General features: G+C 71.8%; 102 protein-coding genes, 2 tRNA genes and 1 pseudogene (2 of these 105 cut by a window edge). 36 read left to right on the forward strand and 69 right to left on the reverse strand.

Features of this window, described 5'->3' with window-relative positions; genetic code table 11:
- Positions 1-299: the final stretch of a CDP-alcohol phosphatidyltransferase gene (locus LN251_RS07150; RefSeq protein ID WP_458243639.1), read on the forward strand. 1,468 nt of this gene lie to the left of the window's left edge; the window shows 299 of its 1,767 coding nt (coding positions 1,469-1,767); the start codon falls outside the window, past its left edge; the stop codon is at positions 297-299.
- Between the two features lie 222 nt (positions 300-521).
- Here LN251_RS07150 and dusB read toward each other — a convergent pair whose 3' ends face one another.
- Positions 522-1,655, reverse strand: a complete 1,134-nt coding sequence (gene dusB / locus LN251_RS07155; protein ID WP_458243640.1) for a tRNA dihydrouridine synthase DusB — start codon at positions 1,653-1,655, stop codon at positions 522-524.
- Between the two features lie 120 nt (positions 1,656-1,775).
- Here dusB and LN251_RS07160 point away from each other — a divergent pair, with 120 nt between their 5' ends.
- On the forward strand, positions 1,776-3,221 hold the full coding sequence (locus tag LN251_RS07160; protein ID WP_458243641.1) for an MFS transporter: 1,446 nt from the start codon (positions 1,776-1,778) through the stop codon (positions 3,219-3,221).
- Positions 3,222-3,371: 150 nt separating this feature from the next.
- Here the strand turns inward: LN251_RS07160 and LN251_RS07165 are convergent, their stop codons facing one another.
- Positions 3,372-4,259 (reverse strand): helix-turn-helix transcriptional regulator, encoded by an 888-nt coding sequence (locus tag LN251_RS07165; protein WP_458243642.1) that lies wholly within the window; start codon positions 4,257-4,259, stop codon positions 3,372-3,374.
- Positions 4,260-4,360: 101 nt separating this feature from the next.
- On the opposite strand from LN251_RS07165, the gene LN251_RS07170 reads away from it, so the two are divergent.
- The 3 genes from LN251_RS07170 (at position 4,361) to LN251_RS07180 (ending at position 7,346) form a co-directional block, all read left to right on the forward strand.
- The gene (locus tag LN251_RS07170; RefSeq protein WP_458243643.1) at positions 4,361-5,788 is read left to right on the forward strand and encodes an MFS transporter; all 1,428 of its coding nucleotides are present in this window, start codon (positions 4,361-4,363) and stop codon (positions 5,786-5,788) included.
- 107 nt (positions 5,789-5,895) lie between these two features.
- Complete coding sequence (locus LN251_RS07175; protein ID WP_385233748.1) at positions 5,896-6,114, forward strand: hypothetical protein; 219 nt, start codon at positions 5,896-5,898, stop codon at positions 6,112-6,114.
- Positions 6,115-6,191: 77 nt separating this feature from the next.
- Positions 6,192-7,346 (forward strand): serine hydrolase domain-containing protein, encoded by a 1,155-nt coding sequence (locus LN251_RS07180; RefSeq protein WP_458243644.1) that lies wholly within the window; start codon positions 6,192-6,194, stop codon positions 7,344-7,346.
- 47 nt (positions 7,347-7,393) lie between these two features.
- Here LN251_RS07180 and LN251_RS07185 read toward each other — a convergent pair whose 3' ends face one another.
- On the reverse strand, positions 7,394-8,005 hold the full coding sequence (locus LN251_RS07185) for a TetR family transcriptional regulator (RefSeq protein ID WP_458243645.1): 612 nt from the start codon (positions 8,003-8,005) through the stop codon (positions 7,394-7,396).
- A 25-nt stretch (positions 8,006-8,030) separates the two neighbouring features.
- A complete protein-coding gene (locus tag LN251_RS07190; protein WP_458243646.1) occupies positions 8,031-9,041 on the reverse strand; it encodes an aldo/keto reductase in 1,011 nt (336 codons plus the stop codon).
- Between the two features lie 172 nt (positions 9,042-9,213).
- Here LN251_RS07190 and LN251_RS07195 point away from each other — a divergent pair, with 172 nt between their 5' ends.
- A complete protein-coding gene (locus tag LN251_RS07195; RefSeq protein WP_458243647.1) occupies positions 9,214-10,260 on the forward strand; it encodes a chitinase in 1,047 nt (348 codons plus the stop codon).
- Positions 10,261-10,329: 69 nt separating this feature from the next.
- Here the strand turns inward: LN251_RS07195 and LN251_RS07200 are convergent, their stop codons facing one another.
- The gene (locus LN251_RS07200; protein WP_249834871.1) at positions 10,330-11,712 is read right to left on the reverse strand and encodes a glycine--tRNA ligase; all 1,383 of its coding nucleotides are present in this window, start codon (positions 11,710-11,712) and stop codon (positions 10,330-10,332) included.
- A 149-nt stretch (positions 11,713-11,861) separates the two neighbouring features.
- Between LN251_RS07200 and LN251_RS07205 the strand changes: the two genes are divergently transcribed.
- The 4 genes from LN251_RS07205 to LN251_RS07220 all read left to right on the forward strand — a co-directional run bounded on the left by LN251_RS07205 (position 11,862) and on the right by LN251_RS07220 (position 14,994).
- Complete coding sequence (locus tag LN251_RS07205) at positions 11,862-12,821, forward strand: metal ABC transporter substrate-binding protein (protein ID WP_458243648.1); 960 nt, start codon at positions 11,862-11,864, stop codon at positions 12,819-12,821.
- Entirely contained in the window at positions 12,818-13,594 is a 777-nt protein-coding gene (locus tag LN251_RS07210; RefSeq protein WP_458243649.1) for a metal ABC transporter ATP-binding protein, read from the forward strand. The genes LN251_RS07205 and LN251_RS07210 overlap by 4 nt, the downstream gene beginning before the upstream one ends.
- A 10-nt stretch (positions 13,595-13,604) precedes the next feature.
- Complete coding sequence (locus tag LN251_RS07215; RefSeq protein ID WP_450437380.1) at positions 13,605-14,507, forward strand: metal ABC transporter permease; 903 nt, start codon at positions 13,605-13,607, stop codon at positions 14,505-14,507.
- A gap of 70 nt (positions 14,508-14,577) precedes the next feature.
- Positions 14,578-14,994: a Fur family transcriptional regulator gene (locus tag LN251_RS07220; RefSeq protein WP_458243650.1), complete on the forward strand. Its 417-nt coding sequence runs from the start codon at positions 14,578-14,580 to the stop codon at positions 14,992-14,994.
- A 1-nt stretch (position 14,995) separates the two neighbouring features.
- On the opposite strand, the gene LN251_RS07225 is transcribed toward LN251_RS07220, so the two are convergent.
- The 11 genes from LN251_RS07225 to LN251_RS07275 form a co-directional block, all read right to left on the reverse strand.
- Positions 14,996-15,532, reverse strand: a complete 537-nt coding sequence (locus LN251_RS07225; protein WP_458243651.1) for a YcxB family protein — start codon at positions 15,530-15,532, stop codon at positions 14,996-14,998.
- Positions 15,533-15,568: 36 nt separating this feature from the next.
- Positions 15,569-16,420, reverse strand: a complete 852-nt coding sequence (locus LN251_RS07230; protein WP_458243652.1) for an isoprenyl transferase — start codon at positions 16,418-16,420, stop codon at positions 15,569-15,571.
- A 24-nt stretch (positions 16,421-16,444) separates the two neighbouring features.
- Positions 16,445-17,191 (reverse strand): DNA repair protein RecO, encoded by a 747-nt coding sequence (gene recO, locus LN251_RS07235; RefSeq protein ID WP_458243653.1) that lies wholly within the window; start codon positions 17,189-17,191, stop codon positions 16,445-16,447.
- Between the two features lie 42 nt (positions 17,192-17,233).
- On the reverse strand, positions 17,234-17,863 hold the full coding sequence (locus tag LN251_RS07240; protein WP_458243654.1) for a DUF1266 domain-containing protein: 630 nt from the start codon (positions 17,861-17,863) through the stop codon (positions 17,234-17,236).
- 20 nt (positions 17,864-17,883) lie between these two features.
- Positions 17,884-18,099 (reverse strand): hypothetical protein, encoded by a 216-nt coding sequence (locus LN251_RS07245; protein WP_458243655.1) that lies wholly within the window; start codon positions 18,097-18,099, stop codon positions 17,884-17,886.
- Positions 18,100-18,296: 197 nt separating this feature from the next.
- Positions 18,297-19,334, reverse strand: a complete 1,038-nt coding sequence (locus LN251_RS07250) for a DUF6879 family protein (RefSeq protein WP_458243656.1) — start codon at positions 19,332-19,334, stop codon at positions 18,297-18,299.
- 40 nt (positions 19,335-19,374) lie between these two features.
- Positions 19,375-20,346: an SCO2521 family protein gene (locus LN251_RS07255; protein ID WP_458243657.1), complete on the reverse strand. Its 972-nt coding sequence runs from the start codon at positions 20,344-20,346 to the stop codon at positions 19,375-19,377.
- A gap of 1 nt (position 20,347) precedes the next feature.
- A complete protein-coding gene (locus LN251_RS07260; RefSeq protein WP_458243658.1) occupies positions 20,348-21,334 on the reverse strand; it encodes an SCO2522 family protein in 987 nt (328 codons plus the stop codon).
- Positions 21,331-22,248, reverse strand: a complete 918-nt coding sequence (locus LN251_RS07265) for an SCO2523 family variant P-loop protein (RefSeq protein WP_458243659.1) — start codon at positions 22,246-22,248, stop codon at positions 21,331-21,333. The genes LN251_RS07260 and LN251_RS07265 overlap by 4 nt, the downstream gene beginning before the upstream one ends.
- Positions 22,249-22,252: 4 nt before the next feature.
- Positions 22,253-24,103 (reverse strand): SCO2524 family protein, encoded by a 1,851-nt coding sequence (locus tag LN251_RS07270; protein ID WP_458243660.1) that lies wholly within the window; start codon positions 24,101-24,103, stop codon positions 22,253-22,255.
- 88 nt (positions 24,104-24,191) lie between these two features.
- Positions 24,192-24,986 carry an SCO2525 family SAM-dependent methyltransferase gene (locus LN251_RS07275; RefSeq protein WP_458243661.1) on the reverse strand — a complete coding sequence of 265 codons (795 nt, stop codon included), beginning with the start codon at positions 24,984-24,986 and terminating at the stop codon, positions 24,192-24,194.
- Positions 24,987-25,228: 242 nt separating this feature from the next.
- Between LN251_RS07275 and LN251_RS07280 the strand changes: the two genes are divergently transcribed.
- The gene (locus LN251_RS07280) at positions 25,229-25,729 is read left to right on the forward strand and encodes a GNAT family N-acetyltransferase (RefSeq protein WP_458243662.1); all 501 of its coding nucleotides are present in this window, start codon (positions 25,229-25,231) and stop codon (positions 25,727-25,729) included.
- Positions 25,730-25,775: 46 nt separating this feature from the next.
- Here LN251_RS07280 and LN251_RS07285 read toward each other — a convergent pair whose 3' ends face one another.
- Positions 25,776-26,447: a response regulator gene (locus tag LN251_RS07285; RefSeq protein ID WP_458243663.1), complete on the reverse strand. Its 672-nt coding sequence runs from the start codon at positions 26,445-26,447 to the stop codon at positions 25,776-25,778.
- The gene (locus LN251_RS07290; RefSeq protein ID WP_458243664.1) at positions 26,444-27,652 is read right to left on the reverse strand and encodes a sensor histidine kinase; all 1,209 of its coding nucleotides are present in this window, start codon (positions 27,650-27,652) and stop codon (positions 26,444-26,446) included. The genes LN251_RS07285 and LN251_RS07290 overlap by 4 nt, the downstream gene beginning before the upstream one ends.
- 133 nt (positions 27,653-27,785) lie before the next feature.
- Between LN251_RS07290 and LN251_RS07295 the strand changes: the two genes are divergently transcribed.
- The 3 genes from LN251_RS07295 (at position 27,786) to bla (ending at position 30,726) form a co-directional block, all read left to right on the forward strand.
- Complete coding sequence (locus LN251_RS07295) at positions 27,786-28,700, forward strand: ABC transporter ATP-binding protein (protein ID WP_458243665.1); 915 nt, start codon at positions 27,786-27,788, stop codon at positions 28,698-28,700.
- A complete protein-coding gene (locus LN251_RS07300; RefSeq protein WP_458243666.1) occupies positions 28,697-29,530 on the forward strand; it encodes an ABC transporter permease in 834 nt (277 codons plus the stop codon). The genes LN251_RS07295 and LN251_RS07300 overlap by 4 nt, the downstream gene beginning before the upstream one ends.
- Positions 29,531-29,883: 353 nt before the next feature.
- On the forward strand, positions 29,884-30,726 hold the full coding sequence (gene bla / locus LN251_RS07305) for a class A beta-lactamase (protein WP_458243667.1): 843 nt from the start codon (positions 29,884-29,886) through the stop codon (positions 30,724-30,726).
- Here bla and LN251_RS07310 read toward each other — a convergent pair.
- Both LN251_RS07310 and LN251_RS07315 read right to left on the reverse strand, forming a co-directional pair.
- Entirely contained in the window at positions 30,719-31,153 is a 435-nt protein-coding gene (locus LN251_RS07310; protein WP_458243668.1) for a phosphatase domain-containing protein, read from the reverse strand. The genes bla and LN251_RS07310 overlap by 8 nt on opposite strands.
- Positions 31,150-31,863, reverse strand: a complete 714-nt coding sequence (locus LN251_RS07315) for a FadR/GntR family transcriptional regulator (RefSeq protein ID WP_458243669.1) — start codon at positions 31,861-31,863, stop codon at positions 31,150-31,152. The genes LN251_RS07310 and LN251_RS07315 overlap by 4 nt, the downstream gene beginning before the upstream one ends.
- Positions 31,864-32,090: 227 nt before the next feature.
- Between LN251_RS07315 and LN251_RS07320 the strand changes: the two genes are divergently transcribed.
- Genes LN251_RS07320 through LN251_RS07340 form a run of 5 tightly spaced genes read left to right on the forward strand, consistent with a single transcriptional unit; the run spans position 32,091 to position 38,635 of the window.
- The gene (locus LN251_RS07320) at positions 32,091-33,689 is read left to right on the forward strand and encodes an ABC transporter substrate-binding protein (protein WP_458243670.1); all 1,599 of its coding nucleotides are present in this window, start codon (positions 32,091-32,093) and stop codon (positions 33,687-33,689) included.
- A 4-nt stretch (positions 33,690-33,693) separates the two neighbouring features.
- A complete protein-coding gene (locus tag LN251_RS07325) occupies positions 33,694-34,653 on the forward strand; it encodes an ABC transporter permease (RefSeq protein WP_142151862.1) in 960 nt (319 codons plus the stop codon).
- Positions 34,653-36,686, forward strand: a complete 2,034-nt coding sequence (locus LN251_RS07330; RefSeq protein WP_458243671.1) for a dipeptide/oligopeptide/nickel ABC transporter permease/ATP-binding protein — start codon at positions 34,653-34,655, stop codon at positions 36,684-36,686. The genes LN251_RS07325 and LN251_RS07330 overlap by 1 nt, the downstream gene beginning before the upstream one ends.
- Complete coding sequence (locus LN251_RS07335) at positions 36,683-37,699, forward strand: oligopeptide/dipeptide ABC transporter ATP-binding protein (protein WP_458243672.1); 1,017 nt, start codon at positions 36,683-36,685, stop codon at positions 37,697-37,699. The genes LN251_RS07330 and LN251_RS07335 overlap by 4 nt, the downstream gene beginning before the upstream one ends.
- Positions 37,700-38,635 (forward strand): dihydrodipicolinate synthase family protein, encoded by a 936-nt coding sequence (locus tag LN251_RS07340; protein WP_458243673.1) that lies wholly within the window; start codon positions 37,700-37,702, stop codon positions 38,633-38,635.
- On the opposite strand, the gene LN251_RS07345 is transcribed toward LN251_RS07340, so the two are convergent.
- From LN251_RS07345 to leuA, 6 genes are all read right to left on the reverse strand, one after another.
- On the reverse strand, positions 38,632-39,816 hold the full coding sequence (locus tag LN251_RS07345; protein WP_458243674.1) for a sialidase family protein: 1,185 nt from the start codon (positions 39,814-39,816) through the stop codon (positions 38,632-38,634). The genes LN251_RS07340 and LN251_RS07345 overlap by 4 nt on opposite strands.
- Positions 39,813-40,481, reverse strand: coding sequence for a response regulator transcription factor (locus tag LN251_RS07350; protein ID WP_458243675.1), 669 nt, complete (start codon positions 40,479-40,481; stop codon positions 39,813-39,815). Before LN251_RS07350 ends, LN251_RS07345 begins: the two co-directional genes overlap by 4 nt.
- Complete coding sequence (locus tag LN251_RS07355; protein WP_458244147.1) at positions 40,478-41,656, reverse strand: sensor histidine kinase; 1,179 nt, start codon at positions 41,654-41,656, stop codon at positions 40,478-40,480. The genes LN251_RS07350 and LN251_RS07355 overlap by 4 nt, the downstream gene beginning before the upstream one ends.
- Positions 41,657-41,712: 56 nt before the next feature.
- Positions 41,713-43,806, reverse strand: coding sequence for an MMPL family transporter (locus LN251_RS07360; protein WP_458243676.1), 2,094 nt, complete (start codon positions 43,804-43,806; stop codon positions 41,713-41,715).
- Between the two features lie 137 nt (positions 43,807-43,943).
- Positions 43,944-44,639, reverse strand: a complete 696-nt coding sequence (locus LN251_RS07365; protein ID WP_458243677.1) for a TerB family tellurite resistance protein — start codon at positions 44,637-44,639, stop codon at positions 43,944-43,946.
- Between the two features lie 184 nt (positions 44,640-44,823).
- A complete protein-coding gene (gene leuA / locus LN251_RS07370) occupies positions 44,824-46,545 on the reverse strand; it encodes a 2-isopropylmalate synthase (RefSeq protein WP_458243678.1) in 1,722 nt (573 codons plus the stop codon).
- 349 nt (positions 46,546-46,894) lie between these two features.
- On the opposite strand from leuA, the gene LN251_RS07375 reads away from it, so the two are divergent.
- The 4 genes from LN251_RS07375 to LN251_RS07390 all read left to right on the forward strand — a co-directional run bounded on the left by LN251_RS07375 (position 46,895) and on the right by LN251_RS07390 (position 50,903).
- The gene (locus tag LN251_RS07375) at positions 46,895-47,968 is read left to right on the forward strand and encodes a M4 family metallopeptidase (protein WP_458243679.1); all 1,074 of its coding nucleotides are present in this window, start codon (positions 46,895-46,897) and stop codon (positions 47,966-47,968) included.
- Positions 47,969-47,989: 21 nt separating this feature from the next.
- On the forward strand, positions 47,990-48,256 hold the full coding sequence (locus LN251_RS07380) for a protealysin inhibitor emfourin (protein WP_458243680.1): 267 nt from the start codon (positions 47,990-47,992) through the stop codon (positions 48,254-48,256).
- A 65-nt stretch (positions 48,257-48,321) separates the two neighbouring features.
- The gene (locus LN251_RS07385; protein ID WP_458243681.1) at positions 48,322-49,623 is read left to right on the forward strand and encodes a GH1 family beta-glucosidase; all 1,302 of its coding nucleotides are present in this window, start codon (positions 48,322-48,324) and stop codon (positions 49,621-49,623) included.
- Positions 49,620-50,903 carry an MFS transporter gene (locus LN251_RS07390; protein ID WP_458243682.1) on the forward strand — a complete coding sequence of 428 codons (1,284 nt, stop codon included), beginning with the start codon at positions 49,620-49,622 and terminating at the stop codon, positions 50,901-50,903. The genes LN251_RS07385 and LN251_RS07390 overlap by 4 nt, the downstream gene beginning before the upstream one ends.
- A 13-nt stretch (positions 50,904-50,916) precedes the next feature.
- Here the strand turns inward: LN251_RS07390 and LN251_RS07395 are convergent.
- Positions 50,917-51,772 (reverse strand): annotated as a pseudogene (locus LN251_RS07395) (NAD-dependent epimerase/dehydratase family protein).
- A gap of 119 nt (positions 51,773-51,891) precedes the next feature.
- On the opposite strand from LN251_RS07395, the gene LN251_RS07400 reads away from it, so the two are divergent.
- A complete protein-coding gene (locus tag LN251_RS07400; protein ID WP_458243683.1) occupies positions 51,892-52,755 on the forward strand; it encodes a helix-turn-helix transcriptional regulator in 864 nt (287 codons plus the stop codon).
- On the opposite strand, the gene era is transcribed toward LN251_RS07400, so the two are convergent.
- On the reverse strand, positions 52,735-53,688 hold the full coding sequence (era, locus tag LN251_RS07405; protein WP_458243684.1) for a GTPase Era: 954 nt from the start codon (positions 53,686-53,688) through the stop codon (positions 52,735-52,737). The genes LN251_RS07400 and era overlap by 21 nt on opposite strands.
- Positions 53,689-53,827: 139 nt before the next feature.
- On the opposite strand from era, the gene LN251_RS07410 reads away from it, so the two are divergent.
- Entirely contained in the window at positions 53,828-55,153 is a 1,326-nt protein-coding gene (locus LN251_RS07410; RefSeq protein WP_458243685.1) for an ammonium transporter, read from the forward strand.
- Entirely contained in the window at positions 55,150-55,488 is a 339-nt protein-coding gene (locus LN251_RS07415) for a P-II family nitrogen regulator (protein WP_142151878.1), read from the forward strand. The genes LN251_RS07410 and LN251_RS07415 overlap by 4 nt, the downstream gene beginning before the upstream one ends.
- On the opposite strand, the gene LN251_RS07420 is transcribed toward LN251_RS07415, so the two are convergent.
- The 11 genes from LN251_RS07420 to LN251_RS07470 form a co-directional block, all read right to left on the reverse strand.
- Complete coding sequence (locus tag LN251_RS07420; protein ID WP_458243686.1) at positions 55,382-56,392, reverse strand: WxL protein peptidoglycan domain-containing protein; 1,011 nt, start codon at positions 56,390-56,392, stop codon at positions 55,382-55,384. The genes LN251_RS07415 and LN251_RS07420 overlap by 107 nt on opposite strands.
- A gap of 58 nt (positions 56,393-56,450) precedes the next feature.
- Positions 56,451-57,767 carry a beta-xylosidase gene (locus LN251_RS07425; protein ID WP_458243687.1) on the reverse strand — a complete coding sequence of 439 codons (1,317 nt, stop codon included), beginning with the start codon at positions 57,765-57,767 and terminating at the stop codon, positions 56,451-56,453.
- 153 nt (positions 57,768-57,920) lie between these two features.
- Positions 57,921-58,400, reverse strand: a complete 480-nt coding sequence (locus tag LN251_RS07430) for a hypothetical protein (protein WP_458243688.1) — start codon at positions 58,398-58,400, stop codon at positions 57,921-57,923.
- A 189-nt stretch (positions 58,401-58,589) separates the two neighbouring features.
- Positions 58,590-58,943 (reverse strand): cytidine deaminase, encoded by a 354-nt coding sequence (locus LN251_RS07435; RefSeq protein ID WP_458243689.1) that lies wholly within the window; start codon positions 58,941-58,943, stop codon positions 58,590-58,592.
- 37 nt (positions 58,944-58,980) lie between these two features.
- Positions 58,981-59,340 carry an MmcQ/YjbR family DNA-binding protein gene (locus tag LN251_RS07440; RefSeq protein ID WP_458243690.1) on the reverse strand — a complete coding sequence of 120 codons (360 nt, stop codon included), beginning with the start codon at positions 59,338-59,340 and terminating at the stop codon, positions 58,981-58,983.
- The gene (locus tag LN251_RS07445; protein ID WP_458243691.1) at positions 59,337-60,641 is read right to left on the reverse strand and encodes a hemolysin family protein; all 1,305 of its coding nucleotides are present in this window, start codon (positions 60,639-60,641) and stop codon (positions 59,337-59,339) included. Before LN251_RS07445 ends, LN251_RS07440 begins: the two co-directional genes overlap by 4 nt.
- A complete protein-coding gene (gene ybeY, locus LN251_RS07450) occupies positions 60,638-61,135 on the reverse strand; it encodes an rRNA maturation RNase YbeY (protein ID WP_133041065.1) in 498 nt (165 codons plus the stop codon). Before ybeY ends, LN251_RS07445 begins: the two co-directional genes overlap by 4 nt.
- A gap of 14 nt (positions 61,136-61,149) precedes the next feature.
- On the reverse strand, positions 61,150-62,223 hold the full coding sequence (locus tag LN251_RS07455) for a PhoH family protein (protein ID WP_458243692.1): 1,074 nt from the start codon (positions 62,221-62,223) through the stop codon (positions 61,150-61,152).
- A gap of 326 nt (positions 62,224-62,549) precedes the next feature.
- The gene (locus tag LN251_RS07460) at positions 62,550-63,695 is read right to left on the reverse strand and encodes a carbohydrate kinase family protein (protein WP_450437415.1); all 1,146 of its coding nucleotides are present in this window, start codon (positions 63,693-63,695) and stop codon (positions 62,550-62,552) included.
- 102 nt (positions 63,696-63,797) lie between these two features.
- Complete coding sequence (locus tag LN251_RS07465) at positions 63,798-65,087, reverse strand: glucarate dehydratase family protein (RefSeq protein WP_458243693.1); 1,290 nt, start codon at positions 65,085-65,087, stop codon at positions 63,798-63,800.
- A complete protein-coding gene (locus LN251_RS07470) occupies positions 65,084-65,980 on the reverse strand; it encodes a 5-dehydro-4-deoxyglucarate dehydratase (RefSeq protein WP_458244148.1) in 897 nt (298 codons plus the stop codon). Before LN251_RS07470 ends, LN251_RS07465 begins: the two co-directional genes overlap by 4 nt.
- Before the next feature lie 145 nt (positions 65,981-66,125).
- On the opposite strand from LN251_RS07470, the gene LN251_RS07475 reads away from it, so the two are divergent.
- Positions 66,126-66,911 carry an IclR family transcriptional regulator gene (locus LN251_RS07475; RefSeq protein WP_458243694.1) on the forward strand — a complete coding sequence of 262 codons (786 nt, stop codon included), beginning with the start codon at positions 66,126-66,128 and terminating at the stop codon, positions 66,909-66,911.
- A 187-nt stretch (positions 66,912-67,098) separates the two neighbouring features.
- Positions 67,099-68,286: an MFS transporter gene (locus LN251_RS07480; RefSeq protein ID WP_458243695.1), complete on the forward strand. Its 1,188-nt coding sequence runs from the start codon at positions 67,099-67,101 to the stop codon at positions 68,284-68,286.
- On the opposite strand, the gene LN251_RS07485 is transcribed toward LN251_RS07480, so the two are convergent.
- From LN251_RS07485 to hrcA, 10 genes are all read right to left on the reverse strand, one after another.
- Positions 68,283-69,272, reverse strand: coding sequence for an adenosine deaminase (locus LN251_RS07485; RefSeq protein ID WP_458243696.1), 990 nt, complete (start codon positions 69,270-69,272; stop codon positions 68,283-68,285). The genes LN251_RS07480 and LN251_RS07485 overlap by 4 nt on opposite strands.
- A gap of 20 nt (positions 69,273-69,292) precedes the next feature.
- Positions 69,293-70,198: a ribonuclease Z gene (locus LN251_RS07490; RefSeq protein WP_458243697.1), complete on the reverse strand. Its 906-nt coding sequence runs from the start codon at positions 70,196-70,198 to the stop codon at positions 69,293-69,295.
- A 10-nt stretch (positions 70,199-70,208) separates the two neighbouring features.
- Positions 70,209-70,562: a histidine triad nucleotide-binding protein gene (locus LN251_RS07495; RefSeq protein WP_458243698.1), complete on the reverse strand. Its 354-nt coding sequence runs from the start codon at positions 70,560-70,562 to the stop codon at positions 70,209-70,211.
- 95 nt (positions 70,563-70,657) lie between these two features.
- On the reverse strand, positions 70,658-73,858 hold the full coding sequence (locus LN251_RS07500; protein ID WP_458243699.1) for a S41 family peptidase: 3,201 nt from the start codon (positions 73,856-73,858) through the stop codon (positions 70,658-70,660).
- A 45-nt stretch (positions 73,859-73,903) separates the two neighbouring features.
- Entirely contained in the window at positions 73,904-74,464 is a 561-nt protein-coding gene (locus LN251_RS07505; RefSeq protein WP_058925364.1) for a hypothetical protein, read from the reverse strand.
- 82 nt (positions 74,465-74,546) lie between these two features.
- Positions 74,547-74,939, reverse strand: coding sequence for a VOC family protein (locus LN251_RS07510; protein ID WP_458243700.1), 393 nt, complete (start codon positions 74,937-74,939; stop codon positions 74,547-74,549).
- 22 nt (positions 74,940-74,961) lie between these two features.
- Positions 74,962-75,714, reverse strand: a complete 753-nt coding sequence (locus LN251_RS07515; RefSeq protein ID WP_458243701.1) for a 16S rRNA (uracil(1498)-N(3))-methyltransferase — start codon at positions 75,712-75,714, stop codon at positions 74,962-74,964.
- Positions 75,711-76,787, reverse strand: coding sequence for a nitronate monooxygenase (locus LN251_RS07520; RefSeq protein WP_458243702.1), 1,077 nt, complete (start codon positions 76,785-76,787; stop codon positions 75,711-75,713). The genes LN251_RS07515 and LN251_RS07520 overlap by 4 nt, the downstream gene beginning before the upstream one ends.
- 191 nt (positions 76,788-76,978) lie before the next feature.
- Positions 76,979-78,115 (reverse strand): molecular chaperone DnaJ, encoded by a 1,137-nt coding sequence (gene dnaJ / locus LN251_RS07525; protein ID WP_458243703.1) that lies wholly within the window; start codon positions 78,113-78,115, stop codon positions 76,979-76,981.
- Complete coding sequence (hrcA, locus tag LN251_RS07530; RefSeq protein ID WP_058925359.1) at positions 78,116-79,132, reverse strand: heat-inducible transcriptional repressor HrcA; 1,017 nt, start codon at positions 79,130-79,132, stop codon at positions 78,116-78,118.
- A 240-nt stretch (positions 79,133-79,372) separates the two neighbouring features.
- On the opposite strand from hrcA, the gene LN251_RS07535 reads away from it, so the two are divergent.
- The gene (locus LN251_RS07535) at positions 79,373-80,104 is read left to right on the forward strand and encodes an MBL fold metallo-hydrolase (protein ID WP_458243704.1); all 732 of its coding nucleotides are present in this window, start codon (positions 79,373-79,375) and stop codon (positions 80,102-80,104) included.
- 31 nt (positions 80,105-80,135) lie between these two features.
- Positions 80,136-80,945 (forward strand): DUF3097 domain-containing protein, encoded by an 810-nt coding sequence (locus tag LN251_RS07540; protein WP_458243705.1) that lies wholly within the window; start codon positions 80,136-80,138, stop codon positions 80,943-80,945.
- A 12-nt stretch (positions 80,946-80,957) separates the two neighbouring features.
- On the opposite strand, the gene hemW is transcribed toward LN251_RS07540, so the two are convergent.
- Positions 80,958-82,190, reverse strand: coding sequence for a radical SAM family heme chaperone HemW (hemW, locus tag LN251_RS07545; RefSeq protein ID WP_458243706.1), 1,233 nt, complete (start codon positions 82,188-82,190; stop codon positions 80,958-80,960).
- Between the two features lie 31 nt (positions 82,191-82,221).
- Positions 82,222-84,123 carry a SpoIIE family protein phosphatase gene (locus LN251_RS07550; protein ID WP_458243707.1) on the reverse strand — a complete coding sequence of 634 codons (1,902 nt, stop codon included), beginning with the start codon at positions 84,121-84,123 and terminating at the stop codon, positions 82,222-82,224.
- Positions 84,124-84,225: 102 nt separating this feature from the next.
- On the opposite strand from LN251_RS07550, the gene LN251_RS07555 reads away from it, so the two are divergent.
- Together LN251_RS07555 and LN251_RS07560 are read left to right on the forward strand one after the other, a co-directional pair.
- Positions 84,226-88,398, forward strand: a complete 4,173-nt coding sequence (locus LN251_RS07555) for a HAMP domain-containing protein (protein WP_458243708.1) — start codon at positions 84,226-84,228, stop codon at positions 88,396-88,398.
- Positions 88,399-88,410: 12 nt separating this feature from the next.
- Complete coding sequence (locus LN251_RS07560; protein ID WP_458243709.1) at positions 88,411-88,965, forward strand: response regulator; 555 nt, start codon at positions 88,411-88,413, stop codon at positions 88,963-88,965.
- A 324-nt stretch (positions 88,966-89,289) separates the two neighbouring features.
- Here LN251_RS07560 and LN251_RS07565 read toward each other — a convergent pair whose 3' ends face one another.
- Together LN251_RS07565 and lepA are read right to left on the reverse strand one after the other, a co-directional pair.
- A complete protein-coding gene (locus tag LN251_RS07565; RefSeq protein ID WP_458243710.1) occupies positions 89,290-91,164 on the reverse strand; it encodes an AMP-dependent synthetase/ligase in 1,875 nt (624 codons plus the stop codon).
- 278 nt (positions 91,165-91,442) lie between these two features.
- Positions 91,443-93,311 (reverse strand): translation elongation factor 4, encoded by a 1,869-nt coding sequence (lepA, locus tag LN251_RS07570; RefSeq protein ID WP_458243711.1) that lies wholly within the window; start codon positions 93,309-93,311, stop codon positions 91,443-91,445.
- Between the two features lie 222 nt (positions 93,312-93,533).
- Here lepA and rpsT point away from each other — a divergent pair, with 222 nt between their 5' ends.
- The gene (rpsT, locus tag LN251_RS07575) at positions 93,534-93,800 is read left to right on the forward strand and encodes a 30S ribosomal protein S20 (protein ID WP_015660447.1); all 267 of its coding nucleotides are present in this window, start codon (positions 93,534-93,536) and stop codon (positions 93,798-93,800) included.
- A gap of 547 nt (positions 93,801-94,347) precedes the next feature.
- Here the strand turns inward: rpsT and holA are convergent.
- From holA to leuS, 8 genes are all read right to left on the reverse strand, one after another.
- A complete protein-coding gene (gene holA / locus LN251_RS07580) occupies positions 94,348-95,337 on the reverse strand; it encodes a DNA polymerase III subunit delta (RefSeq protein WP_458243712.1) in 990 nt (329 codons plus the stop codon).
- 84 nt (positions 95,338-95,421) lie between these two features.
- Positions 95,422-95,667, reverse strand: a complete 246-nt coding sequence (locus tag LN251_RS07585) for a hypothetical protein (RefSeq protein WP_383671414.1) — start codon at positions 95,665-95,667, stop codon at positions 95,422-95,424.
- Positions 95,668-95,696: 29 nt separating this feature from the next.
- Positions 95,697-96,563: an arylamine N-acetyltransferase family protein gene (locus LN251_RS07590; protein WP_458243713.1), complete on the reverse strand. Its 867-nt coding sequence runs from the start codon at positions 96,561-96,563 to the stop codon at positions 95,697-95,699.
- Between the two features lie 4 nt (positions 96,564-96,567).
- Positions 96,568-99,147 carry a ComEC/Rec2 family competence protein gene (locus tag LN251_RS07595; protein ID WP_458243714.1) on the reverse strand — a complete coding sequence of 860 codons (2,580 nt, stop codon included), beginning with the start codon at positions 99,145-99,147 and terminating at the stop codon, positions 96,568-96,570.
- Positions 99,144-100,139, reverse strand: a complete 996-nt coding sequence (locus tag LN251_RS07600) for a helix-hairpin-helix domain-containing protein (protein ID WP_458243715.1) — start codon at positions 100,137-100,139, stop codon at positions 99,144-99,146. The genes LN251_RS07595 and LN251_RS07600 overlap by 4 nt, the downstream gene beginning before the upstream one ends.
- A gap of 137 nt (positions 100,140-100,276) precedes the next feature.
- Positions 100,277-101,122, reverse strand: a complete 846-nt coding sequence (locus tag LN251_RS07605) for a DegV family protein (protein WP_458243716.1) — start codon at positions 101,120-101,122, stop codon at positions 100,277-100,279.
- 72 nt (positions 101,123-101,194) lie between these two features.
- Positions 101,195-101,926: a hypothetical protein gene (locus LN251_RS07610; RefSeq protein ID WP_458243717.1), complete on the reverse strand. Its 732-nt coding sequence runs from the start codon at positions 101,924-101,926 to the stop codon at positions 101,195-101,197.
- Positions 101,927-102,111: 185 nt separating this feature from the next.
- Positions 102,112-104,994: a leucine--tRNA ligase gene (leuS, locus tag LN251_RS07615; RefSeq protein ID WP_458243718.1), complete on the reverse strand. Its 2,883-nt coding sequence runs from the start codon at positions 104,992-104,994 to the stop codon at positions 102,112-102,114.
- 419 nt (positions 104,995-105,413) lie between these two features.
- Between leuS and LN251_RS07620 the strand changes: the two genes are divergently transcribed.
- Both LN251_RS07620 and LN251_RS07625 read left to right on the forward strand, forming a co-directional pair.
- Positions 105,414-106,733: a ferric reductase-like transmembrane domain-containing protein gene (locus LN251_RS07620; protein WP_458243719.1), complete on the forward strand. Its 1,320-nt coding sequence runs from the start codon at positions 105,414-105,416 to the stop codon at positions 106,731-106,733.
- Entirely contained in the window at positions 106,730-108,346 is a 1,617-nt protein-coding gene (locus LN251_RS07625) for an NADH-quinone oxidoreductase subunit NuoF family protein (RefSeq protein ID WP_058925335.1), read from the forward strand. The genes LN251_RS07620 and LN251_RS07625 overlap by 4 nt, the downstream gene beginning before the upstream one ends.
- A gap of 127 nt (positions 108,347-108,473) precedes the next feature.
- Here LN251_RS07625 and LN251_RS07630 read toward each other — a convergent pair.
- The 4 genes from LN251_RS07630 to LN251_RS07645 form a co-directional block, all read right to left on the reverse strand.
- Positions 108,474-108,546, reverse strand: a tRNA-Ala gene (locus LN251_RS07630).
- A 97-nt stretch (positions 108,547-108,643) separates the two neighbouring features.
- Complete coding sequence (locus LN251_RS07635) at positions 108,644-108,877, reverse strand: hypothetical protein (protein WP_003976229.1); 234 nt, start codon at positions 108,875-108,877, stop codon at positions 108,644-108,646.
- 3 nt (positions 108,878-108,880) lie between these two features.
- Positions 108,881-109,054, reverse strand: coding sequence for a hypothetical protein (locus LN251_RS07640; RefSeq protein ID WP_107416152.1), 174 nt, complete (start codon positions 109,052-109,054; stop codon positions 108,881-108,883).
- Between the two features lie 69 nt (positions 109,055-109,123).
- Entirely contained in the window at positions 109,124-110,593 is a 1,470-nt protein-coding gene (locus LN251_RS07645; RefSeq protein WP_458243720.1) for an MFS transporter, read from the reverse strand.
- Between the two features lie 133 nt (positions 110,594-110,726).
- Here LN251_RS07645 and LN251_RS07650 point away from each other — a divergent pair, with 133 nt between their 5' ends.
- On the forward strand, positions 110,727-111,635 hold the full coding sequence (locus LN251_RS07650) for a helix-turn-helix transcriptional regulator (protein WP_458243721.1): 909 nt from the start codon (positions 110,727-110,729) through the stop codon (positions 111,633-111,635).
- 67 nt (positions 111,636-111,702) lie between these two features.
- On the opposite strand, the gene LN251_RS07655 is transcribed toward LN251_RS07650, so the two are convergent.
- The 4 genes from LN251_RS07655 to LN251_RS07670 all read right to left on the reverse strand — a co-directional run.
- Positions 111,703-111,775: transfer RNA gene (locus tag LN251_RS07655), tRNA-Ala, on the reverse strand.
- A 71-nt stretch (positions 111,776-111,846) separates the two neighbouring features.
- Positions 111,847-112,524 (reverse strand): histidine phosphatase family protein, encoded by a 678-nt coding sequence (locus LN251_RS07660; protein WP_458243722.1) that lies wholly within the window; start codon positions 112,522-112,524, stop codon positions 111,847-111,849.
- Entirely contained in the window at positions 112,518-112,961 is a 444-nt protein-coding gene (rsfS, locus tag LN251_RS07665) for a ribosome silencing factor (protein WP_058925332.1), read from the reverse strand. The genes LN251_RS07660 and rsfS overlap by 7 nt, the downstream gene beginning before the upstream one ends.
- A 123-nt stretch (positions 112,962-113,084) precedes the next feature.
- Positions 113,085-114,297, reverse strand: the 3' portion of a protein-coding gene (locus LN251_RS07670; RefSeq protein ID WP_458243723.1) for a LytR C-terminal domain-containing protein. 485 nt of this gene lie beyond the right edge of the window; only the last 1,213 of its 1,698 coding nucleotides appear in the window; the start codon falls outside the window, past its right edge; its stop codon occupies positions 113,085-113,087.

Here is a 114,297-nt window from a genome sequence, read left to right on the forward strand (position 1 = left end):
CGGTGCAGTACTCCGTCACGGCCCTCACCGAGTGGCTGGAGCGCTACGGCACGAAGGACACCGTGCTGGTCTTCCTGGGCGACCACCAGCCCATCCCCCGCGTCAGCGGCAACCACGCCAACCGTGACGTCCCGGTCTCCATCGTCGCCAAGGACCCCAAGGTCCTGGACAAGATCTCCACCTGGAACTGGACGGACGGCCTGCGCCCCGCCCACGACGCCCCGGTCTGGAAGATGAGCGCGTTCCGCGACAGGTTCCTCACGGCGTACGGCTCGACGAAACACCCCAAGACGGGGTGAGCAGCGCCGTACAAAGCCGCGGGTCCCCGGTGGCCGATCGCGCAGTTCCCCGCGCCCCTGGGGAGCTGCAGTCGCCGACGGCGCGAAGGGGACGGGGCGGGGGTGTCCGCCCGCAGCGTCGGGCGTCAAGAGGCAGCACTGCACGGCCAACAGCACCGCCCGACCGAGGACGGACACCCCCGCCCCGTCCCCGAGCCACGACACACCCGCGGGCGCCGGACCTCAGCCCCCCGACGTGTCGAGCTCCGCGTCCTCCCCGACGCCCGCGCAGTCGTACGGGTCCTTCAGCCACCCGTCCGGCAGCACCACCCTGTTGTTGCCGGACGTACGCCCCCGAGGCCCGTCGGCCCCCACCGGCCAGGCCTGATCCAGATGCAACTCGTCCAGCCCGCCCCGCAGTTCCTCCAAAGAAGAGGTAACGGCAAGCCGCTTACGCATCTCGCTGCCGACCGCGAAGCCCTTCAGATACCAGGCGACATGCTTCCGGAAGTCGACGACACCCTTCGCCTCGTCGCCGATCCACTCCCCCAGCAGCCGAGCGTGCCGCACCATGACATCGGCGACCTCACGCAACGACGGCCGAGCGATGTCCTGCTCCCGCCCCTCGAACGCCGCCACGAGGTCGGCGAACAGCCAGGGCCGCCCGAGGCACCCGCGCCCCACGACCACCCCGTCGCACCCGGTCTCCCGCACCATCCGCAGCGCGTCCTCGGCCGACCAGATGTCCCCGTTGCCCAGCACGGGAATCTCCGGCACATGCTCCTTGAGCCGGGCGATGGCGTCCCAGTCCGCGGTACCGCCGTAGTGCTGCGCGGCCGTACGCCCGTGCAGGGCGATCGCCGTGACGCCCTCCTCGACGGCGATGCGCCCGGCGTCCAGATACGTGATGTGGTCGTCGTCGATGCCCTTGCGCATCTTCATCGTCACGGGCAGGTCCCCGGCACCCGAGACGGCCTCCCGCAGGATCGCCCTCAGCAGGTTCCGCTTGTACGGCAGCGCGGACCCGCCGCCCTTCCGCGTCACCTTCGGCACCGGGCACCCGAAGTTCAGGTCGATGTGATCGGCGAGCCCTTCCTCCGCGATCATGCGGACGGCCTTGCCGACGGTGGCGGGATCGACGCCGTACAGCTGGATCGACCGAGGCTTCTCGCTCGCGTCGAAGTGGATGAGCTGCATGGTCTTCTCGTTGCGCTCGACCAGCGCCCGCGTGGTGATCATCTCGCTCACGAAGAGGCCCTTGCCGCCGCTGAACTCCCGGCACAGTGTCCGGAAGGGAGCGTTGGTGATCCCGGCCATGGGGGCGAGGACGACAGGGGGCTGGACGGTGTGCGGACCGATCTGCAGGGGCGTGGACATTAGCCCATTGTCACCCATGGGAAACGACCGCATCCCCACCCCCCAAAGATCATGCATCCACCATTAGTTAGCACCACTATTAGTTAGACACACTATCGACATCGGCGTACGATAAAACGCATGCCCGAGCTCAGTCACCGCCGACGTCTGCTGGTCCTGGCGATCTGCTGCATGAGCCTGCTGATCGTGAGCATCGACGTCACCGCTCTGAACGTCGCCCTCCCCGACATGCAGCGCGAGCTGCACGCGAGCACGTCCGGCCTGCAGTGGACGATCGACGCCTACACCCTCGTCCTGGCCTCGCTGCTGATGCTCGCGGGCTCCACCGCCGACCGGATCGGCCGCAAGCGCGCGTTCATGACCGGCCTGGTCCTGTTCGTCGTCGGCTCGCTGCTGTGCTCGCTCGCCCCGAACCTGGACTCACTGATCGTGTTCCGCATGATCCAGGCGGTCGGCGGCTCGATGCTCAACCCCGTCGCGATGTCGATCATCACGAACACCTTCACGGACCCCCGCGAACGGGCCCGGGCGATCGGTGTCTGGGGTGCCGTAGTCGGCATCTCCATGGCGGCCGGCCCGCTGGCCGGCGGCCTGCTCGTGGAGTCGGTCGGCTGGCGGTCGATCTTCTGGGTCAACCTCCCCGTCGGCCTGACGGCCCTGCTGCTGACCCTGCGCTTCGTCCCCGAGTCCCGCGCGCCCAAGGCCCGCCGCCCGGACCCGGTCGGGCAGCTGCTGGTCATCGCTCTGTTCGGCTCACTGACGTACGCGATCATCGAGGCCCCGGCCTCCGGCGTGGCCGCGGTCCTGCCGTTCGCGGTGGTCGCCGCGGCGGCTCTGGGCGGCCTGCTCTGGTACGAGCCGCGACGCGACGAACCCCTCATCGACCTGCGCTTCTTCCGCTCCGTACCGTTCAGCGGGGCGACGGCGACAGCGATCGCGGCGTTCGCCTCGCTGGGCGGCTTCCTCTTCATGTCGACGCTGTACCTGCAGAACGTACGCGGGTACGACGCGCTGCACGCGGGGCTGTGGATGCTGCCGATGGCGGTACCGATGTTCCTGTGCGCACCGCTGTCCGGACGGCTGGTCGGCAGCCGGGGGCCGCGGCTGTCGCTGGTGGTCGCCGGTGTGGCGATGACGGTGAGCGCGGTGCTGTTCGCGGCGTTCGACGCGGAGACGTCGAACACGACGCTGTTCCTCGGGTACGTGCTGTTCGGTGTCGGCTTCGGGTTCGTGAACGCGCCGATCACCAACACGGCGGTGTCGGGCATGCCGCGGGCGCAGGCGGGGGTCGCCGCGGCGGTGGCCTCCACGAGCCGGCAGCTGGGTCAGACGCTGGGCGTCGCGGTGATCGGGGCGGTGCTGGCCTCCGGCGTGGAGGGGTCGTCGTACAGGGCGGCGTTCGTGTCGGCGTCGGTGCCGGGGTGGTGGATCTTGGTCGCGTGCGGGGTGGCGGTCTTCACGCTCGGGGCGGTGACGACGGGGCGGTGGGCGCGGGGTACCGCCGAGCGGACGGCGGAGAAGTTGCAGTCGGCGGAGGTACGCGAAGCCGCGGCGGTCAGCGCGTAGTCGGGCGGCCGCGGCCGGGTGGGGGCTGATCGCGCAGTTCCCCGCGCCCCTTCAGGGCGCGTCCCGCCCCCGGCGTGATCATGCGCAGTCCCTCACACCTCCCCCAAAAAACCGGCCCCCTCACGGCCCCCCATGAAAAGGCCCGCCCCCTCAGGGCGTCTCCCTGGCCAGCGCGATCTCGTGGAGCTTCTCCATCCTGGCCCGCGTCTCCCGGTCCGCCGGGACGTAGGTCACCAGCCGTGAGCCCACCTCCGGCCCCAGCCACAGTTCGGTCTGGTCGACCACCAGCCGCCCCACGAGCCGGTTGAGGAACTCCTTGCGCTTGCTGTGGGCCACGACCACCTCGTGCCGCTCCCATGCCTCGCAGAACTCCGGGTACGCGCGCAGCCGCTTGAGCAGGAGCTTCCAGGCCGGCTCGCCGAGGTGCCCGGCCTGGGCGGCGCGCAGCCGGGCGGCCATCAGGCGGCGGGTCTCCTCCAGGTGGACGATCGAGTCGCGCCACTCCTGGTTGGTGTAGGAGAGCAGGACGCAGTTGCGGTCCTCCGGGGCCACCGTCGACAGGTCGCACAGCAGCAGCCCGAGGACGCGGTTGTGGGCGAGGATGTCGTACCGGCTGTTCTGGATGCTCGCGGCGTACGGCTCCAGCTGCTCCAGCATGGCCCGCAGCCCCGGCGTCACCGACGGGCAGGTCAGGGCCGGTGTGGGGTCGACCGCGCCGGCGAGCTGGAAGAGGTGGGCGCGCTCGGTGGGGTCGAGCCTCAGGGTGCGGGCGAGGGCGTCGAGGACCTGGACGGAGACCTGGATGTCACGGCCCTGCTCGAGCCACGTGTACCAGGTGACGCCGACCGCGGAGAGCTGGGCGACCTCCTCGCGGCGCAGCCCGGGCGTGCGGCGGCTCCGGCCGCGCGGCAGGCCGACCTCCTCGGGGGCGATCCGCTCGCGGCGGCTGCGCAGGAAGGCCGCCAGCTCGTGCCGCCGCACCTCGGCGCCCGTGCCGCGCGTGCGCGCCGTCGCCGTCTCCTGGGCCATGGTCGTCATGGCTCCACCCTGCACCCTTCGGCACCCTGTTTCCAGGTACTGCTTCTACCAGGATAAAGACACTCTGGTACCCCGCTGGGGATGGGCGCAGCCTCGATGACGTGACCGAAACCATCGCTCAACGCACCGTCCGACCACCGGCCGCGACACCGTCGCTCGGCGGCGTCGGACTCTTCACCGTGCTGCTGGCAGCGGCGCTGCCCCTCATCGACTTCTTCATCGTCAACGTCGCCCTGCCGACGATCGGCCGGGACCTGCACGCGAGCGAGTCCGTCCTCGAACTTGTCGTCGCCGGTTACGGGTTGGCGTACGCCGTGCTCCTCGTCCTGGGCGGCAGGCTCGGCGACCTGTTCGGCCGGCGCCGCTTCTTCCTCGGCGGCATGGCGGCCTTCGGCCTGACCTCGCTGGCCTGCGGGCTCGCGCCGAGCGCCTGGACGCTGGTGGCGGCGCGGGTGGCGCAGGGCGCGTCGGCCGCCGCGATGCTCCCGCAGATCCTCGCCACCATCCAGGCGGCGACCGCCGGGCCGCGCCGGGCGAAGGCGATGGGCCTGTACGGCGCCACGGCCGGCCTGTCCATGGTCGCCGGGCAGATCCTCGGCGGGGTCCTGGTGGCGGCCGACATCGCGGGCACCGGCTGGCGCGCGGTGTTCCTGGTGAACGTCCCGGTGGTCGTCGTGGGCCTGCTGCTGGCGGCCCGTGCCGTCCCCGAGACGCGTTCCCGGCAGCCCGAGCCGGTCGACGGTCCCGGCACCGTCCTGCTCACCGCGTCCCTGCTGGCCCTGCTGGCGCCGCTCACCGAGGGCCGGTCGGCGGGCTGGCCGCTGTGGACGTGGCTGTCGCTGGCCGCGTTCCCGTTCCTCGCGGCGGCGTTCTACGCGGTGGAGCGCCGGGCCGACCGCCGGGGCCGTACGCCCCTCGTCCCCCCGTCGCTGTTCGAGCTGACGTCGTTGCGGCGCGGCCTGGTGATGATCCTGCCGTTCTCCGTCGGCTTCAGCGGCTTCATGTTCGTGATCGCGGTGGCGTTGCAGCGGGGTGCGGGTCTGGGACCGGTCCGGGCCGGGCTGGCCCTGGCGCCGATGGCGGTGGTGTTCTTCTTCGTCTCACTCGCCGGTCCCCGCCTGGTCGCCCGGTACGGCACCCGGGTCGTCACCGCCGGGGCGCTGCTGCAGGGGCTCGGCATCGGCCTGATGGCGCTGGCGGCCTGGCGGTCCTGGCCGGATCTCGGCCTGGTCGCGCTGCTGCCGGGGGCGGTGTTCGCGGGCGGCGGTCAGGCGCTCCAGCTCCCCATCGTCTACCGGGTGGTGCTCTCCGAGGTGGAGCCGGTCCGGGCCGGTGTGGGCAGCGGGGTGATGATGACGACCCAGCAGTCGGCCCTGGCGCTCGGCGTCGCCGCGCTCGGCACGCTGTTCCTCTCCCTCGTCCCGGGCAGCGGGATGCGGGACGCCCTGGTCATCACGCTGCTGGCGCAGCTCGGCTGCGTCGTCGTGACGGGCCTGCTGAGCCTGCGGCTGCCCCGCACGATCGGCTGAGGGGGCGGTGCCGTGTGTGGGATCGGCCACGGGTTGGTCAACTCGCCGTGAGGGTCCCCTGTTGATGTTGGTCTTGCTGCACACTCCTGAGCCGGAGGGGAGGCGGCATGCTGGAGATCAACACGAGCAGGGTGCGGCGCTGGGACGGGCACGGCCGTGAACACGTCGTCCGCGTGCAGCGCACCGGTCTGCAGCGGACGATCAGATGTGACACCTGCGGCTGGCGGCAGGGGGCGCAGTTCCTGCCCTGGCTGAAGGCCGAGGAGCATCTGGCTGAGGCGCACCAGGCGACGGTGGACCCGACGGAGCCGGAGCCCTCGGGCTGAGGCACCGGGGAGATGAGTTTCCGGCGCGGCAGGAGTCGTAGAACCGACCGCACGCACCGCGCACCGGAAGGCCGGAGATGACCGAGAGCGAACTGAAGGCCGTGTTGCGGCGCCATGTCGAGGACGGCACGGTGCCCGGCGCCGTGGCCCTGGTGGCGCGCGGCGACGACGTCGAGGTGGTGGCCGTCGGCTCGGTGGACACCGGGGCGAGCGCGCCGATGGCCCGTGACTCGATCTTCCGTATCGCCTCACTCACCAAGCCGATCACGGCGGCGGCCGTGCTGATGCTGGTGGAGGAGGGCGTGCTCGCCCTGGACGCGCCGGTGGAGGAGTGGCTTCCGGAGCTGTCGAAGCCGGTGGTGGTGCGGACGCCGTCGGGCCCCGTGGACGACGTGGTCCCGGCCGCCCGCCCGATCACGGTCGAGGACCTGCTCAGCTCGCGCACCGGCTGGGGCTTCCCCTCCGACTTCTCGCTCCCGGCGGTGCAATCGCTGTTCACGGTGCAGAAGGACGGCCGCGCCCTGCAGGACTGGCCGGACGCGGACACCTGGCTGGGGCTGCTCGCGCGGGTGCCGATGCTGTACCAGCCGGGCGAGGCGTGGCTGTACGGCACCTCCTCCGACCTGCAGGGCATCCTGGTGGCGCGTGCGTCGGGCCGTACGCTCCCCGACTTCCTGGGCGAGCGGCTCCTTACGCCGCTGGGCATGAGCGACACGTCGTTCGAGGTCCCGCCGTCGAAGCGGCACCGCTTCACCTCGGCCTACGCGCCCGGCCCGGACGGCTCCCCGCGGTTGTCGGACACCCCGGACGGCGAGTTCGCCCGGGTCCCGCGCTTCCACTCGGGCGGCGGCGGCCTGGTCTCCACGGCCGACGACTGGCTGGCCTTCGCCCGTCTCCTGCTGAACGGCGGCACCGCCCCGGACGGCCGCCGTCTGCTGAGCCCGACCTCCGTCAGCCGTATGACCACCAACCACCTCACGGCCGACCAGCGCGAGCGCGCCACGCTCTTCCTGGAGGGCCAGGGCTGGGGCTACGGCGGCCAGGTCGACGTCACCCCGTCCGACCCCTGGAACGTGCCCGGCCGCTACGGCTGGGTCGGCGGCACCGGCACCACGGCCCACATCGTCCCGCCCACGGGAACGGTGGCGATCCTGCTGACCCAGGCGGGCATGGCCGACCCGACGCCGACCCCGGTGATGAGGGACTTCTGGCGGTACGTGGCCGGCGGCTGAGAGCGACGGCTGCCTCGACGGCCTCCCCGAGGACGCCGTCATCGACATCAGCACTCCGCCGCGCGGCCCTCCGCGGACAGTCCCCGCACCAGCAAATCCACCACCGCCTCGAACTCCTCCTCCACGCCGGGCTGTTCCCACTCCTTGGCATAGCCGGGGTCGTGGAAGCGGGCGGTGGCCTGGAAGAGGGCGCGGGCGGCGGTCGCGGGGTCGGTGACCGTGAAGGTGCCGGCTTCCGTCCCGGCGCGGACGATCTCGGTGAGCTGGTCGGTCAGTTCGGTGATGTGGGCGCCCACCACCTCGCCCGCGCCGTCCGTCAGCACGGAGTACGTGGCGAACAGCTCGGGGTCGCCGCCGGCCTTCTGGCGCTTGGCGGCGAAGAGGGCCGCGAGCCACTCGCGCACCCGCAGCCGCGGGTCCCGTCCGGCGTCGGCGGCGATTCCGGCGAGGACCTCGGTCGTCCGGTCGAGCCACCTCTTCGTCACCGCCTCGCGCAGGGCGGCCTTGGTGCGGAAGTGCCGGTAGACGCTGCCGTGGCTGACGCCGAGCGCGCGGGCCACGTCGACCACGGTGGCCTTGGCCGGGCCGTGGCGGCGCAGCACCTCCTCGGTGGCGGCGAGGATGCGCTCGGCGGTCAGGGTCTCGCTGGTCGGGGGCATGGCTAGACGGTACCCGGCACCGCGATCAGCGTTCGCTGTCGAGCATGGCCATCTGCGCGGGCGCGTACCGTTCGCCGGCGGCCGCGTCGGCCGGTACGGCCGCCTCGACGGCGGCGAGGTCGTCGGCGTCCAGGGTCACGTCCAGGGCGCCCAGAGCCTCGCCGAGCCGCTCGCGGGTGCGGGCGCCGATCAGCGGCACGATGTCGTCGCCCCGCGAGAGCACCCAGGCGATGGCGAGCTGGGCGACGGAGACGCCCTTCTGCTCGGCGATCTTGCGCAGGGACTCGACCAGGCCGAGGTTGTGCTGGAGGTTGTCGCCCTGGAAGCGGGGGGTGTGGGCGCGGAAGTCGTTCGGGGCGAACCCCTGGCCGGGCGTGACATGGCCGGAGATCAGGCCGCGGGAAAGCACTCCGTAGGCGGTGACGGAGATGCCGAGCTCGCGCAGGGTGGGCAGGATCTCCCGCTCGGGTCCGCGGGAGATGAGCGCGTACTCGATCTGGAGGTCGGCGATCGGGGCGGTGGCGGCGGCTCGGCGGATGGTCTCCGCGCCGACCTCGCTGAGTCCGATGTGACGGACGTACCCCTTCTCGACCAGTTCCGCGATGGCGCCGACGGTCTCCTCGATCGGCACGTCCGGGTCGAGCCGGGCGGGGCGGTAGACGTCGATGTGGTCGACGCCGAGGCGCTGGAGGGAGTACGCGGCCCAGGTCTTCACGGCGGCGGGGCGGGCGTCGTAGCCGAGCCATTCGCCGTCCGGGGCGCGGTGGGCGCCGAACTTCACGCTGGCCAGGGCGTTGTCCCGGAGGGCGGCCGGGGCGGTGCGCAGGGCCTCGGCGATCAGGAGTTCGTTGTGGCCCATGCCGTAGAAGTCGCCGGTGTCGAGCAGGGTGACGCCGGCCTCCAGGGCGGCGTGGAGGGTGGCGATGGACTCTGCGCGGTCCGTGTCGCCGTACATGCCGGACATGCCCATGCAGCCGAGGCCGAGAGCGGAGACCTGGGGGCCGGTGGTGCCGAGGGTTCGGGTTCGCATCGTCATGCCACCACCCTGACATGACGGATGACAGATTTCAATATCTGTCAGTCCATATATGTCAGCACTCGCTTCATCGACCTGCGGCACGAATTGGTCCAGACCCATTGACGCCAGGTCTGGACCAGTTCACTGTCATGGCTACGACACCTCACCGCACCCCCACCGGGAGGCCCGTATGCTCCGCCGCGCCCTGTCCCTGCTCGCCGCCGCGCTGGCGACGGCCTGCCTCACCCAGCTCCCGGCGGCCCCGACCGCCTCCGCCGCCGACACCTGCGCGCCGAAACCGCGGCCGTCCGGCAAGGTCCTGCAGGGCTACTGGGAGAACTGGGACGGCTCCGCCAACGGCGTCCACCCGCCGTTCGGCTGGACCCCGATCACCGACTCCCGCATCGCCGCTCACGGATACAACGTGATCAACGCGGCCTTCCCGGTGATCCGTTCGGACGGAACGGCCCTGTGGGAGGACGGCATGGACGCCGGTGTGAAGGTGGCCACGCCCGCCGAGATGTGCGCGGCGAAGGCCTCCGGCCAGACCGTCCTGCTGTCGATCGGAGGCGCGGCGGCCGGCATCGACCTGAGCTCGACCGCCGTGGCGGACAGGTTCGTGGCGACGATCGTGCCCATCCTGAAGAAGTACAACTTCGACGGCATCGACATAGACATCGAGACGGGCCTGGTCGACAGCGGGACCATCACGCAACTCTCCACGTCCCAGGCCAACTTGATCCGCATCATCGACGGAGTCCTGGGGCAGATGCCGGCGGGCTTCGGGCTGACCATGGCCCCGGAGACGGCCTACGTCACCGGCGGGAGCGTCACCTACGGCTCGATCTGGGGCGCGTACCTGCCGATCATCAAGAAGTACGCCGACAACGGCCGCCTGTGGTGGCTGAACATGCAGTACTACAACGGCAGCATGTACGGCTGCTCGGGCGACTCCTACCAGGCGGGCACGGTGCAGGGCTTCACGGCGCAGACGGACTGCCTGGACAAGGGCCTGGTCGTGCAGGGCACGACGATCAGGGTGCCCTACGACCGGCAGGTCCCCGGCCTGCCCGCCCAGCCGGGCGCCGGCGGCGGCTACCTGTCACCGTCCCTCGTCTCCCAGGCCTGGAAGCACTACGGCACCTCCCTCAAGGGCCTGATGACCTGGTCGGTCAACTGGGACGGCTCGAAGAACTGGACGTTCGGCGACAACGTGAGGGCCCTGCAAGGGCGTTGACACACGAACGCCGGACGGGGCCGAGTCTCCTCGGCCCCGTCCGGCGCGTGCGCGGTACCGCGGCGGACGTCAGCAGCCCAGCAGGCGGCCCGCCAGGTATCCCTCGATCTGGTCCAGCGAGACCCGCTCCTGCTTCATGGTGTCGCGCTCGCGCACCGTCACCGCGTTGTCGTCCAGCGTGTCGAAGTCGACGGTCACGCAGTACGGCGTGCCGATCTCGTCCTGGCGGCGGTAGCGGCGGCCGATGGCGCCGGCGTCGTCGAACTCGATGTTCCAGTTCTGCCGCAGCGCCTGGGCGAGGCCCTTGGCCTTGGGCGACAGCTCCGGGTTGCGGGACAGCGGGAGCACGGCGACCTTGACCGGGGCCAGGCGGTGGTCGAGCCGCAGGACCGTGCGCTTCTCCATCTTGCCCTTGGCGTTCGGCGCCTCGTCCTCGACGTAGGCGTCGAGGAGGAAGGCCAGCAGCGTACGGCCGACACCGGCCGCGGGCTCGATGACGTACGGCGTCCAGCGCTCGCCGGCCTCCTGGTCGAAGTAGGAGAGGTCCTGGCCGGAGGCCTTGCCGTGGGCGTTCAGGTCGTAGTCGGTGCGGTTGGCGACGCCCTCCAGCTCGCCCCACTCGTTGCCGCCGAACTGGAAGCGGTACTCGATGTCAGCGGTGCGCTTGGAGTAGTGGGAGAGCTTCTCCTTCGGGTGCTCGTACCACCGCATGTTCTCCTCGCGCAGGCCGAGGCCGGTGTACCAGCTCCAGCGCTGCTCCATCCAGTACTCCTGCCACTTCTCGTCCTCGCCCGGCTTGACGAAGAACTCCATCTCCATCTGCTCGAACTCGCGGGTGCGGAAGATGAAGTTGCCGGGCGTGATCTCGTTGCGGAAGGACTTGCCCATCTGCGCGATGCCGAAGGGCGGCTTGCGGCGCGAAGTGGTCTGCACCTGGGCGAAGTTGGTGAAGATGCCCTGGGCGGTCTCGGGACGCAGGTAGGCGATCGAGCCGCTGTCCTGGGTGGGGCCGAGGTGCGTGGAGAGCAGACCCGAGAACTGCTTGGGCTCGGTGAACTGGCCCTTGTTGCCGCAGTTCGGGCAGTTCACGTCCGCCAGGCCGTTCTCCGGGAGGCGGTGATGCTTGGCCTCGTAGGCCTCCTCCAGGTGGTCCGCGCGGAACCGCTTGTGGCAGGAGGTGCACTCGGTCAGCGGGTCCGTGAAGGTGGCGACGTGACCGGAGGCCACCCAGACCTCGGGGGCCAGGATCACGGACGAGTCGATGCCGACCACGTCCTCGCGCGACGTCACCATGTAGCGCCACCACTGGCGCTTGATGTTCTCCTTGAACTCGACACCCAGCGGCCCGTAGTCCCAGGCGGCACGCTGGCCGCCGTAGATCTCACTGCAGGGGAATACGAAGCCACGGCGCTTGCTCAGGCTGACGATGGTGTCGATCTTGTCGGCGGCCACGGTGCTCTCTTCATTACGACGACGGGCGACGAAGCGAGATGCTTCCAGCGAATGCTTCAGCGTACCGGCGGGGACTGCCCCTCAATCAAATCGGTGCCCGTCGGATCGTTTATTGACAACGGTTTCCATGTTTGATGAAAATGACTGTCATGAACGTACGACGACAGCACATACCCGCGGTGGCCGTGGCGGCCGTCACCGCACTCGGCCTCGGCACGCTCACCGCCTGCTCCGGCGACAGCGCGGCGGCCGCCGGCACCGGGAAGTTCGACGTCGTCGCGTCGTTCTACCCGATGGCCTTCCTCGCCGAGCGGATCGGCGGCACCCATGTGCACGTCACGAGCCTGACCCAGCCCGGCCAGGAGCCGCACGACCTGGAGATCAGCGCCCGGCAGACCGCGCAGCTCCAGGACTCCGACGCGGTGCTCTACCTGAAGAACCTCCAGCCCTCCGTCGACGACGCGGTCGCCCAGTCCGAGGTGAAGACCAAGATCGACGCCGCCTCCCTCACCTCGCTGGAGAAGCACGGCAACGAGGTCGGCGGCCACGCGGCCTCCCACGACGGCTCCAAGAACGACGAACTCTCCGGCCTCGACCCGCACATCTGGCTCGACCCGGTGCGCTACGCCCAGGTCGCCGAGGGCGTCGGCAAGGCCTTCCAGAAGGCGGACCCGAAGCACGCGGCCGACTACCGCAAGAACACGGCGACGCTGGTGGAGAAGCTGCACGCCCTCGACACGCGGTTCCAGGACGGCCTCGCGCACACCAAGTCCAAGGTCTTCATCACCACCCACGCCGCCTTCGGCTACCTCGCCGAGCGCTACGGCCTGACCGAGGAGGCCATCAACGGCCTCGACCCCGAGTCCGAGCCCAGCGCGGCGCGGGTGCGGCAGCTGGAGACGATGGCGAAGGCCGACGGCGTCACCACCGTCTTCTACGAGACGCTCGTCAGCGACAAGACCGCGAAGACCATCGCCTCCGACGCCGGGCTGAGGACGGATGTGCTGGACCCGATCGAGGGCATCACGTCCAAGTCCCGCGGCACCGACTACTTCTCCGTCCAGGAGGCCAACCTCAAGGCCCTGCAGAGCGCTCTGGGAGAGAAATGACAGCGCAGGACGGTACGACCGAGCCCGCCGTGTCCCTGCGCGGCGTCCGCGCCGACCTGGGCTCGCGCCCCGTCCTGCGCGGGATCGACCTCAGCGTGGCACGCGGTGAGGTCGTCGCGCTACTCGGCGCCAACGGCTCCGGCAAGTCCACGGCCATCCGCACGATCATCGGCCAGGTGCCGGCGAGCGCCGGGAGGATCGAGCTGTTCGGCACCGAGCGCGGGCGGTTCCGGGACTGGGCGCGGGTGGGCTACGTCCCGCAGCGCACGACGGCCGCCGGCGGCGTCCCCGCCACGGTCACCGAGATCGTCTCCTCCGGCCGGCTGTCCCGGACCCGCTTCGGCGTGCTGCGCAAGGCCGACCACGCGGCCGTGCGCGGGGCCCTGGAGCTGGTCGGCATGGCGGACCGGGCGAAGGAGTCCGTGAACGCCCTGTCCGGCGGCCAGCACCAGCGCGTCCTGATCGCCCGCGCGCTCGCCGCCGAACCGGAACTGCTGATCATGGACGAGCCGATGGCGGGCGTGGACCTGGCCAGCCAGGAGGTGCTGGCGCGGACCCTGCGCGAGCAGGTCGCGGCCGGTACGACCGTCCTGCTCGTCCTGCACGAACTCGGGCCCCTGGAACCGCTGATCGACCGCGCGGTCGTCCTGCGCGACGGCTGCGTCCTGCACGACGGCCCGCCCCCCGAGGCGGTCGGCCAGCACGCCCTGCCCGGCCACGACCACGTCCACCCGCACGAGCCCGGGCCGCTGCGCACGGGACTGCTGGGCTGAAGGATCTGTGATGGACTTCCTCGACTACGCCTTCATGCAGCGGGCCCTGCTCGCCGCCGTCCTCGTCGGCGTCACCGCCCCCGCGATCGGCATCTACCTCGTCCAGCGCCGCCAGGCCCTGATGGGCGACGGCATCGGCCATGTGGCGATGACGGGCGTCGGCCTCGGCTTCCTGCTCTCGGCGTCCCCGGTGTGGATGGCGACGCTCGTCTCCGTGCTCGGCGCGGTCCTGATGGAGCTGATCCGCTGGTACGGCCGCACCCGCGGCGACATCGCCCTCGCGATGCTCTTCTACGGCGGCATGGCCGGCGGCGTGATGTTCATCAACCTCGCGCCCGGCGGCTCCAACGCCAACCTGACCTCGTACCTCTTCGGCTCGCTGTCGACGGTCTCGCCGTCGGACGTGACGGCGATCTGCCTGCTGGCCGGCTTCGTCGTGCTGGTCACGCTCGGCCTGCGCCGCCAGCTGTTCGCGGTCAGCCAGGACGAGGAGTTCGCGCGGGTGACGGGCCTGCCCGTGCGCGCGCTGAACCTGCTGACCGCCGTCACGGCGGCGGTCACCGTGACGGTCGCGATGCGGGTGGTGGGCCTGCTGCTGGTGAGCGCGCTGATGGTGGTGCCGGTGGCCGCCGCCCAGCAGCTCAGCCGCAGCTTCGCGGCGACCTTCGCGATCGCCGTGGCGATCGGGGTGAGCGTGACCATCGGCGGCACGGTCACCTCCTACTACCAGGACGTGCCGCCCGGCGCGACGATCGTGCTGCTGACCATCGCGGCCTTCCTGGTGCTGACCGCGCTCGCCACTCCCCTGGCCCGGCGGCGGGCCCGGGCCGCGGCGGCCGCGCGGCCCGTCGGGGAGCCCGCCGAGTGCGCCATCCCGGCCGCCCGGGAGGCCGTCGGCGACGTCGGCGTCTGACCGCGCCCGGTCCGGGCTGGCACAATGGCCCGGCAGGCGTCGTGGACGCGAGCCGTAGAAGGAGGACCCGGTGACGACCGCTGGACCGCCCGTGAAGGGCCGCGCCACCCGGCAGCGTGCCGCCGTGGCGGCGGCCCTCGACGAGGTCGACGAGTTCCGCAGCGCGCAGGAGCTGCACGACATGCTCAAGCACAAGGGCGACTCGGTCGGTCTGACCACCGTCTACCGCACCCTGCAGTCCCTCGCCGACGCCGGCGAGGTCGACGTCCTGCGCACCTCCGAGGGCGAGTCCGTCTACCGCCGATGCTCCTCCGGCGAGCACCACCACCACCTGGTGTGCCGGATGTGCGGCAAGGCCGTCGAGGTCGAGGGCCCGGCGGTGGAGAAGTGGGCGGAGGCGATCGCCGCCGAACACGGCTACGTGAACGTGGCCCACACCGTGGAGATCTTCGGAACCTGCGCGGAGTGCGCCGCCGCCGGGAACTGACTCAGACGCGGGTCAGGTGGCGGTCGAGGATCGCGCGCAGCCGGTCCGCGTCCGCGGGACCGCTCAGGCCCCGCTTGGGCAGCACGGTGAAACAGCTGGCGTTCTTGTCGTCGCTGTAGGTGTAGAAGGCGGCCCCGGTCTCGCGATAGCGGGGCTGCGCGGCCCAGTTGACCGACGTCGTGCTGTTGTCGGTGGCCACCGTCAGCCCGGCGTCCGTCACCGTGGCGCGGTAGGTGCCGTTGCGCACGGCGAGCTTGAGGAACGCGCGGGCCTGGAGACGGGGCGTGAGGAGCAGCAGGACCAGCGCCAGGGGCAGCCAGATCAGCAGAAACCAGTCGGGTTTGTCCCGCCCGGCCACGGAGAGCGCGGCGTTCATCACGAAGGCGAACGCCAGCAGGCCGACGGCCCAGGACCGCAGCCAGCCCCGCTTCCTGAGCCGGTTGCGCTCCTTCAGCGCCCCCATGAAATCCCCCACGACCGGCTGATACGTCAGCTCGACCGTGCCCTGCTCGGCATCCCGCCCCATGTTCATGACCATGAGGCGGGATCGTAGCGGCGGTTTCCGGCCGGGTGGTTACTCGGTGGGGTCGTTGCCTCGCATCGCGGCCTCCATGGCGATCAGTTGCTCGTTCGGGACGGCGCCGCCGAAGCGGCGGTCGCGGGAGGCGAACTCGACGCAGGCCCGCCACAGGTCGCGGCGGTCGAAGTCCGGCCACAGCACGTCCTGGAAGACCATCTCGGCGTAAGCGCTCTGCCAGATCAGGTAGTTGGAGGTGCGCTGCTCGCCGCTCGGGCGCAGGAACAGATCCACGTCCGGCATGTCCGGGTAGTACAGGTACTTGGCGAGGGTCTTCTCGTTGACCTTCGACGGGTCGAGCCGGCCGGCCTTCACGTCCTCGGCCATGGCCTGCGCGGCGTCGGCGATCTCGGCCCGGCCGCCGTAGTTCATGCAGAAGTACAGGGTGAGGCGGTCGTTGTCCTTGGTCTGCTCCTGGGCGATCTGGAGCTCCTTGGCGACCGACTTCCACAGCTTGGGCATCCGGCCCACCCACCGCACGCGCACGCCGAGTTGGTCGAGCGTGTCACGGCTCTTGCGGATGAAGTCACGGTTGAAGTTCATCAGGAAGCGGACCTCGTCGGGCGAGCGCTTCCAGTTCTCGGTGGAGAAGGCGTACAGGGAGATGCTGCCGACGCCCATCTCGATCGCGCCCTGCAGGACGTCGACCACCCGCTCGGCGCCGACCTTGTGGCCCTCCGTGCGGGGCAGCCCGCGCTCCTTCGCCCAGCGGCCGTTGCCGTCCATGACGATGGCCACATGGTTCGGGACCAGCTCGCCCGGGAGCTTCGGCGCGCGGGCGCCGGACGGGTGCGGCTCGGGCGCCTTGTACTCGCGGCGCCGGTTTCCCAGGATCCCGCGTACGACCATGTGCTTCTCGTCTCCTCTTACCGCTTACTTCTCTACGTAACGAAGCGAACGCAGTCCGCGTTCCATGTGCCAGTGCAGATAGGCGGACACCAGCCCGCTCCCCTCCCGCACGTGCCGCGGCTCGCACGCGTCCGCGGTCTCCCAGTCTCCCGTAAGCAGCGCGGCGAGGAGCTCCAGGGTCTGCGGGGAGGGTACGACGCTGCCGGGCACCCGGCAGTCCACGCAGACCGCGCCGCCGGAGGCGACGGAGAAGAAACGGTTCGGGCCGGGCATCCCGCACTTGGCGCAGTCGCTGAAGCTGGGGGCGTAGCCGTTGACGGCGAGGGAGCGCAGCAGGAAGGCGTCCAGCACGAGGTGCGGGGCGTGCTCGCCGCGGGCCAGGGTGCGCAGGGCGCCGACGAGCAGCAGATACTGCTGCACCGCCGGCTCGCCCTCGTGGTCGGTGAACCGCTCGGCGGTCTCGAGCATGGCGGTGCCGGCGGTGTAGCGGGCGTAGTCGGTGACGATCCCCCCGCCGTACGGGGCGATGGTCTCGCTCTGCGTGCACAGCGGCAGGCTGCGCCCCACCAGTTCGCTGCCCCGGGCGAAGAACTGGACGTCGACGTGAGAGAAGGGTTCGAGGCGGGCGCCGAACTTGGACTTGGTGCGCCGCACTCCCCGGGCCACGGCCCGCACCCGCCCGTGCCCGCGCGTGAGCAGCGTGATGATCCGGTCCGCCTCGCCCAGTTTCTGGGTGCGCAGGACGATGCCGTCGTCCCGGAAAAGACTCATCGCGTGCCCCTCATGGAGTCCATTCTCCCGTACGCCGGCGGGTCAGCGTGCGCGGTCGGGGCGACTGATCGCGTCCCAGGGGGCCAGGTTCCAGGGGCTGGCGCGGTTCGCCGGGTCCAGCAGGGCGCGCAGGTGCGCGTCGGCGACGGCCTGCGGGGCGGGCGGGGAGGGGTCCTGGGCGGCCTCCAGCCCGTCCCGCCACACCTTGCGGCCCAGCAGGTAGTGGTCGGCGTACTCCCGCCAGGAGCCGTACACCGAGACCACCGACGGCACGATGTTCTTCAGCGCGGTCCAGGCGTCGGCCTCGGTGATCAGTCCGGCGGCGAAGCCGCGCCGGGTGATGTCGGCGTACAGCGCGGCGTCCCAGGCGAGGGGCGCGACGCCGAGCAGCCGCTGGGCGCGCGCCCGGTAGCCGCTGCGGGACAGGTCGTCGAGCCGGTCGACGAGTTCCGCGCGCGAGGTGATCTCCCACTGCTCGGCCAGCCAGCTCCGGGCGCTGTCGTCGTCGATGCGGGTGAAGGGGTAGAGGGTGGTGCGGGAGGCGTCGTGGTCACGGCTCACCGGGGCGCTCAGCGACACCATCCACAGCTGGTGCGCGGTGAGCGGGGTGGGGAACCGCCTGCCTGTACGCGGCTTCGGCTTCGTCCATCTCCGTATGTTCCACAGACCCATGGCCCCGCACCCTACTCACGTCAGGGAACCTCACCGCCGGTGCGGGCGTCGGCCCGGGCCGTGGCCGCGCCGAGCCGCTCGGCGCGGGTGGCCGCCCGCAGCGCCCCGGGCTCGGCGTCCCACTCCCGCCCCCCGCCGTACGGTCTGAGTTGGACGTACGGCCCTTCGTGGCCCATGACGATGCCGATTCTTCCGGTGCCGGTGTCCACGACATGAGTTCCGACGGGAGGCTTCATTTCCTCTCCTTAACGACCGTAATAAAAACAGTTCACAATTCCGGCGGCGGCGCATGGATTGCGCCTCACAGCGTGCTCCCCTTTCTTTCTGGGTTTCACGCTTTTCCGTAACCCGGAGACCTGCGGCCCCTACACTCGGCAGGAGTATGTGAACTGCGACCACGGCGCAGCGAAGAGTTTGTGGTATTCGGATTATTTCATTCGGCGACCCTGCGCAGCCGGCGGGGCGCGGTCCTGCCGGCGTCCGGTTGGGGCTCGGGTTCCGGCTCGGTCGCCGCCCACAGCTCGTCGAACTGGCTGATGCGGTCCTCGACGTGTTCCCGCTTCATCCTCAGCATCGTCATGTCGGGCCTGACATGGTGGTCCGGCCGGGTTTCGTAGCAGAGTTCGCCGTCGAAGATGATGAAGTCCATCACCGTGCCGCCCGGGTCGAGCTGGGACTGCACGCCGATCCGCGCGTCGATGCCGTACCTGCGCTGGCGCTGGCAGATCTGCCGCAGGACGTCGGTGACCTCGTCCGGCTCGTCCACGAGAAACAGCCGCCGGACCTCCACGCCGCGGGTCTTGATGGCCTTCTCCTGGGCGATCAGATAGCGTTTCGCGGGCTCGCTGGACCAGAAATCCCGGTCGACGGTCGTACTGGTGGCGTAAAGCGTCTTCTTGACGCACAGGGCGAGGTCGATCAGCCATTCGTGGTTCTCGAAAGAGGAGTCCGCCCGGCCGCTGATGAGGTCCTCCATCAGTTCGGCGAGACGCTTCAGCTCCTCCTCCGCGAAACTCTTGACGATGCCCGGCGCCTCGTCGCCGACCTGTGTGTACGCCTTGACCAGCCGGGTCACCTCCTCGGAGCGGAGCACCGAGCCGTCGACCTTGCTGAACAGCTCGGTCGCCTCGTTGATCTTGGCGAAGCTCTGGTCGACCGCCGTCCGCATCTCCGCGTGGTGGTTGGCCAGGCTCTGCTTCATGTCGTCGATGTGCCGGCGCTGGCTGTTCTCGACCACCTCGAGGCGCTCACCGAAGTCCACGAGGTACTGCACGATCAGGGTCGCGCTGCCCAGGACGATGGACGCGACCCATTGCCAGATGTTGTTGTCGTCCCCGTTCAGCAGCACGGTCAGCAGGAAGGCACCGCCCGCCGCCGACGCGGTGATGAGGATCTTCCAGAACAGCTTGGGGATGCCCTGCCGCGGCAGTACCGCCCCGTTGTCCCCTGTCCCTAACGACGCTCCGCTCACGTGTCTCCCCCGTCGGGTAAGTGGTTGGTGCCGTCCTCACTCAGTTGGTGCTCAGTGCCTGGTGCGGCAACCGGATCGCCTGGACGGCCAGTTGGTCCCGGATGCGCTGGACCAGGTTCTGCCACTGGCGGGTGAACCCCGGTTCCCGCTCCAGTGCTTCCCACAGGTGGACCAGTGAACGCTCCACCCGCGCGTGCGGCATCCACAGATGCAGCAGATGGTCGACGGCCGGGCGCAGGGCCTGGACCGCCGCGGGGCCGTCCGCCGCGGCGAACCGGCCGCTCTCCAGCATGTGCACCACGGTCGTCAGAAGCCAGTCGTGCAGCGCGAGGTCCTCGCACAGCCCGGCGGCCGCGACGGCCGGTGTGTCCTGCGGCAGCCTCAGTTCCACGGTCCGCAGGCCGTCCTCGGCCAGCGTGAACCGGGTCAGTTCCGCCCGCTCCCCCTCGGGGACCCGGCGGGCGATCCACCGCAGGTGCGTGCGGCGGGACTTGAAGGGGACCTTGCGGTCCAGCAGCGGGTGGCGCAGCAGCCGTGCCAGCAGCGCCTCGGCGACCGCCCCGAGGTCCAGCTCCCCGCGGCCGGGGCCCCGCAGCACGCCCTGCGCGGTGGCCTGTTCGGGCAGCCTGCCGAACGGCTCGACGACACCGGGCCGTACCAGGTAGTGCCCCCAGGGACGGCGGGTGTCGGGACCCGTGGCCGGGGCGCTGAACCAGGCGGTGGCCTGCAGCAGCCGGCCCTCGGTGAGCGCCGCGCGGGCGGCCACCGTGCCGACGGCGCGGACCTTGCTGCCGTCGGCGGTGGGCAGCCGGCAGTCCACTCCGGTCAGCGTCTCGGGTGAAAGGGCGTACAGGTTGGGGCGTTCGGAGATCCGGACGTGTTCGTCGGCGCGCAGTCTGAGCAGCCCGGCGGCGGCCCGGCCGTCCAGTGGCTGGAAGGACGGCAGCAGACAGGTGCGCACCTCCCCGCAGACGAGAGCGGGGCGCGCGGGCTGTCCGGGACGCCGCGTCATGTCAGCGCCCGCCGGAGGACGGGCCGGTGGCCGGGTCCTCGTAGAAGATGTACGTGGCCCGCTGGGCGACGGCGTCCGGTACCTCGAGGCCTTCGCCCTTCGAGCGGGCGGTGACCTGTCGCAGGGCTTCGGCGTCGACCTGGGTCTGGTCGAGGATGAGCCGCACGGCGTCCTCGACGGCGAGGAAGCGGTTGGGCAGCAGGGTGCAGGTGCGGTAGGCGCTGAAGGCGGCGGCCCGCGGGTCGAGCTGGAGCAGGGGCGGCAGCCGGTCCCAGTCGTGCGGGAACTCCGCGCCGTCCCAGGGGCGCGGGACGAGCACCGGCTCGCCGAGGTGGCGTAACAGCCCGAGCCGGGCCAGCTGCCAGACGGCGGCCAGGAAGGGGCAGGACCACAGCCGCCGGCCGTCCTGCTCGGACCACAGCTCGACGTCCATGAACACGGAGTGGTTGCGGGCCGCGGTCTCCTCCGGCGGCTGCCAGCCCCTGACCTCGCCCAGGGCGGCCCGCTCGGTGCCGGGCGTGCGCCTGCCGTTGGCGAGCCAGCCGGTCTGGCCCACGGGTGGGCGGGAGCCGTTGCTGCCCGGCGGCGGCGACTCGACCAGGCGGTGCGCGACGGACTCGGCGATCTCGATGCGGTCGGCGACCGCGCAGCCCGACTCACGGGCCAGGTAGTCGATGGCCAGGCCCGCCTTCTCGGCCTCCTCCAGCACCAGGGGGAGCAGTTCGGCGGGGGTGGAGAAGCGGGTGAAGTAGTCGTCGATGAGGAAGCAGGTGCTGATGCGGGGCCGCTTGCCGCCGGTGCGGCGGGCGGCGGAGGCGCGGACGGCCTCCACCCACAGCCGCACCTCGGCGAAGTGTGCGCGCAGCCGCTCCGGGCCGGCCTCGAAGTCCTCCATGTAGAGATGCCCCAACTCCAGGGAGAGGTGGGACAGTTGCACGGACCGGGTGCGGGGCTGCGCCGTGGTCTCCCGGAAGACGGCCTCGCTCACGCCTGCTCCCAGTGCTTGTCGTCGGTGAGCCGGGCGGCCAGCCGGCTGAGCGCCTGCCATGTCTCCATGTTGGCGATCTGGCTGTCGAGCACGTCCTCGTCGGTGATGAGCTGCTCGCGCCACTGCAGGACCGGTTCGAGGGGGACGGAGCCGAGGACCTGGCTGTAGCCGATGCCGTGCGCGGAGGCGAGCTGCTTGAGGTCGGCGTCGGCCTTGCGCAGCCACGCCGACTGGGTGGGCGAGACCTGGGACCACAGCGGCGACTCGGGGTCGGGTACGGCGGCCCGCACGAAGCGGATGGCGCCGCGCAGCTCCTCCTCGTCGTGGCCGCGGTCGACCCCCGCCGCGACGATGCCGCGCTCGCCGAGGACCAGGCTCGCGGCGGCCGCCACATGCTGGCGGGTCCAGCGGTGGAAGACCAGCCAGCGGGCGGTGACCTGGCTCATCTCCGGCCGCGCGGTGGCCTCCAGGACCATGTCGACGGCGTAGGAGCGGCCGGCGCTCAGGTCCACGAAGACCAGGTCGAACTCGTACGACAGTTTCATCAGCAGGTCGGCGCAGAGCCGCACGTGGTCGCCGGTGGTGGCGAACTCGCCGCCGCCGACGTCGCCGGGCATCAGGACTAGACGGCCGCAGCCGGGCGGCGGGTCGCGCAGCACCTGGTGCTCGGTGACGGCCCAGACGTCCAGGCGCTCCGGCTCGACGACCTGGCCGCCTAGGTAGGAGTGCAGACCGCCGCCCTCCAGGGCGAGGCGGGCGTCGGCGACGTCGAAGACTGCGGAGGCGGTGGGCGAGCCGAAGTCGAAGTCCAGGTAGCAGACGTCGTCACCGGCCAGCGCCCGGTGGTAGGCGAGGTTGGCGCTGGTGACGGAGCGACCGGTGCCTCCCTTGTCGGAGGCGGCGAAGATCAGCACGCGGTCACCGTCCCTGGACCGCGGCCTCGCGGGCCCGGGTGAGCGCGTCGAGCTGGCCGAGCACGTCGAGCGCCAACGCGTAGGCAGTGCCCGGGCGTTGGTCGAGCAGGTCGCGGGCGCGGCGCAGCTTGACCTCGATGTTCCGCAGTTGCATCCCGTGCCGTCCGTCGTCGGAGGGGGCGGCCTCCATCTGTTCGTTGCCCAGCAGGTGGGCGGCCTCGCTGAGCAACGCCCCGGCCAGCTCGGTCAGTTCGGCGCTGCGGACGGGAGGCTGCCGGTACATCTCGTGGACCTGCACCATCACCTCGGCGACGCGCTCGGTGATGTTCCAGGACACCGGCACATGGCGGGTGACGATCTCCGCGCCGGGGTAGGCGGCGTGGACGTTGTCCCACAGGCCGGTGCCCTCGCCCTCCCGGATGCGGCGCCGCCACATGTGGCCGAAGGCGTCCTCGGCGAGGCTGAGCAGCCGGTCGTGCGAGGCGAGGTTGCGCGAGAGGGTGCGCAGCTGGATGGTGCGCTTCAGCAGCTGCGCCGAGAAGTCGTGCAGGGACCAGGTCATGGGGGCGCCGAGTTGTTCGCCGCCCTGCAGGGGCAGTTTGACGCCCGCGTTGTGCAGTTCGAAGACCTTGGGGTCGTCGCGTGTCATCCGGCTGGTGATGCGGCCGCGTTCGGCGAGGCGCTCCATGACGGTGACGGTGCGGGCGAGGTCGTCGTCGGTGGCCCGGCGCCGCATCAGGTCGTGGACGAGGATCGCGGCGACGGAGAGGGAGAAGTACTCGGACTCCAGTTCCTGTCCCGTCGTACGCCAGGGAATGTCCTCCAGCGGCCAGCGGTCGGGGTCGAAGCGGGCGATGCCGGACCAGTACTGCTGGGTCAGCTCCCAGCGCAGCCGGAGCGCCTCGGCGAGCTTCTGCTGCTCGGCGTTGAGCAGGCCCAGGGTGAGGGTGCGCTCGGAGAACAGGTCCTGGATGCCGTCGAGGGCGACCACGGTGAAGTACAGGTACGGCACCGCGCGGGCCACGCCCTGGGGCTGCGGCCCGATGGGCTCGTCGGTGTCGACCTCGGGCGCGTCCTTGACGAGGCTCCACGCCCAGCCGCACTCGAAGTACTGGTTCTCGTCCTTCAGGCCCTCCTTGACGTCGATGCCGAGGGACAGGCTCTCGACGATCGCGGCGCGCAGGGCCCGGAAGCGGGTCTGGTACATGGTCAGCACCTGACGCTGCGACAGCCGTCCCTGGCCGAGGAGTTCGGTGAGGTTGCGGCCCTGGTCGGAGTCGGTGTCGAAGGCGTTGACGGTGAAGGAGCGCAGCAGGCCCACCATGGCGGCGGTGAGCCGGTTGCCGGTGGCCGCGCGCAGTTCGGCGATGGTCTCCTGGATGTCGGTGCGTCTGGTCCTGGTCTCGTAGACCTTCAGGAAGCCGAGGGTGGCCAGGCAGAGGGTGATCGACATGGAGAACGAGTCGACGACGTCGAGCCGGCGCTGTTCCTCGGTGAGCTCCTGGGACTTGTCCCCGGAGCCGAAGTAGTAACCCCCGGCGAACGTGGGCCTCTTGTCCTCGCCGGTGTGCGTGCGCATGAACTCGGAGGCGGCCCTGACCAGGTTGGCCGGGAGGTCGAGCCGGCCGCCGCCGCGCCTGAGGGCCTGGTGGACGTCCGGCTGCGTGGTGTCGGGGTCGTCCAGCCGGAACTCCGGGATCTCGGTGGCCGGGTACAGCAGGCAGAGCAGCCGCTCCGCGTCGGCCACGCTGCTCTTCCCGCCCCAGTCGCCCCAGGCCCACTGCCCCTGTTCGAAGGAGTGGCGGCCGATGGCCTGCCAGATGTCCAGCAGATGCTGGCGTGGCTTGATCTGCATCCCATGCCCCTCACACAGACCGCACTGCCGTCACTTGAGGAATGTCCCTCTTCTGTTGTGAAGATCCGCAGTGTCGAAGAACCACTGATCAGACGGCCGGAATTTCCGCGTCCGTATTCTTTCGCCAGCCGTGAGCCAGGATCATTCCCGAATATCCGTCCCGCACACCTGGCTCGGCCTTCAACCGCTGCACCTCGAAGTGCCCGGCGAATGGTGCGAGGCTGCGCCGGACCTCGGTTTCCCCCACGTCGCAGGCCGGGAAGAAATGATCGCCGACGTGGTAGCCCTGCGAGTGCTCCATGAAGGCGGCGGCGAAGGGGGCGCCGGGGGCGAGGGCGCCCATGAAGCGCGCGACGCCCAGGGCGAACTCCCGGGGGTCGGCGGTCATCGACTCGGCGACGAAGAACATGGTCCCGACCGACCAGCGCGCCCCGAAGCGCTCCAGGTCGAAGATGCTGCCCTGCTCGACCTTGGCGACCTTACGGAACCGCTCGCGGGGCTCGAAGTCCGCGCGAGCGTACGCCTCGTGCTCGCACAGGGCGTCCCAGAACGGGTCCCAGCCGGCGTCGTAGGAGTCGGTCTGACTCTCGAGATACCGCACGTTGCCCGGGGAGCGCTCGAAGAGGGTGACCTCGTCGGCCCAGGGCATCATGGAGAACGCGGGATAAAGATTGGCACCGGCGCCCACGTCGATGCCGTATACCGGCCCGAGGCCCTGCTTCCGGAAATGACCGCCGAAATGTTCCCGAAGAATATTCAGGATCTCCGCGTCCTCTGCCTGTAAGTCGCGGTAGTTGTGATCAACGTAGGCGATCGGGTCGAATGAATCCCAGGGCGCGTCGGCATTCTGCACCTGGACATCCCCCGACGATCTCAAGGTCATTTGACCACGGTACCAGTCCTGGGAATTACCGTCATGTCCTTCGGTGACGCGGGGCGCACCGGGGGCGCATGGTGGCGAATGCATTCATGCGACCTGATCCGGCCTTGAACGGCCGGATTGTCCCGCTCAAGATGGTCGGAACTCCGCCGAACACTCCGGAAAGACGGACAGACAGGCGTCTCGCCCGTACCACCCGTACGGGTGTCAACCCACCCTTGACTCCCATCCCGCAGGGGGGCGGCATGACGGCTCTTCCAGAGAAACGTTTACCTTCCATGGTCGGCCGGGCGGACCGGCCGCTGACGCTCAGAGGCGTCGTCGAGGCCGACCTTCCCGAGCTCCACCGCCTGGACCGGGAAGCCTTCCCCGAGGAGCCGTACCACTACTTCGAACTGCGCCAGGCCTACGACGTCCACGCCGACCGCTTCCTCGTCCTCGACGACGGCGAGAGCCTGCACGGCTACGTCCTGTTCGTCACCACCTCCGACGGCTATGTGAACTGGATCAAGAGCCTCGCCATCACCCACGACCTGCGCGGGCGCGGGCTGGGCCGCCGGCTGATGCTGGAGGTGCTGCGCCGGCTGCGCGCCGAGGGCGTCCACCAGGTCCGGCTGACGGTCGAACCGACCAACGCTGCCGCGATCACGCTGTACCGCTCGCTCGGCTTCGACGTCGAGGGAGGCGTCCACAAGCACTACTTCGGGCCCGGGGAGGACCGGCTGATCATGATGCTGGGGTTGTGAACGGGGGTCCGTGAGGCGGGGGTTCGCGACCCGGGGCGGTCGCGTGTCAGGGGGAGACCAGTCCCGCCTCGTACGCCAGGATCACCAGCTGCACCCGGTCCCGGGCGTCCAGCTTGGCCAGGAGCCGGGTCAGGTACGTCTTCGCGGTGGCGACGCTGATGCACAGCTCGGCGGCTATCTCCGCGTTGGACAGCCCGCTGCCGACGAGGACGAGGACCTCGCGTTCGCGGTCGGTGATGCCCGTCAACTCGCGTCGGTGACCGCGCTGTTCGGGCCGGGCGGCGAAGTCGTGGATCAGGCGGCGGGTCACGCTCGGGGCGATCAGCGCGTCGCCCGCCGCCACCACCCGGACCGCGCCGATGATGTCGTCGAGGGCCATGTCCTTGACGAGGAAGCCGGACGCGCCGGCGCGCAGGGCGCCGTACACGTAGGCGTCGTCGTCGAAGGTCGTCAGGACGACCACGCGTACGTCGCCCTGCGTGCCGGTGATGCGGCGGGTGGCCTCGATGCCGTCCATGCCCGGCATGCGGACGTCCATCACCACGACGTCCGGGGCGAGTTCACCGGCCAGGCCGACCGCCTCCTCCCCGGTGGCCGCCTCGCCGACGACCTCCACGTCCGCCAGGTCGGCCATGACCATGCTCAGCGCGGTCCGGATGAGTTCCTGGTCGTCGACCAGGAGGACCCGGACGGGCGGTGCGGACGCCTGCGCCGTCATCGCACACCCGCCGGCAACGGGAGCCGGGCGGCCACGCGGAAGCCGCCCTCGGCGCGTGGCGCGGCCGTGAACTCGCCGTGCAGCAGGGCGACTCGCTCGCGCATGCCGACCAGGCCGAAGCCGGTGTCGGTCGAACTGCCCCGGCCCAGGCCGTCGTCGGTGATCTCCACGGCGAGTTCCCGCTCGTCGCGGAAGTCGACGGTGACCCGGCACGCGCGGGTGCCGGCGTGCCGTACGACGTTGGTGACCGACTCCTGGATGATCCGGAACGCCGACAGGTCGATGTCGGGCGGCAGCGGGCAGGGCTCGCCCAGCCGGCACACCTCCACCCGGACGCCCGCCGCGGTCGTCGTGGCCGCCAGTCGCTCCACGTCCGCCAGGCCCGCCAGGCCCGCCGGGACGGTGTCCGGGTCCGTTCCGGGGTCGGCGGCCCGCAGGGCGACCAGCATCCGGCGCAGTCCGGCGAGCGTCCGGCGGCCCTCGTTCTCCACTGCCCGCATCGCCGTCAGGGCGGCCTCGGGGTGCGCGGTCGCCACCCGGGCGGCCGCGCCCGCCTGCAGGGCGATGATGCCGATGCTGTGGGCGACCGTGTCGTGCATCTCCCGTGCGATGCGCAGGCGTTCGGCGGTGACCGCCTGGGCGGCCTGCTCGGCGCCGAGGCGCCGGGCGTGCGCGCGGGACTCGTGCGCGGAGTTGCCCAGCAGCCAGGCGATCACGGTGACCAGGGCGACGGCCAGTTCGGCGGAGGTGCCGGCGGCCCAGCCGCGCAGTATCCGTACGGCGAGGTAGAGGATCAGGGTGCCGACCGCCATGGCCAGCGCGACGAGCCCGGTGCGCCGCGGATGGGCGGCCGCGACGAAGTACAGCGCCACCATGGTGGTGAGGTACTGCGCCATCGGCAGCTCGCCGACGCCCAGGGTGGACGTCTCGAAGATCCCGGCGAGGATCGTCAGGGTGACGGCGAGCAACGGCCTGCGGTGCAGCAGCCGGCCGCCCTGGACGGCCAGCGCGGTCGACAGGGCCAGGAACGTCAGCCCGTCCCAGCGGTAGAGCTGGGCCGCCGGCCACTGCCAGGGCTCCGTCTCGCCGGGCAGCCGGAAGGTCGTCAGCAGGGTGAACAGCGTGCTCGCGCACCACACGAGCGCGGTCCACGCGGCCGGTGAGACGCGTTTGACCAGGGGCGGCGGAGGCGGGGCTGCGGGCATGACGCGATCGTAGGGCGGGGCGCGGGGGCCGGTCATCGGCCCGTGGACGTACAACCGGGGTCGACAGGCCGCCGCCAGGAGTGTCGGCTCCCGCCCGATGCCCGGCGCCCGCCGTCCGCGGGACCGTGGTCCCATGATCGAAGTCGAGCAGCTCACCAAGCGCTACGGCCCCACGACCGCCGTACGAGAACTGTCCTTCACCGTCCGCCCCGGCCATGTCACCGGCTTCCTCGGCCCGAACGGCGCGGGCAAGACCACGACGCTGCGAATGCTGCTGGGGCTCGTCGAGCCGACCGCGGGCACCGCCACGATCGGCGGCCATGTCTTCCGCGACCACCCGCGCGGGCTGCGCCACGTCGGCGTCCTCCTCGACGCGCACGACGTGCACGGCGGCCGCAGCGCGCGGGCGCATCTGCACGCACTCGCCCGCGGCAACCGCATCCCGCGGCGGCGGGTGGAGGAGGTGCTCGCGGAGGTCGGCCTGACCGGGGCGGCGGCCGGGCGCCGCATCGGCACCTACTCCCTGGGGATGAGGCAGCGGCTCGGCATCGCGGCCGCGCTGCTCGGCGACCCGCCGGTGCTGATGTTCGACGAACCGCTCAACGGGCTCGACCCGGAGGGCGTGCTGTGGGTGCGGGGGCTGTTCCGGCGGCTCGCCCACGAGGGGCGGACCGTGTTCGTCTCCAGTCACCTGATGTCCGAGATGGAGCACACCGCCGACGAGATCGTCGTCATCGGCCGGGGAAAGCTGATCGCCGCCGAGTCCCTGGCCGCGTTCGCCGCACGCGGGACGGCGCCGACCGTGACGGTGCGGTCGCCGGACTCGGGCGCCCTGGCCGCCGTACTGGCGAAGGAGGGCGCGGTGGTGGAGCGGCACGGCGACGACACCCTGAAGGTGCAGGGGGCCGGAGCCGTCCGGGTGGGCGAGCTGGCCTACGAACACCGGCTTCTGCTGTGGGAGTTGACGACACAGTCCGCCTCGCTGGAGACGGCCTTCATGGAACTGACCGCCGACAGCGTCGAGTACGCGGCAGGAGAGACCCGATGACGACCGCCCTCGCCGTTCCGCCCGCCCGCTTCACCGACCTGCTGGCCGCCGAGTGGATCAAACTCCGTTCGCTGCGCTCCACTTACTGGGCCCTCGGCTCCAGCGCGCTGGCGCTGGTCGCCTTCAACGCGAACGCGGCCCGCGCCGACTACACCAACTATCCGCACTACAACGAGCCGATCCACCGCGACTTCGTGTACTGGGCGCTGCGGGACGCCTTCACCCAGGGTGCCGCGCTGATGCTGGTGCTGGCGGCGGCGAGCATCGGCGCGATCGCGGTCGTCGGTGAGTACGCGACGGGCCTGATCCGTACGACGTTCACCGCCGTGCCCGACCGGCGGGCACTGATGACGGCCAAGGTGGCCGTGGTGACGGCGGTGATGACGGTGTACGGCGCCGTCGTCGCGGGCGCCTCCTACGCGGTCACGCAGGCGATCCTCGACGGCCGCGGCCAGGGCGTGCCGATCGGCCACCCCGGCGCCTGGCGGGTGGTCGCCGCCTCGGCGCTGCTGGCGCCGGTGAGCGCCCTGGTGGGGATGGGGGTGGGGGCGGTGGTCCGGCACAGCGCGACGACGATGGTGCTGACCACGGTCGTGCTGCTGCTCCTGCCGTCCTTCGTCACCGAGCGCTATCACTGGACGGCGTGCGTCAAGAACGCCCTGCCCTTCAACGCCTGGGTCCGGCTGGTGGACGTCGGGTACGGCACCCATCCCTTCACGATCGCCCGCAGGTACCCCACGACCGTGGGCGGCTCCTGGGTGGTGTTCGCGGTGTGGGCGGGGGTCGCGGCGGTGCTGGCGGTGGTGGTCGTGGACCGGCGGGACGTCTGAGGAACCCGCGGGCGGTGCCGAGGCAAACCCCCCTGAGCACTGGGGCGTTGACCGGATGGGACGCGGGCGGTGTAGACGACGCCGCGGTGGCGCAGGCCGTGGTGTCCTCCGGCCGCGGCAGGGCGACTCGCGGCGGTGACCGTGACGGCCGCCGCCGCCGCGAGGAACCGGGCCCGGCTGATGCCCTTCGTCTTGTCCATGCCCCCACTGTGGCGAGGACGGCCGCGCGCCGCCGTCCGCCGATGGTCCACGGCCGGGCAACCATGGGAGGACCCACGGCGTCGCTCACTGCAGAGATCGTCGACGAGCCCCGAGCGAAGGAGAGCAAGATCCCAGCCCGACGCACCCTCCTCATGGCCGGAACCGCCACCGTCACCGCCCTCCTGACGAACGCCCCCGCCCACGCCGCCACCGGACCCCTGACCGAGCTGGAGCGGGAACACGGCGCCCGACTGGGCGTCTTCGCGCACCACCTGCGCACCCGGCGGACCCTCGCCCACCGCGCCGACGAGCGCTTCCCGATCTGTTCCGTGTTCAAGACCCTGGCCGCCGCGGCCGTCCTGCGCGACCTGGACCGGCACGGCGAGGTGCTGTCGCGCCGCATCCACTACACGCGCGACGACCTCGTGGACGGCGCCCCCGTCACCGGCACGGACGAGCATCTGGCGCACGGCATGACGATCGCCGAGCTGTGCGACGCGGCCGTCCGCTACAGCGACAACTCCGCCGGCAACTTCCTGCTGCGCGAGCTGGGCGGCCCCACGGCAATCACCCGCTTCGCCCGCTCGCTCGGCGACCCGGTCACCCGCCTGGACCGCTGGGAGCCGGAGCTCAACTCGGCCGAGCCGGGCCGTCGCACGGACACCACCAGCCCGCGCGCGATCGGCCGCACCAACGCCCGGCTGCTGCTCGGCGACGCCCTGAACCCGTCCGACCGGGCCCTGCTCACGCACTGGCTGCTGAACAACACGACCGGCGGCACCCGCATCCGCGCCGGGGTGCCCGGGACCTGGGCGGTCGCGGAGAAGACGGGCTCCGGCTCCTACGGCACCACCAACGACGTGGGCGTGGCCTGGACCGCGGACGGCGACCCGATCGTGCTGGCCGTCCTGTCCACCAAGCCGGATCGGGACGCCGCCTGGGACAGCACCCTGATCGCCTCGGCGGCCGGCGTGGTGGCGGACGTCCTCAGCTAGCGAAGCCACGTACGTACCGCTTCTGCCACGGCGTCTCCACCGCGCGCCGGTCGTAGTGACGCCGTACGAAGTCCACGGCCTCCTCGGCCGGTACGCCGTCCAGCACCGCCAGACAGGCCAGCGCCGTGCCGGTGCGGCCGCGGCCACCCCCGCAGGCCACCTCGACCCGCTCGTCCGCTGCCCGCTCCCACGCCTCCGCCAGGGCGGCGCGGGCGGCCGGGCGGTCGGCGGGCAGGCGGAAGTCCGGCCAGCGCAGCCAGGTGAACTCCCAGGGGACGGGCGGCGGGCGGCGGCCGAGGAGGTAGAGGCCGTACGAGGGGGCGGGCGCCGCGGGGTCGAGGGGGTGCCGCAGGCCGCGGCCGCGGACCAGCCGGCCCGACGGCAGCCGCAGCACACCGGGATCGGTCGGTCGCCAGGTGTCCGTCATCGGGTCAGGGTACGGGCCTCGATGCCCCGGAAGTGGTGCTCCATGGCCCGCTGGGCGCCCGCGGCGTCGCGTGCGCGCAGGGCCGTCACGATGTCCCGGTGCCGGCGCACCGTCACCTCCGGCCGTGGGTCCTCCCGCCAGCCGCGGGCCGCGGCGACCCTGCGGAAGACGGTCCAGAAGGCGCCGAGGAGCTGGGGCACGAGCGGGTTGCCGAGCGGGGCGTAGAGCAACTCATGGAACCGGCGGTCGAGTTCGGGGAAGGGTCGGCCGGCCCGGGCCGCCTTCTCCATCCGGGACACGACCGCCTCCAGCGCGTCCAGCTCCGCCTCGTCGGCCGTGCCCGCGATACGCCGGATCAGCCCCTCCTCCAGCACCTCCCGGACCTGGAGGATCTCGGCGAGGGCGCCGGTGTCGTCGTCGTGCCGGGCGAGGGTGCGGAAGGTGAGCCCGTCGACGAGCGGGGTGAGGGAGGCCTCGCCGACGTAGGTGCCGTAGCCGTGCCGGATCTCGACGATGTCGAGGGCCTGCAGGGCCTTGAGGGCCTCGCGCACTGAGTTGCGGCTGACGCCGAGGACCTCCATCAGCTCGGCCTCAGTCGGCAGCGGGGCGCCGGGGCGCAGCCTGCGATCGAGGATGAGCTGCACGACCGCGCGCCGGATGCGGCTGTTGCCGGACTCCGTGTTCCTGGGCTGCGCGGGCATGCGCCGCATGGTACGCGCGCCGGACGTCCCACGTCCCATGTCCGCCGTCGACGTGCGTCAACTCCCGCCATTCCACACCGCCATTGGTGCGACCTCTGGCGACTGCGCCATTCGTGTGCGAGCCCTTGACCGCCTCCTGGGCCGCTCCTAGGGTCGCGGCTGACGAACCGGACGTAGGACGTCGTATCTCCGGGCCGTCGAGGGAACTTTCCCCGGATCTCTCCGCTGGAGGAACCGTGCATCGCCGGACCTTCCTGAAGCACACCGGCGCGCTGGGTGCGGCCGCCGCCGTCTCCGCGTCGCTGTCGGCCTGCTCCTCCGGGCCCCAGTCCACCAACGACACCGGCGGCGGAAGCGGCAAGGACCGCACGCTGACCGCCGTCATCGGCTACGGCAACGACGGCTCCTGGGACCCCACCCAGACCGCGTCCGCCTTCTGCATGGCAGCCAACCACCACATCTACGAGGGCCTCCTCGACACCGACCCCATCACCCGCGAGCCGTACGCGGCACTGGCCACCGAGATCCCGAAGGACGCGAACGCCACGTCGTGGAGGTTCACGCTGCGGGCCGGGGCGAAGTTCCACGACGGCAGGCCGGTCACCGCCGACGACGTCGTGTTCGTCTTCGACCGCATCCTCGACCCGAAGACGCAGACCCTCGCCAAGGGCTTCTTCGCGAGCTGGCTGAAGGAGGTCCGCAGGATCGACGACCGGACCGTCGAGCTGGTGCTCAAGTTCCCCTTCCCGGACGGGCTGTCCCGGCTGACCCTGGCGAAGATCATGCCGAAGCACGTCTTCTCCAAGCCGGGCGCCTGGGACAAAGCCACCGCGGGGCTCGCCATCGGCTCGGGGCCCTACCGGCAGACCGCCCACCACCCGAAGTCCAACACCACCTTCGCCGCGTATCCCGGCTACAACGGCCCGCGCAGGCCGGCGTTCGCGAGGATGAACTGGCTGACCATCGTGGACGCGGCCCCGCGCGTCGCCCGGATCTCCGGCGCCGGCGCGGGCGCGCAGATCTCCGACAACATCCCGTACGCCAACATCAAGCAGTTGGAGGGCGGCGGGCTGACGGTCGCGGGCGGCGCCGGGATGAACAACCTGTTCCTGATGTTCAACACCGCGCACAAGCCCTTCGACGACGTGCGGGTGCGCCAGGCCCTGCACTACGCGATCGACACCGGCAAGATGGTCGAGGTGGCGCTCAAGGGCCACGGCAAGCCCTCGACGTCGTTCCTGAACGAGCGCAACCCCGCCTACCGGCGGGCGAAGACCGTCTACGACCACGACCCGGAGAAGGCGAAGGCCCTGCTCAAGGCGGCGGGCGTGCACGGACTGCACATCAACATCATCGCCGTGAACGTCAGTTGGATCGTGGACTGCCTGCCCACCATCAAGGCGTCCTGGGACGCCATCGGCGTGCGGACCACCCTGGACCCGCAGGAGACGACCGCCGTCTTCACCAAGATGGACCAGAAGCAGGACTACCAGGTCGTCGCCGCCGCCTCGAACCCCAACCAGTTCGGCCTCGACGCCGACCTGATCATGCACTACAACTACGGCCCCACCAACCTCTGGATGGGCTACACCCGTTGGGCCCACCACGCCGTCGCCAGGCAACTCTTCCGGGACATGGACCGGGCCACCCGGGAGCCGGACCCGGCGAAGAAGAAGACGATGATCCAGGACTACATCGACACCGTCGCCGAACAGGCCGTGCTCTACCCGATCGTGCACAACGAGCTGATGACGGCCTGGGACCCGAAGAAGCTCACCGGCATAAGGGCACAGCCGTATCCGGGCATCAACCTGCTGCGGGCGAAATGGGCCTGACCCGGTGATCGCCGTCCTGCGCATCCTGCTGCGCCGCGTCGCCCTCCTCGTGCCGCTGATGCTCGGCATCGTGCTCTTCGTGTTCCTGGTGATGCGCTTCTCGGACGTCGACCCGGCCTCCGCGTTCTTCCAGGGCGCCAACCCCACCCCGCGGCAACTGCACGACTTCCGCGAGCGCAACGGCCTGCTCGACCCGCTGCCCGTCCGCTACGTCCACTTCGTCGGCGACCTGCTCCACGGCGACCTGGGCACCAGCGCCCTGACCCGCGCCCCGGTCGTCGACCAGGTCACCACCGCGCTGCCCCTGACCCTCCAGCTCACCTTCCTGGGCCTGGGCATCGCGGTCGTCCTGAGCCTGCTCGGCGGAGTGACGGCCGCGATCCACCGGGACCGGCTGCCCGACCAGATCATCCGTGTCGTCTCCCTCACCGGCGTCGCCGCCCCCGGCTTCTGGCTGGCCCTGCTGATGATCCAGTACCTGGCCGTCGACCAGGGCTGGTTCCCGACCGGCGGCTACATCAACCCCGCCGACTCCCTCACCGGCTGGCTGAAGACGATGACCCTGCCGGCGCTGGCCCTGTCCCTGCCGGTCGCGGCGCAACTCACCCGCGTCGTAAGGACGTCGGTCGTGGAGGAACTCGACAAGGACTACGTCCGCACGGCGATCGGCAGCGGGCTGCCGCCGCGGGTCGTCGTGGGCCGCAACGTCCTGCGCAACGCCCTCATCAACCCGCTCACCGTGCTGGGCCTGCGGGTCGGCTATCTGCTCGGCGGCGCGGTCGTCATCGAGACGATCTTCTCGCTGCCCGGCATGGGCAAGCTGATGATCGACGCCGTGAAGAACGGCGACCCGGCCGTCGTCCAGGGCGTCGTCCTGACCACCGCGACCGGCTTCGTCGTCGTCAACCTCGTCATCGACGTGCTGTACCTGCTGGTCAACCCGCGACTGAGGGAAGCCACCTGATGTTCACGCGCGCACGGCTCACCGAGGTCCTCGCCCGCCCCGGCGTCCGCCTGCGCGGCCTGCGCCGGCTGCCCCCGCTGTCCAAGGCCGCCCTGTGCTTCCTGACGGTGGTGGTCCTGGTGGCGGTGCTCGCCCCGCTGATCGCGCCGCACGACCCGCTCGACCAGCAGGAGCCCGTCGGCGGCACCGGCCACCCTTCCGCCGCGCACTGGATGGGCCAGGACAGCCTCGGCCGGGACATCCTCAGCCGGCTGATGTACGGGGCCCGCTGGTCGCTCGCGATCGGCCTCGGGGCGACGGCGCTCGCGCTGGTCGTCGGCGCGCTCATCGGCGCCGTGGCCGCGACCTCCCGCAAGGCCGTCGACGAGACGCTCATGCGCTGCCTGGACGTCGTGATGGCGTTTCCCGGCATCGCGCTGGCCGCCGTGCTGGTGGCCGTGTTCGGCGGCGGCATCACGGTGCTGATCTGCGCGATCGCGTTCCTGTTCACCCCGCCCGTGGCGCGCGTCGTGCGGGCCAACGTCCTCGACCAGTACGGCGAGGACTACGTGACGGCGGAACGGGTCATCGGCGCCCGCACCCCGCACATCGTGCTCCGGCACGTGGCCGTCAACTGCGCCGCCCCGGTACTGGTGTTCTGCACCGTGCAGGTCGCCGAGGCCATCGTCTTCGAGGCGTCGCTGTCCTTCATCGGGGCGGGGGTGCGACCGCCCGACCCGTCGTGGGGCAGCGTCATCGCCGACGGCAAGAACATGGTGCTGACGGGGGGCTGGTGGGCCACGGTCTTCCCCGGGCTGCTGATGCTGGTGACCGTGCTGTCGCTGAACATCCTCTCCGAGGGGGTGTCGGACGCGTGGGCCTCGCCGGCCGGGCGGGAAGTGGGGTTGGGGTCCGACGAGGACCAGTCGGAGGCGCCGGAGGCTGGGAGCGGGAAGGTGTTGGCGCTGCCGGGACTGGTGGAGGCGGCGGCGCGGTTGCGGGCGCGCGCGGGAGGGGGTGCCGCGAGGGGTGGCTCGACGGGTGCGGCGGCGGGTGGGCTTGTCCCGCAGTTCCCCGCGCCCCTTCAGGACGCGGTCCTGAGCGTCGAGAGCCTTGCCATCGGGTTTGCGGGGCGCCACGGCGGTGTCGACATCGTCGACGGGATCTCCTTCGAGGTGGGTGCCGGCGAAGTTCTCGGGCTGGTGGGTGAGTCGGGGTGTGGGAAGTCGCTCACCGTGCTGACGGTGATGGGGTTGCAGCCCCGTGGGGCGCGCGTCAGTGGCCAGGTCCGTTTCGGCGGGCGGGAGTTGCTGTCCGAGTCACCCCGTGCCCGGCGCCGTCTCCTCGGGCATGAGATGGCGATGATCTACCAGGACGCGTTGTCCTCGCTCAACCCCGCGATGACCGTCCGCGCGCAGCTGAAGCAGGTCGTACGGCGGGGTGGCCGCCGTACGCCCGAGGAGCTGCTGACGATGGTCGGTCTCGATCCCGCCCGGACGCTGCGGAGTTATCCGCACGAGCTGTCCGGCGGGCAGCGGCAGCGGGTGCTGATCGCCATGGCCCTGTCCCGGGACCCGAAGCTGATCGTGGCCGACGAGCCGACGACCGCGCTGGACGTCACCGTCCAGGCGCAGGTGATGGAACTGCTGCTGCGTCTGCGCGGGGAGCTGGGCTTCGCGCTGATCCTCGTCTCGCACGACCTGGCGCTGGTGGCCGACGTCACCGACCGGGTGGCGGTGATGTACGGCGGGCAGATCGTGGAGACGGGTGTGACCGCCGACCTGGTGGAGGCGCCGGCCCACCACTACACGCGCGGTCTGCTCGGCAGTGTGCTGTCGCTGGAGTCGGCGGCCGCCCGCATGACGCAGATCAGGGGTGTCGTCCCCTCCCCCGGCGACTTCCCGGCAGGCTGCCGCTTCGCCGACCGCTGCCCACCGGCCACGGACGTGTGCCGCACGACGGCGCCCGCCCTGCTGGGCACCCCCACCCATACGGCGGCCTGTCACCATCCGGCGGTCGCCCTCACGGCATCGGAGCCGGAGGCCGTGCAGTGAACGCGATCGTCGAACTGTCCGACGCGCACGTCGTGCACAAGGCCCGCAGCGGCGGCCTGTTCACCAGGGACCGGGTGTACGCCCTGACCGGCGCCGACCTCGCCGTCGCGTCCGGTGAGACGGTGGGCGTGGTCGGCGAGTCCGGCTGCGGCAAGTCGACCCTGGCGCGGGTGCTGGTCGGCATCCAGCGCCCGACCGCCGGCACGGTGTCCTTCCAGTGCCGTGACCTGTGGTCGATGCGCGCCGCCGAGCGCCGCACGGCCGTCGGCGGCACCATGGGGATGATCTTCCAGGACCCGTCGACGGCCCTGAACCGCCGGCTGCCGGTGCGGCGCATCCTGCGCGACCCGCTCGACGTGCACGACCGGGGCAGCCATGCCGAACGCGAGGGGCGGGTGCGGGAGTTGATGGGCCTGGTCGGACTTCCTCGCGCACTGGCCGACGCGCTGCCCGGCCAACTGTCCGGCGGCCAGCGCCAACGGGTGGCGATCGCACGGGCGCTGGCGCTGGACCCCGCGCTGGTGGTGGCGGACGAGCCGACGAGCGCGCTGGACGTGTCGGTGCGCGCCCAGATCCTGAACCTGCTGCTGGATCTGAAGGAACGCCTGGGCCTGGCCTTGGTGTTCGTCTCGCACGACATCCAGACGGTACGGCGGATGAGCGACCGGGTGATCACCATGTACCTGGGCCGGATCGTCGAGGAGTCGCCGGCCGCCGAGGTCACCGACCGGGCCCGGCACCCGTACACGCGGGCCCTGTTCTCGGCGACCCCCGGCCTGCTCGACCCCGTCGAACCCATCCCGCTGACCGGTCCGGTCCCGTCGGCGACGCACCCGCCCAGCGGCTGCCCGTTCCGGACGCGCTGCTGGAAGGCGGACGACGTGTGCGCGTCCCGCATGCCGGACTTCTCGGCCGCGTCGGCGCCGGGGCACCGCTTCCGCTGCCACCATCCTGTGCGGGAGGACGCCTCGACCCGCGACCTCGTACGGCAGAACCATCCCAGGGAGCCCTGAATGACCTTGCCCGCCCCGCTCACCGGTGTCGTCCCGCCCGTCTGCACGCCCCTGACGCCGGACCGCGAGGTGGACGTCCCCTCCCTGCTCAGGCTGGTCGACCATCTGGTCGGCGCCGGGGTGGACGCGCTGTTCGTGCTGGGCTCGACGTCGGAGGTGGCGTTTCTGCGCGACGCGCAGCGCAGGCTGGTGGTGGAGTCGGTGACCGGCCATGTGGGGGGCCGGCTGCCGGTGCTGGCCGGGGTGGTGGACATGGCGACGCCGAGGGTGCTGGACCATGTGGCGGCGGTGACGGCGGCCGGCGCGGACGCGGTGGTGGTGACGGCGCCCTTCTACGCGCGGACCCACCCGGCGGAGATCGCCCGCCACTTCCGCCTGGTCGCGGCCGCCTCGCCGGTCCCGGTGATCGCGTACGACATCCCCATGGCCGTCCACACGAAGCTTCCCGCCGACGTGGTCCTGGACCTGGCCGCCGAGGGCGTCCTTGCGGGACTGAAGGACTCCAGCGGTGATCTCGCGGCCTTCCGCGAGGTCGTCACCGGTGCCCTCACCCGCCCCGGCATCACCGGCTTCAGCGTGCTGACCGGCTCCGAGCTGATCGTCGACGCAGCGCTCGCGCTCGGCGCCGACGGCGCCGTCCCCGGCCTCGCCAACGTCGACCCGGACGGCTACGTCCGCCTCGACCGGCTGTGCCGCGCGGGCGACCTGGAGGCGGCGCGGGCCGAACAGGAGCGGCTGTGCGCCCTGTTCGGCCTGGTGTCCGCCGGGGACCCGGCGCGGATGGGCGGCGGCTCGTCGGCGCTGGGGGCGTTCAAGGCGGCGCTGCACCTGCGCGGGGTGATCGACTGCCCGGTGACCGCCGACCCGCAGATCCCGCTGTCACAGCAGGAGGTGCGGCGGGTCGGCGAGTACCTCGCGGCGGCGGGCCTGCTCTAGAGCCCGTCGGCGGGCAGCCGCCGGAACTCGATCGTCTCGTAGGGGCCGGAGACGCCCGTCTCGTACAGGAGTCCCACCGTCCCGCGGTCCACCGGCACCAGGTCCGAGTAGGCGGCGGGCCGCTGGGAGAGCGTCAGGGCCCTGGTGAAGGTCGCCCCGGCGTCCGTGCTGCGCCACACCGTCATCGCCCGCCGGGCCGTCGGCACGGACGGGCCGGAGAACAGCAAGGGGGCCTTCGCGCCGTGCGGCCGGAGCACGCTGCCCTGGACGACGGGGACGTCGTCCAGGGTGGGCTGGACGGCGTACGGCCTCTCCAGGGTGCGGCCGCCGTCGGCGGAGTAGGCGTCCAGGCGGTTGCCGGGGCTCGTGCCGTTCTGGTCGCGGGCGCTGAAGTACAGCCTGCCGTCGGGGAGTTCGGCGGCGCTCGACTCGTTGGGGTCGACCCGGCCGTGGTGGGCGCCGTCCACGAAGCCGATGTTCCAGGTGGTGCCGCCGTCGTCGCTGTAGAGGGCGTGGCCGCCGTAGTACCTGGCCTCCTGGCCGGTGTCGGTGGAGCCGGCGGGCGGGGCCGTGGAGTGGTCGGCGGGGATCACCAGGCGTCCGGCCTGCGGGCCGCGGGTCAGGGCGACGGCGTGGCCGGGGCCGGTCGCGTACCACCGCCAGTCCGGCCGCTTCACCTGCGCGGTGATGTCCCGCGGCGCCGAGAAGACGCGTCCGTCGTCGAGGCCGCGCTGCACGAACACCCGCCGGCTCTGCTCCGGTGGGGCCTCCCCGCGCATGATCTGCGCCTCGGTGACGGCGCCGCTGTTGAACGAGGTGACGAGGACGATCGCGCCGGTGCGCGGGTCGACGACGGGGGCCGGGTTGCCGCGGGTGTCGCCGTCCCCGGCGGCCACCACCCGCAGCGGGCCCCAGGTGCAGCCGCCGTCGGCCGAGCGTCTGAGGACGACGTCGATGTCGCCGGAGTCGCCGGCGCCGTCGTGGCGGCCCTCGGCGAAGGCGAGGACCGTGCCCCGGGGCGTGGTGACGGCCGCCGGGATGCGGTAGGTGGCGTAACCGCCCTCGCCGGAGGTGTACGGGACGGAGGAGGTGCAGCCGGGCGCGGCGGAGGCGTGCGTCGTCGGGGTGAGCGGGGCGAGGAGGGCGAGGGTGACGAGGAGGGTGCGGCGCAGGAGGGTCACGGCCCCATGGTTCCCGGAGCGACCAGTCCGGACTCGTAGGCCACGATCACCAGTTGTGCCCGGTCCCGGGCTCCCAGCTTGCCCATGATGCGGCTGACGTGCGTCTTCGCGGTCAGCGGACTCAGGTTGAGGGATTCACCCACCTCGGTGTTGTTCAGGCCGCGGGCGACCAGCGTGAGCACCTCCCGCTCCCGCTCCGACAGGCACTCCGGTCCGCCCGCCACCGGCACGGAGGGGCTGCGCAGGAACCGTTCGATGAGCCGTGCCGTCGGCCCCGGCGACAGCAGGGCCTCCCCCGCGGCCACCGTGCGGATGGCGTCCAGCAGTTCGGCCGGCCGGGTGTCCTTCACCAGGAACCCCGAGGCCCCGGCCCGCAGCGCCTCCACGATGTTCTCGTCGGTGTCGTAGGTGGTCAGGACCAGCACCTTCACCGCGGCGAGGTCCTCGTCGGCCGCGATCAGCCGGGTCGCCTCGATGCCGTCCAGGTCGGGCATGCGGACGTCCATCACCACCAGGTCGGGGCGCTCGCCGCGGGCCAGCTCCACGGCCTCCCGGCCGGTGCCCGCCTGGCCCACGACCGCCATGTCCCGCGCCGACTCGACGAGCATCGCGAACGCGGCTCGCACCAGGGTCTGGTCGTCGGCCAGCAGTACGCGGATGGTCATCCGTCCTTCTCCCCCGTCGTCGTCAGCGGCAGTACGGCGCTCACCTGGAAGCCGCCCGTGTCCCGTGGCCCGGCGTCGAGTGTGCCACCGACGCTGCGGGCCCTCTCCCGCATGCCGACCAGCCCGAAGCCGGGCGCGGTGCCGGGGGTCGGCCCGGTGCCGTCGTCGGCGACGGTGAGGCGCAGGGCGCCGTCCGCCTCGTACAGCTCGACCCGTACGGCGGGTTCGGGCCCGGCGTGCCGGACGGCGTTCGTCAGCGCCTCCTGCACGATCCGGTAGGCGGCGGCGCCCACGGCGGGCGGGGCCTGCTCCACCCGGACCGTCGGCTCCACCCGGGCGCCCGCGAGCCGGGCGGCCTCCACCAGGTCGGGCAGGCCGTCGAGGCCGGGCAGCGGGCCGCGGCCGTCGGGGCAGTCGGCCTCGCGGAGGACCTCCAGCGTGCCCCGCAACTCGCCGCGCGCCGACCGGCAGGTCTCCGCGATGTCGTCCAGGGCCTTCGCGACCGTCTCCCGGTCCAGCCGTTCGGGGTCGGCGGCCAGGACGTGCGCGGCGACGGAGGTCTGGACGCCGATGAGGGTGATGCTGTGGGCCAGCAGGTCGTGCAGGTCGCGGGCGATGCGCAGGCGTTCCTCGGCGACCCGGCGGCGGGCCTCCTCCTCGCGGGTGCGTTCGGCGCGCTCGGCGCGTTCGACGATCGCGGCCACGTACTGGCGGTAGTAGCGGACGTCCATGCCGCAGAAGAGGACCGCGATGACCCAGCCGGAGATCCGCAGGATCTCCACCGCGCCGGCCGGGTTGCTGAAGAGGTTGACCAGCACGGACGCGCTCAGGACGGTGGCGCCGACGCCGAGGGTGCGGCGTACCGTGCCGGTCGCCGCGACCGTGTAGAGCGCCACCACGGTCGCGGGCGTCGGGGCCACGTGGTTGTTGTCGAGGGCGTGGTAGGCGGCCAGCAGTGTCAGGACCGTCGTGGCGACGAGCAGCGGGCGGCGCCGCCGCCACACCAGCGGCACGTGGGCGGCGAGCAGCAGCGTCCAGCCGAGCGCGTCGGGGCGGCGGGCCGGGTCGGTGCCCAGCGCCAGGCACACGGCGCCCGCGGCGAGCACGGCCGCGAGGATCGCGTCGTTGCGGGTGCCGTGCGGGGCCGTGCGCGGGTCGCGGTTGATGACCGCCATGACGCGCTCGCCCCGGCGCTGCCGTGTCGCCGTCGTGTGTTCCACGGGGTTCAGCTTCACACGGTCTCGGGCTGGCGCCGCACCGGCCGCGGTTCCGGTTCCCGCGACAGGCGTCCCGGCCACCACACCCGCCGCTTCAGCAGCACGCTCGCGGTCGTGACCAGGTAGGTGCGCACCAGGAAGGTGTCCAGCAGCACGCCGACCGCGATCACGAAGCCGAGCTCGACCAGCGCCACCAGCGGCAGCGTGCTCAGCACGGCGAAGGTGGCGGCGAGCACGACACCCGCCGACGCGATCACCCCGCCGGTGGTGCGCAGCGCGGTCAGTGCGGCCGCCTGCGGTTCGGCGCCGGCGGTCGACTCCTCGCGCATGCGGTGCATGAGGAAGATGCCGTAGTCGACGCCGAGTGCCACGAGGAAGACGAAGGACAGCAGGCCGAGGCCGGGGTCCGTGCCGTGGAGGCCGAGGAGGGGCCCGAAGACCAGGCCGCCGATCCCGAGCGCCGCGCCCCACACCGCGACGACGGCGACGAGCAGCATCAGCGGCGCCACGAGGCTGCGCAGCAGTCCGACGAGGATCACGAACACGGCGGCCAGGACGAGCGGCACGACGACCTCGCGGTCGCGGACCTGGCTGTCGGCCAGGTCGAGCTGCTGGGCGCTTGGCCCGCCGACGTAGGTGCCGTAGGTGTCGTCGAGTCCGGCGCGCAGGGCCTCGATGGTGCGGGTCTCCCCGGCCGATTCGGGTGCCGCGGTGGCGTAGACGGAGATCTCGGTCCAGCCGGAGCCGCTGCGTCCGGCCGTCGCCTGGGCGACCCCGTCCGTCGTGCGGGCCTTGGCCAGTACGGCGTCCGTCCGGCCGGCGGGGGCGATGACGGTGATGGGCTGGCTGCTGCGGCCGGGATAGGCGCGGGTGAGCGTCTGGGCGGTGGCGATCGACTCGGGCCGCTTGGTGAAGGAGTCCTCCTGCCTGAGGGTGCCCGGCAGGTTGAAGGCGCCCAGCGCCAGTGCGCCGAGCAGCACGGCGCCGCCGGCGAGGACGGCGGCCGGCCTGCGGGCGGCCGAGGCGCCCATCGCCGAGAACAGCGACCTGCGGGCCTTCGGCTCGCTGCCGAAGGCGGGGATCAGCGGCCAGAAGACGCGGCGGCCGAGGACGACCAGCAGGGCGGGCAGCAGAGTCGTCATGGCGACGAGCGCGGCGAGCACGCCCACCGTGCCGACGGGGCCCATGCCGCTGCTGCTGTTGAGGTCGGCGGCGAGCAGGCACAGCAGGCCGGCCGCGACCGTGCCCGAGGAGGCGAGGATCGCCGGTCCGCAGCCGCGCAGCGCGGCCCGCATGGCGTCGTACGGCCGCTCGTGGCGCCGTAGCTCCTCGCGGTAGCGGGAGATGAGCAGCAGCGCGTAGTCGGTACCCGCGCCGAGCACCAGGACCGTCATCACACCGCCGCTCTGGCCGGTGACGGTGACGCCGAACGCCTCGTGCAGGCCGTAGCCGGCGGCCATCGCCATCCCGGCGGCGACGCCGGCGACGCTTAGCGGCACCAGCCACAGGAAGGGGCTGCGGTAGATGAGGATCAGCAGGGCGGTGACGACGCCGAGGGTGGCGTACAGCAGGGTGCCGTCGATGCTGCCGAACACCTTGCCCATGTCGGCGTTGAGGGCGCCGGGGCCGCCGACCTGGACGGTGAGCCCGGCGCCGCCGTCGGCGATGCCTCGCACCCCGTCGACGAAGGCGTCGCGCTTGTCGTCGTCCTGGCCGGGGCCGGTGCTGGAGACGGGGTACATGACGGTCGTGCCGTCGCGGGACGGGACCGCGTGCGGGTGCCCGGTGATGTCGTACCTGCCGGTGATCTCGGCGATCTGCCGGGCCGCCCGCTCGCGGTCGGCGGAGGTGAGGCCGCCGTCGCGGTGGTAGACGAGCACCAGGTCGGTGGACTCGCCGCCCGGGAGCCGGTCCTGGATCCGGGCCACCTGGGTGGAGTCGGCGCTGTCGGGCAGGTAGTCGACGGAGCGGTTCTGCTGGACGGCGGAGAACTTCCCGGCGAACGGCCCCGCGAGCACCAGGGCGGCCAGCCACAGCCCGAGCACCACCCAGGGCACGGCCCGTCGACGCCGTGCGCCTGGCCGTGTGCTTGTCCTTGCGGCCCCCATGGACGGGCCTCCCTCCGGTCGGGTGTCTGGATCGCTTCCAGACTCCCGTCGCGAGGGGGCGCCTTCGTCGGGCGCGGGGGCGAGTTCGGGGTTACTGCCGGTGGAGGCCGCGGGCGCGCGTTACTCCCCGGGGAGTATCAGGACGGTGTACGCGCCGCCGCCAGCAGCCGGGTCACGTCGTCGGAGCAGATGGTCAGGGCGGCGCCGACCGTGCTGAGGACGTCGCGCTCGGCAGGGGTGTAGGGGCCGTCGGCCAGGGCGATGCGGGCGCCCTGGAGCAGGATCGATTCGCGGCCGACGGGGGCGAGGTGCGGGGCGAGGGGGTCGAGGGCCTCGTGGAGCTCGATGGCGAGGCCCGCGCCGCACGACTGGCCGTAGACCCGGCCGGTGTCGGCGGCCAGGGCGTCGACCAGGGCCTCCAGCTGTTCCTCCGTGCAGTCGTCGAAGCCGGACGCGCGGACCGCGCTCGCGGCGGTCTCCAGGGAGCTGCGCGAGCAGGTGCCGCCCGCGGCGAGCACCGCGAGGGCGACGGTGTGCACGGCGTCGCGGAGCATCGCGGAGAAGCGGGTGGTGGTGGGGTGGTCCAGGGCGTCCGTGCCGAAGTGGCGCTTGCAGGCGGCGCACTCGACGACCGGGCCGGTCTCGCCGCGCGGCAGGACCGGGACGCCGAGGAGAGTGAAGCGCCGGCGGCCGGTGAGGCGCTGGTAGTTGCGGTCGCCTCCGCAGCCCGGGCAGAAGAACTCGCCGTCTCCGACGGGCGTCCACGCGGTGCGGGTGCCCAGGAGGCGCGCAGGCCTGGCGGCTCGGCCGTTTCGTCCCCGTACTGGCAGCACGTCGCACCTCCGTAACGGCACGGCAACATCGCCGTACTGGCGTGATGTTAGCCACATCGGCCAGGCGTAGTCAGCACCCCGGAAGAGACCTTTCCGTGACCTCCACGTGGAGGTGGCCGAAAAGGGACGGGGCCCTGATCGCCGTATACGACGATCAGGGCCCCGAAACCGCCGGTCAGAGGGGTCAGCGGGCCGCGCGGTTGACCGCGGAGACGACCGCCTTCAGCGACGCACGCGTCGTGTTCGCGTCGATGCCGATTCCCCACAGGACCTTGTCGTCGATCGCGCATTCGATGTAGGAGGCGGCCTGCGCGGAGGCGCCCTCGCTCATCGTGTGCTCCTGGTAGTCCAGCAGCCGGGCGTCGATGCCGACCTTGGCCAGCGCGTCGAAGAAGGCCGAGATCGGACCGTTGCCCGAGCCGGTCAGGACGGTGTCCTCGCCGTCGACGGTGGCCTCGACGCGGAGGGTGTCCACGCCGTCGGTGTCGGTGGTCGACTGGCCGTTCCTGACCTGGATGCGGCCCCAGGGGTTCGCGGGGTTCGGCAGGTACTCGTCCTGGAAGACCGCCCAGATGTCGGAGCCGGTGACCTCGCCGCCCTCGGCGTCCGTCTTCGCCTGGATGATCTTCGAGAACTCGATCTGCATCCGGCGCGGCAGCTCCAGCTTGTGGTCGTTCTTCAGGACGTAGGCGATACCGCCCTTGCCGGACTGCGAGTTGACGCGGATGACGGCCTCGTAGGAGCGGCCGACGTCCTTGGGGTCGATCGGCAGGTACGGCACCGCCCACTCGATGTCGTCGACGGTGACGCCCTTGGCGGCCGCGTCGGCCTCCATCGCGTCGAAGCCCTTCTTGATGGCGTCCTGGTGGGAGCCGGAGAAGGACGTGTAGACCAGGTCGCCCACGTACGGGTGGCGCGGGTGGACCTCCATCTGGTTGCAGTACTCCCACGTACGACGGATCTCGTCGATGTCGGAGAAGTCGATCTGCGGGTCGACGCCCTGCGAGAACAGGTTCATGCCCAGGGTGACCAGGTCGACGTTGCCGGTGCGCTCGCCCTGCCCGAACAGGCAGCCCTCGATGCGGTCGGCGCCGGCCATCAGGGCCAGCTCGGCGGCGGCGACGGCGGTGCCGCGGTCGTTGTGCGGGTGCACCGACAGGCAGACGTACTCGCGGCGGGAGAGGTTGCGGCCCATCCACTCGAAGCGGTCGGCGTGCGTGGACGGCGTCGAACGCTCCACGGTGGCGGGCAGGTTCAGGATGATCTCGCGGCCCGGACCGGGCTGGTAGACGTCCATGACCGCCTCGCAGACCTCCAGCGCGAAGTCCAGCTCGGTGTCGGTGAAGATCTCGGGGCTGTACTGGTAGCCGAACTCGGTCTCCGGGCCCAGCAGCTTCTCCGCGTACTCCATCACCAGGCGGGTGCCGTCGACGGCGATCTGCTTGATGTCGTCCTTGGAGCCGCGGAAGACCACGCGCCGGAAGACCGGGGCGGTGGCGTTGTACAGGTGGACGGTGGCCCGCCGGGCGCCCTTCAGGGACTCCACGGTCCGCTCGATCAGGTCCTCGCGGGCCTGGGTCAGTACGGAGATGGTGACGTCGTCGGGAATCGCCCCGGGCTCCTCGATGATCGACCGCACGAAGTCGAAGTCCGTCTGGCCCGACGCCGGGAAGCCGACCTCGATCTCCTTGTAGCCCATCTTGACCAGCTGGTCGAACATCCGGCGCTTGCGCTCGGGCGACATCGGGTCGATCAGGGCCTGGTTGCCGTCGCGCAGGTCGGTGGAGAGCCAGCGGGGGGCGGCGGTGATCCGCTGGTTCGGCCAGGTGCGGTCGGGGATGTCGACCTGCTCGTACCGGCCGTACTTGTGGATCGGCATGCTGCTGGGCTGCTGGCGGTTCGCCATGATTGCGGGGCTCCTCTTGGTGTCCGGAAGGACGGCCGACGACGCAACGCGAAGCTCCGCGGGGAGGGAGTCGACCTGGCTTACAGGCCCTCGCCGCGGCAGCTAAGAAGAAGCAGCCCGAAACGCATGATGCGAAGCATGCTAGCCGAGCCGGTCCGAGAAGGCGGTCCCGTATCAGTATGCGGGACCGCAACTCACCCCAAAGGGGCGCGGAGAACTGCGCGAGCAACCACACACCGCCCGAGATGCATAACACAGAGCAACCAACAACGGCGGGAGCATCCCCATATTTCACCAATCATGGTCGCACCTAGTGACACCGGGCTAACGCAGTGCAATGGTGCCGGGCATGACGAAGACCAACGGGGGCTCAGAGCCCGTCTTCTGCACCGTCGTACCGCCGCATATCCTCGACAAGCTGGCCCAGCACGAGGACCCGGCGCTCGCCGCCGCCGCTCGCAAGACCCTGGAGCGCGACGCCTTCGAGCGCACCCACCGCCGTCTGACCACGGTCGTCGGCGCCCCGACCGTCGCGCCGCCCGCCACGGCGGCCGCCGACCAGCCGCACCGCACGATCTACGACGCCCGGCACGGCACCGACCTGCCCGGCCGCAAGGTCCGCGGCGAGGGCGACGACCCCGGCAAGGACGCCACCGCGAACCGCGCCTACGCGGGCCTCGGAGCCACCTTCGAGCTGTACCTGAAGGCCTACGAGCGCCACTCGATCGACGGCAGCGGACTCCCGCTCGACGCGAGCGTCCACTACGACAAGGACTACAACAACGCCTTCTGGAACGGCGAGCAGATGGTGTTCGGCGACGGGGACGGGGAGATCTTCCTCGACTTCACCATCCCGATCGACGTCATCGGCCACGAACTCACCCACGGCGTCACGCAGTACACGGCCAACCTCACCTACTTCGGCCAGCCCGGCGCCCTCAACGAGTCGCTGTCGGACGTCTTCGGCAGCCTCATCAAGCAGTACACGCTCGGCCAGACCGCCGCCGAGGCCGACTGGCTGATCGGCGCCGGGCTCCTCGCGCCGCGCGTCACGGGCAAGGCGCTGCGCTCCATGAAGGCACCGGGCACGGCGTACGACGACGACGTCCTCGGCAAGGACCCGCAGCCGGCGACCATGGACGACTTCGTGCGCACCGGCCGCGACAACGGCGGCGTCCACATCAACTCCGGTATCCCCAACCACGCCTTCTACCTGGTGGCCACGGCCCTCGGCGGCCACGCCTGGGAGAAGGCGGGGCAGATCTGGTACGACGTGCTGACCGGCGGCGAGCTGCGGAAGGACGCGCTGTTCACGGACTTCGCGTCGCTGACCGTGCAGGCGGCCAGGGCCCGCTTCCGCGACGGCGACGAACTGCAGGCCGTCCTGAAGGCCTGGGAGCAGGTCGGGGTGCGCACGACGTAGTTCCGTACTAGACACGGACCCATGCGTATTCGAGTGAGGCGCACGGGTGGATTCGCGGGCATCGAGCGCTGCGCCGAGGTGGACACCTCGGGGCGGCCCGACGCGGGCGAGTGGCAGGCCCTGGCCGAGAAGGCGATGTCCGCCGGCCGGGGCCGGCCGTCCGTCGGGGTCCCCGACGGCTTCAGCTACGAGATCACCGTGGACGGCAGGACGGTGTACGCCGCCGATCCGCGGCTGAGCGAGGAACAGCGGCAGCTGATCTCCAGGGTGCTGAAGGAAGGGGCGTGAGCGGGTAACAGGTCGTTCATGCGCGGGCGTTGACTTCCGTTACCAGCGGTAAGGATGATCCGCGCATGATGAACCCGATACCTCAGTTCCCGGCCGGTTTCCTCTGGGGCGTGTCGACCTCGGCCCACCAGATCGAGGGCGCCGTCGCCGAGCGCGAGCAGTCCGTGTGGGACGCGTTCACGGCCGAGCCGGGACGGGTGAAGGACGGCTCGACGGCGGCGGTCGCCTGCGACCACTACCACCGCTACCGCGAGGACGTGGCGATCCTCGCCGACCTGGGCGTGGACGCCTACCGCTTCTCGGTGTCCTGGCCGCGGGTGCGCTCGCCCGAGGGCCTCGACTTCTACGACCGCCTCGTCGACGAACTGTGCGCGGCGGGCGTCCGCCCGGTGCCGACGCTCTTCCACTGGGACCTGCCGGTCGAACTGGACTGGCTGCGGCGGGACACGGCCGAGCGCTTCGCCGAGCACGTGGCGGTGGTCGCCGAGCGGCTCGGCGACCGGGTGACGAAGTGGATCACCCTCAACGAGCCCGCCGAGCACACCCTGCTGGGGCACGCTTTGGGCGCGCACGCGCCGGGCCGGCAGCTGATGTTCGACGCGCTCCCGGTGGCCCACCACCAGCTGCTGGCCCACGGTCTGGCGGTACGGGCCCTGCGCGCGGCCGGCGCATCCGACGTCGGGATCGCCAACTCCCACGGGCCCACCTGGCCGGCGTCCGAGGAGGCCGCCGACGTGGAGGCGGCCGCCTTCTACGACCTGCTGCTCAACCGCCTCTTCGCCGAGCCGCTGATCCTCGGCGCGTACCCGGACGGCATGGGCGAGTTGATGCCGGGGGACGTCGAGGCGGACCTGAAGGTCATCGCCGAGCCGATCGACTTCTACGGCGTCAACTACTACGCGCCGACCCGGGTGGGTGCCCCGCAGGGCGCCGACATCGAGTTCGGCGGGCTCACCATCCCAGCCGAACTCCCCTTCTCCGTACGGCAGATCGAGGGCGTGCCGGTGACGGACTTCGGCTGGCCGGTCGTCCCGTCGGGGCTGACCGAACTGCTCACCGGGTTCCGCGAGCGCTACGGGGACCGGCTGCCGCCGGTCGTCGTCACCGAGAACGGCTGCAGCTACCCGGGCCTCGACGACCAGGACCGGATCGCCTACCTGGACGGGCACGTCCGGGCTCTGCACGACGCGGTCGAGGCGGGCGTGGACGTCCGCGGGTACTTCGTGTGGTCGCTGCTGGACAACTTCGAGTGGGCGGAAGGGTACGAGCGGCGGTTCGGGCTGGTGCACGTCGACTTCGCGACGCAGGAGCGCACCCCGAAGTCGTCGTACCGCTGGTACCGGGAGCTGCTGCGGGCGCAGAGATGACGGCCCCGCCGCGGGACCGTGACGGCGACCGGGAGCAGGACCCCCCGGCCGCCCTCGCCGAGCCTGTCCTGCGGGTCGGCCGCGCCTGGACGGCGTCCCTCTCCCTGGCCAACGGGGCGATCTGGGTGGGCTGGTTCGGCCCCCTGCAGATCCTGCTGGCCTCGCAGGCGAAGGACTTCGCGCCCGGCACCGGCATGTCGAAGGAGACGATGCTGGCGTGGGTGACCGGGATCGGCGCCGCGGTGTCCCTGGTCGCCAACCCGCTCTTCGGCGCCCTGTCGGACCGCACGACGTCCCGCCGCGGCCGCCGTACGCCGTGGATCGTGGCCGGGGCCGCGGGCGGGGCGCTGTCGCTGCTGCTGCTCGCGGGGGCGGGCGGGCTGTGGACGATGACGCTGGGCTGGTGTCTGGTCCAGCTGACCCTGAACGCGGCCTTCGCGGCGGTGACGGCGGCGGTCCCGGACCAGGTGCCGCGGCTCCAGCGCGGTTCCGTCGGCGGCTGGCTCGGCGCGGCGCAGATCCTCGGCGTGGTCGGCGGCACGGGACTGGCGACCGCCGCGGGCGGGATCGGCGCCGGGTATGTGGCGTGCGCGCTGTTCACGCTGGCGGGAGTGCTGCCGTACGTGCTCGGCCACCCGGACGTGCGGCTGGGGCCGGCGGACCGGCCGGCGTGGTCCTGGCGGTCCTTCCTCGCCGGGTTCTGGCTGAGCCCGCGCCGGTACCCGGACCTGGGCTGGGCCTGGCTGACCCGCTTCCTGATCAACCTGAGCAACGCGCTGGTGCTGCTGTACCTGCTGTACTACCTCCGCGACCGCCTGCACCACCACGACCCCGAGCAGGGCGTGCTGGTGCTGACCGCGGTGAACGGCCTCACCCTGCTCGCCACGGTCGTCGTCGGCGGGGTGTGGTCGGACCGGGTCGGGCGGCGCAAGCCCTTCGTGATCTGGTCCGGGGTGCTGATGGCGGTCGCGACGGGCGCGCTGGCCGGCTGGCAGACCTGGGCGGGCGCGGTCGTCGCCGCGGCGGTCCTCGGGATCGGCTTCGGTGTGTTCACCTCGGTCGACTTCGCACTGATGACGGACGTGCTGCCCGCGGCCCTGGACCGCGGCAAGGACCTGGGGGTGATCAACGTGGCCAACGCCCTGCCCCAGGTGGCGGCCCCCGCCCTGGCCGCGCCGATCGTCAGCTACCTCGGCGGATACCGGGTGCTGTACGGGGTGGCGGCGGTCATCGGCCTGGCGGGGGCGGTGCTGGTGCGCCGGATCAGGGGGGTGGAGTGACCCGCGGGGCGACCTACAGGGCGCCGGCGTCCCGGGCCGCGTACACCGACGGATACACGGGCCGGTAGCCCAGCTCGCGGCGGATGCGGTCGGTGGACATGATCACCAGCCAGGGGTCGGGGTCGGTGCGCTCGTGCAGTGCGGCGGGCACCTCGGCCCCGTTGAGCTGGTGCAGTTCGACCGCCGTGACGGGGGCGTCGTCGGCGATGTTGTAGATCCGGCCGGCGATGCCGGGGGCGTGCAGGACGCGCAGCAGGCCCTGGGCGACGTCCGCGTGGTGGCCCATGTGCAGGCGCTGGGTCGCCGCCCACTGCCCGGCCCAGCGCAGCGACTGGGCGAGGTGCGGATCGCCCTCGCCGTAGACGAAGGGCAGCCGGGCGATCCGCACGTCCATGCCGTCCATGACCAGCAGTTCCCGTTCGGCCTCCGCCTTCGACGCGGGGTAGGCGCCCCACATCGCCCCGCCGGGCCGGCTCTCGTCCTCCTCCGTCACCGGCCGGCCCCGCCCGGTGCCGTACACCAGGCCGGTGCTGACCTGCACGAACCGCCGTACGCCGGAGGCGAGCGCGGCGCGGCCCAGCTCCACCGCCGCGTCCCGGTTGACGGCCCGCGCCTCCTCGTCGGGGACCCCGCGGAAGGCGGCGGCGACATTCACCACGGCGTCCGCCCCGGCCACCGCCTTGCCGAGCACCTCCGTGTCCCGCAGATCCCCGACCACGACCTCGGCGCCCAGCGCCGCGAACGGCTCCCCGCGCGCCGCGTCCCGTACCAGGACCCGTACGGGTCTCCCCCGGCCGCCGCTGCGCCAGCAGCCTCGGCACGAAACGCCGTCCGACCTGTCCTGTCGTACCCGTGACCAATGTCAGCATGTGCTGCTCCTCTCGTCCCCACCCACCTTTCAGGGGGACGGCCACCACCGGGAGAGACCTTCCGATCAGGGGATCGGCAGTCCCTGGATAAGCCGGGCGGCCTCCCGCACGCTGGAGGGGTGAACCGAGCCGAACTCGCCGACTTCCTGCGCCGCGGCCGCGCCCGCCTGGAGCCCTCCGACGTGGGCCTCGCGCCCGGCGCCCGCCGCCGTACACCGGGGCTGCGCCGTGAGGAGGTGGCCCAGCTGGCCGGCATGTCGGTCGACTACTACACGCGCCTGGAGCAGTCCCGGGGTCCGCGCCCGTCCCGGCAGATGCTGTCGGCGATGGCGCGGGCGCTCAGGCTGACGGCCGCCGAGCACGACCATCTGTTCCATCTGGCCGGGGAGGAGCCGCCGCGGCGCGAGACGGCGTCGGCGCACGTCCGGCCGGGGCTGCTGCTGATCCTGGACCGGCTGTACGACACCCCGGCCCAACTGGTGAACGACTGCGGCGAGGTGCTGGCGCAGAACGCGATGGCGAAGGCACTGGTCGGCGACGTGATGTCACGGCCGCGGCGGGAGCGGAACCTGGTCCGGCGCTTCTTCCTGGAGCCGGACGCCCGTTCCCTCTTCCTCGACGAGGACCACGCGCCGCACGCCCGCTCGCACGTGGCCAACCTCCGCGCGGTGACCGCGGCCCGCCCCGACGACCCGGAACCGGCCGCCTTGGTGGCCGAACTGCGCGCCTCCAGCGAGGAGTTCGCGCGGCTGTGGGACGAACACGAGGTGTCCCTGCGCAACCGCGCGACCAAGCGGTTCCAGCACCCCCTGGTGGGCCTGCTGGAGCTGGACTGCGAGGTCATGCTCAGCCACGAGCACCACCACCTGCTCATCGTCCACACGGCCCGCCCGGGCACGGAGTCCTACGAACGGCTGCAGCTGCTGCGGGTGGTGGGCCTGCAGGACCTGACCCCGTCGGAATCAGAAGCCGAGACGCCGTAGCTGCTTGGGGTCCCGCTGCCAGTCCTTGGCCACCTTCACATGGAGGTCGAGGAAGACGGGGGTGCCCAGCAGGGCCTCGATCTGCTTGCGGCTCTTGATGCCGACGTCCTTCAGGCGCTTGCCCTTGGGGCCGATGATGATGCCCTTCTGGCTGGGGCGCTCGATGTACAGGTTGGCGTGGATGTCGAGCAGGGGCTTGTCGGCGGGGCGGTCCTCGCGCGGGAGCATCTCCTCGACGACGACCGCGATGGAGTGCGGCAGCTCGTCGCGGACGCCCTCCAGGGCCGCCTCGCGGATCAGCTCGGCGATCATGACCTGCTCGGGCTCGTCGGTGAGGTCGCCCTCGGGGTAGAGCGCCGGGCCCTCGGGCAGGAGCGGGACGAGGAGGTCGGCCAGCAGGTTCACCTGCTTGTCGCCGACCGCGGACACCGGCACGATCTCCGCCCACTCGAAGCCGAGCTCCTTGCCGAGCTGGTCGATGGCGATCAACTGCTCGGCGAGGGTCTTGGAGTCGACGAGGTCGGTCTTGGTGACGATCGCGATCTTGGGGGTCTTGCGGATCCCCGCCAGCTCCTTGGCGATGAAGCGGTCACCGGGGCCGATCTTCTCGTTCGCGGGCAGGCAGAAGCCGATCACGTCGACCTCGGCCCACGTCGTGCGCACGACGTCGTTGAGCCGCTCGCCGAGCAGCGTGCGCGGCTTGTGCAGCCCGGGGGTGTCGACCAGGATGAGCTGGGCGTCCTCCCGGTGCACGATCCCCCGCACGGTGTGCCGCGTGGTCTGCGGCTGGTCCGCGGTGATCGCCACCTTCTGCCCGACCAGAGCGTTCGTGAGGGTGGACTTGCCCGCGTTGGGGCGGCCCACGAAGCAGGCGAAGCCGGCGCGGTGGACGGTTGCGCCCGACTCTTCGGATGACTGGGTACGAACACTCATGGCGTTCATTGTCCCTGATCCACGGAGCTCCGCCGCACCGTGAGATTCCGGTAACCCCAGCGCAACGAAACGTCACGGAAACATCCTCGTACGCGTCCGGAAACGCGGGCCGGTGACCCTCTGACGAGCCCCCACCCCGTTGGAGACGACCGTGACGACCTTCGCCGCCGCGCACGCGGACACCGGTGACACCGCCTGGCTGCTCGCCGCCACCGCCCTCGTCCTGCTGATGACCCCGGGTCTGGCCCTCTTCTACGGCGGCATGGTCCGCACGAAGAGCGTCCTCAACATGCTGATGATGAGCTTCGTGTCGATCGCGCTCGTGACGGTGGTCTGGCTGGCCTGCGGCTACTCGCTGGCCTTCGGCGAGGATGCCGGCGACGGCCTGATCGGCGGCCTGAAGCACGCCGGGATGGCCGGTCTCGGCCCGGACAGCGTGCAGGGCACCGTCCCGACCCTGCTGTTCGCCACCTTCCAGCTGACCTTCGCGATCATCACGGCGGCGCTGGTCAGCGGCGCGATCGCGGACCGCGCGAAGTTCTCGGCCTGGCTGGTGTTCGTGCCCCTCTGGGCGCTGCTGGTATACGTTCCCGTCTCCCACTGGGTGTGGGGCCCGGGCGGCTGGATCGCGCATCACCTCGGCGCGCTCGACTTCGCGGGCGGTCTGCCCGTCGAGATCACCTCCGGCGCCTCCGGTCTGGCCCTGTGCCTGGTCCTGGGACCGCGGCTGGGGTTCAAGAAGGACGCGATGCGGCCGCACAACCTGCCCATGGTGATGCTGGGCGCGGGCCTGCTGTGGTTCGGCTGGTTCGGCTTCAACGCGGGCTCGGCCCTCGGCGCGAACGGCCTCGCGGCCGCCGTCTTCCTCAACACCCTCGCCGCCGGCTGCACCGGCCTGCTGGGCTGGCTGTTCGTCGAGCAGAAGCGCGACGGCCATCCGACGACGCTGGGCGCGGCGTCCGGCGCGGTCGCGGGCCTGGTCGCGATCACCCCGTCCTGCGGGTCCGTCTCCCTGCTGGGCGCCCTGGTGGTGGGCCTGGCCGCCGGCGCCGTCTGCTCGTACGCGGTGAGCTGGAAGTTCAAGCTGAACTACGACGACTCGCTCGACGTCGTCGGCGTCCACCTGGTCGGCGGGATCGTCGGCACGCTCCTCATCGGCGTCTTCGCCGAGAAGGCGATGACCGGCGGCACGGAGGGGCTGCTCTACGGCGGCGGGCTCGCCCTGCTCGGCAAGCAGGCGGTGGCGGTGGTCGCCGTCGGCGCGTACACCTTCGGCGTCACCTACGGGATCGGGAAGCTGCTCGACAAGGTCATGGGCTTCCGGGCGACCGAGGAGGAGGAGCACACCGGCCTGGACCTTACGGTGCACGCCGAGACGGCATACGATCACGGCGTCCTGGGGCACGGCGCCCCGGTCAGCTCGTCCGTCGTCCCCACCGCGCAGAAGGTCCAGAGCCAGGCATGAAGCTCATCACCGCGATCGTCAAGCCCTACCGCCTCGACGAGGTGAAGACGGCCCTGCAGGAGCTCGGCGTGCACGGCCTGACCGTGACCGAGGCCAGCGGGTACGGCCGGCAGCGCGGCCACACCGAGGTGTACCGCGGCGCCGAGTACCAGGTCGACCTGGTGCCCAAGGTCCGGATCGAGGTCGTCGTCGAGGACGCCGTCTCGGACGCCGTGATCGACGCGATCGTCAAGGCCGCGCAGACGGGGAAGATCGGGGACGGAAAGGTGTGGGCACTGCCCGTCGAGACGGTCGTACGCGTACGGACGGGCGAGCGCGGCCCCGACGCGCTCTGAGCACCAGCACCGTCCCCACGGCGGCCACGGCCGCGAGCACCAGCGCGGCAACCCACGGCAGGGCGAGGAAGGACGCGCTCGCCGACTCCCGGGTGTCCTTCGCGCTCGCCGTCAACTCCACCTTGCCCCAGTCGAGTTGAGGGGCACCGCGCCAGGGTTCGGTGAGGCGGACACGCTGGCCGGGCAGCAGCTCGGAGGGGACGCGGGTCAGGTCGCGGGCCAGGAGCGTGCGGCCGAACAGGCCCTTCGCGCGCAGCTCCACCTCGGGGTCCAGGGTGACGTTGCCGGTGTTGTGCAGGGTGTAGGAGACCGTCGCCGTGCTGTCGCCGACGCCGGGCACGAGGGGCTGGTGGTGGACGAGGCGGACGTTCTCCACGGCGATCGCGGGGACGGCAGGGCCGCCGACGCGGAGGTAGACGCGGGCGGCGACGGCGCGCCGCACGCCGAGGGCGAGGGAGCCGGAGCCCTTCTCGATCCGTTCGTCGAGCGCCACCAACGCGCCCGCGTGGTCGCCGGGTTCGGCTCCCTCGGGCACGCTCAGGGTGAAGGGGACGGTGACCCTGCCGTGCGCCGGGACGGTCACCCGGGACTTCGCGGGCCGCGCCCAGGCACCGACCCCGCGCTGCCGCTCCTGCGCCGTCCGCACCGCGAACCCGCCGTCGCGCGGGGTGTTGTAGGCGTCGGCGGCGTAGAGCCGGAAGGTCAGGGGTTCGCCGGTCTTGTTGGCGACGACGACCTTGTCCGCGATCGTCGCGCCGGGGTCGGCGGAGAGGTAGAAGTACGGGCGCGCGGCGATCTCCGAGGAGACCGGGTACACGGACCAGCTGCCGTTGTCGGCGGCGTGCGCGGGCGCGGTCAGGCCGGTGAGGAAGAGGGCCAGGAGCAGGGCGTACAGCTTGCGCATGGGTGCGGACCCCCACGGGGACGAGGTGATGGACGGGCGGGTGCGGGCGCCCGTACGGTCAGCTGAGCGTGAGGGTGAGGATCCCGGAGTAGGAGCCGGGCGGGGTGAACGCCGGTACGTCCAGGGAGAGCTGGGCGTCCGCGGTGAACTCGCCGCCGGTGAGCGTGCCGTCGGCGGTGGAGGCGAGCGTCGCCCCCGAGGCGCCCACGGTGCCCGCCGAACCGGCCTTGCAGGTGCTGGGGCTGCCCGCCTTGGTGGCGCAGGCGGGGGTCCAGCTCAGCTTCCCGGCATCGATCTTGGCGCCGGGTCCGGTGAAGTCGGTGACCTTGCCGGTGAGCGACCAGCCGGCCGGTCCGCCGCGGAAGTCCTTGACGGTGACCGTCTGCAGCGCGCCGGTCGAGGCACCGCCCTTGCCGAAGTCGACCGCCGACAGCGCGACGGCGTCCCCGGCCTGGGACATGGAGAGGGTCCCGGCCTTCACGGTGGTCGTCAGCTTCTGGCTGCCGTCCGGGACGGGGGTGGTGTCGGTGACGGTGTAGACGGCGGGCCCGGCGCCCAGGGCGTCGCTCCACGCGTTGCCCTCGTACGCCACGATCCCGGTGGTCGTCTTGTCGTTGACCGTGAGGGAACCGCTGATCTTGCCGTCGCCGCCGGCGGTGACCGTGGCCTTGTCGGCGGTCTGGCCGGCCCCGGAGCGTCCGGCGAGGGTCACCGTGGCACCGGCGGTGAAGCCGCTGCCGCTGACGGTGACGCTGTCACCGGGCGCGCCGGTGGCCTTGCCGAGCTGGATGGCCCGGTTGTTGACCGGGGTGGAGTCCGTCGCCGTGACCGTCGCGGATGTCGGCGCCGGCGGGTTGGTGACCGTGCAGGGGGTGTCCAGCTCCAGGATGTAGCTGGTGTGGATGTTGTAGTCGCCGGGCGAGAGCGTGATGGAGCCGGCGGTCGTGACCTTGAAGGTGCCGGTCATGGAGAACGACGGGAACGCGCCGTTGCCCGGCACCGGGTCGTTCTTCTTCGGCCCCGCGACCGTGACGGAGCCCGTCTGCGCGCCGCCGAGGGTGACCTTGCCGGTGGGCGTCATGATGTCGGCCGGCAGGGCGATGGCGGTGGGGTTGCTGGCGGCGGGCTTGACGACCGTGTAGGTCACGGTGACGGTGTCGCCGACCTTGGGGCTGGGGTTGTCCACGGCGATGGCGGCCGTGGTGGTGCCGTCGATCGGCGGGATGCCCGCGACCGCGGGCGGGATGCAGTGCGTGGCGAAGTCGACGTTCGTGGCGGCGCCGGCCGGACAGGCCAGCGCGCCGCCCGCGGTGACCGCGAGCGCGGTCGCCCCGAGCAGGGACGCCCAGCGGCGTCTTCGGGTGATCGGACCCATGGGAGTGCCCCCTTCTGTGTGCGCTCACTGGGGGCATTGATGTGTGGATCGCGTGAGAAGTCAATGGAGACGCCGAAATGAACTGATGGACCGTCAATTTCTGTACGGTCGACAAAAACTGACGGTCCATCGGCTATGTGCTGGCTGCGACCGTCAGTCGAAGACGAAGGGCCCCGGGGACTGCGGGGCGGTCGCGGTGCAGGTGATGGTGATGCCGAAGACGGTCATCTGCAGCGAGCCGCCGTAGGCGTCCAGGCTGTCACCGGAGGCGACGGTGCCCGAGAGGGGCCCGACGGTGACCGGGTCGCCGGCCGCCATGGCCGGGTTCTGGGTGCCACTGAAGATGTCGGTGCCGCCGGTCGCGCCGTTCGCCATGGTGAGGGTGGAGGTGATCGAGTTCGCCGAGAGGGCGATCGGAGCGGTGATCGCGGACGACGTGAGGGTGAGCGTTGCCGACGTGCCGTCCTGGGTGGCGGTGAGTGTGGCCTCCCCGCCGCCGAAGGCACCGCAGTCGGCGGTGATGGTCGCCGTGCCGGGGGCGACGGCGAGGGCGCTGGGCGCGAACGCGAGCGACGCGGCCGCGAGGGCCCCCACCGCCATGGCCGCACCTGTGGTCAGTCGTTTGACTCTCATGGGGATCCGGCTCCCTTACTGCCATGCGGGGATGGATGGGAGAGGTCCGAGGGCCGTCAGGGGCGGCGTGGTGCGGTACGCCGCGTGGGGGGTGGATCTGACGGTCCGTCGGAACTACCGGTTCCATTGATGCCAGTGGGGCGAGCAGACGACAAGGACGAATTCCGGACGGTTCTGAAACGGCCGGTTTCAACCCGCGACGAGGCTGTTCCGTACCGTTCCGTCGGGCCCGGCCAGCAGGACCGGGGTCCCGGCGCCGCCCAGCTCCGCCACCGCCGCCCGGTCCGCGTCCTGCACCGACGCGGCCTCGGTCACCACGGCCGCCGCCTCCAGCGACTTCGCCCCCGAGGCCACCGCCATCGCCACCGCGGTGCGCAGGGCGCTCAGTTTCAGTGACGGAAGGTCGACGGTCCCGGCGACGTACGTACGGCCGGTCTCGTCCCGTACGGCCGCCCCCTCGGGCACGCCGTTGCGGGCCCGCGCGGAACGGGCCAGGGTGACGATCTTGCGGTCCTCGGGATCGAGCGCGCTGCTGTCGGTCATGAGCCGAGCATACGTAGCGGGTGCGCCGGGGGTGCGCTCAGGGACGGTCCAGGCGCAGTCGCTCGGCCCGTGGCAGACCGGCCACGACCAGGTCGTACGAGTCCTCGACGAGCTCGCGCAGGAGCGGGTCCGGGAGATCGCCGTCGACCGTGACGGTGTTCCAGTGCCGCTTGTTCATGTGGTAGCCGGGGATGATCAGGCCCGGATGGTCGGCGCGCAGCCGGACGGCGTCCTCGGGGTCGCACTTGAGGTTCACGGTCAGGGGGCTCGCGCCGAGGTTGCTCAGCGCGAACATCTTGCCCAGCACCTTGAAGACCGAGGTCTCCGGGTTGAACGGGAAGTCCTCCACCGCCGCGTTGAAGGACAGGCACAGGCCGCGCAGTTCCTCGGGGGTCATGCGTCCTTCTCCTCCTCGGGCCCTTCCGCCGGCGCCACCGGCTCCACCAGCACGGTCACGATCTTGTTCCGGCGGCCGGCCGCCGCCTCGGCCGTCAGGCGCAGCTCACGGCCGTCGGGGAGTTCGACCGTGCTGGACGCGCCCGCGATGGGCACCCGGCCCAGGGCCTTCGCCAGCAGGCCGCCGACGGTCTCCACGTCCTCGTCGTCGTACTCGTCGAGGCCGTACAGCTCGCCGAGGTCGGTGATGTCGAGACGGGCGGTGACGCGGTGGCGGTCGTCGCCGAGGTCCTCGACCGGGGGCAGTTCGCGGTCGTACTCGTCGGTGATCTCGCCGACGATCTCCTCGAGGATGTCCTCGATGGTGACGATGCCGGCCGTGCCGCCGTACTCGTCGATGACGACGGCGACGTGGTTGCGCTCCTGCTGCATCTCGCGCAGCAGGTCGCCGGCGTTCTTGGTGTCGGGGACGAAGGCGGCGGGGCGCATCGCCGTCGAGACCAGTTCGGACTCGGCTTCGCGGCTGATGTGCGTCTTGCGGGCCAAATCCTTCAGGTACACGATCCCGACGATGTCGTCCTCGCTCTCGCCGGTGACCGGGATGCGGGAGAACCCGGAGCGCAGGGCGAGGGTCAGGGCCTGGCGGATCGTCTTGTAGCGCTCGATGACGACCAGGTCCGTGCGCGGGACCATGACCTCCCGCACGAGCGTGTCGCCGAGCTCGAAGACCGAGTGCACCATGCGGCGCTCCTCGTCCTCGATCAGCGACTCCTTCTCCGCGAGGTCGACCAGCGCGCGCAGCTCCGCCTCGGAGGCGAACGGACCGCGGCGGAAGCCCTTGCCGGGGGTCAGGGCGTTGCCGATGAGGATCAGCAGGTTCGGGATCGGCCCCATGATCCGGGCCAGCGGCAGCAGTACGTACGCCGCCGCCGTCGCCGTGTTCAGCGGATGCTGGCGGCCGATGGTGCGCGGGGAGACCCCGACGGCGACGTACGACACCAGGACCATCACGCCGATCGCGGCGAGCAGGGCGCGCGTGGTGCCGTGCACGGACTGGAGACAGGCGTACGTCACCAGGGCCGCGGCCGCCATCTCACAGGCGACGCGGACCAGGAGGGCGACGTTCAGATAGCGGGTGGGGTCGGCCGCCACCTGCGCGAGCTTGGCGCTGCCGCGGCGGCCGGAACGGACCGCCTCCTCGGCGCGGAAGCTGGAGACGCGGGCGAGGCCCGCCTCCGCACAGGCGGCGAGCCACGCCACGACGACCAGGGCGACGGCGCCCGCGACGATCTGCCCACTCATGAGACGGTCGGGGCCGGGGACGGGCCGGTCAGGCCCTTCTCCGCGCGCCAGCCGTCCACGATGGCCGCCTGCAGGCCGAACATCTCGGCCTTCTCGTCCGGTTCCTCGTGGTCGTAGCCGAGCAGGTGCAGCACGCCGTGGACGGTGAGCAGCTGGAGCTCCTCGTCCATGGAGTGCTGCGTCTCGGCTTCCTCGCCCTGCTTCTTGGCGACCTCGGGGCACAGCACGATGTCGCCGAGGAGGCCCTGCGGGGGCTCGTCGTCGTCCTTCGACGGCGGACGCAGCTCGTCCATCGGGAAGGACATGACGTCCGTCGGCCCCGGCAGGTCCATCCACTGGATGTGCAACTGCTCCATGGCGTCGGCGTCCACCACGATCACCGAGAGCTCGGAGAGCGGGTGGATGCGCATCCGCGCGAGTGCGTAGCGGGCGATGTCGAGGATCGCCTGCTCGTCGACCTCGGTTCCGGACTCGTTGTTGACGTCGATCGACATGGCGCTGTGGTTTTCTACTTCCCCTTGTGCCCGGACTGCCTGCCCCGGCCGCCCTTGTGGGAGCCGTTCTCGGTGCCGTGCTTGCTGTCGTACTTCTCGTACGCGTCGACGATACGGCCCACCAGCTTGTGCCGTACGACGTCGTGGGAGGACAGCCGGGAGAAGTGGACGTCGTCGAGGCCCTCGAGGATGTCCTGGACCTGGCGCAGACCCGACTTGGTGCCGTTCGGCAGGTCGACCTGCGTCACGTCACCGGTGATCACGATCTTCGAGTCGAAGCCGAGGCGGGTGAGGAACATCTTCATCTGCTCGGGCGAGGTGTTCTGGGCCTCGTCGAGGATGATGAAGGCGTCGTTGAGCGTGCGGCCGCGCATGTACGCCAGGGGCGCGACCTCGATCGTCCCGGCCGCCATCAGCCGCGGGATCGAGTCCGGGTCGAGCATGTCGTGCAGTGCGTCGTACAGCGGGCGCAGGTACGGGTCGATCTTCTCGTAGAGGGTGCCGGGCAGGAAGCCCAGGCGCTCGCCGGCCTCGACCGCGGGGCGGGTCAGGATGATGCGGTTGACCTGCTTGGACTGCAGGGCCTGCACCGCCTTCGCCATGGCGAGGTAGGTCTTGCCGGTACCGGCGGGGCCGATGCCGAAGACGATCGTGTGCTTGTCGATCGCGTCGACGTACCGCTTCTGGTTGAGGGTCTTGGGGCGGATGGTGCGACCGCGGGAGGACAGGATGTTCTGCGTCAGTACCTCGGCCGGGGTCTCCTGGCCGTCGCTCGTCCCGTTCTCGCTCGCCTTCAGCATGGCGATCGAGCGTTCCACTGCGTCCTCCGTCATCGGCTGCCCGGTGCGGAGCACCAGCATCATCTCTTCGAAAACGCGCGAGACGAGGGCCACCTCGACCGGGTCGCCGACCGCGCTGATCTCATTGCCCCGGACGTGGATGTCGGCCCCCGGGAAGGCCTTCTCGATCACGCGCAGGAGGGAATCGCCGGACCCCAGGACGGTCACCATGGGATGGTGGGCCGGGACGGTGAACTGCGCTCTCGCCTGCTCCTGCGCGGGGGTGTGAGCTGTGGGTGTCTGAGTCATGGGCCGGCTCTGTAGGCCTTGCTCGTCCTCCTAGGTACGGCACGCACGCCACAAGGGCGGCCTGGCGGTTTCCAGGGTACGCCGGTGAACTGACAACGCCGTAGGACTTTTCGGCGACCCGCCCCCTCGCGGCCGGGCACGGTGCGGCGGGGCCCAGGGCCTGTCGTGTGGATCAGCTCGGCGTCTCGGGCCCTGGCACGCTCATCTGCCGCGTTGTCGTCACTCGCCGACTCCCTCCTCCGCCTTGCAGCTGCACGCACCGGACCCCGCTCGGGTCGGCCATGACGCACCGTCCCCTGCAGCCGACCTGATCCGAACGACAGGCCCTACGCCGGTCGGAAGCCGATGGTGGGGACCGCTCGGCGCAGGGGCCACGGGCGTGCGGCCTCCTCCGGGATCAGGTGCTCCAGGAAGGCGTACCGGCGCAGGGCGGCGGGGTCCTGGCCCTCCACCGACTGCACCTTGCGCCACCAGGCCGCGATCTCCGACCAGCCAGGCGCCGACAGCGACCCGCCGAACTCCTGCACCGACAGGGCCGCGGTGAGCCCCGCGAACGCCAGCCGGTCGGCGAGCGGCCAGCCCGCGAGGGTGCCGGTGACGAAGCCGGCGACGAACACGTCCCCCGCGCCGGTGGGGTCCATGGCCTCCACGTCGATGGCGGGCACCTCGGCGCTCTCGCCGGTGCGCCGGTCCACGGCGTAGGCGCCCTCCGCGCCGAGGGTGACGACGGCGAGCGGCACGTGTTCGGTCAGGGCGTGGGCGGCGGCCCGGGGGCAGCCGGCGCCCGTGTACCGCATCGCCTCCTCGGCGTTCGGCAGGAAGGCCTCGCAGTGCTCCAGGTCGGCCAGTCCCGCCAGGTCCCAGGCGCCGGTGTCGTCCCAGCCGACGTCGCCGAAGACCCGGGTGCCGTGGGCCGCGGCCCGGGCGATCCAGGGCTCGCGCCGGCCCGGCGTGAGGGAGGCGACGGCGGCCCGCGCGCGGGGCGGGCAGTCGGGGGCGGCCGCCTGGAGGAGGGCCGCCTCGGGGGGCGGCTCGTGGCCGTGGGAGACCATGGTGCGCTCGCCCTCGTACGCCATGGAGACGGTGACCGGGGAGTGCCAGCCGGGGACGGTGCGGGAGGGCGAGAGGTCGATGCCCTCGCCCTGCTCCAGGGCGTCCCAGCAGTACTCGCCGTAGTGGTCGTCGCCGAAGGCGGCCGCGAGGGAGGTCCTCAGGCCGAGGCGGGCGAGCGCGGTGGCCATGTTGGCGACGCCGCCGGGGCTCGACCCCATGCCGCGCGCCCAGGACTCGGTCCCGCGCACCGGGGCGGAGTCGAGCCCGGTGAAGATGATGTCCAGGAAGACGGTGCCGGTGAGGTACACGTCCCACGGCGGGTCGTCCGGCGCGCGCAGGGCGGCCAGGGGGTCTACCCGGGCCTGGCACTGCGGTCCCTCGGTGATGGGCGACGGTCCCTTTCCGTTGGGCGCGATCACGGGCACTCCCCTGGCGTGGTGCGGTTCAGGCCAAGTGTGCACCACATCACCGGCGGTCGGCCGCCGCTCCGGCCCCGCCCGTCCCGTCCCGCCGGGGCGCGGCTACCAGCGCGGTACGGCCGGTGTCCGCCACTCGGGGTCGGCGATCCGCATCGCCGCCGCGTCGTCGCGGTCCCGCAGCGAACCGTCGTCGTCCAGCCACCGCCGGTGCAGGAACCGCAGCTTGTCGGGGTCGACCTGGACGCCGAGGCCGGGTGCGTCGGAGACCCGGACGGCGCCGCCGTCGAACGCCGGCCGCTCGGTGAGTACGTCCTCCGACTGCCAGGGGTAGTGGGAGTCGCAGGCGTGGTGGAGGTCGGGGACGGTGGCGGCGACGTGGGTCATCGCGGCCAGGCTGATGCCCAGGTGGGTGTTGGAGTGCATGGAGACGCCGACGCCGAACGTGCGGCAGATCGCGGCCAGTTGCTGGGTGTTGCGCAGTCCGCCCCAGTAGTGGTGGTCGGAGAGGACGACCTGGACGGCTTCCTTGGTGAACGCCTCCCTGATCTCGGCGAACGTCGTCACGCACATGTTGGTGGCGAGCGGCACGTCGGTGCCGGCGGCGACCTCGGCCATGGCGGGGGTGCCGAGCGCGGGGTCCTCCAGGTACTCCAGTACGTCGCCGAGTTCCTTCGCCACCTTCAGCGAAGTCTCCACCGACCAGGCGCCGTTGGGGTCCAGGCGCAGGGGGTGGCCGGGGAAGGCCGCGGCCAGCGCCCGGACGGCGGCGATCTCCTCCTGTGGCGGGAAGACCCCGCCCTTGAGCTTGAACGAGGTGAACCCGTACCGCTCCGTGAACCGCCGTGCCTGCTCCACGACCCCGGCCGGATCGAGGGCGGCTCCCCAGTCGTCCTGCTCGCAGGGCACGCCCTCGGGATGGCCGGCCCACTTGTAGAACAGGTAGGCGCTGTACTCGACGGTGTCGCGCACCTTGCCGCCGAGCAGGGCGTGCACGGGCAGCCCGAGCGCCTTGCCGAGGGCGTCCAGGCAGGCGACCTCGAAGCCGGAGACGACGGACAGCCGCAGCTTGTCGGCGGTCTGCACCCCGCGCAGCCCGCCGACGTCGACCTGCCCGGAGACCCGGGCGTCGTCCACGGCGACCTCGTCGGCGACGGTGAACAGGCCGTTCAGATCGCTGACCGGCCGCCCCACGAGTTTCTCCGCGAAGGGCCGCGCCAGCTCCAGGTACTTGGTGTCGCCGTAGGTCTCGCCGACCCCCGTGACCCCGTCGGCGGTGACCACCTCCACGATCAGCCGCGGGGTGTACGGCTGGTGCACGCCCTGCGTGTTCAGCAGCGGCGGGTCGGCGACCAGGATCGGGGTCAGCCGTACGTCGGTGATCGTGAGGTTCACAGGGTCGCTCCTACGAGGTCGAGTGCGGAGGCGAGCAGGGTCTTCAGGTCGGCGAGGTCGGCGGGCGAGGGGTCGGTGAGCGGGGCGCGGACGGGGCCGACGGGGCGGCCGCGGAGCCGGGCGGCGGCCTTGACCAGGGACACGGCGTATCCCGGTACGCGGTCGCGGAGTTCGACGAACGGGACGTAGAAGTCCCGCAGCAGCCGCTCCACCCCCTTGTCGTCGCCCGCGCGCAGGGCGGCGAAGAAGGCGTTCGCGATCTCGGGGGCGAAGGCGTGGACGGCGGAGGAGTAGGCGGGGACGCCGACGGTGGCGTAGGCGCGGGCCTGGATCTCGGCGGTGGCGGCGCCGTTGAAGAACAGGAAGCCCTCGGGGGCGGCCAGGGTGAGGCGCTGGAGGCGGTCGAGGTCGCTGTGGCCGTCCTTGAGGCCGATGACGTTCGGGATGGCCGCGATCCGCCGCAGTGCGGCCGGTGTGTAGGTGACCTGGCCGCGCTGATAGGCGATGAGCGGAAGCCGGGTGCGGGCGGCGAGCCGCTCCAGCTGGGCGACGAGGCCGTCCTGCGGGGCGGCGACGAGGTAGTGCGGGAGCACCAGCAGCGCGTCGGCGCCCGCCTCCTCGGCGATGCGGGCGAACCGGGCGGCCTGCGCCCAGCCGTACCCGACCCCCGCGACGACGGGCGTCCGCCCGCCCGCCTCCTCGACGGCGGCGGTCACGACCTGCCGGTACTCCTCCTCGTCCAGCGAGAAGAACTCGCCGGTGCCGCAGGCGGGGAAGACGGCGCCGGGCGCGGTGGCCAGCTGGGCCGCGACATGGGCGCGGAAGCCGTCGGGGTCGAGGGAGCCGTCGTCGTGGAAGGAGGTGAGAGGGAAGGAGAGCACCGCGCTCTCCATGCCGTGCCGCAGCCTTCGTGCCGCCGTTTCCGTCTCGCCCGTCACGCCGTCTCCCCATATAGATGTCATCCACGTATGGAGACAGAGACTAGATAGATGAACTGCGCCCGTCAACGGGCGCGCACCGGCGGACTACCATCGCCCCATGTCGGAGACAGGCGGTGGCGTACGCGAGGTGAAGTCCGCGGCGCGGACGGTCGAGCTGCTGGAACTGCTCGCCGCGCGCGGCGACCGGCCGGCCCGGCTGCAGGAGCTGACCGAGGCACTGCAGGTGCCGCGCAGCTCGATGTACGCCCTGCTCCAGACGCTGATCGGCCGCGGCTGGGTGCGTACGGACGTCACCGGCTCCCTCTACGGCATCGGCATCCACGCCCTGCTGACCGGCACCAGCTATCTGGACTCCGACCCTCGCGTGCGGGCCGTACGGCCGTACCTGGACGAGGCGTCGGAGGCGCTGGGCGAGACGATCCATCTGGGGCGCCTGGACGGCCGGGACGTCGCCTATCTGGCCACCCGCGAGTCGCACGAGTACCTGCGCACGATCAGCAGGGTCGGCCGCCGACTCCCGGCGCACGTGGGCGCCCTGGGCAAGGCGCTGCTGGCCGAACGCCCCGACGAGGACCTGCCCGAGGGCCCCTACGAGGCCCTCACCCCCCACACCCGCACCACCCGGCGGTCACTCGCCGCCGACCTCGCCGAGGTGCGCGCCCGCGGCTACGCGATCGACCGCGAGGAGGGCGTCCTCGGCATCGTCGGCTTCGGCTTCGCGCTGCGCTGCGAGACACCGGCGCAGGACGCGGTCAGCTGCTCGGTGCCGGTGGCCCGGCTGACACCCGGGCACGAGGAGCGGATCGTGGCGGTGATGCGGGAGATCAGGGCCAAGATCGAGGCGACCGCACCGGGCGCGGGAGGCTCGGCGCACTGGCGCTGAGGCGCCGATCGAGGCCCGCTTCTACCCGGCCTCCCCCACCCCAAACACAACGTGCGCCACATCACACCCCCGCCCCTTCTTCCGCAACCGCGTGCTTGATACAACTTGCTCGCGCGTTCCTGTCCGTCGACGGCCTGCGCCCCACCCCCTTCTCGCACCGCTCCTTTCGCATGCCCCGGGAACGCCCGTGTTCGCCCCCCGCACCATCGCCTGGCCCCTCGTCGCCCTCTTCACGGCCGGGTACCTCGCTCCCTACCTGCTGCCCACCACCGTGGGCCGGCTGGACTCGGGACTGCCGCTGACCACTACTCAGGCGGGCGCGCTCGGCAGCGCGCTGCTGCTCAGCTCCGCCTCGGCCGGATTCTTCCTCGCCTCGCGGGTGGAACGGATCGGCGCCCGCACCCTCGCCCGTATCGGCCTGACCCTGGCCGTCCTCGGCTACGGCACCGCCGCGCTGACCGGCAGCGTCCCCGCGGTCGTCGTCGGCGCCCTGATCGGCGGCCTCGGCTCCGGCACGGCCACGACGGTCGCCGCCACGGGGATAGCGGCTCAGCCGGACCCCCACCGCACGACCACCCTCGGCCTGCTCGGCGTCTCCGCCCTCGCGGGCGCCGTCTATCTGACGGTCCCCCACCTCGGCCCGGGCCACGGGCAGCCGCTGGCCGCGATCGCCCTCACCGCACTGGCCGTCTGGCCGCTCACCGGCCGCCTCCCGGTCCGTACGGCGGCCGCGCACAGCCCCCTGGACGGCGGCCGCCTCCCCCATCGCCGCTCCGGCACGGTCCTCGCCGCCACCATGCTCTGCTGGTCCCTCGCCCAGAACGCCCTGTGGGGTGTCAGCGGCCGGATCGGCCTGGCCCAGGCCCATCTGACGGAGGCCACCGTCGGCGCGGTCTTCGCGGTGGCACTGGGCGCCGGGCTGCTGGGCGTGACGGTCGCGGGCACCATCGGACCCCGGTTCGGGCGGGCGCTGCCGGTCGGCGGCGGCACGGCCGTCATCGCGGGCTGCGTCGTGCTGAGCGCGTCCGCCGCCGACCTGACGTCCTTCGCGGCCGGCGAGATCGCCTGGAACCTGCTCTACCCGGTCGTCCTGTCGTACGTCATCGGTCTCGCCGCCTCCCTCGACCCGCGCGGCCGCTGGGCGGTCCTGGTCGGCTCGGCGTCCTCACTGGGCACCGCGGCCGGGCCCCTGACGGGCAGCGTACTGGCCGAGCGGGCCGGGTTCCCGGTGATGGGCGCGGTCCTGGCGGTCGGACTGCTGGCGATCGCCGTACCGATGACGCTGGTCGCTCTGGGTGCCGGACGACGACCGCTGCCGGTCGTGGAGATCTCCGTGGAGACCACACGCGCCTACGACACCACGGCCGCCGCCTAGAACGCGTACGCCTCCACCTCGGCGAGGTACCGGGCCCGAAGCTCCTCGTCGTCCTCCAGGAAGGAGGCGAGGAAGGAGTTGCGGGCCAGCTCGCGCAGCCGGTCCTCCGACAGCCCCAGGGTCTGCCGCACCGCGTCGAAGTTGTCGCCCGCGTAGCCGCCGAAGTAGGCCGGGTCGTCGGAGTTGACCGTGCACATCAGCCCCGCGTCCAGCATGGCCGGAAGCGGGTGGTCGGCCAGGGTGTCGACGGTGCGCAGGCGGACGTTCGACAGGGGGCACAGGGTCAGCGGGACGCGGTCGCGGACCAGCCGGGCCACCAGGGCGGGGTCCTCCATGCAGCGCAGCCCGTGGTCGACACGCTCGACGCCGAGCACGTCCAGCGCCTCGGTGACGTACTCCGGCGGCCCCTCCTCGCCCGCGTGCGCGACGCGCCGCAGTCCGAGGGCGGCGGCGGCCTCGTACACCTCGCGGAACTTCACCGGCGGGTGGCCGACCTCGGCCGAGTCCAGACCGACGCCGGTGATCCGGTCCAGGTACGGCTCGGCGGCCCGCAGGGTCTCCAGCGCCGACTCCGCGGGCTCGTCACGCAGGAAGCACAGGATAAGCCGGGTGGAGATGCCGTGCTTGGCCTCGCTGCTCCCCAGCGCCCGCCACAGCCCCTCCACCACCGTGCCCATCTCCACGCCCCGCGCCAGGTGGGCCTGCGGGTCGAAGAAGATCTCCGCGTGCCGCACGCCCTGCCCGGCGGCCCGGGCGAGGTAGGCGTCCGCCAGGTCCGCGAAGTCCCGCTCGGTGCGCAGGACGGCCATGAGCTCGTAGTACAGGTTCAGAAAGGACTGCAGGTCCTGGAAGTCGTAGGCCTTGCGCAGCGCGTCCGTGTCGGCGTACGGCAGCTCGACGCCGTTGCGGGCGGCCAGCTCGAAGGCGAGTTCCGGCTCCAGGGTGCCTTCGATGTGGAGGTGCAGCTCAGCTTTGGGGAGGGGCATCGCAGTATCGTACGGGTGTTTTACCGACGTTTCGGAACCGGTACCCGCAGTAGATCGTGCGCGACGGTCAGCTCTCCCTCGAAGCCGGCCGCCCTCGCCTGCCGCTCGAACTCCTCGGGGTCGGTGTAGCGCTGGCTGAAGTGCGTCAGCACCAGATGCCGCACGCCCGCGTCCCGGGCCACGGCCGCCGCCTGGCCGGCGGTCAGGTGGCCGTGCTCGACCGCGAGGTCGGTGTCCTCGTCGAGGAAGGTCGACTCGATGACGAGGAGGTCGCAGCCGTCGGCCAGCGCGTGCACGCCCTCGCACAGGCGGGTGTCCATGACGAACGCGAACCGCTGACCGCGGCGGACCTCGCTGACGTCGTCGAGCGAGACGCCGTCCAGCGCACCCTCGCGCTGCAGGCGGCCCACGTCCGGGCCCTTGATGCCGTGCGCGGCGAGCCGGTCGGGCAGCATCCGGCGGCCGTCGGGCTCGGTGAGGCGGTAGCCGTAGGACTCCACGGGGTGGGAGAGCCGGTGGGCGTCGAGGGTGTAGGACGGGGTGGTGGCCAGCGGGCCGTCGCGGTCCACCGGCGCCTCCGTGACGCCGACGGTCTCGCGGTACGCCGTCGCGTACCGCAGCCGGTCGAAGAAGCGCTGCCCGGACTTCGGGTAGTGGGCGGTGATCTCGTGCGGGACCTTGTCGAGATTAATCCGCTGGAGCACGCCGGCCAGGCCGAGGGAGTGGTCGCCGTGGAAGTGGGTGACGCAGATGCGGTTCAGGTCGTGCGCGGCGACCCCGGCACGCAGCATCTGGCGCTGGGTGCCCTCGCCGGGGTCGAAGAGGATGCCCTCGCCGTCCCAGCGGAGCAGATAGCCGTTGTGGTTGCGGTGCCGGGTCGGGACCTGGCTGGCCGTGCCGAGGACCACCAATTCGCGTACGGACACGATGCGTCGGCTAGCCGGGGGGCCACTGCAGACCGCGGCCGCCGAGGACGTGGGCGTGCGCGTGGAAGACGGTCTGGCCGGCGCCGGGGCCGGTGTTGAAGACGACGCGGTAACTGTCGAGCTTCTCCTCGTCGGCGACGGACTGCGCTTCCCGCAGGACGTCGGCCGCGAGGGCCGGTTCGGCGGCGGCCAGCACGGCGGCGTTCTCGTAGTGCGCCTTGGGGATCACCAGGACGTGCGTGGGGGCCTGGGGGTTGATGTCCCTGAAAGCGATCGTGGTGTCGGTCTCCTGGACGATCGTCGCGGGGACGTGCCCTGCGACGATCTTGCAGAACAGGCAGTCGTCCTGCGGTTCCCCGGCCATATCGGTTCCTCCAGGCGGTTGATCGTCTAGGTGGGCATCGTATCGTCGCCGAGTGCGGGGAGCAGGTGGCTGATCGCGCAGTTCCTCGCGCCCCTTCAGGTGGGCAGGCCCGGCGGTGTTTTCGCGGGCCGTTCCTCCAGCGCCTCCAGCGCCAGGCGGATGGCCTCGTCCAGTTGGGCGTCCCGGCCGGCCGCGTGGTCCTGCGGGCGCTGTACGACCTCCACGTCGGGGTCCACGCCGTGGTTCTCCACGTCCCACCCGTAGCCCTCCAGCCAGAACGCGTACTTCGGCTGGGTCACGAGCGTGCCGTCGACCAGGCGGTAGCGGCTGTCGATGCCGATGACCCCGCCCCAGGTGCGGGTGCCCACGACCGGGCCGATGCCCAGGGCCTTGATGGCGGCGTTGACGATGTCACCGTCGGAGCCGGAGAACTCGTTGGCGACGGCGACGACGGGTCCGCGAGGGGCGTCCTCGGGGTAGCTGTAGGGGCGCAGGCCGCGGGGCAGGTCCCAGCCGACGATCTTGCGGGCCAGTTTCTCGACGACGAGCTGGGAGGTGTGGCCGCCGCGGTTCTCGCGGACGTCGACGACCAGGCCCTCGCGGGCGACCTCGATCCGCAGGTCGCGGTGGATCTGGGCCCAGCCCGGGGCCTGCATGTCGGGGACGTGCAGGTAGCCCAGGCGGCCGCCGGACTTCTCGTGGACGTAGGCGCGGCGGTCGCCGACCCAGGCGTGGTAGCGCAGGGGTTCCTCGTCGGCGACGGGGACGACGACCGCGTGGCGGGGGTCGCCGCCGCCGGAGGGCAGCACGGTGAGTTCGACCGGCTTGCCCGCCGTGCCGACCAGGAGGGGGCCGGGGCCCGTCACCGGGTCCACCGGCCGGCCGGCCACCGCGACGATCGCGTCACCGGGGCGTACGGCGACGCCGGGCGCGGCGAGCGGGGAGCGCGCGGCGGGGTCGGAGGTCTCCGCGGGCAGGATGCGGTCGATGCGCCAACTGCCGTCCTCGTGACGGGAGATGTCCGCGCCGAGGAGCCCCTGGCGCTCGCCGTGGCCGTGGCCGCCGCGCGGGGTGACGTAGGCGTGCGAGGTGCCGAGTTCGCCCTGCACCTCCCAGAGGAGGTCGACCAGGTCGTCGTGGGTGGCGACGCGGTCGAGGACGGGACGGTAGCGGTCGAGTACGCCGGTCCAGTCCACGCCGCCGAGGTCGGGACGCCAGAAGTTGTCCCGCATGAGCCGGCCGGTCTCGTCGTACATCTGGCGCCACTCGGCGGCCGGGTCGACGGTCTGGCGGATGCGGCCGAGGTCGACGGTGATGTTGGTGTCGCTCTCGTCGTCGTTCGAGGCCCGCCGGTCGCTGGGGACGACCTTGAGTTTGCCGTCGGTCCACAGCAGGACGCGCTTGCCGTCGCCGCTGACGGCGAAGTGGTCGGCGTCGGAGGCCAGGTGCTCGATGCGCTGCTGGGCCAGGTCGTAGCGTTCGAGCCGGCTCTCGGGGTCGGGGTCGTCCGGGTTGGCGCGGGAGGCACCGAGGACGCCGCGCACCGGGTGGCGCAGCCACAGCACGCCGTCCTTGGCGGCCCGCAGGGTGGAGTAGCGGGCGGCCTCGACCGGGAAGGGCACGATCCGGTCCGCGAGGCCCTCCAGGTCGATGCGGGTGCTGGGGGCGCCCTCGCTGTCCGGGGTCTCGTCCTTGTCCGGCGCCTCGAAGGGGCGGCCGTGGCGCTGCGGGCCGAACGGGGACGGGGTGGTCGCCGCCAGCGTGATCAGGTGCGGGCGGGAGCCGCCGACGAACGCCAGGTCGAAGACGTGCTCGTCGTAGACGGGGTCGAAGGAGCGCGCCGAGAGGAAGGCGAGGTGCTTGCCGTCCAGGGTGAAGGTCGGTGAGTAGTCCCGGAAGCGGAGCGGGGTCGCCTCGGTGACCGACAGGTCGGTGGTGTTGGCCAGCCGGAGCTGACGCAGCGGGCGCGGGCCGGGGTGGGACCAGGCCAGCCAGCCGGAGTCGGGCGAGAAGACCAGGCCGCTCACGTCGCCGTCGGCGCTGCGGTCGACCTCGCGGACCTCGCCGCTGTCCCGCTCGACGAGCAGGACGCGGCCGTCGTGGGTGGCGACGGCGACCCGGCTGCCGTCGGGGGCTACGGCGAGGCCGAGGACCCGGCCGAGCTGTCCGGCGGCCAGCCGGCGCGGGGTGGCTCCGGGCGCGGTGCCGGTGGCGGGCGCGAACTCCAGGGCGTCGTCGCCCTCGGCATCGGTCACCCAGACGACGTGCTCCTCGCCGTCGGCACGGAAGGTGCGCGGCAGCCGGGCGCGCACGCCCGGTTCGGCGGCGAGGGCGCGGGCGGGGCCGGAGCGGTGGGTGACCCAGTGGATCGCGCCGCGGACGGCGACCGCGCTGCCGCGGGCGGTGTGGTCGGGGTGGGCGGAGCCGAACCAGCGGACGGTGTTCACCGGGAACGGCTGGAGGTCGACGCGGGGACCGCCGAGCCGGACGTCGAGGCGGCGGGGCTCGGCGCCGTCGAGGTCGTCGAGGATCCACAGCTCACCGGCGGACATGTACACCAGCCGGCTGCCGTCGCCGGCCAGGTGGCGGGCGTAGAAGCCGTCGACGGGGGTGTGCCGGCGCAGGTCGGAGCCGTCGGCGAGGGAGGAGTAGACGGCTCCGACGCCCTCGTGGTCGGAGAGGAAGGCGATGCGGTCGCCGACCCAGACGGGGCTCTCCAGGTTGCCGTCCAGCTCCTCGTGCAGCCGGACGAACTCGCCGTCGCCCTCCGGGTCGATCCACAGCTTGCCCGCCGTGCCGCCGCGGTAGCGCTTCCACCAGGCGGCCTCGCGGCCCATCGGCGCGGACAGCAGGACGGTGGCGGGGCCGAAGGCGACGTCGCCGACGGGGCCGTGTGGGAGGGTGGTGGCCGGGCCGCCGTCCAGCGGGATCGCCCGGGCCCAGCTGCGGCGCAGGCTGGCCTGGCCGTAGGTGCTGATGGCGAGGACGTGCCCGTCCGGGGTCCAGCCGCGCACCTGGGTGCGTGAACTCCCCCAGTGGGTGAGGCGTTTGGCGGGACCGCCGTCGACGGGGGCGACGTGCACCTCGGGGGCGCCGTCGCGGGCGGAGGTCCAGGCGACGGTGGCGCCGTCGGGCGAGACGCGCGGGTGGTCCACCGGGACGTTGTCGGCGCTGACCCGCCAGGCCCGGCCGCCGTCGAGGGGCGCGATCCACACGTCGTCCTCGGCGGTGAAGGCGATCAACTCGCCGTGCAGATGCGGATACCGGAGATACGCGGAGGCTGCGAGCTGAGTCACCCGATCACTGTAGGCAGCCGGACCGTCGCGGGGCAGGGGTTTGGATCACTTGCCCTGGACCGGCCAGCACGTCGGGTCGCCCTTGCACCAGATGGTCCGGGTGACGGTCACGGTGACGGTGGGACCCGGCTGGTTGCCGTTGCCCGGGTTGTGGACGATGGGCGACGGGGTGGAGGTGCAGTTGCCGAGTCCGCTGACGTGGAACCAGGTCTTGCCGCCGACCTTGGCGGTGAGGTCGCCGCGCACACAGGCGCCGTCGACGGCGCGGGTGACCTTCCCGGTGACGGTGATCTCCTTGCCGTCCTTGGTCTGCCCCTGGCAGTCGACGTCGGCGACGGTGGTCTCGCTCGCCGAGGGTGCCGCACCGCCGGACGCGTTCTTGTTGTTGTTGCCGTAGTTGGCGGTGCAGCTGAGCCACTGGACGTCGACGTGCTGCCGTTTGAGTTCGGCGGTCGCGGTCTGGTCGGTCGTGTAGGCCACGGCCGCGGAGCTGAGCCCGCCCGGATCACACGCCACGACCCCGCCGAAGGCCAGCAGGGCGAACCCCGCCCCGGCCACCACTCGCCGTCCCCGCGGCCGCCGCCCGATGCGCCTCAACGCCCCCATGGAAGGCAGCCTGCCACTGACGGCGGCCCTACGGTAGGGCGCATACGGCCACGAAAGCGCCCCACGCGCCCCCTTGCGGTGTTCAGCCCCGCAGCAGCAGCCACTCCTGCAGCTCCACCAAGTTCCCCTCGGGGTCCTTGAGATGGGCGACCCGCAGACGGTCCGTCATGGGGGCAGGGCCGTGCAGCAGGACGGCACCGCGCCCGGTGATCGCCTCGCAGTAGGCGTCCAGGTCGTCGACGCGCAGCACGACCAGGGAGCGGTGGCCGCTCGCCTCGTCGCCGATCTCGCCCAGGACCTCGGCCATCATCGAACGGTCCTGCAGCGCGATGCCCGCCGCGCCGGTGGCCGGGCTGAACTTCTCGTACGGCCCCTGGGCCGCCCCCGACTGCGGTTTGAGGCCGAGGACCTCGGCGTAGAAGCGGTAGCAGGCGGCGAAGTCGCCGACGAGGAGCCGGACCTGGGCGAGTTCCATGGTGTTCTCCGTGCCCGCCCGGTCAGGACCAGCGGCCGGTGCGGCCGAGGAGCAGGGCGGTGGCCGCGGTGCCGGCCGTCGAGGTGCGCAGCACGCTGCGCCCGAGCCGGTACGCCTTCGCCCCCGACTCCTCGAAGAGCGCCAACTCCTGTGGGGAGATGCCCCCTTCGGGCCCGACGACCAGCACGATCTCGCCCTCGGCGGGGAGTTCGGCCGTCGCCAGCGGCTCGCTGCCGTAGTCCCGGTCCTCGTGCAGTACGGCGGCGAAGTCGGCTTTGGCGAGAAGTGCCGCAACCTGCTTGGTCGTCGCCGCGTCCGCGACCTCCGGGAAGCGCAGCCGGCGGGACTGCTTGCCGGCCTCGCGGGCGGTGGCCCGCCACTTGGCGAGCGCCTTCAGTCCCCGCTCGCCCTTCCACTGCGTGATGCAGCGGGCGGCCTGCCAGGGGACGATCGCGTCCACCCCGGTCTCAGTCATCGTCTCGACCGCCAGCTCGCCGCGGTCGCCCTTGGGCAGGGCCTGGACGACGGTGATCCGCGGGGAGGGTTCTGCTTCCACGGGAAGGTCGACGGCCTCGACGACGAGCCGGTCCTTCCCCAAGGCGCTGAGGACGACTCCGGCCGCCCCGCGGCCCCTGCCGTCGGTCAGCACCACGTCCTCGCCGGCCTGCAGCCGCTTCACCGACACCGCGTGCCGCCCCTCGGGCCCCTCCACCTCGACGACCGAGCCGGGGCCGACGCCCTCCAGCGACTCCACGACGAACACCGGCGCGGTCATCGCAGTCCTCCCTTGTCCGACAACGCTGTCCGGGCCGCGTCGAGTTCGGCGGCCAGGACCTCCACCAGCTGCCCGGCGGGCATCTCGCGGGCCATGCGGTGGCCCTGCCCGGCCCACAGCGCCATGCCCTGCGCGTCCCCGCCCGCGGCGGCCTTCTTGCGCAGCGGCGCGGTGAGGTGGTGGACGTCGGGGTAGGCGGCGGGGGCGTACGGGCCGTGCTCGCGCAGGAAGCGGTTGACCAGGCCGCGGGCGGGGCGGCCGGAGAAGGCGCGGGTGAGCTCCGTACGCACGAAGAGGGGGTTGGTCAAAGCCTGCTTGTGGACGGCGGCCGCGCCGGACTCGGGCGTGGCGAGGAACGCGGTGCCGAGCTGGGCGGCGGTCGCGCCCGCCGCGAGGACGGCGGCGATCTGGCTGCCGCGCATGATGCCGCCGGCGGCGACGATGGGCAGGCTCACGGTCTCGCGGATCTGGGCGACGAGGGAGAGCAGGCCGATGCCGGAGCCGTCGCTCTCGGGCAGGTCGCGGTGGGTGCCCTGGTGGCCGCCGGCCTCCACGCCCTGTGCGATCACCGCGTCGGCACCGGCCCGCTCGACGGCGAGCGCCTCGTCCGCGGTGGTCGCGGTGACGAGGGTGTACGTGCCGAGGCGGTGCAGCGAGTCGACGACCTCCCGGCTGGGCACGCCGAAGTGGAACGAGACCACCGGCACCGGGTTGTCGAGCAGCACGGCGAGCTTGGCGTCGTAGCCGTCGTCGCGGCCGCTGTCGGGGTCGCCCAGCTCGACCTCGTACCAGGCGGCCTCGCCGGCCAGCTGGTGGGCGTAGACCTCGACGGCGGACCGGTCGGTGTGGTCGGGCTGCGGCATGAAGAGGTTGACGCCGAAGGGGCGCTTGGTCAGTCCGCGGAGCTGCTTGATCTCCTGGTACATGCCGTCGGCGGTCTTGTACCCGGCGGCCAGGAATCCCAGCCCGCCCGCCTCGGACACGGCCTGGGCGAGATGAGGCACGGAGACGCCGCCCGCCATGGGGGCCTGCACGATCGGATGGGGGAAGAGATCGGTCAGCGCGGAGGACATGCCCGCATGTTGTCACGTCCCCCGAACAAGTCCGAATCGACCCGTCCCCTTGCCCCGGAGGGCCCGTCCCAGGGCAGCGGGCCGTGCAATTTCAGCCCGTCCGGCGTTTGAGGACGAGGCCCGTCCAGGGCCGAAGCGGGGGTCCGGGGGCCGCAGGCCCCCGGCCTCGGCGAGCAACCCCCACCCACACCTCAGCGCCCGTTGAACGCGTCCTTCAGCCGCGAGAACAACCCCTGCTGCCCCGGCTGGAACTGCCCCTGAGGCCGCTCCTCACCCCGCAGCTTCGCCAGCTCCCGCAGCAACCGCTCCTGCTCGGGATCGAGCTTCGACGGGGTCTGGACCTCGACGTGGACGATGAGGTCGCCCCGGCCGCCGCCGCGCAGATGCGTGACGCCCCGGCCGTGCAGCGGGATCGACTGGCCGGACTGGGTGCCGGGCCGGATGTCGACCTCCTCCATGCCGTCCAGCGTCTCCAGCGGCACCTTGGTGCCGAGGGACGCCGCCGTCATCGGGATCGTGACCGTGCAGTGCAGGTCGTCGCCGCGCCGCTGGAAGGTGGAGTGCGGGAGCTCGTGGATCTCGACGTACAGGTCACCGGCCGGGCCGCCGCCCGGACCGACCTCGCCCTCGCCCGCGAGCTGGATGCGGGTGCCGTTGTCCACACCGGCGGGGATCTTGACCGTCAGCGTGCGGCGGGAGCGGATGCGGCCGTCGCCGGCGCACTCCGGACACGGGGTGGGGACGACGGTCCCGAAGCCCTGGCACTGGGGGCAGGGCCGGGACGTCATGACCTGGCCCAGGAAGGACCGGGTCACCTGCGAGACCTCACCGCGGCCGCGGCACATGTCGCACGTCTGCGCGGAGGTGCCGGGGGCCGCCCCCTCGCCGTTGCAGGTGTTGCAGACGACGGCAGTGTCGACCTGGATGTCCTTGGTCGTGCCGAAGGCCGCCTCGTCCAGCTCGATCTCCAGCCGGATCATCGCGTCCTGGCCGCGCCGGGTGCGCGAGCGCGGACCGCGCTGGGACGCCGTACCGAAGAAGGCGTCCATGATGTCCGAGAAGTTCCCGAAGCCGCCGGCGCCGAAGCCGCCCGCGCCACCGCCGCCCGCCTGCGAGAGCGGGTCGCCGCCGAGGTCGTAGACCTGCTTCTTCTGCGGGTCCGACAGCACCTCGTAGGCGGCGTTGATCTCCTTGAACCGCTCCTGGGTCTTCGGATCGGGGTTGACGTCCGGGTGCAGCTCGCGTGCGAGCCGCCGGAACGCCTTCTTGATCTCATCCTGCGACGCGTCGCGGCGCACGCCGAGAACGGCGTAATAGTCCGTGGCCACTTACGACTCCGCCAGGATCTGTCCGACGTACCGTGCCACTGCGCGTACCGCTCCCATCGTTCCCGGGTAATCCATGCGGGTCGGTCCGACCACGCCGAGTTTGGCGACTGCCTCGCCGCCCGAACCGTAGCCGACCGAGACCACGGACGTGGAGTTGAGTCCCTCGTAGGCGTTCTCGTGACCGATGCGTACGGTCATGCCCGAATCCCCTGCCTCGCCAAGCAACTTGAGGAGGACCACCTGTTCCTCCAACGCCTCCAGCACCGGCCGGATGGTGAGGGGGAAGTCATGTCCGAAGCGCGTCAGATTGGCGGTTCCGCCGATCATCAGCCGCTCCTCGTTCTCCTCGACGAGGGTTTCGAGGAGGGTGGAGAGCACTGTCGAGACGGTGCCCCGGTCCTCCACGTCGAAACCCTCGGGCAGGTCCTCGACCAGCCGCGGCACGTCCGCGAAGCGGCGTCCCGCGACCCGGCTGTTCAGCCGCGCCCGCAGATCCGCGAGCGAGGCCTCCCCGAACGGTGCCGGGCAGTCCACCATCCGCTGCTCGACCCGCCCGGTGTCCGTGATCAGCACGAGCATCACCCGCGCGGGGGCGAGCGAGAGCAGCTCCACGTGCCGCACGGTCGAGCGGGTCAGCGACGGGTACTGCACGACGGCGACCTGCCGGGTCAGCTGCGCCAGCAGCCGCACGGTCCGGGCCACCACGTCGTCCAGGTCGACGGCGCCGTCGAGGAAGTTCTGGATCGCGCGCCGCTCGGGCGCGGTCATCGGCTTCACACCGGCGAGCTTGTCGACGAACAGGCGGTAGCCCTTGTCGGTCGGGATGCGCCCGGCGCTGGTGTGCGGCTGGGCGATGAACCCCTCGTCCTCCAGGGCCGCCATGTCGTTGCGGACCGTGGCCGGGGACACGCCGAGGTTGTGCCGCTCGGTCAGGGCCTTGGACCCGACCGGCTCCTCGGTGCCGACATAGTCCTGGACGATGGCGCGCAGCACCTGAAGTCGTCGTTCACTCAGCATCGCGCACACCTCCAGTTGTCGTCCCTGGCGCTTGGCCTGGCACTCTGTCCGTCCGAGTGCCAGCACTCCCCGGCCCAGTGTACGGCGGTCGGGTACCACCGGGGCAAGGTCGGTCCCGCCCCGGCGGCTGCTCCGGCCAGGGCCTGCCCGGCGGATCAGCTCGGCGTCGCGGGGTCTGGGCCGGGACGCGCCGTGTCCCGAAGCCGACCTGATCCGCCGGACAGGCCCTAGCGTCGCGGTATGACGGTGACTTGGGAAGAGCTCGGGTGGGAGCGGGTGGCGGCCGGGGTCGGCCGGTGCCGGCTGCCCGGCTGGGACTGCACGGCGGGGCTGGTCGTCGGGGACGCCACGGCCCTGGTGATCGACGCGGGATCGAGCCTCGCGGAGGGCGCGCTGCTGCGTTCCCAGGCCGGGGAACTGGCCGGGCACCGTGTGACCCATCTCGCGCTGACCCACCCGCATTTCGACCATGTCTTCGGTGCGGCGGCGTTCGCGGGCGCCGAGGTGTACGGCGCGGTGGGCGTGGACGCGCTGCTCGGCGCCCGGCACGCGCGCGAGGCGCTGCGCGAGGACGCGGTGCGCAACGGGCTGGACGCGCGCGTGGCCGAGGAGGCGGTGGACTCGCTGGTCCCACCCCGCCATCACGTCTCCGGCGAGTGGACCCTGGACCTGGGCGGCGACCGGCAGGTGCTGCTGGCGAACGTGGGGCCCGGGCACACCGCGCACGACCTCGCCGTCCTGGTGCCCGGCTCCCCCGAGGTCGTCTTCTGCGGCGATCTGGTCGAGGAGTCCGGCGAGCCCCAGGCGGGTCCCGACGCCGTGCCCTCGCACTGGCCCGCCGCCCTCGACCGTCTGCTCGACCTGGGCGGCGAGGACGCGCTGTACGTGCCCGGTCACGGAGCGGTGGTGGACGCGGGGTTCGTAAGGGCGCAGCGGGACGCGCTGGCGGCGCGTTTCGGCGTGTCGCGGTGATCGCCGCGGGTCTTCTCCTATCGTCGTTCGAATGCGCCAGTACTCCGCCGACCTGACCCCTCCCTGGAAGAAGCCGAAGCCGGCTCCCGAGGTCCCGGCGGAGCCCGGTCTGGTGGTCGAGGAGGCCGGTACCGGTTTCTGCGGCGCGGTGATCCGCTGCGAGGCGGGCACGGTGACCCTGGAGGACCGCTTCGGCAAGCACCGGGTGTTCCCGATGGAGCCGCGCGGTTTCCTGCTGGAGGGCCGGGTGGTGACGCTCGTCCGCCCGGCCGGCGGCGCGCCCGTACGTCCCGCTCGCACGGCGTCCGGCTCGGTCGCCGTCCCCAACGCACGCGCGCGCGTGGCCCGCGCCGGGCGGATCTACGTCGAGGGCCGGCACGACGCCGAGCTGGTGGAGAAGGTCTGGGGCGACGACCTGCGCATCGAGGGCGTGGTCGTGGAGTACCTGGAGGGCGTGGACGACCTGCCGTCGATCGTGGCCGAGTTCGCGCCGGGGCCGGACGCGCGGCTGGGCGTCCTGGTGGACCACCTGGTGCCGGGCACGAAGGAGTGGCGGATCGCCCAGGAGGTGACCAGCGAGCACGCGCTGGTCGTCGGGCATCCCTACATCGACATCTGGGAGGCGGTGAAGCCGTCGTCCCTGGGCATCGAGGCGTGGCCGCGCGTCCCGCACGGCCAGGACTGGAAGACCGGCGTGTGCCGGGCGCTGGGCTGGCCGTCGGAGAACACCGGCGCCGTGTGGCAGGCGATCCTGAAGCGGGTGGGTTCCTACAAGGACCTGGAGCCGGAGCTGCTGGGCCGCGTCGAGGAACTGATCGACTTCGTCACGGCCCCGGAGTGACCCCCGCGGCGGTCAGTCGACCAGGTCCCTGACCACCGCGTCCGCCAGCAGCCGCCCCCGCAGGGTCAGCACGGCCCGGCCCTCCTCGTACGGGTCCTGCCGCAGCAGTCCGTCGGACAGGGCCCGGCGCGCGGCCGCGAGCCCGGCCGGCTTCAGCAGGTCCAGCGGCACCCCGTCGCGCAGGCGCAGCTCCAGCAGGACGCGCTCCACCCGCCGGTCCTCCTCCGAGAGCACCTCGCGGCCCGCCCCCGGGGACTTCCCCGCCGCCAGGGCCGCCGCGTAGGCGCCGGGGTGCTTCACGTTCCACCAGCGCACCCCGCCGACGTGCGAGTGCGCTCCGGGGCCCGCGCCCCACCAGTCGGCGCCGCGCCAGTACAGCTCGTTGTGCAGGCAGCGGGCGGCTTGTGAGGTCGCCCAGTTGGAGACCTCGTACCAGTCGAAGCCCGCGCCCGACAGGACGTCCTCCGCGATCAGGTAGCGGTCGGCGTGGACGTCGTCGTCGGTCATCGGGACCTCACCGCGCCGGATGCGGCGGGCCAGCTGCGTGCCCTCCTCGACGATCAGCGCGTACGCCGACACGTGGTCCGGGCCCGCGCCGATCGCCGCCTCCAGGGACGCCCGCCAGTCGTCGTCGGACTCGCCCGGGGTGCCGTAGATCAGGTCCAGGTTGACGTGCTCGAAGCCGGCCGCCCGCGCCTCCGCCACGCACGCCTCGGGGCGGCCGGGGGTGTGGGTGCGGTCCAGGACCTTCAGCACGTGCTGGCGGGCGCTCTGCATGCCGAAGGAGATCCGGTTGAAGCCGCCCTCGCGGAGGGCGGTGAGGTAGGCGGGGTCGACCGACTCGGGGTTGGCCTCCGTGGTGACCTCGGCGTCCGCCGCGAGCCCGAACTCGTCGCGGATCGCGGCGAGCATCCGTACGAGGTCGCCGGCGGCCAGCAGGGTCGGGGTGCCGCCGCCGACGAAGACCGTGCGGACCTGCCGCGGGTCGTCGCCCAGGACCTTGCGGGCCAGGCGGATCTCGTCGATCAGGGTGTCGGCGTAGTTCTCCCGGGAGGCGAGGACTCCGCCCGTGCCGCGCAGCTCGGTGGCGGTGTAGGTGTTGAAGTCGCAGTAGCCGCAGCGGGTGGCGCAGTACGGCACGTGCAGGTAGAAGCCGAGGGGGCGGTCGGCGGCCCCGGCGAGTGCGGACGCGGGCAGTGCGCCGTCGGCGGGGACCGGCTCGCCGTCGGGGAGTGCGGAAGGCATGCCTTCCATTGTCCCGTACCGGCACGGTTGCTCACTCCGCCTGCAGCACCAGCAGCGCCAGGTCGTCCTCGGGCGGCCGCCCGCCGAATTCGTGCACCAGGCGGCTGATGCGCTCCGCGATCAGCTCGGCGCTCAGGCCCGCGCAGCCGGCCAGCGCGGCGGCGAGGCCGTCGGCGTCGTCGAACTGGGCGGAGCCGGAGCGGCGCTCGGTGACGCCGTCGGTGACGCACAGCAGGCTGTCGCCGGGGCCGAGCGCGAAGCTCTCGCTGGTGTACGTCTCGTCCTCGACGACGCCGAGGAGGGTCTGCGGCCGGGCGGCCGTACGCACGTCCCCGTCGGCCCCGAGGAGCAGCGGCAGCGGGTGTCCGGCGGAGGCGAGGGTGCAGCGGACCCCGCCGTCGAAGGGGGTCAGCTCGCCGTAGAGGAGGGACAGGAAGCGGGTCTGCGGGCCGTCGGCGGGGCCGACCGGCTGTACCAGGGCCCGGGCCGCCGCGTCCGCGGCCTCTGTCGCGTCGTCGAGGAGGAGCCGGTTGAGGCGGTCCAGGACGCCGGCGACGCCGTAGCCCTCGCGGGCCAGCAGCCGCAGCCAGGGGCGGGCCAGGCCGATGACGACGGCGGCCTCGGGGCCCTTGCCCTGGACGTCGCCGACGGCGAAGCACCAGCGGCCGTCGCCGGCCGGGAAGAGGTCGTAGAAGTCGCCGCTGGGGCCGCCCTTGTCGCACGGTTCGTAGACGAGGGCGCTGCGCACGCCGGGGATCTCGGCGACGGCGGCGGGCAGCAGGCCGCGCTGCAGGACCTTGCTGATGGTGGCCTGGCGGGCGTACTGGCGGGCCGTGCCGACGGCGAGCGCCACCCGGCGGCTGAGGTCCTCGACGAGCCCGGTGACCTCGTCGGGGAAGTGCAGGACTCCGGCGCGGCCGATGACGAGGGTGCCGAGCGGGCGGCCGCCGGCGATCAGGCGGTAGGCGAGCGCCGCGCCGTGGGCGTCGCGCGGGTCGAGGGCCTCGGCCGGCCAGGGGTGGGCGACGGGCCCGGACTGCAGGGCTCCGGGCGGGGACGGCGGGTCCTTCTCCAGCACCCGGCGCAGTTCCTCGATGCGGTTCTCGCTGCCGTGCCAGACGCGGGCCAGCCGTGGACCGGTGCCGCCGCCCTGGTGAGGCGGCGGTCCGGGGTCGAGGGTCTCCCAGCGGCCCATCACCTCGTCCTCCAGCCATACGGCGCACCAGTCGGCCAGCCGCGGCACGATCAGCTGTCCGGTGAGGGCGGCGATCAGGTTCTCGTCGAGCTGCCCGGCGAGCAGGTCGGAGGCCTCGGCGAGGAAGGACAGGGCGCCGCGGTTGAGCCAGTCCGCGTCGTGTTCGGCCCGCCGGGGGTCGGGGGCGAGGAAGCCGGCGACGTCGAGGCCGTACTCCACCGCGCCGCTGTCGTCGGCCGTGTCCTCCTCGGCCGGCAGCCGTGCCCACACCGTCTTGGCGCCTCTGCCGTAGGTGACGCCCCAGGACTCGGCGAGCTGGGCGACCAGGCGCAGTCCGCGGCCGTACTCGTGCGTCCCGCGCGCGGGTTCGGTGTCCGTGCCGCGGGGCGGCCGGGAGGGGTGCTGGTCGCGGACCTCGATGAGGAGGGTGCCGGCGGTCTCCTCCAGTCGGCAGGTCACGTGCACGTCGGTGCCGGCGTGCACGACGGCGTTGGTGACGAGCTCGCTGACGACGAGCAGCGCGTCCTCGGCGAGCCGGTCGGTGAGGCGGTCGGCGCCGGGCAGTCCGTCCTCCGTCCACCGGGCGAAGGCGGCGCGTACGAGCGCGCGGGCGGATCCTGGCGCGACGGAGCTTCCGGGCAGGGTGGCGTGCGCCCGCGCCCGCGCGCCTTCGCGCGCCTCCCCGTGCGCGGGCGCGTCGAGGGCGGCGGTCTTCCGTTGGATCGGAACGGCCCCCATGTCCAGCTCCCCGAGCAGTTCGGACGAATACGCCTCGGTCGATACGGACAGAGTGACAGACTGACCACGCCCATAAGCGCCGAGTTACCGAAGTGGGCCGCCATGAGTGAGAACAGTGCTATGCGTTCGCTCGAAGACGGGCAGGAATGCGAACAAGTCCGAGCATCGGAGCTGCGCCCGCTGCTCGCGGCGATGACGGCGGCCCGGGACGGCGACTTCACGAAGGTCCCCGAGACGGGGCACGGCATGGTGGCCGAACTGACCGCCGTCTTCAACCAGATCGCGGACCGCAACATGCACTTCAATCGCGAGGTGCAGCGGGTCAAGCGGGAGCTGGTGCGGCACGGCCGGCTCGACGAGCGGCTGTCGGCGAGCCCGGGGCAGGGGGCCTGGGCCACCCGGGTGACCGACGTCAACCAGTTGCTGGACGCCCTGGTGGCCCCGGCCGCGAACGCGACCCGGGTGCTGGACGCGGTGGCCGGGGGCGATCTGACGCAGCGGGTCGATCTGCACGACGGCAACCGGCAGCTCAGGGGTGACCTGCGGCGGCTGGGCCGGGCCGTGAACAAGATGGTCGACCAGCTGTCGCTGTTCACCGGCGAGGTGACCCGGGTCGCGCGCGAGGTGGGCACCGAGGGGCGGCTCGGTGGGCGGGCCAAGGTGCAGGGCCTGTCCGGGAGTTGGCGGGACGTGACCGAGGCGGTCAACACCATGGCCGCCCGGCTGACCGCTCAGGTGCGGGACATCGCCCTGGTGACGACGGCGGTGGCGCGCGGCGACCTGACCCGTACGGTGACGGTCGAGGCGACCGGCGAGCTGCTGGAGCTGAAGCTCACCGTGAACACGATGGTGGACCAGCTCTCCGCCTTCGCCGACGAGGTCACGAGGGTCGCCCGCGAGGTCGGCACCGAGGGCCAGCTGGGCGGCCGGGCGCAGGTGCGCGGGGTCTCCGGGGTCTGGAAGGACCTCACGGACAACGTCAACTTCATGGCGTCGAACCTCACTTCGCAGGTCCGCAACATCGCCCAGGTGACGACCGCCGTGGCCAACGGCGACCTGTCGCAGAAGATCACCGTCGACGCGAAGGGCGAGATCCTGGAGCTGAAGTCGACCATCAACACGATGGTGGACCAGCTCTCCGCCTTCGCCGACGAGGTCACGAGGGTCGCCCGCGAGGTCGGCACCGAGGGCAACCTCGGCGGCCGGGCGCAGGTGCGCGGCGTCTCCGGCGTCTGGAAGGACCTCACCGACAACGTCAACTTCATGGCGGACAACCTCACTTCGCAGGTCCGCAACATCGCCCTGGTGTCGACGGCCGTCGCCCAGGGGGACCTCGGCAAGAAGATCACGGTGGAGGCGAAGGGCGAGATCCTGGAGCTGAAGTCGACCATCAACACGATGGTGGACCAGCTCTCCGCCTTCGCCGACGAGGTCACCCGCGTGGCCCGCGAGGTCGGCACCGAGGGCAACCTCGGCGGCCAGGCGCAGGTGCGCGGCGTCTCCGGCGTCTGGAAGGACCTCACCGACAACGTCAACTTCATGGCGCTGAACCTGACCTCGCAGGTGCGCAACATCGCCCAGGTGACGACCGCCGTCGCCAACGGCGACCTGTCGAAGAAGATCACCGTCGACGCGCGCGGCGAGATCCTGGAGCTGAAGGACACCGTCAACACGATGGTGGAGCAGCTGCGCGCCTTCGCCGACGAGGTGACCCGCGTGGCCCGCGAGGTCGGCACCGACGGCCGGCTGGGCGGACGCGCCCAGGTGCTGGGGGTCTCCGGCGTCTGGCGGGACCTGACCGACAACGTCAACTACATGGCGGACAACCTCACTTCGCAGGTCCGCAACATCGCCCAGGTGACGACCGCCGTGGCCAACGGCGACCTGTCGAAGAAGATCGACGTGGACGCGCGCGGCGAGATCCTGGAACTGAAGACCGCCATCAACACCATGGTCGACACGCTCTCCTCCTTCTCCTCGGAGGTCACCCGCGTCGCCCGCGAGGTGGGCTCGGAGGGCCAACTCGGCGGCCAGGCACGGGTCGAGGGCGTGTACGGCACCTGGAAGCGCCTGACGACCAACGTGAACGAACTGGCGTCGAACCTGACCACCCAGGTCCGCGCCATCGCCGAGGTGGCCTCCGCGGTGGCCCAGGGCGACATGTCCCGCTCGATCACCGTGGAGACGCAGGGCGAGGTCGCCGAGCTCAAGGACAACATCAACCTGATGGTGGCCAACCTGCGCGAGACGACCCGCGCCAAGGACTGGCTGGAATCCAACCTCGCCCGCCTCGCGGCCCTGATGCAGGGCCACCGGGACCTGATGGAGGTCGCCGACCTCATCCTGCGGGAGCTGACCCCCCTCGTGAACGCCCAGTACGGCGCGTTCTTCCTGGCCGACCCGGACGAGGACGGGGCGTCGATCCGGGCCACCGTCCCCGCGAAGGGGCTGGCGTTCATCGCCGGCTACGGCTCGGCGCAGGGGGCGACCGTCGAGACCGGCGGCCTGCCGGTGCACGGCCTGGTACGCCAGGCGGCCCGCGAGAAGAAGCGGATCCTGGTGGAGGAGGCCCCGCCGGACTACATCAAGATCAACAGCGGTCTCGGCGAGGCGGCCCCGACCAGTGTCGTGATCATCCCGATCCTCTTCGAGGACAAGCTCCTCGGCGTGATCGAACTCGCGTCGTTCTCCCGCTTCTCCGACGTCCACCTGGCGTTCTTCGACCAGTTCGTGAACACCATCGGCGTGGCGATCAACACCATCATCGCCAACTCCCGCACCGAGTCCCTGCTCGGCGAGTCCCAGCGGCTGGCGATGCAGTTGCAGGAGCGCTCCGACGAACTGCAGAAGCAACAGGCCGAGTTGCAGCGCTCGAACGCCGAACTGGAGGAGAAGGCCGCCCTGCTGGCCACCAGTTCGCAGTACAAGTCGGAGTTCCTGGCCAACATGTCGCACGAGCTGCGCACCCCGCTCAACTCCCTGCTGATCCTGGCCCGTCTGCTGTCGGACAACCCCGACGGCCATCTCTCGGACCAGGAGGTGCAGTTCGCGACGACGATCCACCGCTCCGGCTCCGACCTGCTGCAGCTGATCAACGACATCCTTGACCTGTCGAAGATCGAGGCCGGCCGGATGGACGTACGCCCGAAGAAGCTGCCGCTGATCAAGCTCCTGGACTACGTCCACGCCACCTTCCGCCCGCTCACCCTGGACCGCGGGCTCGCCTTCGAGGTGGCGGTCGGCGAGGACGTGCCGCGCGAGATGTACTCGGACGAGCAGCGCCTGCAGCAGATCCTGCGCAACCTGCTCTCCAACGCGATCAAGTTCACCGCGAGCGGCCGGGTGGAGCTGCGGGTCAACAGGGTGCAGGACCCCGAGCACCGAGGGGCGTCCCCCCGCTCGAGCGAAGCCGAGAGTGGGGGAGTCCAGGGCAGCGATCAGGTGATCGCCTTCGCGGTCTCCGACACCGGCATCGGCATCGCGCCGGAGAAACTCCCGGTGATCTTCGAGGCGTTCCAGCAGGCCGACGGCACCACCAACCGCAAGTACGGCGGCACCGGCCTCGGCCTGTCCATCAGCCGGGAGATCGCGGGCCTGCTCGGCGGCCGGATCGTCGCCGAGAGCGAACCCGGCGAGGGCTCCACCTTCACGCTCTACGTCCCCGTCGTCAGCCCCGGTCACCCGGCGACGGGACCGGTCGCCGAGAACCGTCCGCTGCCGGTGCCCGAGCAGCTCGCGGCCGAGCCGTTCACGACCACGCACGACGTGGACGACTCCTGGCCCGCCCTCACCAAGTTGGAGGCCTGGAAGGCGGGCCGCGCCGGTCAGGTCCTGCCGGGACGGCGCGTGCTGATCGTCGACGACGACATCCGCAACGTCTTCGCCCTCACCCATGTCCTCGGCCGCGTCGGCATGCCGGTGCTGTACGCGGAGAACGGCCGCGAGGGCATCGAGACCCTGGAACGCAACCCGGACGTCGAACTGGTCCTGATGGACATCATGATGCCGGAGATGGACGGCTACGAGACGATCTCCGCCATCCGCAGCGCCCCGCGCTGGACCGGACTGCCGATCGTCGCGCTCACCGCGAAGGCGATGCCCGGCGACCGGGAGAAGTCCATCGCGCGGGGCGCGAACGACTACGTACCGAAGCCGGTGGACGTCGACCAGCTGCTGACCGTCGTCTGCGGTCTGCTGGATCCCGAGCGCGCGCGGGACGCGGAACAGGCCGGCCCCGAGGAGGCGGCGGCCGCACCGACACCCGAAACCGAATGAGGCACGGTCACCATGAGCCCTGAGGCAGCGACCCACGAGCGCGCCAGCATCCTCCTCGTCGACGACATGGAGGACAACCTGATCGCGCTGGAGGCCGTCCTGGGGTCCCTCAACGAGCCGCTGGTACGGGCCCGTTCGGGCGAGGAGGCGATGAAGGCGCTGCTGCGGCAGCGGTTCGCCCTGGTCCTGCTCGACGTCCGGATGCCGGGCATGGACGGCTTCGAGACGGCCGCCAACATCAAACGGCTCGACCAGACCAAGGACGTCCCGATCATCTTCCTGACCGGCGCGGACGACGACTCCGGCTACGCCTTCCGCGGCTACGCCACCGGGGCGGCGGACTATCTGACCAAGCCGTTCGACCCCTGGGTGTTACGGGCCAAGGTCACCGTCTTCCTGGACCTGCACCGCAAGAACCAGCAACTGGAGCGGCTGCACGGCCAGCTCGGCCGGCGGCTGGCCGAACTGGAGGAGGAGTTCACGGCGGACCACCCCCCGGACCTGGACCGCCTGCACGCCCAGATCCGGGAGCTACGCCGCCTGTTCCCCGGCACCCACCCGATGTGAGGCGGATACGGGGGGCTGCCGCCCTACGCCTCGCGCGGGGTACGCCGCTTCACGCCTCGCGCGTGCCCGCGTACATCTCGTCGACCAGATGCCTGGCCGCATCACCGCGGGGGGGGGCGACCCCCGCACCCCCAGCAGAGGCACGGACACCGCCCACTGTCCCACCACAGCGGCGCACAGCCGCAGACCTACGCCTCGCGCGTGCCCGCGTACATCTCGTCGACCAAGTGCTTGGCCGCATCACCGCGGGGGGCGACCCCCGCACCCCCAGCAGAGGCACGGACACCGCCCGCTGTCCCACCACAGCGGCGCACAGCCGCAGACCTACGCCTCGCGCGTGCCCGCGTACATCTCGTCGATCAGGTGCTTGTACTCCCGCTCGACCACCGGGCGCTTCAGCTTCAGGCTCGGGGTGATCTCGCCGTGCTCGACGTCGAGGTCGCGCGGCAGGAGGCGAAACTTCTTGATGGTCTGCCACTTCTGCAGGCCCGCGTTGAGCTCCTTGACGTAGCCCTCGACCATGGAGACCGTGGCCGGCGCGGCGACGACATCGGCGTAGGACTTACCCTCCAGGCCGTTCTCCTTGGCCCACTCCAGGATCGACGGCTCGTCCAGCGCGATCAGTGCCGTGCAGAAGTTCCGGTCGGCGCCGTGCACCAGGATGTTGGACACGTACGGGCACACCGCCTTGAACTGTCCCTCGACCTCGGCGGGCGCGATGTACTTGCCGCCGGACGTCTTGATGAGGTCCTTCTTGCGGTCGGTGATGCGCAGGTACCCGTCGGGCGAGAGCTCGCCGATGTCGCCGGTGTGGAACCAGCCGTCGGCTTCCAGCACCTCGGCGGTCTTCTCGGGGAGCCCGTGGTAGCCCTGCATGATGCCGGGGCTGCGCAGCAGGATCTCGCCGTCCTCCGCGATGCGCACCTCCGTGCCGAGCAGCGGCTTGCCGACCGTGCCGGTGCGGTAGGCCTCGCCCGGGTTGACGAAGGAGGCCGCGGAGGACTCCGTCAGGCCGTACCCCTCGAGGATGTGGATGCCGGCACCGGAGAAGAAGTAGCCGATCTCGGGCGCGAGCGCCGCCGAACCGGAGACGCAGGCCCGCAGGTTCCCGCCGAACGCCTCCCGAATCTTGGCGTACACCAGCGCGTCGGCCGCCTTGTGCTTGGCGCCCAGCGCGAACGGCACCGAGGCCGTCCCGGTGCGCCGGAAGTTGTCCTGGGCGACCTTCGCGTACTCGCGGGCGACCTCCGCGGCCCACTGGAAGATCTTGTACTTGGCGCCGCCGCCCGCGCGGGCCTTCGCGGCGACCCCGTTGTAGACCTTCTCGAAGATCCGCGGCACGGCGGCCATGTACGTCGGCTGCACGACCGGCAGATTCTCGATGATCTTGTCGACGCGGCCGTCCACGGCGGTGACGTGGCCGACCTCGATCTGCCCGGAGGTGAGCACCTTGCCGAAGACGTGGGCGAGCGGCAGCCACAGGTACTGCACGTCGTCCGGTCCGACCAGGCCGGTCGCGGAGATCGCCTTCGCCATGTACGACCAGCTGTCGTGCGCGAGCCGCACACCCTTGGGGCGGCCCGTGGTGCCGGAGGTGTAGATCAGCGTCGCGAGCTGGTCCCTGGTGATGGAACCGACCCGCTCCCTGATCAGCTCGGGGTCCTTCTCCAGCCGCGCGGCGCCCCGGGCCTCCAGCTCGGCGAGGGTGAGGATCCAGTCACCGGTCTCCACGCCCGCGGCGTCGATCACGACGACGTGCGTGAGGGCGGGCAGCTCGGCGCGCTTCTCGACGACCTTGGCGAGCTGGGCCGCGTCCTCGGCGATCAGCACGCGGCTCTCGGAGTCGGAGAGGATGAACGCCGACTCCTCGGCGTTGGTCTGCGGGTAGACCGTGGTGGTCGCCGCTCCGGCGCACATGATGCCCAGGTCGGCCAGCAGCCACTCCACGCGGGTGGAGGACGCGAGCGCGACACGCTGCTCGGGCTGTACGCCCAGCTCGATCAGGCCGGCGGCGATCGCGTACACCTGCTCGGCCGCCTCGGCCCAGGTCAGCGACTTCCACTCGTCCGGGCCCTGACCCGAGGCCGGGGGCACGGGATAGCGGTAGGCCTCCGCGTCCGGGGTGGCCGCGGCGCGCTCCAGGAAGAGGTTCGCCACGCTCGGCGGACGGTTCTCGATCAGGGTCTGTGTGTCGCTCACGACATCCTCCGGGGCCCGCGACTGTGCGGCTGGCTCAAAAGCGGCGGTATTGACTGCGGCGGTCTGACTACGGCTGGCTCGCTCGCGAGCCGTTGTTTAACTCGCGAGTAACCATCGAGCAGAGATCAGGGTAGAGCCCGACCGGCCGGTTCGTAAGGGGCCACGGCCTGTCACTTCCTACAGAGAGCGACCCTACGCACGCGTAGGGCCCGTCACGCTTTCGCACGACGGGCCCCTGTTGTGCCCGGTTTGCGGACGTGAGCCTCGGTTACCCGTGGTTACTTCTTGCTCTTGGCCGACCCCGCGCTGTCATCGCTGCTCAGCACGGCGATGAAGGCCTCCTGCGGAACCTCCACTGAACCCACCATCTTCATCCGCTTCTTGCCCTCCTTCTGCTTCTCCAGCAGCTTCCGCTTACGGGAGATGTCACCGCCGTAGCACTTGGCGAGGACGTCCTTGCGGATGGCGCGGATGGTCTCGCGGGCGATGACCCGGGAGCCGATGGCGGCCTGGATGGGCACCTCGAAGGCCTGCCGCGGGATGAGCTCGCGCAGCTTGGCGACGAGCCGCACACCGTAGGCGTAGGCCGCGTCCTTGTGCGTGATCGCGGAGAAGGCGTCCACCTTGTCGCCGTGCAGCAGGATGTCGACCTTGACCAGGCTGGAGGTCTGCTCGCCCGTGGGCTCGTAGTCCAGCGAGGCGTAGCCGCGGGTCTTGGACTTCAGCTGGTCGAAGAAGTCGAAGACGATCTCCGCGAGCGGCAGCGTGTAACGGATCTCGACGCGGTCCTCGGACAGGTAGTCCATGCCGAGAAGGGTGCCGCGCCGGGTCTGGCACAGCTCCATGATCGAACCGATGAACTCGGTCGGCGCGAGGATCGTGGCCCGTACGACGGGCTCGTACACCTCGTTGATCTTCCCCTCGGGGAACTCGCTCGGGTTGGTGACGATGTGCTCGCTGCCGTCCTCCATCACGACCCGGTAGACCACGTTCGGCGCGGTCGCGATCAGGTCGAGCCCGAACTCGCGCTCCAGCCGCTCCCGGATCACGTCCAGGTGCAGCAGCCCCAGGAAACCGACGCGGAAACCGAAGCCGAGGGCCGCAGAGGTCTCCGGCTCGTAGACGAGCGCGGCGTCGTTGAGCTGGAGCTTGTCGAGGGCCTCGCGCAGCTCCGGGTAGTCCGAGCCGTCCAGCGGATACAGCCCCGAGAAGACCATGGGCTTGGGGTCCTTGTAGCCGCCGAGCGCCTCGGTCGCGCCCTTCGCCTGGCTGGTGACGGTGTCACCGACCTTGGACTGCCGCACGTCCTTCACACCGGTGATGAGGTAGCCCACCTCACCGACGCCGAGGCCGTCGGCGGCCAGCATCTCCGGCGAGTTCGTACCGATCTCCAGCAGCTCGTGGGTGGCGCCGGTCGACATCATCTTGATGCGCTCGCGCTTGTTGAGCTGGCCGTCGATGACACGGACGTACGTCACGACGCCGCGGTAGGAGTCGTAGACCGAGTCGAAGATCATGGCGCGGGCCGGGGCGTCCGCGACGCCCACCGGCGCCGGGATCTCCGCCACCACCTTGTCGAGCAGCGCGTCGACGCCGACACCGGTCTTGGCGGAGACCCTGAGCACGTCGGCGGGGTCGCAGCCGACCAGGTTGGCGAGCTCCTCGGCGAACTTCTCGGGCTGCGCGGCCGGCAGGTCGATCTTGTTGAGCACGGGGATGATCGTGAGGTCGTTCTCCATCGCCAGGTAGAGGTTGGCGAGGGTCTGCGCCTCGATGCCCTGGGCGGCGTCGACGAGGAGGATGGTCCCCTCGCAGGCGGCGAGCGACCGCGAGACCTCGTAGGTGAAGTCGACGTGCCCCGGGGTGTCGATCATGTTGAGGATGTGCGTGTTGCTCTTGTCGTGGGTCGGGGCCCACGGCAACCGCACCGCCTGGGACTTGATCGTGATGCCGCGCTCGCGCTCGATGTCCATGCGGTCGAGGTACTGGGCACGCATCTGGCGCTGCTCGACGACGCCGGTCAGCTGGAGCATCCGGTCGGCGAGCGTGGACTTGCCGTGGTCGATGTGCGCGATGATGCAGAAATTGCGGATCAGAGCCGGGTCGGTACGGCTCGGCTCGGGCACATTGTTAGGGGTCGCGGGCACGCAGGGTCCTGTCTCTTGAGGCGCCTTATGCCTCGGGTCGGATCGATACGTAGGCTCCATGGTCCCACGGCGGGCGACCGGGGACCGTTTTGGGCCGTCGGCCGGGCCACTGGTAGCCTGGGTGGCTGTGCCTCATGCCCTCTCAGCGCGAGGCGCACCTCAGAAAATCACCTGGCCCGGGTCCCGTGCGGTCCCGTGCCTGAACCTGAAAAGGCTCAATCAGTGGCGAACATCAAGTCCCAGATCAAGCGGATCAAGACCAACGAGAAGGCCCGGCTGCGCAACAAGGCCGTCAAGTCCTCCCTGAAGACCGCGATCCGCAAGGCCCGCGAGGCCGCTGCCGCGGGTGACGTCGAGAAGGCCACCGAGTACCAGCGCGCTGCCGCGCGTCAGCTCGACAAGGCCGTCTCGAAGGGCGTCATCCACAAGAACCAGGCCGCCAACAAGAAGTCGGCGCTCGCTTCCAAGGTCGCGTCCCTCAAGGGCTGACACCTTCCTTTGATCTGACCGCCGGAGGGACCTAGAGCGGGCCCTCTCTCATCCGCTCCCGTCCGGCACCCAGAGCCTGTACGCGGCCTGCGTTCGCCACGCGGGTACGGGCTCAAAGCAGCACGAACCGAAGACCCCGGTCCCGCCCTTCCCCAGGGTGGGGCGGGGTCTTTCGTTCGTTGGGGCGGGGGTGCTGTCCCGTCGGGGTTGCGCGTCCAGCCCGGCCGGCGATGGAGGACGAGGCCCCGTTGCCCCAGCCCGTCCAGCGCTTACGGACAAGGCCCCGTTGTCCCACCCCGTCCAGCCCGCACGGGGGCCCGTTGTCCCACCCCGTCCAGCCCGCACGGACAAGGCCCCGTTGCCCACCCCGTCCGGCGCTCACGGACAAGGCCCCGTTGCCCACCCCGTCCGGCGCTTACGGACGAGGCCGCCTTGTTCCAGCCCGTCCGGCGTTTGAGGACGAGGCCCGTTCAGGGCCGAACGGGGGCCTGGGGGCGGAGCCCCCAGCAACGGCGCCCAGCCCCCGCCGACGCCGCGGAGCCCAACCTCACGCCCGCCCGCGCGACCGCGCAGCCCGCGCGATGGTCACCACGGCCTTCTCCAGCGCGTACTCGGGATCATCGCCCCCGCCCTTCACCCCCGCGTCCGCCTCCGCCACGGCCCGCAGGGCGACGGCGACCCCGTCCGGCGTCCACCCCCGCATCTGCTGCCGCACCCGGTCGATCTTCCACGGCGGCATCCCCAGCTCCCGCGCCAGGTCCGCCGGCCGCCCCCCGCGCGCCGACGACAGCTTGCCGATCGCCCGCACCCCCTGTGCCAGCGCGCTGGTGATCATCACCGGAGCGACCCCCGTGGCCAGCGACCACCGCAGCGCCTCCAGCGCCTCCGCCGCCCGCCCCTCCACGGCCCGGTCGGCCACGGTGAAGCTCGACGCCTCCGCCCGCCCGGTGTAGTAGCGCCCCACGACCGCCTCGTCGATGGTCCCCTCGACGTCGGCGACCAGCTGGGACACGGCAGACGCCAGCTCCCGCAGATCGCTTCCGATGGCATCGACCAGCGCCTGGCATGCCTCGGGCGTCGCGGATCTCCCGGTCGTCCGGAACTCCCCGCGCACGAAGGCCAGCCGGTCCGCCGGCTTGGTCATCTTCGGGCAGGCGACCTCCCGCGCCCCGGCCTTCCGGGCGGCGTCGAGAAGCCCCTTGCCCTTGGCGCCCCCCGCGTGCAGCAGCACGAGGGTGATCTCCTCGGCCGGCGCCCCGAGATACGCCTTCACGTCCTTGATCGTGTCGGCCGACAGATCCTGCGCGTTGCGCACGACCACGACCTTGCGCTCCGCGAAGAGCGAAGGGCTGGTCAGCTCGGCGAGCGTGCCGGGCTGCAACTGCTCCGGGGTCAGGTCACGTACGTCCGTGTCGGCATCGGCGGCCCTCGCCGCGACCACCACCTCCCGCACAGCCCGGTCGAGCAGCAGGTCCTCCTGGCCCACGGCGAGCGTCACCGGGGCGAGAGGGTCGTCATTCGCAGTCTTCTTGGCCATCGCGTCAAGGATGGCACGCACCACTGACAACACGTCCCGCGCAGGTCCGTCCCGCGGTCGGAGACCCCAGCACGGGGTCCGCGGCTACGGCTCCTCCCGCCACCCCTCCCACTCCCCCGCGAACGCGTCCAGCTCCCCGGGGTCCAGCCGCCCCTCCTCGTCCCGCAGGACCACCAGCCACTGCGCGTCCTCGGCGTCGTCCTCACCGGCCAGCGCGTCCCGCACGAGCTGCGGCTCCTCCCTGACCCCGAACCGCTCCCCCAGCGCCTCGGCCGCCTCCTCGGCGGCATCCCGGTCGGGCAGCACCAGCACATGTCTCACATCGCTCACCCGCCCATTCTCGGCCACCCGGCCGGAGCTCAGTCCTCGCGCACAGCCGGCACCCGCCCCAGCTCGATCCCGAACGTCTCCCGGTACACCGCGAGCACCTCCTCGTCCGTGCCCAACTCGCGCTCCTCGCGCCGCCCGTCGCCTCCCGTCACCTTCAACGTGCGCCCGCCGAGCGTGATCCGCCCTCCCTCCTCCGTCACCCTCGAACACACCAGAGACCGCACGAAGTGGGAGGCCGGCGAGGTGCTGTGCCACCACGCCCCGGCCACGAAGTCACCGAGTTCACGCGGCCGCGTCTCCAGCCGGTACTGCGGCTCACCGTTCATGAGGACGTCCAGATCCGGCCCCCTCTCGACGATCCGGAACACCCCGCCGGGATCCTCCTGCTCGCTCCTCTCCCAGAACGCCAGCGGAAAGTGACTGAACGCCCCGAACCCGACGTCCGCCAGCCACTCGCTCCCGTCCACCGCCCGCACCCGCAGCGCGAGATGGTCGTACGGGATCCCCAGCCGCCCCTCGCCCCCGTGCACCCGCGCCGCGAGCAGCGTGACCTCGAACCCCAACGCGTCCAGCAGCGCAGCGAAGGCACCGTTGAGCTCGTAGCAGAACCCACCCCGCCGTGCCCCCACCACCTTGTCCCACAGCCGCTCCTCCTCCAGCACGATCTCCTCGCCCAGGTGGATGGAGAGGTTCTCGAAGGGCACGGTCCGCAGATGACGCAGCTGCAGCGCGCGCAACGCGGCGGCGGTGGGGTCGGCGGCAGGAGAGCCGGTACCGGCAGGGGCGGTGGTGGCGTCGGTGGTGGTGGCGTCGGCCGGGTGCTCCGGGGGCTCCGGGGGCTCCGGGGGCTCGACTCCCAGCCGGCGGAGGTAGGCATCGACCTGTGAGGAGTTCATGCCCTCAGTCTCGCGCCACGCTCAGCCGCCCGCCTGAGTCCGTGACGGCGAGCGCCCCGTCCCGGTCGGTCCGCAGCACCACCGCCCCCAGGGCCCGCAGCGCCGCCACGGTGCCGGGCGCGGGATGCCCGTACGGGTTGTCCTCCCCGCAGCTGATCAACGCGACCCGCGGCGCCACCCGGCGTATCAGTTCCGGGTCCTGGTACGCGGAGCCGTGATGGGCGACCTTGAGGACGTCCATCCCACCCAGCAGCGCACCCTGCGGGGACCGCAACAGGGCCTGCTGGGCCGGTGGTTCGAGATCTCCGAGCAGCAGCAGCCGCAAGCCCGCCGAGCGGACGAGCAGGGCGACACTGGCGTCGTTCGGCCCGTCCTGCTCCGGTGCCGCGTCCGCCGGGGGCCACAGCACCTGCCAGGACAGCGTGCCGGTGCGCCGTTGCTCGCCTGCGACGGCACGGGAGACCGGGATGTGCCGCGCCGCCGCCCGACCGCGCACGAACGCGACCTGGTCCGCGGGCTCCTCCAGGCCCGTCGTCTCGATCGCCCCGACAGAACGCCCCCGCAGCACACCGGGCAGTCCGGCCACGTGATCCGCGTGGAAGTGGGTGAGCACGACGAGCGGAATCCTCGTGATGCCCAACGTGCGCAGGCAGTGGTCGACGAGCTCGGGGTCCGGTCCGGCGTCCACGACCACCCCGCTGCCCGGCCCGGCCGCGAGCACCGTCGCATCCCCTTGGCCCACGTCGCACACGGCGAACCGCCAGCCGGGAGGCGGCCAGCCCGTGATCACCCTGGTCAGCGGTGGCGGCTGCACCACCACCAGCACGAGCAGCGTCAGGCAGAGCACGCACAGCCACGGATGCCTCAGCAGCCGCCGGCCGACGAGCAGCACGGCCACCGTGACCAGGGCCAGCAGCAGCGCCCCTCCCCAACTGCCCGGCCAGTCCACTCCCCCACCCGGCAACGCGGCCCCGGTTCGTGCGATCCGCGCGATCCACCCAGCCGGCCAACTCGCGCCCCACGCCAGCGCCTTGGCCACCGGCATCGCCACCGGCGCCGTCGCCAGCGCCGCGAAGCCCAGCACCGTGGCCGGTGCCACGGCGACCTCGGCGAGCAGATTGCACGGCACCGCCACCAGGCTCACCCGCGCCGACAGCACGGCGACGACCGGCGCGCACAGCGCCTGGGCGGCGGCCGCAGCGGCGAGCCCTTCGGCCAGCCGTGGCGGAACCCGGTGTCGCCGCAGCGCCTCGCTCCACCGGGGGGCGAGGGTGAGCAGTGCGCCGGTGGCCAGCACCGAGAGCAGGAAGCCGTAACTGCGGGCCAGCCAGGGGTCGTACAGGACGAGCAGCAGCACGGCCGTCGCCAGTGCCGGGATCAGGGACCTGCGGCGCCCGGTCGCCAGGGCAAGGAGCACCACGGCCCCGCAGGCCGCGGCCCGCAGCACGCTCGGATCCGGTCTGCACACGATGACGAAGCCGAGCGTGAGGAACCCGCCGAGCACCGCGGTCGCCCGCAGCGGAATGCCCAGCCGGGGTGCGAGCCCCCGCCGCTCCACCAGTTGCGCCATGCCCGGCGGCCCGATCAGCAGAGCGAGGATGATCGTCAGGTTGCTTCCCGACACGGCGAGGGTGTGCGCCAGGTCGGTCTCCTTGAACGCCTCGTCCAGCTCCGGTGTGATGCGTGAGGTGTCCCCGACGACGAGGCCGGGCAGCAGCGCCCGCGCGTCCGCCGGCAGTCCGTCGGTCGCCTCCCGCAGCCCGCCCCGCAACCGGCCCGCGAACCGCTGAGCCCCCGACGGTCCGCCCACCACGTCCGGAGCGGCCCGCCCCCGCACCCGCAGCACCCCCGCGATCCGGTCCCCGCCCACCAGGGCCGGAGCCATCCGCGCCTCGACACGCACACGCGTGGAGGGCAGCAACTCCAGCCACGGGGACCGCGCCCGGCCCCCGGAAGGGGGCCCCACCCCGCCGGGCGGTCCCGCCGGGACGATCACCAGCACCGGCGTCCTGGTCACCGCCGCCGTCCCGTCGCCCTCCCGCACCCGTCGCACCTCGCCCTCGACCAGGACGGAGGCCGGGGCGGCGTGATCCCCTCTGATCCGAGGCCGGGTCGGCCGTGGATCGGCGGTCACCTCCACGTCGGCGGTCACCGTCGCGTACCGCCGGGCCAGCTCCGGCACGGGGCCGCGTCGCACATCGGCCCCGTGCAGTCCGGCGGAGACGGCGGCCGCGGCGACGCAGAGCAGCACGGCGGCGACGGAGATCCGCGGCCACGCCCCCTGCGCCGACACTCCGAGGCGTGCGCTCCGCCGTCGCACCCGCTCCCGCACCCCCAGGAGGATCACCGCCGCGCTCAGACAGCCGACGGCGACTCCCGCGACCCACGCGGAGGTCGCGCCGAGCATGAGCGCCGCGGTAGCCCAGGCGGCGAGAGCGGGCGGCACGAGGCGTAGGTCCGTCGGCCCTTCCTGCCGGGGATGGGCGGCCCCGAGGCGTTTTCCCGAGGCGGCGTGGACGGCCGGCCGGACAGGGCCGGGGGGTGCGACGCCGGTGTCTCCCGCATCCACTCGGCGCCCCGTCATGGCCGTACGAGGTTTCGTAGATCGGCGAACCGGCGGTCACCGATGCCGTTGACCTCGCGCAGTTCGTCGACGGTGCGGAAACCGCCGTGCCGCGTGCGGTAGTCGACGATGTGCTGGGCCAGCACCGGGCCGACCCCGGGCAGGGTGTCGAGCTGTTCCGCGGTCGCCGTGTTGAGGGAGACGGGGGCCGCTGGGGCCGCGCCGGCCGGGCCTCCCGCGGCCGGGCCGGCGGGTCCGGGGGCCGGGGCGGCGGGACCCCCGACGATCACCTGCTCTCCGTCGACGAGGAAGCGTGCCCGGTTGAGTCCCCGGAGATCGGTGCCGGGCCGCACGCCCCCGGCGGCCCGCAGCGCGTCGGTGACCCGTGAACCGGGCGGCAGGCGGTGGATGCCGGGCCTGCGGACCTTGCCGCTGACGTCCACGACGATCTCGGTCCCGCCCGCAGTCGTTCCTCCAGGGCCAGGCGCCCCGGTCGAGGCCCCGGGCTCGGGCCGCCCGTTCGTCTTCCCCGCGCCGAACGGCAGCGCCGCCCGCACCACTTCGGGCGCCCGCACGGACTGTGTCCGGCCGGCCCAGAAGTGCTGCACGGCGAGCACGGCGGCGACGACGAGCAGCACCGAGAGGGCCACGACGCTGCGCCGCTCCAGCCTGCACCTGGTCTGCAGCCACAGCGGCAACCGCTCCCGGACGGCCAGTCCGGCGCGCGCCCGCCAGGCGTCCCCAGCCGGCCGAGGCTCCGGTACCGGGACCAAATCCTGCTCGGCGGTCTCGTCCGTGGGCACGCTCGGCGGCCCCGCTCCCGACTCCCCTCCGTCAGAAGCGCGTTCGGGGAACAACAGCTGCGCACGCCGCCGGACTTCCGCCGACGCGTGCTGATGCCCGGTCCGGCCCCGCAGCGGCGCGCGGCGGTGCCGGACCCGTCCGTCGGAGGCGGGGGCGCGCCCCGGTCCACTGGTCGCGGTCGCTGTGCGTGTACGTGATCGAAGTGCCATGCGACGAGGATGGGACATCCACCGCCACCGCGATGATCTTGCTCAATTCCCGTGGACTACCGGCCGGTTGTGGATATCTTCATCACCCGCACGAGTGAGCCGACCGTCTCTCCGAAGGACCATGCAGCGACTGTCTCTCACCGCGGTGAGACCACAACCCCCAGCAGCCCGGGCCCGGTGTGTGCGCCGATCACCGCCCCGACCTCGCTCACATGCAGGTCGCCCACCGAGGGCACCCGCGTCCGCAGCCGGTCCGCCAGAGCCGACGCCCGCTCGGGGGCGGCGAGATGGTGGACGGCGATGTCGACCTTCGCGCTGCCGGCGCGGTCGGCGGCGATCTCCTCGAGACGGGCGATCGCCCTCGACGCCGTCCGGACCTTCTCCAGCAGCTCGATACGGCCGCCGTCCAGCTGCAGCAGGGGCTTGACGGCGAGAGCGGAACCCAGCAGTGCCTGCGCGGCTCCGATCCGGCCGCCGCGGCGCAGGTAGTCGAGGGTGTCGACGTAGAAGTAGGCGGACGTGCCCGACGCCCGTTTCTCGGCGGCGGTGACGGCCTCGTCCACCGTGCCGCCGGCCTCCGCCGCCTCCGCCGCGGCGAGCGCGCAGAACCCGAGGGCCATCGCGACCGTCCCGGTGTCCACCACCCGCACCGGCACCGGCGCCTCGCGCGCCGCGAGGACCGCCGCGTCGTAGGTGCCCGACAGTTCGGCGGACAGGTGCAGGGAGACGATGCCGCACGCGCCGGACTCGGCGACCTTGCGGTAGGTGTCGGCGAAGAGCCGGGGGCTGGGCCGCGAGGTGGTGACGGGGCGTCGCCTCTGCAACGCCTGGGCCAGGGAACGGGTGGAGATCTCGGTGCCCTCGTCCAGGGCCTGGTCGCCGAGGACCACGGTCAGGGGGACCGCTGTGATGCCGTGGCGCTCCATCGTCCGGGGCGGCAGGTAGGCCGTTGAATCGGTGACGATCGCGACATGGCGGGACATGAGCTGGAGGTTACCTGGCGTAGCGGCCGGAGGGCAGCCCGGCCCCTCTCACCTGGTACGTCCTTGACCGGATCAAGTGGTGCTCTCGGGGCGGGTTTTCTTCTGCCATGGGTAGATGGGGCGCGGGGCGGGCGGGGTGATGGCGGCCCGGGTGGGTTCCTCGTCCGGTGCGGAACGGGGCGTCTTCGGCCAGGTCTGCCGAGCCGCTTCGCCTTCGGCCGCGGGGGCCTCGGGCCACGGCGGCGGGACGGCGGACGGCTCGTCCTTCGTCCAGTGCCGCAGGGCGCCGGCCTCGACGTCGATCTGCGCACTCAGCGTGTCCAGGTCGTCGTCGGCGAAACGGCGGGCCCGGTCGCGAGCCGCCCAGCGCAGCGAGTCCGCCGACTGCGTGATGCGCTCGGTGCGGGCGCGCAGGTCGGGCAGCCGCTGGGCGAGCGTGGCCCGGTCGGGATCGGACTCCAGGCGCTTGAGCTCGCCGTCCAGTTCGTGGCCGTGGGCGCTCAGGCGCCGGAAGAGCTGCAGGGACTCCTTGAGCGACTCGTCCTCGGGCGCGCCCGCGTCCAGCGCGTCCTGCGTGGCCCGCATGGAGGTGCGCAGTTTCAGGCGCAGCTGGGCGACGTCGCTCACCGGGCCGGGTACGAACGTCTTGGCCCGCAGTGTGTGGTCCTCGACCGTGCGCCGGGCCTGGTCGATGGTGCGGTCCACGCCGCGCTTGGCGGCGCCGACGGCCTTCACCGCCGCATAGGTGCCCAGCGCCAGGAAGAGGACGACAAGCAGGACGAAGACCGCGATCACTGCTTCCACCGTGCTCCTCCTCCGGCCTGCGCGGCCTGTTCCGCGTCTCCCTTCACGGTAAACGAGACGGGCAGGCCCGGAGTTCCAGAAGAACCCCGAACCTGCCCGTAGGGGACCACCCCGAGACGCACGGCCAGGGGACCACCCCGAGACGCACGGCCAGGGGCCACCCCAATACTCGCGGCCGCTGCGGCCTAAGCGGGAACGATGTTGACCAGCTTCGGCGCCCGCACGATCACCTTGCGGATGCCGGCCCCCTCCAGCGCCGCGACGACCTTCTCGTCGGCCAGGGCGATCTTCTCCAGCTCCTCCTCGGAGATGGACGGCGGCACCTCCAGGCGCGCCTTGACCTTGCCCTTGATCTGCACCACGCAGGTCACGGCCTCGTCCACCACGTACCGCGGGTCGGCGACCGGGAAGTCCCGGTGGACCACGGAGCCGGTGTGGCCCAGCCTGCGCCACAGCTCCTCGGCGATGTGCGGGGCCAGCGGGGCGACCAGCAGCACCAGCGGCTCGGCGACCGCGCGCGGCACCGCCCCGCCCGCCTTGGTCAGGTGGTTGTTCAGCTCGGTGACCTTGGCGATGGCGGTGTTGAACCGCATGCCCTCCAGGTCGCCGCGCACGCCGTCGATCGCCTTGTGCAGGGCGCGCAGCGTCTCCTCGTCGGGCTCGGCGTCGGTGACGGTCACCTCACCGGTCGCCTCGTCGACGATGTTGCGCCACAGCCGCTGCAGCAGCCGGAACTGGCCGACCACGGCGCGCGTGTCCCACGGCCGGGAGACGTCCAGCGGGCCCATCGCCATCTCGTACAGGCGCAGCGTGTCGGCGCCGTACTCGGCGCAGATCTCGTCCGGGGTGACCGCGTTCTTCAGGGACTTGCCCATCTTGCCCAGCAGCCGGGAGACCTTCTCGCCCTGGTAGTAGTAGGCGCCGTCGCGCTCCTCCACCTCGGCGGCCGGTACGGCGATGCCGCGGGCGTCGCGGTAGACGTAGGCCTGGATCATGCCCTGGTTGAACAGCTTGTGGAACGGCTCCGCGGAGGAGACGTGCCCCAGGTCGTACAGGACCTTGGACCAGAAGCGGGCGTACAGCAGGTGCAGCACGGCGTGCTCGGCGCCGCCGACGTACAGGTCGACACCGCCGTGCGGCTGGCCCTCGCGCGGGCCCATCCAGTACTGCTCGATCTCCGGGTCGACCAGCTGCTCGGCGTTGTGCGGGTCCAGGTAGCGCAGTTCGTACCAGCAGGAACCGGCCCAGTTGGGCATGGTGTTCGTCTCACGCCGGTACTTCCTCGGCCCGTCGCCCAGGTCCAGGGTGACGTTGACCCAGTCCTCGTTGCGCGACAGCGGGGTCTCGGGCTGGGTGTCGGCGTCGTCCGGGTCGAAGGTGCGCGGGCTGTAGTCCTCGACCTCGGGCAGCTCCAGCGGCAGCATCGACTCGGGCAGCGCGTGGGCGATGCCGTCCTCGTCGTAGACGATCGGGAAGGGCTCGCCCCAGTAGCGCTGCCGGCTGAACAGCCAGTCGCGCAGACGGAAGTTGACGGTGCCCTCGCCGATGCCTCGGCGCTCCAGCCACTCGGTGATGCGCGCCTTGGCCTCGACGACGCCCAGGCCGTCCAGCGAGACGCCCTCGCCCTCGGAGTTGACGATCTTCGCGTCGTAGGACACGAAGGCCTCGTCCCAGGTGGAGGTGTCCGTGCCGCGGCCGTCGGTCGGCTCGACCACGCACGCGATCGGCAGCTCGAAGGCGCGCGCGAACTCGAAGTCACGCGTGTCGTGCGCCGGGACGGCCATGATCGCGCCGGTGCCGTAGCCCATCAGGACGTAGTCGGCGATGAAGACGGGGACCTTCTCGCCGTTGACCGGGTTGGTCGCGTACGAGCCGATGAAGACGCCGGTCTTGTCCTTGGCCTCGGCCTGCCGCTCGACGTCGGACTTGGCGGCGGCCTGCGCGCGGTAGGCGGCGACGGCCTCGGCCGGGGTGGCGTGACCACCGGTCCACACCTCGTGCGTGCCCTCCGGCCAGGCGGCCGGGGTGAACTTCTCCACCAGCGGGTGCTCGGGCGCCAGCACCATGTAGGTCGCGCCGAACAGGGTGTCGGGGCGGGTGGTGAAGACGGTGATGTCCTCGCCGTCGATCGGGAAGTCGACGCGGGCGCCCTCGCTGCGGCCGATCCAGTTGCGCTGCTGCAGCTTGATGGCCTCGGGCCAGTCCAGCGCCTCCAGGTCGTCCAGCAGCCGGTCGGCGTAGGCGGTGATGCGCATGTTCCACTGGCGCAGCTTGGCCTTGAAGACGGGGAAGTTGCCGCGCTCGCTGCGGCCGTCGGCGGTGACCTCCTCGTTGGCCAGCACGGTGCCCAGGCCGGGGCACCAGTTGACCGGCGCGTCGGAGGCGTAGGCCAGCCGGAACTCGCCCAGGACGTCGGCCCGCTCGCCGGCGCTCAGCTCGTGCCACGCGCGCGTGTGGCCCGGAACGGCCCGGTCACCGCTCTCGAACTGGGCGATCAGCTCGGAGATCGGACGGGCCTTGTCCGCCTCGTCGTCGTACCAGGAGTTGAAGATCTGCAGGAAGATCCACTGGGTCCACTTGTAGTAGTCCGGGTCGATCGTGGCGAACGACCGGCGCTTGTCGTGGCCCAGGCCCAGCCGGCGCAGCTGCGCCGTCATGTTCTCGATGTTGGCCTCGGTGGAGACACGCGGGTGCGTGCCGGTCTGCACCGCGTACTGCTCGGCGGGCAGGCCGAAGGCGTCGAAGCCCAGGGTGTGCAGGACGTTGTGCCCGGTCATGCGCTGGAAGCGGGCGAAGACGTCGGTGGCGATGTACCCCAGGGGGTGGCCGACGTGCAGGCCCGCGCCGGACGGGTAGGGGAACATGTCCATGATGAACTTCTTGGGCCGGGCGACGACCTCGGGGTCGCCCGCCAGGTCACCCTTGGGGTTCGGCGCCGCGTACGTGCCCTCGGCGTCCCAGAAGTCCTGCCAGCGTGCCTCGATCTCGGCCGCCATGGCGGCCGTGTAGCGGTGCGGCGCGGCATCCACCGACATACCAGTGGCGGCAGCGGGGTTCGTCTCGCTCATGATCCTTAAGCTCCATCGATCGTCTCTGCCGGCGGCTTCGTCGTTCCGGAAACGAAAAATCCCCTCGCACAGGAGGGGACGCCGCGCCGATTCCGACCAGGCGGTTCGCCGGTGGTCGGGACTGATCAGCGCGGCTCGCTAAGCAGAAGGCGTACGGCACGCATGGCGTTAGGGTACCGCAGCGCTTGAGCAGGATGCGACGCGCTTGCGTATGCATCCTTGGCACCGGGCCACCCCTCCCGGCGACAACTGAATCAAGGACGCGGCTTACTTCGCGTAACACCCATTACCCGGACATCACTACAAACGCAACGCCTCCTGATAACAACGCAATAACTCAAACCTCGTACCGATCGGTATGGCGCCACTTAAAGTTCGGCAGCGGGACCGCTTTCCCGAAACTGCTCGGAGTTGCCCCCATGAACCCTCGTCGTAGTAACACTTCGCTCCCCAGGCCGGGCCGGTCGGCCTACGGGGTGGCGACGGCTGTCGTCCTGCTGCTCATACCCGTCGTCGTGCTGCTCGGAGGCGGCTGGCTGCAGCAGTTCCTTAACTTCGGTGCGGGCGTCCTGTCGCTCGTCTGCCTCACCTGCTCGTGCATCTGGGGACTGGTCGCCCAGGACCGGCTGCTGCTCAACATCCGCCAGCGGATCGTGGCCCAGGCCATCCACCGGGTGACGGCGGTGGGCTCGATCGCCTTCCTGGTCGTGCACATCGGGATCAAGCTCGCCCTGGACCACGCCGACTGGATCGCGGCCCTGATCCCCTTCGGCTGGGTGCTGACGGGCAGCGGCGGCGCCAACCCGGGCAGCGCGACCCTCATCGGCATGGGCTCCCTGGCCGCTTACCTCATGATCTTCGTCGGTATCACCGGCGCCCTGCGCAACCAGTTCGCCTCCCCGGCGCCCGTCGCGGCCCGCTGGCGCGCGATGCACATGCTGGCCTACCCGGCGCTGTGCTTCGCGGTGATCCACGGCCTGTTCGCGGGGCGCCCGGCCAAGCCGTTCTTCATGATCTCCTACGAGCTGTGCCTGGTCGGGATCATCGCGGCGCTCGGCCTGCGCGCGGCCCCGCGCCCGGTCAAGCGCAAGATCGCCGACCGTCTCGCCGTACTGCTGGGCAACGACCCCATGGCGGCCCGCGACGAGCTGGAGGCCAGCCGCGCCCGCCTCACCGAGACCTCCTCCCTGCCGGGCTACGAGGCCGCCCGGGCCCCGAAGCAGGCCCCCGCGCAGCCGGCGGCCGCCCCGGGGGCCGCGTTCTACGACACCGCCGCCTCCCGCGCCATGACGCCGGAGCCCTCGAACGGCTTCGCGGCCGCCTATCGCGCGGTCACGCCCCAGCAGCCCCTGCAACAGCCCTTCACGATCGACCAGACCGCACGCATGGACCTGCCCATGGAGATGCAGGCCACCTCGGCCGTCCCGCGGGTCGACGGCAGCACCTCGGGCAGCTGGCCGGTCCCCACGCCCCCGCCGGTCGGCGAGGCTCCCCCGTCGGCCTACGACCCCCTGCAGGACACCGGCTACAACAACATCCCCACCTACGGCAGCACGGGCACCGCCGCCTACCGGAACAGTGATATGTACGACACCGGTGAGACGAACACCGGCTATGGCGCGTACAACCAGAACGACACGTACAACAGCGGTCCCGCCAATCAAGCGAGGCCCGGTGAGTCGTTCGACGCATCGGGCTCGGGCGAACCTTGGAACACGCCTTCCGGAGGCTATAGGTGAACGAGGCCCTGCCCGACGTCCCAGAAGTCCGCGTGGTCGGCCTTCCTCAGCTCACGTCGGGCTTCGACCTTGTGGAACGACTCGATCTGTCCATGCACCTGAAGGTGCACGGACCACTCGAACCCCTCGGTGGCGAGCAACTGGCCAAGCTCTCCGAGGACATCAACCTGAAGGGCCGCGGCGGCGCGGGCTTCCCCTTCCACAAGAAGCTGCGCTCGGTCGCCGAGGCGGCGATCAAGCGCGGTGTACGGCCGGTCGTGGTCGTCAACGGCAGCGAGGACGAACCGGCCTGCCGCAAGGACACGGTGCTCATCAACCGTGCCCCGCACCTGATCCTGGACGGCGCGCTGCTGTGCGCCGAGGCCCTGGGTGCCCGCACGCTCGTGGTGGGGGTCACCCGTGAGTCGACGCAGCGCTCCATGGAGGCGGCCCTCGCCGAGCGCGGCCTGAGCAACGGACGCCGCTCGGCGCTGAAGGCCTTCGTGCAGCGCAACCCGGTCCGCATGGTCACCGGCGCCGCCGCCTCCCTGATCCGCTCCGTCGACGGCGGCCCGGCGATCCCGCCCGGCCGCAAGGTCAGCGCCTCGCAGAACGGCGTCGGCGGCGCGCCCACCCTGCTGTCGAACGCCGAGACCTTCGCCCAGCTGGCGATCGCCGCCCGCATCGGGCCGGAGCGCTACGGCAACACGGGCCTGTACGACGAGCCGGGCACCGTCATGCTCACCGTCTCCGGCGCCGTCGCCCGCCCCATGGTGATCGAGGTCCCCACGGGCGTGCCGCTGCGCTACGTCCTGCAGCTCGCCGGCGCCCCGCAGGTCCCGCAGGGCGTGCTGACCGGCGGCTACCACGGCAAGTGGATCGACGCGGCGACCGTCAACGAGGCGATCGTCTCCCGCAACAACCTGGACGCGGTGGGCGGTGCGCTGGGCGCCGGCGCCATCCTGCCGATCAGTCAGGAGACCTGCCCCCTGGGCGAGTCGCTGCGGGTGGCGCAGTGGCTGGCCGAGGAGAGCGCCGGCCAGTGCGGCCCCTGCTACCTCGGTCTGCCCGCCGCCGCGCGCGGCATGGAGGACATCATCAACGGCGGCGGACCGGCCGCCCTGGAGGCCCTCAAGCAGGTCGCCAAGAACGTCAAGCGCCGCGGCGCGTGCTCGCACCCGGACGGCTCGGCGATGTTCCTGGAGTCGACCATCAAGGCGTTCACCGACGACCTCGCCGCCCATGTCCTCGGCAACGGCTGCGGACGGCCCGTGGAGGGCGTTCTGCCGCTCTTCGAGGGGGGCAGGGCCCCCACGGGCCTCCCCGGCGGCGCGGAGGCCCCGGAGCAGAGCGGAGCCAGCCGGCAGAAGATCTACGTCGACTGGACGCTGTGCCGCGGCCACGGGCTGTGCGCCGACATCCTCCCGGAGGTCTTCGAACTCGGCGCCGACGGCTTCCCGACCGTCGCCCAGGCCCAGGTGCCGCGCTACGCGGAGGCCAAGGCGCTGCGCGCGGTGCGCCGCTGCCCGGCGCTGGCCCTGCGCATCGAGGAGGAGAGCCCTCGGGACCGCGCCCCGTCCCGCAACCTCCCGGTCCTCTCCCAGGGCCGTGGACGGCGCGCACTGGGCCGCTGAGGCACACGTCACGAAGGGCCGCCCGGACCGGGCGGCCCTTCCGCTTTCCCAACTCCCCCGGCCCGGACGGGATTCAGGGAAAACGAAAGATCCCGCCGGATCGATACGATCCGGCGGGATCTTGCTGTGGAGCTAAGGAGAATTGAACTCCTGACCTCCTGCATGCCATGCAGGCGCTCTACCAACTGAGCTATAGCCCCTTGCTGCGCCACCCCGGTTTCCCTGGCGGCGACGCCAACATTACACGGTCGACGGGGTGGAACACCAAATCGTTTCCGGCGGCCCGCGCGACGGCCCTCAGGCCGTCACGAACGAGTAGAACCGCTTGAGGGTGCAGTGCTCCTCCAGGAGGCGGCCGTAGATCGGCTCACCCTCCAGTTCGCGGTACGTCTCGATCGGGTCGCCTTTTATGATCAGCGCCCGCGCGCATTCCTCGCACCAGTACTGGTAGTCGGGGTTGACCGGTTCCATGTCCCGGACGATCGGCGTACCGCTGCCGCACCAGTCGCACTTTCGCCTGTGTGCACCCATCGATCAGCTCCAGCTGTGGCCGCAGGCCGTGCACACGTAGGAGATCCCGCCGTTGTCGCCGAGAACCTGGGCGACATGGACGGAACCGCAGGAAGGGCAGATCAGGCGGGTGACCGTGTCCCGTGTCGACGCCGCTTCGAGGAGGTGGCCGACCTCCTCGAGGATGCTCGCAGGCATCACTGCTCCCTCCCGTCGGGCCGCGCCCCCTTCCGGCCGTTTGATTCTGCCACGGCCGGGCCGATACGGTCAGCGACGCCTCAGTACCAGTCCGGACACGGCACCCACCGCGGCCGTCGCGGCCAGCGCGAACATGCACGCCAGAAGCGCCTTCGCAGAGGTATACGCCCCCGGGGCCCCAAGTGACTCAAGCCGGTTCAAGAACAGTGTGCCGAACGCGGCGACACCGGTCAGCTGTCCGAGCTGTGCCACCGTGGCGAGCAGCCCGCTGGCATCGGCGGCGTCCTCGGGGCGTACGGCGGCCAGGGCCCCGGTGAGGGTCGGGCTGAAGCCGAGCGCGAGTCCCGCCCCCACGCCCGCGTAGGCGACGTACAGCCACGCTCCGCCGTCGCCGCCGCCCTTGAGGATCAGGCCGACGCCGGCCACGGCCAGCGCCGTCAGCACGAACCCGGCGGGGCTCAGGTGCCGCTGCCAGGACGCCGGCCAGCGGCGCCACGTCAGGCCGACCAGGCCGAAGACCACCGCCGTGGGTGCGAAGGCGAGACCGGCGCGCAGGGCGCTGAAGCCGAGGCCGCCCTGGATGTGCAGGGTGAGCGCGAACAGGAAGCCGCCGTTGACGGCCATGACCGCGAGGATCCGGAAGACCGCGAGGCCCATGCCGGGCAGGCGCAGCACGCGGGGGGCTATGAGCGGGGCGCCGCCGCGGCGGGCGAGCCCGGACTCGTAGACGCAGAACACGGCGAACAGGAGCACGGCGGCGGCCAGCGAGGTCCACGACCACAGCGGCCAGTCCTCCTCCTGGCCGAGGACCAGCGGCAGCGTGAGCAAGGACACGGCCGCGCCGAGCAGCAGCAGTCCCGGGACGTCGAGGCCGCGGGCACGGTCGCGGTCCACCGCGTCCCGGACCGGCAGCACACGGCCGCCGAGGACCAGCAGGGCCAGGCCCACCGGCACGTTCACCAGGAACACCGGCCGCCAGCTCGTGCCGAACAGGTCGGCGTCGACCAGGACTCCGCTGACCACCTGTCCGGCCGCGGCGCCGACCGCGATGACCGCCGAGTAGGCGCCGAGCGCCCTGGCCCGGGCCTCCCCGGTGAAGTTGCGCTGGATGAGGCTGAGCACCTGCGGGATCATCACGGCCGATCCGGCACCCTGCACCAGCCGGAAGACGATGAGCTCGGTGGCCCCCTGGGCCAGCCCGCAGGCCAGCGAGGCCGCGGTGAACAGAGCGAGTCCGGCGAGGTGGACGCGGCCGTGCCCGAACCGGTCGCCGAGGCGGGCGCCGGTGATCAGCAGCACCGAGTAGGTGATGGTGTAGCCGGCGATCACGAGTTGCAGATCGGCGCCGGAGGCGTGGAGTTCGGCGCCGATGGTCGGGGCCGCGACGTTCACGATGAACACGTCGAGCACGGCCATGAACTGGGCGGCGAGGACCAGCGCCAGCAGACGCCGGGACCGGTTGTCAGTGGCGGGTGCTTCACTTTTCGCAGGACCTGGAACGGGCGCGAAACCCGGCCCGGTCTCGGATGTGGTCGTCATGCCGTCGAGCCTGACGACGAGCCGGTACGGGTGCCGAGAGCCCGACGATGCTGGTACTGACAGCACCTGGCACCGGACAACTCCGGCATCCAGGATGGTCGTACGACGGGGACGTGACGCGGGGGACGTGACGATGACGACGACACAGCGACGGCGGCCCGAGCTGGCCGCGTTCCTGCGCGGCAGGCGCGCCCGGGTGACACCGGCGGACGTGGGCATGCCGCCGGGCTTCCGGCGCCGCACACCGGGGCTGCGCCGCGAGGAGGTCGCCCAGCTCTCGGGCGTCGGGGTGACCTGGTACACCTGGCTGGAGCAGGGCCGCCCGATCAACGCCTCCGCGCAGGTCCTGGACGCGGTGGCGCGCACCCTGCGGCTCGATCCGCCGGAGCGCGAGCATCTGTACCGCCTGGCGGAGGTGCCCTTCGAGCCGGACCCGGAGCGGATGACGCAGAGGGTCGGCCCCGAGGTGCAGGCCATCATCGACGCCCTCGATCCGATGCCAGCGGTGGTCTACAACTCGCGGTACGACGTCCTCGCCACGAACCCGGCCTACCGCGACCTGTTCACGGTGCCGCAGGCGCACGGCCTCACCGTCCCCAACGTGTTGTGGACGCTGTTCACCGTCTCCGAGGAGGCCTGCCCGGTGGTGCATCGGGAGCGGGAGCTGCCGGTGATGGTGGCGACGCTGCGGTCCCACTACGGCAGACATGTGGGCGAGCCCGCCTGGGAGGGTTTCGTGCGCCGGCTGTCGGCGGCCAGCCCGTACTTCGCCGAGCTGTGGGCGAGCGGCGAGGTCATACAGCCGGGCCGCCGCGTCAAGACGTTCCGTCACGAGGCCGTGGGCGAGGTGCGGATGAACTCGCAGTCCCTGTCGGTCGACGGCATGCCGGAGTGCCGCGTGGTGGTCTACACGCCGGAGGACGACATGAGTCGGGCGAGGATCGCGCTGCTGCGGCAGCACAGGGAGCCGCTGTGGCCGCCGACACAGGAAGGAGCGAACGAGATCATCCGGATGTGGGAAACGGAAAATCCCGCCTCCTGAGGGAGACGGGATCTCATCGACCGATCTTTGACAACTCCACAGAGTGCCGATCGGCCTCACCGATGTGTGGAGCTAAGGAGAATTGAACTCCTGACCTCCTGCATGCCATGCAGGCGCTCTACCAACTGAGCTATAGCCCCTTGTTCTTCCCCGCTCCGCGGGGCGAACAAGAAGAACTTTAGCCTGCGACCTGCCGGAAAGTGAAATCCGCTCAGTCGTCGTCGCCCAGCACCGGCTCCGGGAGCGTGCCGGCGTTGTGCTCCAGCAGGCGCCAGCCGCGGGCGCCCTCGCCGAGGACGGACCAGCAGCAGTTGGAGAGGCCGCCGAGGCTCTCCCAGTGGTGGGGCTCCAGACCGAGGAGACGGCCGATGGTGGTGCGGATCGTCCCGCCGTGGCTGACCACGACGAGCGTCCCCTCGTCGGGCAGCTTCTCGGCATGCCGCAGCACGACCGGGGCGGCGCGCTCGGCCACCTCGGCCTCCAGCTCACCGCCACCGCGCCGCACTGCCTCGCCGCGCTTCCAGGCGGCGTACTCCTCGCCGTGCCGCGCGATGATCTCCTCGTGCGTCAGCCCCTGCCAGACGCCCGCGTAGGTCTCGCGCAATCCCTCGTCGAGGGCGACCTCCAGGCCGGTGAGCGCGGCCAGCTCGGCGGCCGTGTTCGCGGCGCGCTGGAGGTCGGAGGCGATGATCGCGTCGGGCTTGAGGGCGACGAGCAGCCGGGCGGCGCGGCGGGCCTGGGCCACGCCGTCCTCGGTGAGGGGGACGTCCGTGGTGCCCTGGAAGCGGCGCTCCACGTTCCAGGAGGTCTGGCCGTGGCGCCAGAGGATGATGCGGCGGCCCCGGCCGGGCCGGCCCGCGGAGACCTCGCCGGTGGCGCTCGTCACCACTCACCGCCCAGGTCGGCGGCCTCCTCGGCGGCCTGCAGCTTGGCGTGCTCCGCGGCCTTGCCGCGGGTGGCCTTGGCGTCGGCGGGCAGCTCCAGCTCGGGGCAGTCCTTCCACAGGCGCTCGAGGGCGTAGAAGACGCGCTCCTCGCTGTGCTGGACGTGGACGACGATGTCGACGTAGTCGAGCAGGACCCAGCGGGCCTCGCGGTCGCCCTCGCGGCGCACCGGCTTGGCGCCGAGCTCCTTCTGCAGCCGCTCCTCGATCTCGTCGACGATCGACTTGACCTGGCGGTCGTTGGGGGCGGAGGCCAGCAGGAAGGCGTCCGTGATCGACAGCACATCGCTGACGTCGTAGGCGATGATGTCGTGCGCGAGCTTGTCGGCGGCCGCCTGGGCGGCGGTGGTGATGAGCTCGAGAGATCGGTCAGTGGCGGTCACTACATGGCTTTCGGTCGGCGGTCACTTGGCATCAAGGGTCTCACGGACCGCCGGGCGCACCCCACGTGATTAAGGGATCACATGGGGCGCCCGCTCGTGCCATCTGCCGTTTCCCGCGGGTTCCTACGAGGAGGACGGCTTGTAGTCCTGGCCGAGGGTCACCGAGACGTCCGCGTTCGAGGCGGTCTTGCCCTTGACGACGGAGCTGGTGGGCAGGCCCAGGGTCTTGGCGACCTCGGTGGCGTTCTCCTTGTCGGCGGCGTCGGCGTAGACGACCTTGGAGGTGGCCGTGGGGGTGGTGGCGCCGCCGCCCAGGAAGGTGAAACCGCCGTTGAGGAGGACCACGCGGGCCTTCTCGGTGTCGTCCTTCACGCCGCTCGCGTTCTCGACGTGGACGCGGACGGCGGAGCCCTGGTCGGGGCTCTTGGCGGTGCCGCCGAGGACGTCCTTGACGACGCTGGCGGCAGCCTGCGCGCTGAGCGTGCCGTCGCCCTGGACCGGTAGCAGGGCGGTCTTGTAGTCGCCGCCCTTGGCGAGGTCGGCGAGCTTGGCGAGGAAGGTGCCGAGGTCCTTGTCGGTCAGGGACGGGTCGAGGATCTGCGCCAGTGTCTGCACGGTGGTGGTCGCCGCCGTCGGGTCGGAGGACAGCTTGCGCAGCACGCCCTGCATGACCTGGCCGAACCGCTCCAGCTGGGCGTTCTGGGCCTCGCCGGAGGCACGGTAGGTGGCGTAGGCGACGGCCATCTTGCCGCTGAGGGTCTGGTTCGAGCCCTTGTGGACGAGGGGTGCGGTGCCCTTCTTCTTGGCGTCGGGGTCGGGCACGTCCGTGTTGGTGTCGACCTCGATGTTGCCGACCAGGTCGACGAGGTTCTGCAGGTAGGGGGTGTCCAGCCGCCAGGTGCCCTCGATGTCGGTGCCGAGGACGGTGTCGAGGGCGTCGCGGGTGCCGGAGGAGCCGTCCTCGTCGACCGACTTGGCGAGGGTGGTCGAGGTGCCGTCGTCGTCGGTGACGGCGAGGGAGTTGGGCAGCAGGACGGTGGTGCCCTGTTTGGTGGTGGTGTTGTCGACGAGCAGCGCCGTGGAGGTGCCGCCCTTCTTGGTGTTGTGCAGGTGGACGACGATGACGTCGCGGTTCTGGGCGCCCGCGACCGTCGCCTTGCCGGTCTTGGAGTGCGACGTGGACAGGCCGGGCAGCTTCCCGGCGTACCAGAGGTAGCCGACGCCGCCGACCGCGACCAGGGCGAGGACGACGACGAGGGCGATGAGGCGGCTGCGGGCGCGGCGCTTGGCCTCCTCGCGGCGCTCGGTGCGGTTCTCGGTGAAGTTCAGCCAGTCG

This window comes from Streptomyces sp. MAI_2237 (assembly GCF_054189285.1).

Excerpts from the sequence above, each read along its gene's own strand:
- dusB (WP_458243640.1), bottom strand. The coding sequence starts at position 1,655 with ATGTCCACGCCCCTGCAGATCGGTCCGCACACCGTCCAGCCCCCTGTC.
- LN251_RS07160 (WP_458243641.1), top strand. The coding sequence starts at position 1,776 with ATGCCCGAGCTCAGTCACCGCCGACGTCTGCTGGTCCTGGCGATCTGC.
- LN251_RS07165 (WP_458243642.1), bottom strand. The coding sequence starts at position 4,259 with ATGACGACCATGGCCCAGGAGACGGCGACGGCGCGCACGCGCGGCACG.
- LN251_RS07175 (WP_385233748.1), top strand. The coding sequence starts at position 5,896 with ATGCTGGAGATCAACACGAGCAGGGTGCGGCGCTGGGACGGGCACGGC.
- LN251_RS07180 (WP_458243644.1), top strand. The coding sequence starts at position 6,192 with ATGACCGAGAGCGAACTGAAGGCCGTGTTGCGGCGCCATGTCGAGGAC.
- LN251_RS07185 (WP_458243645.1), bottom strand. The coding sequence starts at position 8,005 with ATGCCCCCGACCAGCGAGACCCTGACCGCCGAGCGCATCCTCGCCGCC.
- LN251_RS07190 (WP_458243646.1), bottom strand. The coding sequence starts at position 9,041 with ATGACGATGCGAACCCGAACCCTCGGCACCACCGGCCCCCAGGTCTCC.
- LN251_RS07195 (WP_458243647.1), top strand. The coding sequence starts at position 9,214 with ATGCTCCGCCGCGCCCTGTCCCTGCTCGCCGCCGCGCTGGCGACGGCC.
- LN251_RS07205 (WP_458243648.1), top strand. The coding sequence starts at position 11,862 with ATGAACGTACGACGACAGCACATACCCGCGGTGGCCGTGGCGGCCGTC.
- LN251_RS07210 (WP_458243649.1), top strand. The coding sequence starts at position 12,818 with ATGACAGCGCAGGACGGTACGACCGAGCCCGCCGTGTCCCTGCGCGGC.
- LN251_RS07215 (WP_450437380.1), top strand. The coding sequence starts at position 13,605 with ATGGACTTCCTCGACTACGCCTTCATGCAGCGGGCCCTGCTCGCCGCC.
- LN251_RS07225 (WP_458243651.1), bottom strand. The coding sequence starts at position 15,532 with ATGGTCATGAACATGGGGCGGGATGCCGAGCAGGGCACGGTCGAGCTG.
- LN251_RS07230 (WP_458243652.1), bottom strand. The coding sequence starts at position 16,420 with ATGGTCGTACGCGGGATCCTGGGAAACCGGCGCCGCGAGTACAAGGCG.
- recO (WP_458243653.1), bottom strand. The coding sequence starts at position 17,191 with ATGAGTCTTTTCCGGGACGACGGCATCGTCCTGCGCACCCAGAAACTG.
- LN251_RS07240 (WP_458243654.1), bottom strand. The coding sequence starts at position 17,863 with ATGGGTCTGTGGAACATACGGAGATGGACGAAGCCGAAGCCGCGTACA.
- LN251_RS07245 (WP_458243655.1), bottom strand. The coding sequence starts at position 18,099 with ATGAAGCCTCCCGTCGGAACTCATGTCGTGGACACCGGCACCGGAAGA.
- LN251_RS07255 (WP_458243657.1), bottom strand. The coding sequence starts at position 20,346 with ATGACGCGGCGTCCCGGACAGCCCGCGCGCCCCGCTCTCGTCTGCGGG.
- LN251_RS07270 (WP_458243660.1), bottom strand. The coding sequence starts at position 24,103 with ATGCAGATCAAGCCACGCCAGCATCTGCTGGACATCTGGCAGGCCATC.
- LN251_RS07275 (WP_458243661.1), bottom strand. The coding sequence starts at position 24,986 with ATGACCTTGAGATCGTCGGGGGATGTCCAGGTGCAGAATGCCGACGCG.
- LN251_RS07280 (WP_458243662.1), top strand. The coding sequence starts at position 25,229 with ATGACGGCTCTTCCAGAGAAACGTTTACCTTCCATGGTCGGCCGGGCG.
- LN251_RS07285 (WP_458243663.1), bottom strand. The coding sequence starts at position 26,447 with ATGACGGCGCAGGCGTCCGCACCGCCCGTCCGGGTCCTCCTGGTCGAC.
- LN251_RS07290 (WP_458243664.1), bottom strand. The coding sequence starts at position 27,652 with ATGCCCGCAGCCCCGCCTCCGCCGCCCCTGGTCAAACGCGTCTCACCG.
- LN251_RS07295 (WP_458243665.1), top strand. The coding sequence starts at position 27,786 with ATGATCGAAGTCGAGCAGCTCACCAAGCGCTACGGCCCCACGACCGCC.
- LN251_RS07300 (WP_458243666.1), top strand. The coding sequence starts at position 28,697 with ATGACGACCGCCCTCGCCGTTCCGCCCGCCCGCTTCACCGACCTGCTG.
- bla (WP_458243667.1), top strand. The coding sequence starts at position 29,884 with ATGGCCGGAACCGCCACCGTCACCGCCCTCCTGACGAACGCCCCCGCC.
- LN251_RS07310 (WP_458243668.1), bottom strand. The coding sequence starts at position 31,153 with ATGACGGACACCTGGCGACCGACCGATCCCGGTGTGCTGCGGCTGCCG.
- LN251_RS07315 (WP_458243669.1), bottom strand. The coding sequence starts at position 31,863 with ATGCGGCGCATGCCCGCGCAGCCCAGGAACACGGAGTCCGGCAACAGC.
- LN251_RS07330 (WP_458243671.1), top strand. The coding sequence starts at position 34,653 with ATGTTCACGCGCGCACGGCTCACCGAGGTCCTCGCCCGCCCCGGCGTC.
- LN251_RS07340 (WP_458243673.1), top strand. The coding sequence starts at position 37,700 with ATGACCTTGCCCGCCCCGCTCACCGGTGTCGTCCCGCCCGTCTGCACG.
- LN251_RS07350 (WP_458243675.1), bottom strand. The coding sequence starts at position 40,481 with ATGACCATCCGCGTACTGCTGGCCGACGACCAGACCCTGGTGCGAGCC.
- LN251_RS07355 (WP_458244147.1), bottom strand. The coding sequence starts at position 41,656 with ATGGCGGTCATCAACCGCGACCCGCGCACGGCCCCGCACGGCACCCGC.
- LN251_RS07360 (WP_458243676.1), bottom strand. The coding sequence starts at position 43,806 with ATGGGGGCCGCAAGGACAAGCACACGGCCAGGCGCACGGCGTCGACGG.
- leuA (WP_458243678.1), bottom strand. The coding sequence starts at position 46,545 with ATGGCGAACCGCCAGCAGCCCAGCAGCATGCCGATCCACAAGTACGGC.
- LN251_RS07375 (WP_458243679.1), top strand. The coding sequence starts at position 46,895 with ATGACGAAGACCAACGGGGGCTCAGAGCCCGTCTTCTGCACCGTCGTA.
- LN251_RS07380 (WP_458243680.1), top strand. The coding sequence starts at position 47,990 with ATGCGTATTCGAGTGAGGCGCACGGGTGGATTCGCGGGCATCGAGCGC.
- LN251_RS07385 (WP_458243681.1), top strand. The coding sequence starts at position 48,322 with ATGATGAACCCGATACCTCAGTTCCCGGCCGGTTTCCTCTGGGGCGTG.
- LN251_RS07390 (WP_458243682.1), top strand. The coding sequence starts at position 49,620 with ATGACGGCCCCGCCGCGGGACCGTGACGGCGACCGGGAGCAGGACCCC.
- era (WP_458243684.1), bottom strand. The coding sequence starts at position 53,688 with ATGAGTGTTCGTACCCAGTCATCCGAAGAGTCGGGCGCAACCGTCCAC.
- LN251_RS07415 (WP_142151878.1), top strand. The coding sequence starts at position 55,150 with ATGAAGCTCATCACCGCGATCGTCAAGCCCTACCGCCTCGACGAGGTG.
- LN251_RS07420 (WP_458243686.1), bottom strand. The coding sequence starts at position 56,392 with ATGCGCAAGCTGTACGCCCTGCTCCTGGCCCTCTTCCTCACCGGCCTG.
- LN251_RS07425 (WP_458243687.1), bottom strand. The coding sequence starts at position 57,767 with ATGGGTCCGATCACCCGAAGACGCCGCTGGGCGTCCCTGCTCGGGGCG.
- LN251_RS07430 (WP_458243688.1), bottom strand. The coding sequence starts at position 58,400 with ATGAGAGTCAAACGACTGACCACAGGTGCGGCCATGGCGGTGGGGGCC.
- LN251_RS07435 (WP_458243689.1), bottom strand. The coding sequence starts at position 58,943 with ATGACCGACAGCAGCGCGCTCGATCCCGAGGACCGCAAGATCGTCACC.
- LN251_RS07440 (WP_458243690.1), bottom strand. The coding sequence starts at position 59,340 with ATGACCCCCGAGGAACTGCGCGGCCTGTGCCTGTCCTTCAACGCGGCG.
- LN251_RS07445 (WP_458243691.1), bottom strand. The coding sequence starts at position 60,641 with ATGAGTGGGCAGATCGTCGCGGGCGCCGTCGCCCTGGTCGTCGTGGCG.
- ybeY (WP_133041065.1), bottom strand. The coding sequence starts at position 61,135 with ATGTCGATCGACGTCAACAACGAGTCCGGAACCGAGGTCGACGAGCAG.
- LN251_RS07455 (WP_458243692.1), bottom strand. The coding sequence starts at position 62,223 with ATGACTCAGACACCCACAGCTCACACCCCCGCGCAGGAGCAGGCGAGA.
- LN251_RS07470 (WP_458244148.1), bottom strand. The coding sequence starts at position 65,980 with ATGGAGAGCGCGGTGCTCTCCTTCCCTCTCACCTCCTTCCACGACGAC.
- LN251_RS07475 (WP_458243694.1), top strand. The coding sequence starts at position 66,126 with ATGTCGGAGACAGGCGGTGGCGTACGCGAGGTGAAGTCCGCGGCGCGG.
- LN251_RS07485 (WP_458243696.1), bottom strand. The coding sequence starts at position 69,272 with ATGCCCCTCCCCAAAGCTGAGCTGCACCTCCACATCGAAGGCACCCTG.
- LN251_RS07495 (WP_458243698.1), bottom strand. The coding sequence starts at position 70,562 with ATGGCCGGGGAACCGCAGGACGACTGCCTGTTCTGCAAGATCGTCGCA.
- LN251_RS07505 (WP_058925364.1), bottom strand. The coding sequence starts at position 74,464 with ATGGGGGCGTTGAGGCGCATCGGGCGGCGGCCGCGGGGACGGCGAGTG.
- LN251_RS07510 (WP_458243700.1), bottom strand. The coding sequence starts at position 74,939 with ATGGAACTCGCCCAGGTCCGGCTCCTCGTCGGCGACTTCGCCGCCTGC.
- LN251_RS07515 (WP_458243701.1), bottom strand. The coding sequence starts at position 75,714 with ATGACCGCGCCGGTGTTCGTCGTGGAGTCGCTGGAGGGCGTCGGCCCC.
- LN251_RS07520 (WP_458243702.1), bottom strand. The coding sequence starts at position 76,787 with ATGTCCTCCGCGCTGACCGATCTCTTCCCCCATCCGATCGTGCAGGCC.
- hrcA (WP_058925359.1), bottom strand. The coding sequence starts at position 79,132 with ATGCTGAGTGAACGACGACTTCAGGTGCTGCGCGCCATCGTCCAGGAC.
- LN251_RS07535 (WP_458243704.1), top strand. The coding sequence starts at position 79,373 with ATGACGGTGACTTGGGAAGAGCTCGGGTGGGAGCGGGTGGCGGCCGGG.
- LN251_RS07540 (WP_458243705.1), top strand. The coding sequence starts at position 80,136 with ATGCGCCAGTACTCCGCCGACCTGACCCCTCCCTGGAAGAAGCCGAAG.
- hemW (WP_458243706.1), bottom strand. The coding sequence starts at position 82,190 with ATGCCTTCCGCACTCCCCGACGGCGAGCCGGTCCCCGCCGACGGCGCA.
- LN251_RS07550 (WP_458243707.1), bottom strand. The coding sequence starts at position 84,123 with ATGGGGGCCGTTCCGATCCAACGGAAGACCGCCGCCCTCGACGCGCCC.
- LN251_RS07555 (WP_458243708.1), top strand. The coding sequence starts at position 84,226 with ATGAGTGAGAACAGTGCTATGCGTTCGCTCGAAGACGGGCAGGAATGC.
- LN251_RS07560 (WP_458243709.1), top strand. The coding sequence starts at position 88,411 with ATGAGCCCTGAGGCAGCGACCCACGAGCGCGCCAGCATCCTCCTCGTC.
- holA (WP_458243712.1), bottom strand. The coding sequence starts at position 95,337 with ATGGCCAAGAAGACTGCGAATGACGACCCTCTCGCCCCGGTGACGCTC.
- LN251_RS07590 (WP_458243713.1), bottom strand. The coding sequence starts at position 96,563 with ATGAACTCCTCACAGGTCGATGCCTACCTCCGCCGGCTGGGAGTCGAG.
- LN251_RS07595 (WP_458243714.1), bottom strand. The coding sequence starts at position 99,147 with ATGACGGGGCGCCGAGTGGATGCGGGAGACACCGGCGTCGCACCCCCC.
- LN251_RS07600 (WP_458243715.1), bottom strand. The coding sequence starts at position 100,139 with ATGGCACTTCGATCACGTACACGCACAGCGACCGCGACCAGTGGACCG.
- LN251_RS07605 (WP_458243716.1), bottom strand. The coding sequence starts at position 101,122 with ATGTCCCGCCATGTCGCGATCGTCACCGATTCAACGGCCTACCTGCCG.
- leuS (WP_458243718.1), bottom strand. The coding sequence starts at position 104,994 with ATGAGCGAGACGAACCCCGCTGCCGCCACTGGTATGTCGGTGGATGCC.
- LN251_RS07620 (WP_458243719.1), top strand. The coding sequence starts at position 105,414 with ATGAACCCTCGTCGTAGTAACACTTCGCTCCCCAGGCCGGGCCGGTCG.
- LN251_RS07635 (WP_003976229.1), bottom strand. The coding sequence starts at position 108,877 with ATGGGTGCACACAGGCGAAAGTGCGACTGGTGCGGCAGCGGTACGCCG.
- LN251_RS07640 (WP_107416152.1), bottom strand. The coding sequence starts at position 109,054 with ATGCCTGCGAGCATCCTCGAGGAGGTCGGCCACCTCCTCGAAGCGGCG.
- LN251_RS07645 (WP_458243720.1), bottom strand. The coding sequence starts at position 110,593 with ATGACGACCACATCCGAGACCGGGCCGGGTTTCGCGCCCGTTCCAGGT.
- LN251_RS07650 (WP_458243721.1), top strand. The coding sequence starts at position 110,727 with ATGACGACGACACAGCGACGGCGGCCCGAGCTGGCCGCGTTCCTGCGC.